This window comes from Rhodospirillales bacterium, from assembly GCA_014323865.1.
Lineage (GTDB): Bacteria > Pseudomonadota > Alphaproteobacteria > SP197 > SP197 > SP197.
The window spans coordinates 472238-585307 of sequence record JACONG010000016.1 but is presented as its reverse complement, the minus strand read 5'-3'; the positions used below and the strand labels follow the sequence as shown (position 1 = coordinate 585307).

At 64.3% G+C, this 113070-nt stretch carries 118 protein-coding genes, 2 pseudogenes and 2 riboswitches (2 of these 122 only partly in view); of the genes and pseudogenes, 65 read left to right on the top strand and 55 right to left on the bottom strand.

Annotated features, from left to right (window positions below; translation table 11 throughout):
* Positions 1-531, top strand: the 3' portion of a protein-coding gene (gene gcvA, locus GDA49_11815) for a transcriptional regulator GcvA (protein ID MBC6441068.1). 381 nt of this gene lie to the left of the window's left edge; 531 of the gene's 912 nt are visible here — the last part of the coding sequence; its start codon lies beyond the left edge, outside the window; its stop codon occupies positions 529-531.
* A gap of 182 nt (positions 532-713) precedes the next feature.
* Here the strand turns inward: gcvA (GDA49_11815) and GDA49_11810 are convergent, their stop codons facing one another.
* Positions 714-1001, bottom strand: coding sequence for a hypothetical protein (locus GDA49_11810; GenBank protein ID MBC6441067.1), 288 nt, complete (start codon positions 999-1001; stop codon positions 714-716).
* A 125-nt stretch (positions 1002-1126) separates the two neighbouring features.
* On the opposite strand from GDA49_11810, the gene gcvA (GDA49_11805) reads away from it, so the two are divergent.
* Positions 1127-2062 (top strand): transcriptional regulator GcvA, encoded by a 936-nt coding sequence (gcvA, locus tag GDA49_11805; protein MBC6441066.1) that lies wholly within the window; start codon positions 1127-1129, stop codon positions 2060-2062.
* On the opposite strand, the gene GDA49_11800 is transcribed toward gcvA (GDA49_11805), so the two are convergent.
* Positions 2035-2931: an alpha/beta hydrolase gene (locus tag GDA49_11800; GenBank protein MBC6441065.1), complete on the bottom strand. Its 897-nt coding sequence runs from the start codon at positions 2929-2931 to the stop codon at positions 2035-2037. The genes gcvA (GDA49_11805) and GDA49_11800 overlap by 28 nt on opposite strands.
* Positions 2932-3005: 74 nt before the next feature.
* Here GDA49_11800 and GDA49_11795 point away from each other — a divergent pair, with 74 nt between their 5' ends.
* Entirely contained in the window at positions 3006-3638 is a 633-nt protein-coding gene (locus GDA49_11795) for a glutathione S-transferase family protein (GenBank protein MBC6441064.1), read from the top strand.
* A 270-nt stretch (positions 3639-3908) separates the two neighbouring features.
* Here the strand turns inward: GDA49_11795 and GDA49_11790 are convergent, their stop codons facing one another.
* Positions 3909-4334 (bottom strand): hypothetical protein, encoded by a 426-nt coding sequence (locus GDA49_11790; protein MBC6441063.1) that lies wholly within the window; start codon positions 4332-4334, stop codon positions 3909-3911.
* On the bottom strand, positions 4331-5242 hold the full coding sequence (locus GDA49_11785; GenBank protein MBC6441062.1) for a DMT family transporter: 912 nt from the start codon (positions 5240-5242) through the stop codon (positions 4331-4333). Before GDA49_11785 ends, GDA49_11790 begins: the two co-directional genes overlap by 4 nt.
* A 235-nt stretch (positions 5243-5477) precedes the next feature.
* Between GDA49_11785 and GDA49_11780 the strand changes: the two genes are divergently transcribed.
* From GDA49_11780 to GDA49_11765, 4 genes are all read left to right on the top strand, one after another.
* Positions 5478-5936: a CoA-binding protein gene (locus tag GDA49_11780; protein ID MBC6441061.1), complete on the top strand. Its 459-nt coding sequence runs from the start codon at positions 5478-5480 to the stop codon at positions 5934-5936.
* 260 nt (positions 5937-6196) lie between these two features.
* Entirely contained in the window at positions 6197-6937 is a 741-nt protein-coding gene (locus GDA49_11775; GenBank protein MBC6441060.1) for a hypothetical protein, read from the top strand.
* 114 nt (positions 6938-7051) lie between these two features.
* Positions 7052-7564, top strand: coding sequence for a hypothetical protein (locus GDA49_11770; GenBank protein MBC6441059.1), 513 nt, complete (start codon positions 7052-7054; stop codon positions 7562-7564).
* A gap of 285 nt (positions 7565-7849) precedes the next feature.
* On the top strand, positions 7850-8161 hold the full coding sequence (locus GDA49_11765) for a hypothetical protein (protein MBC6441058.1): 312 nt from the start codon (positions 7850-7852) through the stop codon (positions 8159-8161).
* Here the strand turns inward: GDA49_11765 and GDA49_11760 are convergent.
* Positions 8137-8715 carry a hypothetical protein gene (locus GDA49_11760; GenBank protein MBC6441057.1) on the bottom strand — a complete coding sequence of 193 codons (579 nt, stop codon included), beginning with the start codon at positions 8713-8715 and terminating at the stop codon, positions 8137-8139. The two genes, GDA49_11765 and GDA49_11760, sit on opposite strands and share 25 nt — an antisense overlap.
* Between GDA49_11760 and GDA49_11755 the strand changes: the two genes are divergently transcribed.
* Positions 8714-9703 (top strand): D-glycerate dehydrogenase, encoded by a 990-nt coding sequence (locus GDA49_11755; protein ID MBC6441056.1) that lies wholly within the window; start codon positions 8714-8716, stop codon positions 9701-9703. The genes GDA49_11760 and GDA49_11755 overlap by 2 nt on opposite strands.
* 118 nt (positions 9704-9821) lie before the next feature.
* On the opposite strand, the gene GDA49_11750 is transcribed toward GDA49_11755, so the two are convergent.
* The 13 genes and pseudogenes from GDA49_11750 to coaBC all read right to left on the bottom strand — a co-directional run bounded on the left by GDA49_11750 (position 9822) and on the right by coaBC (position 18092).
* Entirely contained in the window at positions 9822-10073 is a 252-nt protein-coding gene (locus GDA49_11750; protein MBC6441055.1) for a hypothetical protein, read from the bottom strand.
* Positions 10074-10285: 212 nt separating this feature from the next.
* Positions 10286-10555, bottom strand: a complete 270-nt coding sequence (locus GDA49_11745) for a hypothetical protein (protein ID MBC6441054.1) — start codon at positions 10553-10555, stop codon at positions 10286-10288.
* On the bottom strand, positions 10468-10959 hold the full coding sequence (locus GDA49_11740) for a Rieske 2Fe-2S domain-containing protein (protein ID MBC6441053.1): 492 nt from the start codon (positions 10957-10959) through the stop codon (positions 10468-10470). The genes GDA49_11745 and GDA49_11740 overlap by 88 nt, the downstream gene beginning before the upstream one ends.
* Before the next feature lie 149 nt (positions 10960-11108).
* Positions 11109-11246 carry a hypothetical protein gene (locus tag GDA49_11735; GenBank protein ID MBC6441052.1) on the bottom strand — a complete coding sequence of 46 codons (138 nt, stop codon included), beginning with the start codon at positions 11244-11246 and terminating at the stop codon, positions 11109-11111.
* A gap of 248 nt (positions 11247-11494) precedes the next feature.
* Positions 11495-12115, bottom strand: a complete 621-nt coding sequence (locus GDA49_11730; GenBank protein MBC6441051.1) for a DNA alkylation repair protein — start codon at positions 12113-12115, stop codon at positions 11495-11497.
* A gap of 13 nt (positions 12116-12128) precedes the next feature.
* Complete coding sequence (locus tag GDA49_11725; GenBank protein MBC6441050.1) at positions 12129-12455, bottom strand: hypothetical protein; 327 nt, start codon at positions 12453-12455, stop codon at positions 12129-12131.
* Positions 12452-13459, bottom strand: coding sequence for an isopenicillin N synthase family oxygenase (locus tag GDA49_11720; GenBank protein MBC6441049.1), 1008 nt, complete (start codon positions 13457-13459; stop codon positions 12452-12454). Before GDA49_11720 ends, GDA49_11725 begins: the two co-directional genes overlap by 4 nt.
* 171 nt (positions 13460-13630) lie before the next feature.
* Complete coding sequence (locus GDA49_11715; GenBank protein ID MBC6441048.1) at positions 13631-14638, bottom strand: isopenicillin N synthase family oxygenase; 1008 nt, start codon at positions 14636-14638, stop codon at positions 13631-13633.
* Positions 14639-14738: 100 nt separating this feature from the next.
* Positions 14739-15155, bottom strand: a complete 417-nt coding sequence (locus GDA49_11710; protein MBC6441047.1) for a DsrE family protein — start codon at positions 15153-15155, stop codon at positions 14739-14741.
* Positions 15156-15264: 109 nt separating this feature from the next.
* Positions 15265-16083, bottom strand: a complete 819-nt coding sequence (gene moeB / locus GDA49_11705) for a molybdopterin-synthase adenylyltransferase MoeB (protein ID MBC6441046.1) — start codon at positions 16081-16083, stop codon at positions 15265-15267.
* Positions 16084-16113: 30 nt separating this feature from the next.
* Positions 16114-16431, bottom strand: a pseudogene (locus tag GDA49_11700) (DUF1272 domain-containing protein).
* A 9-nt stretch (positions 16432-16440) separates the two neighbouring features.
* The gene (dut, locus tag GDA49_11695) at positions 16441-16890 is read right to left on the bottom strand and encodes a dUTP diphosphatase (protein ID MBC6441045.1); all 450 of its coding nucleotides are present in this window, start codon (positions 16888-16890) and stop codon (positions 16441-16443) included.
* Positions 16887-18092 (bottom strand): bifunctional phosphopantothenoylcysteine decarboxylase/phosphopantothenate--cysteine ligase CoaBC, encoded by a 1206-nt coding sequence (coaBC, locus tag GDA49_11690; protein MBC6441044.1) that lies wholly within the window; start codon positions 18090-18092, stop codon positions 16887-16889. The genes dut and coaBC overlap by 4 nt, the downstream gene beginning before the upstream one ends.
* Before the next feature lie 217 nt (positions 18093-18309).
* Here coaBC and katG point away from each other — a divergent pair.
* Positions 18310-20395: pseudogene (katG, locus tag GDA49_11685) on the top strand (catalase/peroxidase HPI).
* A 169-nt stretch (positions 20396-20564) separates the two neighbouring features.
* Here the strand turns inward: katG and GDA49_11680 are convergent.
* The 4 genes from GDA49_11680 to GDA49_11665 all read right to left on the bottom strand — a co-directional run bounded on the left by GDA49_11680 (position 20565) and on the right by GDA49_11665 (position 22987).
* On the bottom strand, positions 20565-20798 hold the full coding sequence (locus GDA49_11680; protein ID MBC6441043.1) for a hypothetical protein: 234 nt from the start codon (positions 20796-20798) through the stop codon (positions 20565-20567).
* A gap of 37 nt (positions 20799-20835) precedes the next feature.
* Positions 20836-21174 carry a hypothetical protein gene (locus GDA49_11675; GenBank protein ID MBC6441042.1) on the bottom strand — a complete coding sequence of 113 codons (339 nt, stop codon included), beginning with the start codon at positions 21172-21174 and terminating at the stop codon, positions 20836-20838.
* Between the two features lie 478 nt (positions 21175-21652).
* Entirely contained in the window at positions 21653-22096 is a 444-nt protein-coding gene (locus GDA49_11670; protein ID MBC6441041.1) for a hypothetical protein, read from the bottom strand.
* A gap of 135 nt (positions 22097-22231) precedes the next feature.
* The gene (locus tag GDA49_11665; GenBank protein MBC6441040.1) at positions 22232-22987 is read right to left on the bottom strand and encodes a class I SAM-dependent methyltransferase; all 756 of its coding nucleotides are present in this window, start codon (positions 22985-22987) and stop codon (positions 22232-22234) included.
* Positions 22988-23110: 123 nt separating this feature from the next.
* Here GDA49_11665 and mutM point away from each other — a divergent pair, with 123 nt between their 5' ends.
* The 6 genes from mutM (at position 23111) to gyrB (ending at position 31302) form a co-directional block, all read left to right on the top strand.
* Positions 23111-23944, top strand: coding sequence for a bifunctional DNA-formamidopyrimidine glycosylase/DNA-(apurinic or apyrimidinic site) lyase (gene mutM / locus GDA49_11660; protein MBC6441039.1), 834 nt, complete (start codon positions 23111-23113; stop codon positions 23942-23944).
* 195 nt (positions 23945-24139) lie between these two features.
* Positions 24140-24400, top strand: a complete 261-nt coding sequence (rpsT, locus tag GDA49_11655; GenBank protein ID MBC6441038.1) for a 30S ribosomal protein S20 — start codon at positions 24140-24142, stop codon at positions 24398-24400.
* A 542-nt stretch (positions 24401-24942) separates the two neighbouring features.
* Entirely contained in the window at positions 24943-26370 is a 1428-nt protein-coding gene (dnaA, locus tag GDA49_11650) for a chromosomal replication initiator protein DnaA (GenBank protein MBC6441037.1), read from the top strand.
* 174 nt (positions 26371-26544) lie between these two features.
* Entirely contained in the window at positions 26545-27663 is a 1119-nt protein-coding gene (locus tag GDA49_11645; GenBank protein MBC6441036.1) for a DNA polymerase III subunit beta, read from the top strand.
* A gap of 13 nt (positions 27664-27676) precedes the next feature.
* A complete protein-coding gene (gene recF, locus GDA49_11640) occupies positions 27677-28849 on the top strand; it encodes a DNA replication/repair protein RecF (protein MBC6441035.1) in 1173 nt (390 codons plus the stop codon).
* A 17-nt stretch (positions 28850-28866) separates the two neighbouring features.
* A complete protein-coding gene (gene gyrB / locus GDA49_11635; protein MBC6441034.1) occupies positions 28867-31302 on the top strand; it encodes a DNA topoisomerase (ATP-hydrolyzing) subunit B in 2436 nt (811 codons plus the stop codon).
* 855 nt (positions 31303-32157) lie between these two features.
* Here gyrB and GDA49_11630 read toward each other — a convergent pair.
* Complete coding sequence (locus GDA49_11630; protein ID MBC6441033.1) at positions 32158-32484, bottom strand: hypothetical protein; 327 nt, start codon at positions 32482-32484, stop codon at positions 32158-32160.
* 145 nt (positions 32485-32629) lie between these two features.
* Here GDA49_11630 and GDA49_11625 point away from each other — a divergent pair, with 145 nt between their 5' ends.
* Complete coding sequence (locus GDA49_11625) at positions 32630-34624, top strand: PBP1A family penicillin-binding protein (GenBank protein ID MBC6441032.1); 1995 nt, start codon at positions 32630-32632, stop codon at positions 34622-34624.
* A 4-nt stretch (positions 34625-34628) separates the two neighbouring features.
* Here the strand turns inward: GDA49_11625 and GDA49_11620 are convergent, their stop codons facing one another.
* From GDA49_11620 to cobA, 3 genes are read right to left on the bottom strand one after another with little or no spacing between them, the layout of a single operon-like run.
* Complete coding sequence (locus GDA49_11620; GenBank protein ID MBC6441031.1) at positions 34629-35828, bottom strand: multidrug effflux MFS transporter; 1200 nt, start codon at positions 35826-35828, stop codon at positions 34629-34631.
* Entirely contained in the window at positions 35825-37132 is a 1308-nt protein-coding gene (locus tag GDA49_11615; protein MBC6441030.1) for a cobyrinate a,c-diamide synthase, read from the bottom strand. The genes GDA49_11620 and GDA49_11615 overlap by 4 nt, the downstream gene beginning before the upstream one ends.
* A 4-nt stretch (positions 37133-37136) precedes the next feature.
* Positions 37137-37991 carry a uroporphyrinogen-III C-methyltransferase gene (gene cobA / locus GDA49_11610; GenBank protein ID MBC6441029.1) on the bottom strand — a complete coding sequence of 285 codons (855 nt, stop codon included), beginning with the start codon at positions 37989-37991 and terminating at the stop codon, positions 37137-37139.
* A gap of 77 nt (positions 37992-38068) precedes the next feature.
* On the opposite strand from cobA, the gene GDA49_11605 reads away from it, so the two are divergent.
* From GDA49_11605 to GDA49_11595, 3 genes are read left to right on the top strand one after another with little or no spacing between them, the layout of a single operon-like run.
* A complete protein-coding gene (locus GDA49_11605; GenBank protein MBC6441028.1) occupies positions 38069-39154 on the top strand; it encodes a cobalt-precorrin-5B (C(1))-methyltransferase in 1086 nt (361 codons plus the stop codon).
* 4 nt (positions 39155-39158) lie between these two features.
* Entirely contained in the window at positions 39159-39899 is a 741-nt protein-coding gene (locus tag GDA49_11600) for a cobalt-precorrin-6A reductase (GenBank protein MBC6441027.1), read from the top strand.
* Between the two features lie 31 nt (positions 39900-39930).
* A complete protein-coding gene (locus tag GDA49_11595) occupies positions 39931-40308 on the top strand; it encodes a cyclase family protein (protein ID MBC6441026.1) in 378 nt (125 codons plus the stop codon).
* Positions 40309-40767: 459 nt separating this feature from the next.
* On the opposite strand, the gene GDA49_11590 is transcribed toward GDA49_11595, so the two are convergent.
* Together GDA49_11590 and nth are read right to left on the bottom strand one after the other, a co-directional pair.
* On the bottom strand, positions 40768-41091 hold the full coding sequence (locus tag GDA49_11590; GenBank protein ID MBC6441025.1) for a hypothetical protein: 324 nt from the start codon (positions 41089-41091) through the stop codon (positions 40768-40770).
* 161 nt (positions 41092-41252) lie between these two features.
* Positions 41253-42017, bottom strand: a complete 765-nt coding sequence (gene nth / locus GDA49_11585) for an endonuclease III (protein MBC6441024.1) — start codon at positions 42015-42017, stop codon at positions 41253-41255.
* A gap of 110 nt (positions 42018-42127) precedes the next feature.
* Here nth and GDA49_11580 point away from each other — a divergent pair, with 110 nt between their 5' ends.
* Entirely contained in the window at positions 42128-42634 is a 507-nt protein-coding gene (locus GDA49_11580) for a DUF2244 domain-containing protein (protein MBC6441023.1), read from the top strand.
* Positions 42635-42715: 81 nt separating this feature from the next.
* On the opposite strand, the gene GDA49_11575 is transcribed toward GDA49_11580, so the two are convergent.
* Positions 42716-42901, bottom strand: a complete 186-nt coding sequence (locus tag GDA49_11575; GenBank protein ID MBC6441022.1) for a hypothetical protein — start codon at positions 42899-42901, stop codon at positions 42716-42718.
* A 95-nt stretch (positions 42902-42996) separates the two neighbouring features.
* Here GDA49_11575 and GDA49_11570 point away from each other — a divergent pair, with 95 nt between their 5' ends.
* A complete protein-coding gene (locus tag GDA49_11570; GenBank protein ID MBC6441021.1) occupies positions 42997-43164 on the top strand; it encodes a hypothetical protein in 168 nt (55 codons plus the stop codon).
* Positions 43165-43171: 7 nt separating this feature from the next.
* On the opposite strand, the gene GDA49_11565 is transcribed toward GDA49_11570, so the two are convergent.
* The 4 genes from GDA49_11565 to dnaK all read right to left on the bottom strand — a co-directional run bounded on the left by GDA49_11565 (position 43172) and on the right by dnaK (position 47614).
* The gene (locus tag GDA49_11565; protein MBC6441020.1) at positions 43172-43981 is read right to left on the bottom strand and encodes a 4-hydroxy-tetrahydrodipicolinate reductase; all 810 of its coding nucleotides are present in this window, start codon (positions 43979-43981) and stop codon (positions 43172-43174) included.
* A gap of 46 nt (positions 43982-44027) precedes the next feature.
* On the bottom strand, positions 44028-44294 hold the full coding sequence (locus GDA49_11560) for a hypothetical protein (GenBank protein ID MBC6441019.1): 267 nt from the start codon (positions 44292-44294) through the stop codon (positions 44028-44030).
* Positions 44295-44472: 178 nt separating this feature from the next.
* Complete coding sequence (gene dnaJ / locus GDA49_11555; protein MBC6441018.1) at positions 44473-45609, bottom strand: molecular chaperone DnaJ; 1137 nt, start codon at positions 45607-45609, stop codon at positions 44473-44475.
* A gap of 82 nt (positions 45610-45691) precedes the next feature.
* The gene (gene dnaK, locus GDA49_11550; GenBank protein MBC6441017.1) at positions 45692-47614 is read right to left on the bottom strand and encodes a molecular chaperone DnaK; all 1923 of its coding nucleotides are present in this window, start codon (positions 47612-47614) and stop codon (positions 45692-45694) included.
* A gap of 228 nt (positions 47615-47842) precedes the next feature.
* Between dnaK and GDA49_11545 the strand changes: the two genes are divergently transcribed.
* Positions 47843-48679 carry an isocitrate lyase/phosphoenolpyruvate mutase family protein gene (locus GDA49_11545; GenBank protein MBC6441016.1) on the top strand — a complete coding sequence of 279 codons (837 nt, stop codon included), beginning with the start codon at positions 47843-47845 and terminating at the stop codon, positions 48677-48679.
* Between the two features lie 201 nt (positions 48680-48880).
* On the opposite strand, the gene GDA49_11540 is transcribed toward GDA49_11545, so the two are convergent.
* The 3 genes from GDA49_11540 to hrcA form a co-directional block, all read right to left on the bottom strand.
* Positions 48881-49129 (bottom strand): hypothetical protein, encoded by a 249-nt coding sequence (locus tag GDA49_11540; GenBank protein MBC6441015.1) that lies wholly within the window; start codon positions 49127-49129, stop codon positions 48881-48883.
* Between the two features lie 177 nt (positions 49130-49306).
* Positions 49307-49999 (bottom strand): nucleotide exchange factor GrpE, encoded by a 693-nt coding sequence (gene grpE, locus GDA49_11535; GenBank protein ID MBC6441014.1) that lies wholly within the window; start codon positions 49997-49999, stop codon positions 49307-49309.
* A 36-nt stretch (positions 50000-50035) separates the two neighbouring features.
* The gene (gene hrcA, locus GDA49_11530) at positions 50036-51079 is read right to left on the bottom strand and encodes a heat-inducible transcriptional repressor HrcA (GenBank protein MBC6441013.1); all 1044 of its coding nucleotides are present in this window, start codon (positions 51077-51079) and stop codon (positions 50036-50038) included.
* Between the two features lie 139 nt (positions 51080-51218).
* Here hrcA and rph point away from each other — a divergent pair, with 139 nt between their 5' ends.
* The 3 genes from rph to GDA49_11515 are packed head-to-tail and all read left to right on the top strand — an operon-like array spanning position 51219 to position 53709.
* Positions 51219-51944, top strand: coding sequence for a ribonuclease PH (gene rph / locus GDA49_11525; protein MBC6441012.1), 726 nt, complete (start codon positions 51219-51221; stop codon positions 51942-51944).
* A complete protein-coding gene (gene rdgB / locus GDA49_11520; GenBank protein ID MBC6441011.1) occupies positions 51944-52546 on the top strand; it encodes an RdgB/HAM1 family non-canonical purine NTP pyrophosphatase in 603 nt (200 codons plus the stop codon). Before rph ends, rdgB begins: the two co-directional genes overlap by 1 nt.
* Positions 52546-53709 (top strand): coproporphyrinogen III oxidase, encoded by a 1164-nt coding sequence (locus GDA49_11515; GenBank protein MBC6441010.1) that lies wholly within the window; start codon positions 52546-52548, stop codon positions 53707-53709. Before rdgB ends, GDA49_11515 begins: the two co-directional genes overlap by 1 nt.
* On the opposite strand, the gene GDA49_11510 is transcribed toward GDA49_11515, so the two are convergent.
* Positions 53702-55108 carry a penicillin-binding protein activator gene (locus tag GDA49_11510; protein ID MBC6441009.1) on the bottom strand — a complete coding sequence of 469 codons (1407 nt, stop codon included), beginning with the start codon at positions 55106-55108 and terminating at the stop codon, positions 53702-53704. The two genes, GDA49_11515 and GDA49_11510, sit on opposite strands and share 8 nt — an antisense overlap.
* Before the next feature lie 72 nt (positions 55109-55180).
* Between GDA49_11510 and GDA49_11505 the strand changes: the two genes are divergently transcribed.
* From GDA49_11505 to gshB, 3 genes are all read left to right on the top strand, one after another.
* Positions 55181-55537 carry a YraN family protein gene (locus tag GDA49_11505; GenBank protein MBC6441008.1) on the top strand — a complete coding sequence of 119 codons (357 nt, stop codon included), beginning with the start codon at positions 55181-55183 and terminating at the stop codon, positions 55535-55537.
* Positions 55538-55616: 79 nt separating this feature from the next.
* Positions 55617-56201 (top strand): BON domain-containing protein, encoded by a 585-nt coding sequence (locus GDA49_11500; GenBank protein ID MBC6441007.1) that lies wholly within the window; start codon positions 55617-55619, stop codon positions 56199-56201.
* 79 nt (positions 56202-56280) lie between these two features.
* Entirely contained in the window at positions 56281-57222 is a 942-nt protein-coding gene (gene gshB / locus GDA49_11495; protein ID MBC6441006.1) for a glutathione synthase, read from the top strand.
* Positions 57223-57232: 10 nt separating this feature from the next.
* On the opposite strand, the gene GDA49_11490 is transcribed toward gshB, so the two are convergent.
* The 4 genes from GDA49_11490 to GDA49_11475 all read right to left on the bottom strand — a co-directional run bounded on the left by GDA49_11490 (position 57233) and on the right by GDA49_11475 (position 61404).
* Positions 57233-57475: an Hpt domain-containing protein gene (locus GDA49_11490; protein ID MBC6441005.1), complete on the bottom strand. Its 243-nt coding sequence runs from the start codon at positions 57473-57475 to the stop codon at positions 57233-57235.
* 210 nt (positions 57476-57685) lie between these two features.
* Entirely contained in the window at positions 57686-58171 is a 486-nt protein-coding gene (locus tag GDA49_11485; GenBank protein ID MBC6441004.1) for a hypothetical protein, read from the bottom strand.
* Positions 58172-58206: 35 nt separating this feature from the next.
* Entirely contained in the window at positions 58207-58662 is a 456-nt protein-coding gene (locus GDA49_11480; GenBank protein ID MBC6441003.1) for a Crp/Fnr family transcriptional regulator, read from the bottom strand.
* A gap of 24 nt (positions 58663-58686) precedes the next feature.
* Positions 58687-61404, bottom strand: coding sequence for an ABC transporter ATP-binding protein (locus GDA49_11475; protein MBC6441002.1), 2718 nt, complete (start codon positions 61402-61404; stop codon positions 58687-58689).
* A 220-nt stretch (positions 61405-61624) separates the two neighbouring features.
* Between GDA49_11475 and GDA49_11470 the strand changes: the two genes are divergently transcribed.
* From GDA49_11470 to GDA49_11410, 13 genes are all read left to right on the top strand, one after another.
* Positions 61625-62890 carry a hypothetical protein gene (locus GDA49_11470; GenBank protein MBC6441001.1) on the top strand — a complete coding sequence of 422 codons (1266 nt, stop codon included), beginning with the start codon at positions 61625-61627 and terminating at the stop codon, positions 62888-62890.
* On the top strand, positions 62871-64124 hold the full coding sequence (locus GDA49_11465) for a glycosyltransferase family 4 protein (protein ID MBC6441000.1): 1254 nt from the start codon (positions 62871-62873) through the stop codon (positions 64122-64124). Before GDA49_11470 ends, GDA49_11465 begins: the two co-directional genes overlap by 20 nt.
* Positions 64125-64127: 3 nt before the next feature.
* Complete coding sequence (locus GDA49_11460; protein MBC6440999.1) at positions 64128-65243, top strand: glycosyltransferase family 4 protein; 1116 nt, start codon at positions 64128-64130, stop codon at positions 65241-65243.
* Positions 65240-65833, top strand: a complete 594-nt coding sequence (locus GDA49_11455) for a histidine phosphatase family protein (protein ID MBC6440998.1) — start codon at positions 65240-65242, stop codon at positions 65831-65833. Before GDA49_11460 ends, GDA49_11455 begins: the two co-directional genes overlap by 4 nt.
* On the top strand, positions 65830-66969 hold the full coding sequence (locus GDA49_11450) for a glycosyltransferase (protein MBC6440997.1): 1140 nt from the start codon (positions 65830-65832) through the stop codon (positions 66967-66969). Before GDA49_11455 ends, GDA49_11450 begins: the two co-directional genes overlap by 4 nt.
* On the top strand, positions 66962-67732 hold the full coding sequence (locus GDA49_11445; protein MBC6440996.1) for a hypothetical protein: 771 nt from the start codon (positions 66962-66964) through the stop codon (positions 67730-67732). The genes GDA49_11450 and GDA49_11445 overlap by 8 nt, the downstream gene beginning before the upstream one ends.
* The gene (locus GDA49_11440) at positions 67729-68274 is read left to right on the top strand and encodes a hypothetical protein (GenBank protein MBC6440995.1); all 546 of its coding nucleotides are present in this window, start codon (positions 67729-67731) and stop codon (positions 68272-68274) included. The genes GDA49_11445 and GDA49_11440 overlap by 4 nt, the downstream gene beginning before the upstream one ends.
* Complete coding sequence (locus tag GDA49_11435) at positions 68271-70151, top strand: ABC transporter ATP-binding protein (protein ID MBC6440994.1); 1881 nt, start codon at positions 68271-68273, stop codon at positions 70149-70151. The genes GDA49_11440 and GDA49_11435 overlap by 4 nt, the downstream gene beginning before the upstream one ends.
* Complete coding sequence (locus GDA49_11430) at positions 70148-72052, top strand: ABC transporter substrate-binding protein (protein MBC6440993.1); 1905 nt, start codon at positions 70148-70150, stop codon at positions 72050-72052. The genes GDA49_11435 and GDA49_11430 overlap by 4 nt, the downstream gene beginning before the upstream one ends.
* Positions 72053-72222: 170 nt before the next feature.
* The gene (locus GDA49_11425) at positions 72223-73221 is read left to right on the top strand and encodes an ABC transporter permease (protein ID MBC6440992.1); all 999 of its coding nucleotides are present in this window, start codon (positions 72223-72225) and stop codon (positions 73219-73221) included.
* Positions 73221-74393 carry an ABC transporter permease gene (locus tag GDA49_11420; GenBank protein MBC6440991.1) on the top strand — a complete coding sequence of 391 codons (1173 nt, stop codon included), beginning with the start codon at positions 73221-73223 and terminating at the stop codon, positions 74391-74393. Before GDA49_11425 ends, GDA49_11420 begins: the two co-directional genes overlap by 1 nt.
* A gap of 335 nt (positions 74394-74728) precedes the next feature.
* Positions 74729-76924 carry a DUF1156 domain-containing protein gene (locus GDA49_11415; protein MBC6440990.1) on the top strand — a complete coding sequence of 732 codons (2196 nt, stop codon included), beginning with the start codon at positions 74729-74731 and terminating at the stop codon, positions 76922-76924.
* Positions 76908-77942 (top strand): hypothetical protein, encoded by a 1035-nt coding sequence (locus GDA49_11410; protein MBC6440989.1) that lies wholly within the window; start codon positions 76908-76910, stop codon positions 77940-77942. The genes GDA49_11415 and GDA49_11410 overlap by 17 nt, the downstream gene beginning before the upstream one ends.
* Positions 77943-78163: 221 nt before the next feature.
* Here GDA49_11410 and GDA49_11405 read toward each other — a convergent pair whose 3' ends face one another.
* From GDA49_11405 to GDA49_11390, 4 genes are all read right to left on the bottom strand, one after another.
* Positions 78164-78496, bottom strand: a complete 333-nt coding sequence (locus GDA49_11405) for a hypothetical protein (GenBank protein MBC6440988.1) — start codon at positions 78494-78496, stop codon at positions 78164-78166.
* 80 nt (positions 78497-78576) lie between these two features.
* Complete coding sequence (locus tag GDA49_11400) at positions 78577-79935, bottom strand: adenylate/guanylate cyclase domain-containing protein (GenBank protein MBC6440987.1); 1359 nt, start codon at positions 79933-79935, stop codon at positions 78577-78579.
* A 98-nt stretch (positions 79936-80033) separates the two neighbouring features.
* Positions 80034-80852: a class I SAM-dependent methyltransferase gene (locus tag GDA49_11395; GenBank protein ID MBC6440986.1), complete on the bottom strand. Its 819-nt coding sequence runs from the start codon at positions 80850-80852 to the stop codon at positions 80034-80036.
* Positions 80853-80884: 32 nt separating this feature from the next.
* Positions 80885-81781, bottom strand: a complete 897-nt coding sequence (locus GDA49_11390; protein MBC6440985.1) for an MBL fold metallo-hydrolase — start codon at positions 81779-81781, stop codon at positions 80885-80887.
* Between the two features lie 71 nt (positions 81782-81852).
* On the opposite strand from GDA49_11390, the gene pyrE reads away from it, so the two are divergent.
* From pyrE to GDA49_11375, 3 genes are read left to right on the top strand one after another with little or no spacing between them, the layout of a single operon-like run.
* The gene (pyrE, locus tag GDA49_11385) at positions 81853-82407 is read left to right on the top strand and encodes an orotate phosphoribosyltransferase (protein MBC6440984.1); all 555 of its coding nucleotides are present in this window, start codon (positions 81853-81855) and stop codon (positions 82405-82407) included.
* 4 nt (positions 82408-82411) lie between these two features.
* Positions 82412-82624 (top strand): hypothetical protein, encoded by a 213-nt coding sequence (locus tag GDA49_11380; protein ID MBC6440983.1) that lies wholly within the window; start codon positions 82412-82414, stop codon positions 82622-82624.
* A gap of 27 nt (positions 82625-82651) precedes the next feature.
* On the top strand, positions 82652-83056 hold the full coding sequence (locus tag GDA49_11375) for a hypothetical protein (protein ID MBC6440982.1): 405 nt from the start codon (positions 82652-82654) through the stop codon (positions 83054-83056).
* Between the two features lie 264 nt (positions 83057-83320).
* On the opposite strand, the gene GDA49_11370 is transcribed toward GDA49_11375, so the two are convergent.
* A complete protein-coding gene (locus GDA49_11370; GenBank protein MBC6440981.1) occupies positions 83321-84007 on the bottom strand; it encodes a response regulator transcription factor in 687 nt (228 codons plus the stop codon).
* 277 nt (positions 84008-84284) lie between these two features.
* Here GDA49_11370 and GDA49_11365 point away from each other — a divergent pair, with 277 nt between their 5' ends.
* Positions 84285-86732 (top strand): AAA family ATPase, encoded by a 2448-nt coding sequence (locus GDA49_11365; GenBank protein ID MBC6440980.1) that lies wholly within the window; start codon positions 84285-84287, stop codon positions 86730-86732.
* Positions 86729-87229 (top strand): L,D-transpeptidase family protein, encoded by a 501-nt coding sequence (locus GDA49_11360; GenBank protein ID MBC6440979.1) that lies wholly within the window; start codon positions 86729-86731, stop codon positions 87227-87229. Before GDA49_11365 ends, GDA49_11360 begins: the two co-directional genes overlap by 4 nt.
* 2 nt (positions 87230-87231) lie before the next feature.
* On the opposite strand, the gene modA is transcribed toward GDA49_11360, so the two are convergent.
* On the bottom strand, positions 87232-87996 hold the full coding sequence (modA, locus tag GDA49_11355; GenBank protein ID MBC6440978.1) for a molybdate ABC transporter substrate-binding protein: 765 nt from the start codon (positions 87994-87996) through the stop codon (positions 87232-87234).
* A 19-nt stretch (positions 87997-88015) separates the two neighbouring features.
* On the opposite strand from modA, the gene GDA49_11350 reads away from it, so the two are divergent.
* Both GDA49_11350 and GDA49_11345 read left to right on the top strand, forming a co-directional pair.
* Complete coding sequence (locus GDA49_11350) at positions 88016-88294, top strand: hypothetical protein (GenBank protein ID MBC6440977.1); 279 nt, start codon at positions 88016-88018, stop codon at positions 88292-88294.
* A gap of 14 nt (positions 88295-88308) precedes the next feature.
* Positions 88309-88494, top strand: a complete 186-nt coding sequence (locus GDA49_11345) for a hypothetical protein (protein ID MBC6440976.1) — start codon at positions 88309-88311, stop codon at positions 88492-88494.
* Positions 88495-88503: 9 nt separating this feature from the next.
* On the opposite strand, the gene GDA49_11340 is transcribed toward GDA49_11345, so the two are convergent.
* The 3 genes from GDA49_11340 to GDA49_11330 form a co-directional block, all read right to left on the bottom strand.
* Positions 88504-90522, bottom strand: a complete 2019-nt coding sequence (locus GDA49_11340; GenBank protein MBC6440975.1) for a CocE/NonD family hydrolase — start codon at positions 90520-90522, stop codon at positions 88504-88506.
* A gap of 65 nt (positions 90523-90587) precedes the next feature.
* Positions 90588-92192, bottom strand: coding sequence for an ABC transporter substrate-binding protein (locus tag GDA49_11335; GenBank protein MBC6440974.1), 1605 nt, complete (start codon positions 92190-92192; stop codon positions 90588-90590).
* 266 nt (positions 92193-92458) lie between these two features.
* Entirely contained in the window at positions 92459-93364 is a 906-nt protein-coding gene (locus GDA49_11330; GenBank protein MBC6440973.1) for a 4-hydroxybenzoate octaprenyltransferase, read from the bottom strand.
* Positions 93365-93379: 15 nt separating this feature from the next.
* Here GDA49_11330 and GDA49_11325 point away from each other — a divergent pair, with 15 nt between their 5' ends.
* Positions 93380-94126 carry a 16S rRNA (uracil(1498)-N(3))-methyltransferase gene (locus GDA49_11325; GenBank protein ID MBC6440972.1) on the top strand — a complete coding sequence of 249 codons (747 nt, stop codon included), beginning with the start codon at positions 93380-93382 and terminating at the stop codon, positions 94124-94126.
* Positions 94127-94156: 30 nt separating this feature from the next.
* On the top strand, positions 94157-95518 hold the full coding sequence (locus GDA49_11320; GenBank protein ID MBC6440971.1) for a glutamate--cysteine ligase: 1362 nt from the start codon (positions 94157-94159) through the stop codon (positions 95516-95518).
* A 349-nt stretch (positions 95519-95867) separates the two neighbouring features.
* Here the strand turns inward: GDA49_11320 and tldD are convergent, their stop codons facing one another.
* A complete protein-coding gene (gene tldD, locus GDA49_11315; protein ID MBC6440970.1) occupies positions 95868-97298 on the bottom strand; it encodes a metalloprotease TldD in 1431 nt (476 codons plus the stop codon).
* Positions 97299-97559: 261 nt separating this feature from the next.
* On the opposite strand from tldD, the gene coxB reads away from it, so the two are divergent.
* The 11 genes from coxB to GDA49_11260 all read left to right on the top strand — a co-directional run bounded on the left by coxB (position 97560) and on the right by GDA49_11260 (position 107427).
* Positions 97560-98420 (top strand): cytochrome c oxidase subunit II, encoded by an 861-nt coding sequence (gene coxB, locus GDA49_11310; protein ID MBC6440969.1) that lies wholly within the window; start codon positions 97560-97562, stop codon positions 98418-98420.
* A 41-nt stretch (positions 98421-98461) separates the two neighbouring features.
* Complete coding sequence (gene ctaD / locus GDA49_11305) at positions 98462-100072, top strand: cytochrome c oxidase subunit I (protein ID MBC6440968.1); 1611 nt, start codon at positions 98462-98464, stop codon at positions 100070-100072.
* A 23-nt stretch (positions 100073-100095) separates the two neighbouring features.
* Positions 100096-101004, top strand: coding sequence for a protoheme IX farnesyltransferase (locus GDA49_11300; protein MBC6440967.1), 909 nt, complete (start codon positions 100096-100098; stop codon positions 101002-101004).
* 124 nt (positions 101005-101128) lie between these two features.
* Positions 101129-101725 (top strand): cytochrome c oxidase assembly protein, encoded by a 597-nt coding sequence (locus tag GDA49_11295; protein ID MBC6440966.1) that lies wholly within the window; start codon positions 101129-101131, stop codon positions 101723-101725.
* Between the two features lie 22 nt (positions 101726-101747).
* Positions 101748-102572, top strand: a complete 825-nt coding sequence (locus tag GDA49_11290; GenBank protein ID MBC6440965.1) for a cytochrome c oxidase subunit 3 — start codon at positions 101748-101750, stop codon at positions 102570-102572.
* A 70-nt stretch (positions 102573-102642) separates the two neighbouring features.
* Positions 102643-103023: a DUF983 domain-containing protein gene (locus GDA49_11285; GenBank protein MBC6440964.1), complete on the top strand. Its 381-nt coding sequence runs from the start codon at positions 102643-102645 to the stop codon at positions 103021-103023.
* A gap of 3 nt (positions 103024-103026) precedes the next feature.
* Positions 103027-103731: an SURF1 family protein gene (locus tag GDA49_11280; protein ID MBC6440963.1), complete on the top strand. Its 705-nt coding sequence runs from the start codon at positions 103027-103029 to the stop codon at positions 103729-103731.
* Complete coding sequence (locus GDA49_11275; GenBank protein ID MBC6440962.1) at positions 103728-104045, top strand: hypothetical protein; 318 nt, start codon at positions 103728-103730, stop codon at positions 104043-104045. The genes GDA49_11280 and GDA49_11275 overlap by 4 nt, the downstream gene beginning before the upstream one ends.
* 33 nt (positions 104046-104078) lie before the next feature.
* The gene (locus GDA49_11270) at positions 104079-105473 is read left to right on the top strand and encodes a threonine synthase (protein ID MBC6440961.1); all 1395 of its coding nucleotides are present in this window, start codon (positions 104079-104081) and stop codon (positions 105471-105473) included.
* Between the two features lie 65 nt (positions 105474-105538).
* On the top strand, positions 105539-106798 hold the full coding sequence (locus GDA49_11265) for an insulinase family protein (protein MBC6440960.1): 1260 nt from the start codon (positions 105539-105541) through the stop codon (positions 106796-106798).
* Between the two features lie 92 nt (positions 106799-106890).
* On the top strand, positions 106891-107427 hold the full coding sequence (locus GDA49_11260; GenBank protein ID MBC6440959.1) for a GNAT family N-acetyltransferase: 537 nt from the start codon (positions 106891-106893) through the stop codon (positions 107425-107427).
* Here the strand turns inward: GDA49_11260 and GDA49_11255 are convergent.
* Positions 107424-107999, bottom strand: a complete 576-nt coding sequence (locus GDA49_11255) for a YqgE/AlgH family protein (protein MBC6440958.1) — start codon at positions 107997-107999, stop codon at positions 107424-107426. The two genes, GDA49_11260 and GDA49_11255, sit on opposite strands and share 4 nt — an antisense overlap.
* Positions 108000-108202: 203 nt before the next feature.
* Between GDA49_11255 and GDA49_11250 the strand changes: the two genes are divergently transcribed.
* Complete coding sequence (locus GDA49_11250) at positions 108203-108685, top strand: peroxiredoxin (GenBank protein MBC6440957.1); 483 nt, start codon at positions 108203-108205, stop codon at positions 108683-108685.
* Positions 108686-108786: 101 nt separating this feature from the next.
* Here GDA49_11250 and rnhA read toward each other — a convergent pair whose 3' ends face one another.
* Genes rnhA through ispH form a run of 3 tightly spaced genes read right to left on the bottom strand, consistent with a single transcriptional unit; the run spans position 108787 to position 111170 of the window.
* A complete protein-coding gene (rnhA, locus tag GDA49_11245) occupies positions 108787-109233 on the bottom strand; it encodes a ribonuclease HI (GenBank protein ID MBC6440956.1) in 447 nt (148 codons plus the stop codon).
* A complete protein-coding gene (locus GDA49_11240) occupies positions 109230-110198 on the bottom strand; it encodes a homoserine kinase (GenBank protein MBC6440955.1) in 969 nt (322 codons plus the stop codon). Before GDA49_11240 ends, rnhA begins: the two co-directional genes overlap by 4 nt.
* A 12-nt stretch (positions 110199-110210) precedes the next feature.
* Positions 110211-111170 carry a 4-hydroxy-3-methylbut-2-enyl diphosphate reductase gene (gene ispH / locus GDA49_11235; GenBank protein ID MBC6440954.1) on the bottom strand — a complete coding sequence of 320 codons (960 nt, stop codon included), beginning with the start codon at positions 111168-111170 and terminating at the stop codon, positions 110211-110213.
* Positions 111171-111309: 139 nt separating this feature from the next.
* Between ispH and GDA49_11230 the strand changes: the two genes are divergently transcribed.
* The 3 genes from GDA49_11230 to gcvT form a co-directional block, all read left to right on the top strand.
* Entirely contained in the window at positions 111310-111552 is a 243-nt protein-coding gene (locus GDA49_11230; protein ID MBC6440953.1) for a CDGSH iron-sulfur domain-containing protein, read from the top strand.
* A gap of 10 nt (positions 111553-111562) precedes the next feature.
* Positions 111563-112117 (top strand): hypothetical protein, encoded by a 555-nt coding sequence (locus tag GDA49_11225; protein ID MBC6440952.1) that lies wholly within the window; start codon positions 111563-111565, stop codon positions 112115-112117.
* 124 nt (positions 112118-112241) lie between these two features.
* Positions 112242-112330, top strand: a riboswitch (glycine riboswitch).
* A riboswitch (glycine riboswitch) is annotated at positions 112331-112429 on the top strand.
* 49 nt (positions 112430-112478) lie between these two features.
* Positions 112479-113070 carry the 5' portion of a glycine cleavage system aminomethyltransferase GcvT gene (gene gcvT, locus GDA49_11220; GenBank protein ID MBC6440951.1) on the top strand. Its footprint extends 536 nt past the window's final position, so 592 of the gene's 1128 nt are visible here — the first part of the coding sequence; the start codon lies at positions 112479-112481; the stop codon falls past the right edge of the window.

Genomic DNA, 113070 nt, shown 5'->3' with positions numbered 1-113070 from the left:
ATGGTGACGACCGAGCGCAACGTCGACTTCAACCGCGAGGATGTCGACTGCGGCATCCGTTATGGTACCGGCTCATGGCCGGGGCTGGATTCCGACAAGCTGTTCGAGGACCGTTTCATCGCGGTCTGCAGCCCCGAGCTTCTGACCCGCGATCCGCCGCTGAAGTCGCCGGAAGACCTGCGCCACCACACGCTGCTGCACGAAGCCAACGACGAGGACTGGCGCTACTGGCTCTCGGCGCTGCATGTGAAGGGCATCGACGGCAGCCGGGGGCTGTTCTTCGATTCCAGCGATCTCGCGCTTGAGGCAGCTGCCGCCGGACTCGGCATCGCGCTCGGCAGCCGGATCATCATGCAGGACGACCTTGACGACGGCAGGCTGGTCATGCCGTTCGGTGACCTGACCGACGAGAACCTCTCGCACTGGCTGGTCTACCCCAAGGGCAGCGCGCGCAAGCCCAAGGTGGCGGCCTTTCGCGGTTGGCTGCTGGACGAGGCCGCCGAGGCCCAGGACGCGCTCGCAGCAAGCTGACCCGTACTACCAGACGAACAACGGCACAGCCGCGACGGGCCGGTCGCCGAGATGTCGTTTCTGGAGGGAAGACCTTGGGAGGGAAACATGGCGCCGCCGGAACCGTGGCGCCAAACGCCAGAGCGGATCACGGCGGGGTGGAACCTCCTGTCGTTCCACCCCGCGCACCGCGGGATCGGGGCTCAGAGGTAGCGCCGCATGTCCCGGTGAAGAGGCTGGCCCGAAATGGTGAGGAAGGGCGAGGCGACCGGATCGACCGAGCGCGACAGCACACTGTCGTCGAGCTGCTGTGGCGTCATCCGGCGCAGCGCCCGTTGGGCTTCGCGGTGCTTCCGGTTCACATGCCAGATCCGGACTGCCGCCTCTACCAGGCTCGAGAACAGACCACGCGCCTTATCAGCCGGGGCCGAGATACGGGAGATGCGGTCTTCAACAAGCTGGCCGGCGATCGAGGAGTGTCTTTGGTGCATGCGAGTTCTCCTTGTCTGTGGTATCAAGGTACCGTGTTCCTTGAGAGAGAATATCGAAATTTCCTGAGCTGTTGACGAACGATGAGTTTTCGTCATATACATGAGATGAGCTTAACTATGGTACCATGGACGTTCGCCTTTCGACCCTGCCTCTGAACGGCCTCCGCGCCTTCGACGCTGCAGCCCGCCATCTCTCGTTCACGGCAGCGGCCGAAGAACTCGCGGTCACGCCGGCCGCCATCAGCCATCAGATACGCGGGCTCGAGGACAGGCTTGGCGTGCGCCTCTTCGAGCGCCGCACACGCGCGGTTCATCTCACTGAAGCCGGGCGCACGCTGCTGCCCGAGACCACCCAGGCGTTTCAGACCCTGCAGCGGGCGCTTTCGCGGCTCGACCGCTTGGGTGACGACGAAACACTCACGGTGACGACCTCGCCGTCGCTGGGCTCGCGCTGGCTCATGCCCCGGCTCGGCTCCTTCGAAGAGCGCCACCCGGAAATCGAGGTGCGTGTGTCGGTCTCCAACCAACTGGTCGATCTCAGCGCCGGTCATGTCGATGCCGCGCTACGCTTCGGGCGTGGGCTCTATCCCGGCATGCAGATCGACCAGCTCTCGCGCGTACAGCTCTTCCCGGTGTGCTCACCGAAGCTGAACGAAGGAGAGCACCCTCTCAGGGAACCGGCTGACCTGCGCCACCACAACCTGCTGCACGACGATAGCTGGGTCTACGGCTCGGGGATCCGGCCCGGTTGGGACATGTGGCTGAAGACGCTTGGCGTCGACGGCATCGGCGCCTCACGCGGCGACCGGTTCGACGGTGCGCCGCTGGTCGTCCAGGCCGCCGTGCTGGGCCGCGGTGTCGCCCTCGTCTCCGCCGACATGGCGTCGGACGAACTCGATGACGGCCACCTGATACGCCCCTTCTGCGGCGACGACAGCATCAACCTGGAGTTCGGCATCTACTTCGTCAGCCCGCCCGAGGCGCTCGGCAAGCCGCCGGTCGCAGCGTTCCGAGCGTGGGTGCTCGAGACCTTTCAGGCCGAAGAATTCCGCTCGACGTGACGGGCGACGTAATCGGCGATCAACGGCCCCAACGCGCCTTCCAGATCGTGCCCCATACCCGTGATCTCGATTAGCGTGGCGCCGGGGATGTTGCGGACGGTGTCGCGCCCGTGTTCGGGTTGGATCAGCGTATCGGCGAGACCGTGGATCACGAGGCTGGGTGCGGTGATCGTCTTCAGCAGTTCGACCCGCGAACCGCTCGACCGTACCGCGGCGTAGTGCCTCTTGACGCCTTCGGGCGTCCAGCAACGGTCGAAGGCGCGGCCGATCAGGTCCGCGCGCTCGGCATCGTCGAAGGGATAACCGGGGCTGCCCCAGACGCGGTCGCACCTGAGCGTGAAGGCGATGACGGAGTCGCGATCGTTCGGATCATCTGGCTGGGCCAGAAGAAGCTCGCGCACCTCCGGGGAACCCAATGGAATGTCGGGATTGCCCGATGATGACATCACCGACGTCATGGTGATGACACGGTCGGGATGCAGCGCGGCCATCACCTGCACGATCATGCCGCCCATGGAGACGCCGAAGATGTGTGCGCGGTCGATGCCGAAGTGATCGAGCACGCCGGCATGGTCATCGGCAAAAGCGCTGACAGCGTAGGGGGCGTCGATCGGCAACCCGGCCTCGGCCTTGCAGGCAAGATCGGTCTCGTCAATGGGACCGAAGTCGTCGAACTTCTGCGAAAGGCCGGCATCGCGGTTGTCGGGCGTGATGACAAAGAAGCCCTGCTCGACCCAGCGATCGATCATCGCCCGGGGCCAGTGAATGATCTGGCTGCCGAGCCCGCGCACAATCAGGAGCGGCGTACCCTTGGGGTCGCCGTTGCTCTCGACGTAGATCTTGATCCCGTTCGCGGTGATGTGGGGCATCGTGACTGTCTCCTCGCTGGCGGCGCTTCGGGCGGGCGGCTACCCTCCGGGAATTGCGCAACCGGGAGATCGCCATGTATCGCCTCTACGGCAAGCCCTACACGATGTCGATGGTGCCCGAAGGCACGATGGACGAGATTGGCGTCACTTACGATCTCATCACCCTGCCCGATGGCCGGTCCGACGATCCGAACTACCTGAAGCTTCGTGCCGACGGTCTCGTGCCGACGCTGGTCGACGGTGATCTCGTCATCATTGAGGGCTCGGCGATCGCCATGCACCTGGCCGACAAACATCCCGACACGGGCCTCGCGCCGGCGGTCGGCAGCGCCGAGCGCGCCCGCTGGTACGAGTGGATGCTCTATCTCAACTCCATGGTGCATCCGGCCGTCGCCAACTGGTTCCACGCCGACTGGTACACGGACGAGGAAAGCGGCATCGGCGGCGTGAAGCGCCAGGCGGAGATCAACAACGATAACCTCTGGTCCCAGATCAACGCGACCATCGCCGGCCGGACATGGCTCTGCGGCGAGAGCTTCACCACGGCCGACATCCTGTTCGTGACCGAGGCCTACATGCACCACGACTACCCCGCGATGTTCGCGCGCGAGACCAATGTCGCAGGGCTCGTCAGCCGCATTCAGAAGCGTCTGAAGATCGCGGCCCTGCTGGAACGCCACGGGGTCGAGACGGTCGACCTCGGCTGACGGCCATGGCCCGGGCACACGATCCTGCCCGAACCTGCAGCTATCTCAGGGGCGATGGGCGGTCGAACCGCTGGAGGTGCCCGAGAGCTTCTGGCCCGAACTGATGGCGAGCCCGATCACGGTCGATGACAGGACCGACGAGATCGCGCGGCTCGACGGCGATCACCCGACCATGGTGATGCCGCACAGCACGTGGCACCGCGTCGAAGTCATTGAACCGGGCCGCGTCATCTTCATGATGTACGGTCGCTGCCCGCAGCACCGTCCGCTTCAGGCACGGGGCCGGCCAACGACGATTAGGACCGCCGATGCAACCAGCATCGCAGCCGTGGTGAGCGCCAACGCTGTGCCGTAGCCGTGCGCGACATCGGCGATGACACCGACGACGCCCGGGCCGAAGGCACAGGTGAACCGGGTGATCGCGACGATCGGCGCAATTGCGCGCGCGAAGTCGGCGCGTGAGAACTCGACCTGGGCGATCAGGCCCGACAGCGTGACCTGGCAGCCCAAGCCCATGGCAAAGACGATCCGGTCGATGACGAGACCGCAGAGCCTCATGATCAGCGCGACATTCGGTTTCGCCAGCCCAGGTAGACGTCGAACCGGTAGAATCCGAACCCTCAGAGCGAAGAGCGCCATGAGGAAGCCGGTCCAGGCAACCCACTGGCCGAAGAAGACGCGCTCGGTCGTTTTCATGCCGTTCGGAACCGGCGCAGCAGGCGTCCGTCGATGGCGACGAGGCCGAGACAGATCAGGACCATGCCGATGAGCTGCCCGGTGCTGACCGGTTCGGCCAGCACGAGCACCCCGAGCAGGGTGGCGCTGGGCGGCACCATCAGCGTCACGAGCATGACGTTGCTGCCGCCCGCCCGTTTGAGGATAGCGAAGAACATCAGATAGGCGAGCGAGGTCGACAGCAGGCCGATACCCAGGAGCGAGAGCCAGACCTCGATCGACGGGTTGGGAAGCGCCCATGGCGCATCGACGACAAGCGCCAACGGCACCAGCATCACCATCGAGCAACTGGCCTGGCAGGTTGCCGCGCTGACCGGCGGCAGATGACGCAGACGCCGCCCCCAGAGACCGGCCGTCGCGTAGGAGATCGCCGCAGCGATCAGCAGCAGGCCGCCGATGATCTGGTCCGAGACGTTCCCAAGGATCGACGGGCCCATCAGCACGACGACGCCGAGGAAGCCCAGCACGACACCCGCCAGCCGATTGGGCGTGAGGCGTTCATCAGTGGTGAAGACGTGGGCGGCGATGACGCCGAACACGGGCGTGGTGGCATTCAGCACACTGGCGAACCCGCCGGTGACCCAGACCTGGCTCGACACGATCAGGCAGAACGGCAGCGCGTTGTTCAGCAACCCCATTACCAGGAGGTCACACCATGTCCGTCGATCCCGGGGAAGGACGACCCGAACGATAGCGACGATGACCCAAAGCCCCGCCGCGCCGATCACCATGCGGGCCGCAACGATGGTCACCGGCGGCAGGTCGGCAAGCGCCACCTCGGCGAAGAAGAACGACGCGCCCCACACGAGCGAGAGCGCGATCAGAAGAAGCCAGGCGGTGCTATCGAGAACAGGGGGGCGGGCAGTCATGGGCGGGAACTATCAACACTGCCGCTCCGCCTGTCATTCCGCTTCTTGCGATCGATGCTGTCGCAATCTGACGGAGCCCTCACCCTCCCACATCCGTTGGCGGCGGGAGGGGGGAGGGCCTGTCGAGGAACGATTTCGATTCATGGGGGATTGCCGACGGTACAATCCGCTCTACAGTTCCGCCAGTCATTTGTCAGACAGCTTTTCCCGTGGTCAGCATCGTCTCAGGATTCTTTTGAACCTGACCTCGGTGGCGGTCGTCGGCGCGTCGCCGAGGGAGTACAGCTTCGGTTGGAAGTCCTGTCGCGGTGTCGGCGACATCGGCTACGACGGTGATGTTCACCTCGTGAACCCGCGTGACGACGCGATCGACGACCGGCTGTGTTCCCCGGACATCGCAGCGATCGGCACGCCGGTCGAGTACGCCATGCTGAACGTCGCGAATGCGCGCCTTGAGGGCGTGCTCGACGACGCGATCGCCAACAGAATGAAGGCGGTGACGATCTTCGCCTCCTGCTACCTCAAGGGCGACACCGACCCACTGCTGCTCGATCGCTTGCAGACCAAGGTGCGCGCGGCCGGACTCCAGGTCTGCGGAGGCAACGGCTCGGGCTTCGTCAACCGCGACGAAAAAAGACCCAGATCGCCTTGGTCGGCACACGCAACAGCATCGACCCCGGCGACATCACGCTGATCTCGCAATCGGGTTTGATCGACAGCGGCTTCATCCAGACCGACGACCAGCTATCGCCACGGTCACGATCAACCGGGCCGCCAAGATGAATTCCATGAACCCGCCATTTATGGCCGAACTTTCCGGCGTGCTGTGCGAGCTCGACGAGAATGACGACGTCTCGGTCATCATCCTGACGCACGACGGCGACCACTTCGGCGCGGGCGACGACCTGAAGTACGAGTGGGGCAACGAGTATAACCGGTTCCTGCGAACTCGCGATGATGTGCTGCATCACCTACGCCGGCGAGAGCGCGATGTTCGGCGAGCCGGAGAGCCGCTTCTCGACTGCACCGCCGGGGATGATCATGCCCTGGATCATCGGCCTGAAGCGCACCCGTGAACTGCTCTACACCGGTGATCTCATCACCGCCGAAGAGGCGCTGGCGATGGGCACGGTCAACAAGGCCTTCCCCGACGACAAGCTCGAGGAAGAGACCATGCGTTATGCCCGCCGCGCCACCACGATCTCGCTCGAGGGCCTGATACGGCCGAACCCGAACAGTACAAGCAGTTCGAGAAGGTCCGTTCGGAGAAGGGCCTCAGTGCTGCCATCCGCTGGCGCGAAAGCCAGTTCGAGGACTGAGCCTGTATCGACAGACCTGCCGGCGTTCGACCATGCCCGACCGATCGGGATCGTCGGCGACGGCGTCATAGGCACCAGGGTCGCCTGGGCCTGTGCGTGGGCAGGCCTCGCGACCCGGCTGTTCGATGTCGAGGACAGCAAGACCCAGGACTCGCAGGCGCATGCGGTCTCCTGGAGCGAGGGTGAGGAGCGTGCGGCGGTCGAGGCCAACCTGATGGTCGCGCCGTCGCTTGCAGCCGCGCTCTGCGATGCCCAGCTCGGTTTCGAGAACGTGCCCGAACGCCTGCCGCTGATACAGGCGGTGCACCGCAATATGGCGACCGCCCCGCCCTTGAGGTCGTCACGCGCGCGTTCCAGATCACATTCCACCAGATAACCAGGACGCGGCCCGATGGCACCACAGAAATTCTCGACATCGCCTCGCTCGCCCGCGACGATCCCGAACTAATGGATCTGGTCTTCGGCGTCCTGTTCCACTACAATCCCTGACATGGCTATCCACACCATCATGCTGCCCGACCGGCGGTTCGGGCGCGCCATGCGGACCATCCTGTGGGACGATGTCGCCGGAACCTTCGACGGCGATCACGGCGATGTGCCATGGCTCAACGAGCAGGTCGACGGACGCGAGCCGGGATGGCTCGCCAAGGACGAGATCCAGGTCTGGCTCCAGGACCCGGCCCACAGCCCAGGCGACCTCATCTGGCTGCTGGGTTTCATATGGGCTGGCGTCCATACACCGAGCGAGATCTACCAGGGCATCGCCATCGAGCTGCCCCCGGTCTTCGACGGAGGCGAGACCGAACTCGAACACCTCTCGCCCCTGTTCACCTTCCCCGACGGACACAAGGCGCGGATGCCCGCGCATCTGATCGACAAGAACGGCGACAAGATCGGCCACCCGCCCCCCAACGCCGAATACACCCTGACAGACGAAAGCGGACCAGACGGAACCGGACGACGCACCGTCGAAGGCCCGATCGTCAGGTTCTGCCTCGCCTGAACCCGCTCCGAGCGACCGCCGCCCGGCGCACCCCGACGGCCTCTGTTTCGACGCCATCTCGCGACCCCCCAAAACGCCCGGAAAATCCCGGCGTTCCAGACCCTAGAAAACGCCCGGAAAACGACCCTGCAAGGCCGTTTCAACGGACGATTCTGAAAGACTTTTCAGCAACCCCGAATCCACCCCTAACCCCTTGATCCATCACGCATAGTCACGCCTCATCACGCATAGTCACGATTCCCAAAGACTTCCCGCCCCCCACATACACCAGTTCGCGGGCGCGAGCTGACCCCGGGCCCCGATGTCAGGACGGACGCCGAGGTCGACGCTTGGGTCCAGCGATATGCCGAGAGCGGCTATCACCCCGCGGGTGCCTGCCGCATGTGTCAGAGTCCCGATGCGGTGATTGATCCGGCCTACCGTGTTCATGGCGTCACAGGCCTGCGCGTGGTTGACGCGTCGATCATCCCCTCGATCGTCTCGGCCAATCTGAACACTCCCGTCATCATGATGGCCGAGAAGGCGTCCGACATGATCGGGGACAAGCCGACGCTCCCCGGGAGTGAACCCCATCAGCCCTGCCCGTCCTCCGGGTAGACACCCCAGAGATCGTCCATCAGCATCCAGCCCTTCACGTCGCCGATCTCGATCCGGCACCATGAGCCGTCACACGAGATCAGCCCCCCCTGGACCCCGGGGTCCGCGCGGAACACCGGCGCGCCGTCGCGCCTCGGCGTGTCGTAGGCAGTCGCCACCACCTGGCTCGCAACGATCACCGAGCGCGAGCCTGACAGCATAATCCGGTGCATCCAGCCTTCGACGCCATCGTGGTCGCGCACGTAACGCCATTCCTCATATTCACGGAGGATCTCGATCGGCATGCCTTCGCGCACGAAGACCCAGTTGATCGGGTAGGTCGTGCCGGGGCCCGCGCGCATGAAGACCTTGTCTTCCTTGAGCGACACGAATCGGGGCAGAGGCAGCGGGTCCTGGGCCGCTTCGCACCCGATCAGCACGACGAGAAAAAGCGCAATCGTGCCATGCATCCGGAAGGAGGCCGCGTTGCGTTGTTTCGTGTGATCGTGTTTGCTAAAGACCCTGCGCCCGAAGCTCCCGGGCCTCCCTCGCAGCAAGGCAATCAGCAAACGCATGGCCCAAGCCAAAAAATCCACTGTCATTGTAACCAGAAAGCTGCCCGACGTCATTGAAACACGAATGATGGAGCTATTCGATACCCGGCTCAACGACGATGATCACCCGATGGGTCGGGACGAACTGGTCGAAGCAGTCAAGACAGCTGACGTCCTGGTCCCCACCCTGACCGACCGCATCGATAAGGGTATTCTGGCCCAGGCTGGCGAGAATCTCCGACTGGTCGCGAACTTCGGTACCGGCGTCGACCATATCGATCTCGCCGCGGCCCGCGAGCGCGGCATCACCGTGACCAACACGCCGGGCGTCCTGACCGAGGACACCGCCGACATGACCATGGCGCTGATCCTCGACGTGATCCGCCGGGTCAGCCAAGGCGAGCGCCTGATCCGTTCAGGCGACTGGTCGGGCTGGAGCCCGACCCACATGCTGGGCCATCGTCTCTGGGGCAAACGGCTCGGCATAATCGGTATGGGCCGAATCGGCTCAGCCGTGGCGCGCCGGGCGCGTGGCTTCGGCCTCTCGATCCACTACCACAACCGCCGGCAGCTGCCCGACGACACCGAGCAGGAGCTTGAGGCGACCTACTGGGAGAGCCTCGACCAGATGCTCGCCCGCATGGACATCATCTCGGTCAACTGCCCGCACACGCCCGCCACCTTCCACCTGCTCTCGGCCCGCCGCCTGAAGCTTCTGAAGAAAAACGCGATGGTCGTGAACACCTCACGCGGCGAGGTCATCGACGAGGCGGCGCTGACACGGATGCTCCGGGACAACGAGATCGCCGGCGCCGGCCTCGACGTCTTCGAACATGAGCCCGCCGTGAACCCCAAGCTGCTGGCGCTTCAGAACGTCGTGCTCCTGCCCCACATGGGCTCGGCCACGATCGAGGGCCGCCTCGACATGGGCGAAAAGGTCATCATCAACATCAAGACCTACGCCGACGGGCACAAACCGCCGGATCGGGTGATCGATACGCTTCTCTGATGTCGCGAAGATCTGAAATCCAAAGCCGTCCCCGGATGTCCGGGGCGGCCTTTTTTGTTTGTTTTCCCAGGCGCGTACCGTCACCGCGTTTTGAAGGCTCACGAGCCCGGCAACAGTCTCACCGCACAAACAACCCTTCCCCGCGCAGCGCATCCGCGATCTGGCGGTGAAAGTGCAGCCTGCCCTCGTCCCAGTAGGGAACGAAGCTGCCGCCGTCGTAGGCGTCACAGCTGGGGCCTTCCTGCAGACGGTGGCAGATCCCGGCACCGTCGGCGTTGAGCTGTACCCAATTGGCATAGAGCTCCTCGCGGCCCAGCGCGTAGGCCTCGTCCTCGGCGGTTTCGGGCGCAACGTAGAACCAGACACGCATGATGGTCTTGTCGACGGCGACCGGCTCGTATTGGAAGTAAGGTCACGGCCGAACGGAACAGCGCCATCGTGACGTTGGGGAAGATGTTGCAGAAGGGTGAGAGCGACTCCTGATCGGCGGAGACGCCCGGGATATCCGGTAGAAGTTGTTCCTCAACCGGCGTCAGACCACCGCCTTCGGCGCCGATGACGATGTGGTTGAACATGTGCGCACTATCGGGCCGCATCGTGAAACAGTCGGCCGGCGTCTGCGCGGCATGAAGATCGGGATGCCACCATAAAGACGTGGTAGGTGTCGCAGAAGGTCTCGATCACGAGCTTCCAAGCCGCGTGGAAGTCGAAGGGCTGGTAGTGCACCAGCTTGAGCGCGCCAAGGTCCCAGTCCACATAGGCCTTCATGGCGGGCGCCATGTAGTCCTCGAACGGTTGCGCCTGACCGTCGATGTTGACGAAGACCCAGCCGTGCCAGATTGCCGGGCGCACCTCGAAGAGGCAGTCGCGATCAGCTTTGCTGCCGACGGTGTCATGCTCCAGCGGGGCGTGATAGTGCGGCCGTCCGCGCAGCGTGCCGTCCAGCCCGAAGGACCAATCGTGGTAGGGCAGGTCAGGACGGTGGCTTTCGTCTGGTCCTCGATCACAAGCCTGGCGCCGCGATGGGAGCAGACGTTGAAGAAAATCCTGACGGCACCCTTGCGGTCGCGGGTCATGAAGAGATGACGCCCCGCAACCTCGAGACATTTCACGTCGCCCGGATTCGGAACGTCGCTCTGCGGGCAGGCGAAGACCCAGCTTCGTGCAAACAGGTGCTTGCGTTCGAGCTCCAGGAACACGGGATCGGTGAAGGCTTCATTGGGCAGGCCCCTGGCATCGGCAACCGGCGCCTCCATGCCTTGGCGTACCAAATCATCGACGGCGGCAAAGGGGTTTTTCCGTGTCAATCGTGCGGATCTCGTTCATCGCCGCACCTCCTGCGGGACAGGTTGTTGAATGAGTGTACAATCAACGAAAAGCTGCGGGAAAAGACCAAGCTTGATCGTCATGGGCCGGATCGTGCCGACTCGGCGATCGCCTCAACGATCTCGGCCAATGGAATGTCGTCGAGCAGATCGGCGGGATCGAGCACCATACCGAACACCTTCTCGATGTGGATTGCAGAGACCGGTGCGGACAGCAAATCGCCACCTACGTCGATGTAGGGGCTTGCGGCGAGGCCGCGTCGCGCTCCAACACCTTGCACGGCGCAGCGGCAATGTGACGGCTGAGATCGTTGGGTAAGCCGTCAGGCGCATCGGAATCATCAGCGTCTTCGGCCTTTCGGCGGTCGAGAGCCTGGTTGTCGCGTTCGGCCAGACAGATGCGGTCGACCTTCGGCGTCCCGATCTGCGGCAGGCTATCGACAATCTCGGTCTCGTTCGTCTTCTTCTAAGCGGGATCGACGAGGAACTCCTTGCAGCGGTGCCGCCCGACCCAGCGGGCGGTCGTGTCGTCGGAGGCCATAAGGCACATGGCAAGCGCCGTGGCGTGCTCACACAGCGCATCGTTGCGTTTGGCGATGTCGCGCAACGCCCAGTTGACGGCCTTCTTCACATAGAAGCGCTCATCGGTGGCGGCGGCTTCGATCCGGGGAAGAAAGGCGAGGAAAACCATGTCCTCGGTCGCGCTTGTCCGCAGCCAAGCCAACTGCGCCACGGTCGCGAACCCGGCCCGGCGCACGAAGGTCGGTTCGGCCTGCGCCCAGGCATGGGATTTCTCGATCGCCAGTGCCGACGGCCTGACGACATGGGCCGTGAAGGCATCCGTCAGACTCCATTCGTCCAGGTCGTTAACCCAGGTCTCAAGCAGGCGGTCATCGGCCAGGCTGGGATCGGCGATGCGGACGGCGAGCTGGCGCGCAACATCCGTGCCGGTGTCCCACAGGGCCAAGGCGAGCGCATGGTCGTTGCGATGGCGCCGCGCAAGCGGCTTGAACGCGGACACGTAGACGGTGCCGTCGGCCTTCCGGGGCAGCGCGTTCAGGTCGCGGAGGACATCGTCCAGACTCATCGCGGCCACGGCCTCAGGCGGCTTCGGCCGCCATCGCAACGACGCCGATGGCCCTGCTGTCGCGGAACAACGATAGCAGACAGCCGCGATAGATGTTGCTGTGGGCCGCGTGGTGCTGCTGGACAGTGCAGGTCATCTTCGCCTTGAGCGGCATGTCGAAGAAGCGCAGAACATCGGAGACGCGCTTGTCGTGCCCCTCGCAGCCGGGGAACCCCGTGGCGACGAAGCTCGCTTCGGTTTCGAGCACCTCGGCGATCTGCCGGTCGAGCGAGGCGGTGCCGCCGCTCGAGAAGAGCGGGGCGATGTCGAGGATTGTGGTGTCATGGTACGTCATCGTCATGCAGCCATCTCGTCGGGGATGAAGGGGGCCATGTCGGGGTAGGCCTTGTAGCGGCGCAGCAGCTGACGGGCATAGACCTCGGGCGGGCGGCTTTCTTCGGAGTCCATCAGGGCCGAGAAATCGGGCTCGTGGAACATGCCGACCGAGCGGCGGTTGCCCGTGGGTCCGGCCACGCGGTGTGGTGTGCCCGGCACCCGACCACCGGTCAGGCGGTCGATCATGACGCCGTTGTGCACCGAGATACCGCCCTGATCGACAGGTACCTCGCGCCAGATGCCGTCGGGCGCCTGCATCTGCAGCCCGCCCACGGGGTCCTGCCACAGCAGCGAGGCAAGGTTCATGTCGAGATGGCGCTGGGTCAGGATACGACGACCCAGTTCGTCGAACTGCTCAGGCACGACCTCGCCCTCGCCGGCCACGAAATGGTCGGGTACTTCCGGATAGTTCAGCAGCCGCAGGGTGGCGTTGTTGCCTTCGCACAGCGCCAACGCCGGCGAAGGATCGAGACCGAGACCTTCCATCATGCCACCCAGCACACCACGGCACAGGCCGACCATATCGTTGAACAGCGCGCGCGACTCGGTGACCCAACCGGAATAGGGCTCTGTCGTCGGCCAGCGGGTCGGCTCTTCGAGCAGCTCGCGTGCAGGCAGGCCGGACGGCACCGACGGCACAGGGTCGGGGCCGATGTCGAAGAACTCGTTGTAGGCCCAGCCTTTGTCCTCGGGCGGCGCGATGTAGCCGCGGTTGACATTGGGACTGGCGGGATCGTCGCGCCGCGTGGCACAGCTCATCTTGCCGGCGCGATTCAGGGTGAAGAAGGCGAGCAGTTTCTCCATACGCCTGTCGATGTCGTCGCCGCCGGGAAAGCCCGTAGCGAGAAACGCGCCATGCTCGGCAAGGGCCCGCGCGACCTCGACTGCAATCGCGGGTCGAACGGCCGAGGTGTCGTCGAACAACGCGGCGATATCAATGGTGGTGACGTTCTCAAAGTGCGCTTGCATGTCCGTTCCTCCGTCGTCGGGGAGGGCGGACCCGGCGCAAGCGCCACAATCCGCCGATCCCCTTGGGTGGCGAAAGATAGCCCTTGTTTGCGAAACGCCGTGTTATTAGCCGGCAGGCAAAATGTGCGAACGAAGTGCACCCGGGTCAAGAGCCTTCTGGACGATGTCCGGTCAGGCCGCGACCGCGTCGCCCATGACATCGGCATAGACCTCGAGATCGGCGAAATCGTCCTTCATGTGGTCGGCATAGGTGATCGGGTTTCCATCATCGTCGCGTCCGATCACGGCGCCGAAGTCGGGCTCCAGGAAAAAGCCCATCGAGCAACGATCCTGTCCGACACCGACCACCCGGTGCGGTGTGCCCTTGATGCGCCCGCCGGTCATCAGCTCCATCGCGCGTCCGGCGTGGATGGAGAGACGCCCGCAGCCCGCGGGCACCTCGTACCAGGTGCCGTCGCGGCTCTCGTACTGCAGCCCACCGACCGCGTCCTGCCAGAGGACCGACAGCACGCATGCATCAATGTGACGATGGGTGATGATTCGCCGGCCGGCCGCATCGACCCGCTCGGGCAGTGTTTCCTTGTGGCAGGCGATGAAGCCCTCGGGCGGCGGCGGGTAGTGCAGGGCTCGGAGCGTGCCGTTGCCGTCGCCGAACTTGTCCATCGTGGTCGCGGCGTCATCGTCGAGCGCATCGGTCAGCGCAGCCATGACCACATGGGCCAGCTTGTGGAGGTCAGCGAAGAGCGCCTCGGATCCCTCGCGCCAGCCGTCATGCGGTTCGCGCGCAGGCCACTGGTTGCCTTCTTCCAGAAACCGCTTCACCGGATGGCCGTCGGGCGCGCGGGAGATCACGGCGGGGCCGAAGTCGAAGATTTCGTTGTGCGCCCAGCCGCGCTCCTTCGGCAGCGGGAAGTAGCCGCGGTAGCAATGCGTTGCATCATCGCGGTGCCACCGGGTCGCAAGGGCCAGTCGCTCGGGATCGTCGAGATCGAAGAAGGCGAGAGTGTCGTTGACCTGCCCGTCCACCAATGCCGAGGTCGGGAAGCCCGTCACGACGAACCCGTTAGCCGATTGGAAGGCCGCCAGCAGGGCCTCGCCGCAGGCACGCTGCGACTCAGCATCACCATGGAACAGGGCTGCGAGCTCGACCGGTTCAAGCGTAGGGAAGTTCTGCGTCATAGTCCGTTCTCCAAAGGTGAGAGAAAGCGGCCCTTTGAGCGAAGCGCCGTGGTTCCGGACGGCGGTGATACGGTGATGAAATCCGACCCGAAGATCAAGCTCAGAGCGTGACGATCCGGCCCGATCCGACAGCGCCATAGAACGTGACGAGCCCCGTCACCTCGACGCCGAGATCGTCGCGCATGGCCTCGGCCGGCGTGTCCTCGACCTTCAAACCGGCCTCACAGACCATGAAGCTGACATCCATCGCCGCACAGGCCTCGAGCAGGGTTTCGATATCGGCCACGTTGCCCGCCTTCAGCGCGTCGTCGCGTTCCGATCCCATCAGGGTCCGCCAGCCCTCGTCCTTCACCAGAAGCGGCACCGCATCCATCGTGACAAACACCGTCACCGGCCGGTCGATGGCCGCCGCGGCCGAGGCCATCATCAGCGCGTAGTGCACCCGTTCATAGGCACCCGAAAGCACGACGACACCGAGGGGCGCGGGATCAGACATGGACCACTCTCCCACCGTCATCGCCCCCACCTGATGGCGCGATCCATCGTCCGCCATCGCGATCCGCCAAATCGGATGATGGATGCTCCGGTCAAGCCGGGGCATGACGGAAATCGAGATTTGTGGAGTCTCACGATTGCATCCTCCGGGCGTGTTGGGCGTGGCCAGAGAGGTTGGTGATGGTGGCCCGGCTGCCGCAGAGCGCACAGTCGGGGTCCTTGCCGTACTTTACGCGGCGGAACTCCGCGCCCAGCGCGTCATAAATGAGCAGCGTGCCGACCAGGCTCTCGCCGAGGCCTATCAACTCCTTGAGCACCTCGGCCGTCTGCAGCGTGCCCATGACCCCGGCGATGGCGCCGAAGATGCCGGCTTCCGAGCACGACGGCACCAGGCCCTCTGGCGGTACCTCCGGAAAGAGGCAGCGGTAGCAGGGGTTCTCGTCGCCCTCGTGAGCGCGGAACGTGGTGAGCTGGCCGTCGAAGCGCATCATCGCCGCACTGACCAGCAGCTTCCTCGCGAGATAGCAGGCATCGTTGATCAGGTAGCGCGTGGGGAAGTTGTCGGTGCCATCGCAGACCAGATCGTATCCCGCGATGATCTCGAGTGCGTTGTGGTGCTCGATACGCTCCTGATGCCGTATCACGGTGATGTCGGGGTTCAGAGCCTTGATCGTCGTCTCGGCGCTTTCGGTCTTGGGCATGCCGATTCGGTCGTTGGTGTGGGCGATCTGGCGCTGCAGGTTCGAGGGTTCGACGACGTCATTGTCGACGATCCCTATCGTGCCGACACCAGCTGCCGCGAGATACATGACGAGTGGCGCGCCTAAGCCTCCGGCGCCCACGACCAGCACCTTCGCATTGAGCAGCTTGACCTGCCCCTCGCCGCCAACCTCGGGCATGACGATATGGCGTGCGTAGCGGTGAAGCTGCTCTTCGGTAAAGTCGGTGATGTCCATGCTGCCAAAGGTGGGCAGGCGGGATCACCCTTGCAAGCCGCGCTCAACGCTCGGCTGGCGGGACGTGCCGGTGGGCGCAGTGAAGGCGGCGATGTCATCCTTCGGATATCCGAGGTGCACACGCTCGGTCGAAGCCGGCTGATGCCGGAGCGACACGCCCTCGCGCGGCGCCATCGTCGGGCAAAGCGCGAAACGGCCGCCGCAGTTCGGGCAGACGTTGTGAAGATGCGCCTCGATGCAGTCCGCGCAGAAGGTGACTGGTTAGGTGCAGATCATGGCATCAGGAACGTCGGGCGGCATGTCCTTGTCGCAGTATTGGCAGTTGGGCCGCAGCGCGAGCATGGGTGTCTCCTAGTCTCTGCCGGTCGAGCCGTGGCCGCCCGCACCGCGTGCGGTTTCATCGAGCGTGTCGACCTTGTCGAACGTCACCTGGACGACCGGCGCGATGACCATCTGGGCAATGCGTTCACCACGCTCGAAGGTGAAGGGTTCGTAGCCGTGGTTGATCAGCAGCACCTTGACCTCGCCACGGTAGTCGCTGTCGACCGTACCGGGGCTGTTGAGCACGGTCACGGCATGTCTGGCGGCCAGACCCGAGCGTGGCCGGATCTGGGCCTCGTAACCCTGGGGCAGCGCAAGCGCGAGGCCGGTCGGGACTATGGCGTGGTCACCCGGTTCGATCGTCGTGGTGTCATCGGTCGCCGCGCGCAGGTCGACCCCGGCCGAGCCTGGTGTGGCATAGGCGGGCAGATCAAGCTCCGCCCCGTGATCAAGCCGAATCAGCCGGACCCTCAAACTCATGCGGCGAGGTGGGCAGCGATCGAGCGGGCGAGCCGTTCGGCGACCGCGGGCTTCGACATGCACGGCCAGTCCTCGACGCCCGCCGAGGTCACGAGATGGACCGTGTTGTCATCACCGCCGAAGGTGCCCGTGCCTTCGCTGACATCGTTGGCGACGATCCAGTCGCAGCCCTTCGACGCAAGCTTGCCCTGGGCGTAGGTCACGACATCGCCGGTCTCGGCAGCGAACCCGACGACGAGCCGCGGGCGGCCGTCGTTGCGGCCGGCGAGCACGGCAAGGATGTCGGGGTTCTCGGCTAAGGCGAGCGTGGGCAGCGCGCCGCCGTTCTTCTTCATCTTGCTGTCGGCGGGCTGGGCGACACGCCAGTCGGCCACGGCGGCAGCGCAGACGGCGACGTCGGCGGGCAGCGCAGCCTCACAGGCTCCGAGCATGTCGCGCGCAGTCTCGACGCGGACAACATCGACACCGGCCGGATCGTCGAGGGCGGCCGGTCCCGACACCAGCGTCACACGTGCACCGAGGCGGGCGCAGGCGGCAGCAATGGCGTGGCCCTGCTTGCCCGAACTGCGGTTGGCGATGTAGCGCACGGGATCGATCGGCTCGTGGGTCGGTCCGCTGGTGATCAGAGCATGGTGACCCGCAAGCGGCCGGGCGCCGTCATCGGCCAAGGTGGCCTCGATCGCCGTGACGATGTCAACGGGCTGGCTCATGCGGCCCGAGCCGACCTCGCCGCAGGCGAGATCGCCCGCCTCCGGGCCGACCATGGCAATCCCGTCGCTGACCAGCCGTGCGGCATTGCGCCGGGTCGCAGCGTGGTTCCACATCATCGTGTTCATGGCAGGCGCCATCAGGACAGGCTTGTCGGTCGCCAGCAGAACGGTGGTCACCAGATCGTCGGCGAGACCCGCCGCCATGCGCGCTATCAGATTGGCCGTGGCCGGCGCCACGACGACGATGTCAGCCTCCCGGCTCAACGGTATATGGCTCATCTTCGCCTCGTCGGTGAGCGAGAAGAGCTCGGTGAAGACCTTGTCGCCGGTCAGAGCCGACAACGTCAGCGGTGTCACGAACTCTTGGGCGCCTTCGGTCATCACGCAGCGAACGCCAGCGCCCCGGTTGGTCAGTTGCCGGACAAGGTCTGGCGTCTTGTATGCGGCGATGCCGCCGGAGATGACGAGAAGGACGTGCTTGCCGTCGAGCATCGGTTTCACCCTGTTGTGCACTGCACAATATAGGACAGCGCCGTTAATCTTTCACGGAATCGTACAAAGTCCACTCTTGATTTAGAATTATTCTAATTTATGTTTTTATCAAGCCGGGCCCACACGGGCGTCGGACGTGACGGCACCCGAGCCGACCAACACAAAGGGAGACCATCATGAACGAAATGTCACCAGGCAGCACCACAAGTGTCCGGTCATGCGCGGAGCCATGACGGCATCGGCCCAGTCGAATAGCGACTGGTGGCCGAAGTCCCTCAACCTCGAGATTCCTCACCAGCACGACACCAAGACCGACCCGATGGGTCTGGACTTCGACTACCGCGAGGAACTGAAGTCGCTCGACGTCGAGGCACTCAAGGCCGGCCTGCGCGTGCTGATGACCAACAGCCAGGACTGGTGGCCGGCCGACTGGGGTCACTATGGCGGCCTGATGATCCGCATGGCTGGGCATGCCGCCGGCACCTACCGCACCGCTGACGGTCGCGGTGGTGGCGGCACCGGCAACCAGCGCTTTGCCCCCACTCAACTCCTGGCCCGACAACGGCAACCTCGACAAGGCGCGCCGCCTGCTGTGGCCGATCAAGAAGAAGTATGGCAACAATATCAACTGGGCTGACCTGATGATCCTAGCCGGCAACATGGCTTACGAATCGATGGGCCTGAAGATGTTTGGCTTCGGCTTCGGCCGCGAGGACATCTGGCACCCCAGCAAGACATCTACTGGGGCAACGAGAAAGACTGGCTTGCCAAAGACCGCTACGACGGTGACGGCAGCGAAACGCTCGAGAACCCGCTCGCCGCCGTGCAAATGGGCCTGATCTACGTCAACCCCGAGGGCGTCGACGGCAAGTCCGATCCCCTGCGCACCGCCCAGGACATGCGCGAGACCTTTGCCCGCATGGCCATGAATGATGAGGAGACCGTCGCGCTGACCGCCGGAGGACACACAGTTGGCAAGGCTCACGGCAACGGTGATGCCGGCAACGTCGGCCCCGATCCCGAGTCCGGCGAGGGCGAGGACGAAGGCCTCAGCTGGCTCAACAAGGCGAGCCGCGGCATCGGCCGCGACACCGTGACGAGCGGCGTCGAGGGCGCGTGGACCACGCATCCGACGCAGTGGGACAACGACTACTTCGAGATGCTGTTCGGCCACGAGTGGGTGCTCACCAAGAGCCCGGCAGGCGCAAACTAGTGGGAGCCCTAGGAGATCGCCGAGGAAGACCGCCCGGTCGACGTCGAGGATCCCTTGATCCGCTGCAACCCTATGATGACCGATGCCGACATGGCGCTCCGTGAAGATCCGACCTACCGTGCGATCTCCGAGCAGTTCCGCGCTGATCCCGAGCACTTCTCGGATGTCTTCGCGCGTGCCTGGTTCAAGCTGACCCATCGCGACATGGGTCCGAAGTCGCGTTACGTCGGCCCCGACGTGCCCGCCGAGGACCTGATCTGGCAGGACGTGGTACCCGCCGGTGCGACCGGCTACGACGTCGAGGCGGTGAAGGCGAAAATTGCTGCGAGCGGCCTTTCGGTCAGCGACATGGTCGCCACGGCCTGGGACAGCGCCCGCACCTTCCGCGGTTTGGACAATCGGGGCGGCGCCAACGGCGCGCGCATCTGCCTAGCACCGCAGAAGGACTGGGAAGGCAACGAGCCCGACCGCCTGGCCCGTGTGCTGGGTGTGCTCGAGCCGATCGCGGCCGAGACCGGTGCAAGTGTCGCCGACGTCATTGTGCTTGCCGGCAATGTCGGCGTCGAACAGGCGGCCAGTGTCACTGGTGTCGTGGTGACCGTGCCCTTCTCGCTCGGCCGCGGCGATGCAACCGATGCGCAGACGGACGTCGAGTCCTTCGCTCCGCTGGAGCTGATCAACGACGGCTTGCGCAACTGGGTGAAGCAGGACTACGTGGTCAGCGCCGAGGAACTCCTGCTCGACCACACGCAGCTCATGGGCCTCACGGCCGTCGAGGTGACGGTGCTGGTCGGTGGCATGCGGGTGCTCGGCACAAACCACGGCGGCGGCACCCTGTCGACCGACTTCTTCGTCAACCTGACGGACATGGCCAACACGTGGCGTCCGGCGGGCAAGGGCGGCTACGAGCTGCGCGATCGGTGCGGTCAAGTGGACGGCCTCGCGCGTCGATCTAGTGTTCGGCTCGAACTCGATCCTGCGCGCCTATGCCGAGCTCTACGCCCAAGACGACAACGCTGAGAAGTTCGTCCACGACTTCGTCACCGCCTGGACGAAGGTGATGAATGCCGACCGCTTCGATCTCGCCTGACGGGATGTCGCGATACGCATGAGCGGCAAAGGGGTGGGCCTCACAGAGGGCCGGCTCATTGCTTTGGGGTCATGGTGGGGCCACAGGGATCTTGCCAAGGCGTGCTCGGAGCACGGGCTCTCGGGTCGAGCGCGAGAATGCCTCGAGGTTTTGGATTCGACCGCGTCCGTCAGACGATGAGTGCGATGGCTGCGACCAGAAGGGCAAGCCATGCCGCAGCCCAGAGCGCGGTGGTCGCCCGGCTGCCGATTTCCGCAAGGCGGCGCGCCAGGTCGTCGACCGTGTCGGTGTGCAGACGAAACCCCGAGGCCGAGGTCTCGTCAGTGATGTCCTCGACCTTCTGGGCCAGCTCCGGCAGGCGGCGCAGCGTCGCCGCGCCGACTGTGCCGCATCGTAGGCCCATGCCGGCGGCGAGAGATCGCGCACGGCACAGTTCTCGATCAGCGGCTGGGATAGCGCCACATTTTGAGAGCGAACGCCAGCGCACGGCCGATGCCCTCATTGATCCGCATGGTCTTCTGCAAGAGCAGAAGCTGGGCCAGAAGTCGGGCGATCGAGATCTTGTTGAGCGGCCGGCCTAGGATCGGCTCACCGATCGAGCGGCATGCTTGGGTGAAGAGCTCGCGGCTGCGGTCCCGGGGGGCACATAGCCTGCAGCTAGCCTGCAGCGACTCGCGCTCATCGACGGGGATGCCTTTGACCCACTCCAGGTTCAGCACATGTTCGCCGGTGAGCTGCCAGTCGATCTCGGGCACGCGGAAGCCGGGAGCGTCGGCCATGTTCTCTGTGAGCGACACCGGGCCTGAAGTCGAGTTCGACGTCGCCTCACTTCCGCAGCGTCTCGACCACCTGAACCGGCTTGAGCCTCTTGAGGCCGGGCCGGGCGTGCTCCATAACGTCAGCGAGCCAGTGTGCGAGGCCCATGTCGCTTCGCTCGCGACCACCTTGTTCGCCGCCGTGATGTCTCCAGTTGATGTTCCATCGGAAACTATCGGGGTTTGGGATTGCACCATTGGTGGCAGCCCTCTTATCCGAACAACTAGGGAGTAACTAAAATGTTGGTCTCAGCAATCAATGTTCTAGGTGCACTGTTTGGCATACTCGCCGTTTATGGCGGGCACTCGGCGTAGCGTTATGCATCTTGGTTTGGGCACCGCGAACCGACGACAGCGAGGTGCTTTGTCGTGCGGTTGGTGTCGTCGTCGCGCTTGCAACGGCCGTGATGTTATACTTCTCATGTGGCCCTCTATCGAGACACTACAGGACTTGCCGGAGCATCTCAGACACCTTTCTCGCAACTCCGGGCGCTGGTAAGCAAACGAGGATCTCGGCGATGCGCGGCTGTAGCACCTTGACCGCCACCGTGCGGCCGTCCGAGGTCACCGCGCGGTGGACCTGTGCGGTCGAGGCGGTAGCAACCGGCGTGCTGTCGAAGCTCTCGAACAGCTCGTCGAGCGGCCGTTCCAGCTCGCGTTCAATGGTCGCCCGAGCCTCCTCGGCCGGGAACGGTGTCAGGCCATCCTGCAGGGTCTGGAGATCGGCAACGATCTCCTGGCCGACAAGATCGGGCCGCACCGAAAGCAACTGGTCTACCTTCACGAACTTCACGAAACTGTGGCCGAGCTCCTGAAGAGCACGAGCCAGACGTTGTCCCGGACGCCCTTCGGCACTGTGCGACGACACCATCTTGGCGGCCCACATCACCGGGGGTGCGACGCCTGCGAGTTGGAGCGGGAGGAGACGTTATAGCGCACCAGCGTTCGCGCGATCGCAAGAAGCCACGCCAGATTGCGCGCGGTCTGCAACAGATTCAGCGTGGCCGGACGCACGGAGAGATCACAGACGCCAGGCGGTCGTCAGGGCGGCTATGCCACCCGAGAGATTGATCGTGCCGACCCGGGACAGACCGGCATCGGAGACCATGGCGGCAAAGCGGTCCTGGACCGGAAAGCGCCGAATGCTGTCGACGAGGTACCGGTACGACTCGCGGTCGCCCGCGACCATGGCGCCGAGTCGCGGAAGGACCTTGTCGGAGTAGCGCTTGTAGACACGGTCGAGCAACGGCAGCACAACATGACCGAACTCCAGGCAGACGAACCGCCCGCCGGGTCGCAGCACACGTCGCACTTCGGCAAGGACACGATCGAGATGGGTCACGTTGCGAATGCCGAAGGCGATCGTATAGGCGTCGGCGCTCAGATCTGGCAGTGGTAGCGCCTCGGCGTCACCACAGGTCCAGGTCAGACCTTCTATCAGCGTGCGATCGATGGCGCGGTCGCGGCCGACCGACAGCATGGCGGCGTTGATGTCGACGACATCGACGGCAAAGCCGCTTTCCAGCAGGCGGAAAGCGATGTCGCCCGTGCCACCCGCGACATCCACGACCCGGCCGTGTCCGATGTCACGCGCTACAAGACCAACCATCTCGCGCTTCCAAAGCCGATGTACGCCCGCCGACATGAGATCGTTCATCAAGTCGTAGCGGCTCGCCACGCTGTCAAAGATGTCGCGCACAAGGCGCGCCTTGTCGTCTTCGGCAATGCGTTGTTCGCCGAATCGGGTGGCGTGATCGATCTGGTCGAGGTCGGACATGGAAGCGGAGCATACTATCGCGCATGGATTCACACCAACGGGTGCGGCCTGCGGCTTTGCAGCCGGCGACTTTCTCTCTACATCGTGGCGGATCGTCTGGACTTGTGGAGGTGCGCCGGAGCGATGCCCGAACTGCCCGAGGTGGAAACCGTTAGGCGGGGCCTAGAGCCCGTCCTGCTCGGCCATCGCATTGTCGCTGTGGACCAGCGTCGTCCCGACCTGCGGATTCCCTTCCCCGTCGGCTTTGCGGGCCTGGTGGAGGGCTGCAGGGTCGAGCAGTTGCGGCGTAAGGCCAAGTATCTGCTGTTCGATCTCGACGACGGGCTTGTGCTGATCTGCCATCTCGGCATGTCGGGCCGCATGGTCGTCCAGAACTGGGGCAGCAACCAACCGCCTGAAGCCCACGACCATGTCGTCTTCACCACCGACGACGGGGCGCGCATCATCTACAACGACCATCGCCGCTTCGGGCTCATGACGCTGACCCGGCGCGAGGAGGAGGCAGAGCATCCTCTGCTCGCCGCGATCGCGGCCGATCCGCTGGATCCCCTGTTCGGCCCCGAGCATCTCTCCGCACAGCTCGCCTGCAAAGCCACGCCGATCAAGGCGGCGCTGCTCGACCAGAAGGTCGTCGGCGGGGTCGGTAACATCTATGCCTGCGAAGCCCTGAGCCGCGCCGGGATCTCGCCGCGACGGCTCGCAAAGTCGGTCGCGGGCAAGCGATGCGAGCGGTTGGCGCCGGCGATCGTCGACGTCTTGAACGAGGCGATCGCGGCGGGCGGTTCCTCGTTGCGCGATCATCGCCAGGCCTCCGGAGAACTCGGCTACTTCCAGCACAACTTCCGGGTCTACGACCGCGAAGGAGTGCCCTGCCCAACGCCGGGTTGTCCGGGAACCGTGCGCCGAATCGTGCAGTCCAACCGTTCCACTTTCTTCTGCGGTCGGTGCCAGCGTTAATGTGACGATCTTGCGACGAAAACCGACAGGTTCCGCCGCGAACGATTCGCACGATTCGGAAATACGATGCTTTTCCAATTCATTTGGATGACATCAATGGTGACCGGCGAATCGCCAGTTTCCTTGCCGTTGACGCCCTCAATCCGCATCGCTATAAGCCGCGCTCCAAAATGAACCCAAGCGCCAGGAGATTCCATGGCCAACTCGATGCAAGCCAAGAAGCGCGTGCGCCAAACCGCCCGGCGAACCGCCATTAATCGCAGCCGTATGAGCCGTGTGCGCAGCTACATGCGCTCGGTCGAAGAAGCGATCGCCAAGGGCGACAAGGAAGCCGCGACCCAGGCGCTGCGTTCGGCGCAACCCGAGATCATGCGCGGCGCCAAGACCGGCGTGATGCACAAGAACGCCGCGTCGCGAAAGGTGTCCCGTCTGGTGCAACGTATCGCCAAGATGTAGTCGGACGTCCTGCGGGCTGCACATGATCCTGTGATGACAACGCGTCGGACCGAATGGTCCGGCGCGTTTCTTGTTTTGTCATATGATTCACTTATACAATCTATAGATGTATTGTGGCTGCGTCGATCGATGTTCTTGTTTTAATCCAGTTGTTTCCGTCGAGGGCCTTGCTCTATGGTTCATTAAGGTCGCGGGGATGACCTCAAGAATAATAGTTCCGGTGGGGCGACAAGCAGTGACGCCAATCCTTCTCTGGCCACGACTCGTGCAGTCGCGGCAATATTGTAGGTTGCGCTCAGCTTCGGACACAGTGGTGGTCATTCGCAACCTGTCGCACGCAAAAAACGGGACTGTGGTGGAGTAGAAGTTTGCGGTTAAAGGGTTGAAAATGAACAGCAATTTATATCGACTGACTGGCGGCGTGGTGTCTTCGCACCCCTCAATCGAGAAGCCTCTGCCCGTCGTTAATGCACGCTTACACCGCCGGTCGCATGTGCAGCATGAGGCCCGCCTGCCAAGCGGCTGCCCTGCCTGCAGCCCCCATGCGCGGCGTTTCGAGGAGATCGTTGATGGCGTCTGAACAGTTGAAGATCAACCAGGACGTGGAAGACCAGTGGAAGCGGGTCAGGGGTCGCCTTCGCGCTGAACTGGGCGAAGCAGCATTCAAGACATGGTTGCGCCCGCTTTCGCTTGACGGAGTCTCGGGCAACGAGGTCGTCATGCGTGTGCCCAGCGGCAACATGAAGGACTGGGTTATGTCGCGCTGCGGCGAACGCCTGCACGATCTGTGGTGCGGTGAAAACGACGCCATCAGTGGGATCACCATCAAGGTGGGCAGGCCTGAGCGCCGTGCGCCGCGGCGGGAGGTGACGCCGGTGCGTCGCGATCTCGACATGATCCGCCATGACGGCAACATGCTTGATGCGGTGGCCGAGGCCGAGAAGATTGCCGCTTTGCTCGATCCGCGCTTCACCTTCGAAAACTTCGTCGTCGGCAAGACCAACGAGTTCGCCCATGCCGCGGCCCAGCGTGTCGCTGCAGCCGATTCGGTCACCTTCAACCCACTCTTCCTCTATGGCGGCGTCGGCCTGGGCAAGACCCACCTAATGCACGCGATCGCGTGGCATATTCGGGCCAAGAAGCCGGGCCGGCGGGTTCTCTACATGTCGGCCGAGAAATTCATGTACAAGTTCATCCGTGCCCTTCGCTACAAGGACACAATGGCTTTCAAGGATCAGTTCCGCGCCGTCGACGTGCTGATGATCGACGACATCCAGTTCATCGCGGGCAAGGATTCAACCCAGGAGGAGTTCTTCCACACGTTCAACGCGCTGGTCGATCAGAATCGCCAGGTCGTGATCTCCGGAGACCGCTCGCCATCGGACATCGACGGCATTGAGGAACGCCTGCGGAGTCGGCTGGGCTGGGGCCTCGTGGCCGACATCCATCCCGCCGACTACGAACTACGCCTGGGAATCTTGGAGACCAAGGCCGCCCAGTTCCCCGACGTGGTCGTGCCGCAGCGAGTCATGGAGTTCCTCGCGCACAAAATCGCCTCGAATGTCCGCGAGCTCGAAGGCGCCCTGAACCGTGTTCTGGCGCACGCGCAGCTGGTCGGCCAGCCGGTGACGCTCGATTCCACCCAGGATTTGCTGCGCGACCTCCTGCGCGCCCAGGACCGGCGCGTGACGATCGAGGAAATCCAGAAGAAGGTCGCCGAACACTTCAACATTCGCATGGCCGATATGGTCTCCAGCCGCAAGCAACGGGCAATCGCCCGGCCGCGCCAGATCGCCATGTATCTCGCCAAACGCCTGACCAGCCGCAGCCTGCCCGAGATTGGACGGAAGTTCGGCGGACGGGACCACACCACGGTCATGCACGGGGTGCGCAAGGTGGAGGAACTGATGGCCGGTGACCCCGCCTTCGCGGAGGATGTGGAACTTCTCGAACGCATGCTGGAAAACTAAGTGCTTTCAGGCACTTACGGACACCTTCAAAGTCCCCGGGAACTGGCGTTCCCGGGGACTTTGTGCTATAGTTGATCAACCCTGTGATGACTGGTTTTGTACACAGTAATGTCCCACAACCGAATCGGACATGCCGAAACCGGTCGAACACTCACCTGCGACGGACCTTGTTAAATGAAGCTGGCTATTGAACGTGCCGTTCTCCTGAGGGCGCTGGCGCACGTGCAGAGCGTCGTCGAGCGGCGCAACACCATCCCGATTCTCTCCAACGTCCGGCTCGAAGCGGCCGACGGCACGCTGCGCCTGACCGCGACCGACATGGATCTTGAGGTGGTCGAGGCCGTGCCTGCCACTCTCCAGGTCACCGGCGCGACCACGGCGGCGGCCCATGTTCTCTACGACATCTGCCGCAAGCTTCCCGAGGGATCCGAGGTAGCGCTCGACGCAACCGGCGATTCGAGCCGACTGTCGATCGCCTGCGAACGGATCCACTTCTGCCTGCCCTGCCTGCCGCCTCAGGACTTCCCCATGATGTCAGGCGGCGACTTCAGCCACAGCTTTGCGCTGCCCGCCTCCGAGTTGCGCCGCCTGATCGACAAAACCAAGTTCGCAATCTCGACCGAGGAGACGCGCTACTACCTCAACGGCATCTATCTGCACGGCACCGACGCCGACTCGGGCCCGATGCTGCGGGCGGTCGCGACCGACGGCCACCGGCTGGCGCGTATCGATTCGGAGCAGCCCGACGGTGCGCGCGGCATGCCAAGCATCATCGTGCCGCGCAAGGCCGTGGGCGAGTTGCGGAAGCTGGTCGACGAGATCGACAGCGCCGTGGAGATCGAGCTCTCCGACACCAAGATCCGCTTCGCCTTCGATACCGTCGTTCTGACGTCGAAGCTGATCGACGGCACCTTCCCCGACTACGAGCGGGTTATACCGCAGAGCAACGACAAGATGCTGGAGATGTCGGCCACGAGATTCGTGCAGGCGGTCGACCGCATGGCCGCGATCTCGACCGACAAGTCGCGCTCAATCAAGCTGGCGCTCGATTCCGAGCGGCTCGTGCTGTCGGCCAACAGCCCCGACAGCACGTCGGGCGAGGAGGAGCTGCCGGTCAACTATTCCGGCCCGTCGATCGAGATCGGCTTCAACTCCCGTTACGTGCTGGAGATGGCCCAAAACTTCCAGGGCGAGCAGATCCGCTTCCAGATGGCCGATGCTGTGTCGCCCACCATCGTCCACGACACCAGCGACGACCGCACACTTTACGTCCTGATGCCGATGCGGGTCTGAAGTAGGATTGCCGATGGCAGCACCCCAGCCGGCCAGCAAGGAAATTCCGACCGCAACCGTTGCCGTCAGGTCGCTGTCGCTGACCGCCTTCCGATCATGGGACCATGTCAGGCTCGACTTGGGTCGTGAGCCGGTCGTGCTAACGGGCGCCAACGGGGCGGGCAAGACCAATCTTCTGGAGGCTGTGTCGTGCCTTGCGCCCGGGCGCGGGTTGCGTGGCGCCAAGCTGCAGGACCTGGCCCGACGCGGTGCGACCGCACCTTGGGCCGTCGCTGCGAAAGTGTTGACGGCCAATGGCCCGATCCGCGTTGGCACTGGTGCCGATCCCGAGGGTGACGGCAACCGACGTGTCGTTCGGATCGACGGAGAAGGTGGGCGAGGGCCGTCGGCGCTTGCAGAGATCTTCTCAATGATCTGGCTGACGCCGGCCATGGACGGTCTGTTTCGCGAATCGTCCTCGGCCCGGCGGAAGTTCTTCGACCGGCTGGTCTATGCCCACGATCCGCTGCACGCTCGCCGCATCGGCGCCTACGAACGCGCCATAAGGGAACGCTCGCGACTGCTCAAGGAAGGCCGCCGCGACCCCTCATGGCTCTCCGCATTGGAGGAGACCATGGCCGAGACGGGCATCGCGGTGGCAGCGGCCCGGCGCGATCTGGCCGACCGGCTAGCGCCTGTGCTGGCGTCCGGTCTGGACCCCTTCCCCGGTGCGGCCCTGGCGCTCGACGGTAGCCTGGAGACCTGGATCGCATCTATGCCCGCGGTCGATGCCGAACAGCGCTTCCGCGACCTCTTGGAAGCCTCCAGGCCACGCGACGCCGAAGCGGGCGGAGCCGGCGACGGGCCGCACCGCATGGACCTAGCTGTCACCCACCTGCCGAGCGGCATGGAAGCAAGTCTCTGTTCGACCGGGCAGCAGAAGATGTTGGTCATCGCGCTGCTGCTTGCGGCCGCCCGGCTGGAGTCGCGGCGGCGCCCGCCGGTGCTGCTGTTCGACGACATCGTCGCCCATCTCGACGCATGCCATCGTGACGCGCTGGTCGACGCCGTGCTCGACTTCGGCCTGCAGGCTTGGATGACCGGCACCGACGACGACCAGTTCAGCGCGCTCGAGGGGCGCGCCTGTTTCTTTCATATCGCGGACGGCAAAGCCCGGCCGCGGGACGGCCAGGGAACCCAAGAATGAACGAAGAAGCCCGTGACATGAGCGAGGCCCATAACGGCGCCGACTACGGTGCCGATTCGATCAAGGTGCTCAAGGGGCTTGATGCGGTACGCAAGCGGCCGGGCATGTACATCGGCGACACCGATGACGGTACGGGCCTGCACCACATGGTATTTGAGGTCGTCGACAACGCGATCGACGAGGCGCTCGCCGGCCACTGCGACACGATCAACATCACCCTCAACGCCGAGGGATCGGTGACGACCACCGACAACGGCCGTGGCATCCCGACCGACATTCATTCCGAGGAGAGCGTGTCAGCGGCCGAGGTAATCATGACCAAGCTGCATGCCGGCGGGAAGTTTGATCAGAACAGCTACAAGGTCTCCGGCGGCCTGCACGGCGTGGGTGTCTCGGTGGTGAACGCCCTGTCGTCGCTGCTGGAACTGACGATCTGGCGCGGTGGACGCGAGCACAGCATGCGTTTCGTACACGGCGATGCGGAGGCACCGCTGGTCGAAGTTGGCCCGACCGACCGGACCGGCACCCAGGTCACCTTCACGCCCTCGGGCGACACCTTCACGATGACCGAGTTCGACTTCGGCGTCCTGGAACATCGTCTGCGCGAGCTCGCCTTCCTCAACAGCGGCCTGAAGATCATTCTGACCGACCGCCGGACCGTCGAAGTGCGCGAGGAAGTGTTCCACTACGAGGGCGGCGTGCAGGCCTTCGTTGCCTATCTCGACCGCAGCAAGACCGCCCTGCACGGCGAATCGATCTGGTTCACGGACGAAAAGGACGTGCCCAACGAGCCGAACCGCGCCATCGCAGTCGAGGTCGCGATGCAGTGGACCGACGCGTTCCACGAGAACACGCTGTGCTTCACCAACAACATCCCGCAGCGCGACGGCGGCACCCATCTGGCGGGCTTCCGCGGCGCTCTGACGCGCACGATTCAGGGCTACGCGTCGGCCAACGGCCTGTTCAAACGTGAAAAGGTCCAGATCACCGGAGAGGACATGCGGGAAGGTCTCACCGCCATCATCTCGTGCAAGGTGCCGGATGCAAAGTTCGCCTCGCAGACCAAGGACAAGCTGGTCTCCTCGGAGGTGCGGCCGATCGTCGAGCAGGTCGTGGGCGATCGCCTAGGCCAATGGTTCGAGGAGCACCCCAAAGAGGCCCGGACGATCGTGTCAAAATGTGTCGAGGCCGCCGCCGCGCGCGAGGCTGCACGCAAGGCGCGTGATCTGACCCGCAAGAAAGGCGCGCTCGATATCGCCAACCTGCCGGGCAAGCTGGCGGACTGCCAGGAGAAGGACCCCGAGAAGTCGGAGCTCTTCATTGTCGAGGGTGACTCAGCCGGCGGTTCGGCCAAGCAGGCGCGTGACCGCTCGAACCAGGCGGTGCTGCCCCTGCGCGGCAAGATCCTGAACGTCGAACGGGCGCGCATCGACAAGATGCTCTCGTCCGAACAGGTCGGCATGCTGATCACCGCACTGGGCGCGGGCATCGCCGACGATTTCGACATCGCCAAGCTGCGCTATCACAAGATCGTCATCATGACGGATGCCGACGTCGACGGCGCCCACATCCGCACGCTTCTTCTGACCTTCTTCTTCCGTCACATGGAGTCGATCATCAAGGCGGGCTACCTCTATATCGCCCAGCCGCCGCTGTTTAAGGTCAAGCGCGGCTCCAGCGAGGTCTACCTCAAGGACGGGCAAGCCTATGAGGACTACCTGATCGAGACCGGCCTAGAAGACTGTGTCTTTAATCACTACGACGGCCGCCAGATCGCCGGAAACGAGCTCAGGGAGATGATCCAGCAGGCGCGCCGCGCAGCCCACCTGATGCGCGCTCTGACCCGCCGCCTGCCCCTGCTGGTGGCCGAGCAGACGGCCATTGCGGGCGCGCTTTCGCCCGACCTGCTGAACGAGCCCGAAAGCGGCCCCGCAGCCGCCGACTACATCGCCCGGCGTCTCGACAAACTGAGCGACGAGAACGAACGCGGCTGGTCGGGTGCCTCCGATGGCGAGGGCGGTCTTGTCTTCCAACGCACCGTGCGGGGCGTCACCGAGACCCATCGGATCAATGGCAGCCTCGTCGTGTCGGGTGAGGCTATGGGGCTGAACGCCATGGTCGAGCACCTACAGGGAAACTACGCGCATCCAGGTACGTTGCTGCGCAAGGACAAGGAGCACGACGTCCTCGGCCCGAGCGGCCTGGTCGAAACAATAATGGAGCTCGGCCGCCGGGGCGCGTCGATCCAGCGCTACAAGGGACTTGGCGAGATGAACCCGGACCAGCTCTGGGAGACCACGCTGGACCCCGATGCGCGCACGCTGATGCGGGTCACCGTGAAGGACGCGAACGAAGCGAATGACCTCTTCGAAACCCTGATGGGCGACGTCGTCGAACCTCGCCGCGAGTTCATCCAGACCAACGCTCTGAAGGTGACAAACCTCGACGTCTAGCAACCCGCTCTGCCGTGTCGTCGGATGCCGCCCTCGTGATGGCATGAGGCGGCGGCACGACGACCGGAAGACAACCCACGTCTGGCCCGACAGCCCCGCATGAGGATAGCCCCCCTGCCGATCGAGACACGATGGAAGCCCGGCTGCCAGGAACCACCGCGCTCGGCCCGCGGAAAGCAAGGCGAACAGGACCGGTATCAGGAAGTAGCGGGGCTGCGGATAGCGCCCCAGACCCAGGCCGATCAGGACCGCCGGAACAAGGAAGACCACCAGAAGCACGAAGAGGGTGCCGGGATGGCGCACGCGCAGCGCCACGATGATGCCCCAGACCGCGCCCAGCGACAGCACCATGACGGGCTGCCAGGGGACAACGGGTTCCAGGGGAACGACCAGCGACCCGGCCATGGCCAGAAGGCTCGCCAAGGCGTCCGCGGGCTCGCTCTTGCCGTAGAACCCCAGCGTCAGGAAGAGCCGCCCGATGTAGCCGGCGCCCACCACAACCGACAGCACGGCAAGCGAGGCCACATCGCGCAGACCTGCACGATGCCCGGCCAGCCTGAATCGGCCAGAGGCACATGCTGTGGCGATCAGCGCCGCGAAAACCGGCAGGAACAGCAGGTGGGACAGGAATCCTACCACCGCCATGGCCGTGAAGAAGGCACCGCCCGGGTGTGCATCGGAGTCGATCCGGCGCAACAGGCCGAGGCCGGCGCCGAGCGACGCGGAGATCGGCAGCGCAGCCCCGCGCCTCCGAACCGTCTTGCACGAAAGGCAATCCGACCGCGATCACGAGACAGACGACCAGGGCCGGGAACCCGTGCTGGCGCTGCGCCAGCACGGCTACCAGCGGGACCGTCAGTGTTCCGGCCACGACCGGACAGGCCGCGCCATGCTCAGGTCGCGGGGGGCGCCGCCGGAGACCAGGCCGACGAGCCACAGCCAAGCCGTGTTAAGCGGATGGCTGTTGTCGTGCATCAGCAAGGCGAAAGCGCCGATGATACCTTCGGACTGCGACGGCAGGAAAGCGATGAGATAGAGACTCCAGACCTCGTCGATCGAGAGAGGTCCTGCGGCATCCATCGCGCGCAGGACCAAGGCAACCGCCGTCAGGACTGCTACGATGGCCATGTAGACCGGCGTTACGACAGCCGTGTCGCGCGCGCGCTGGTTCTGCGACGTCACCCTCGACTGTCCCCGCATCGCCCTTCAACCGGCACAATGTCCTCTGGACTGCCGTTCCGGGAACGAGGCTATCATGACGGTGACAGCGCTCGCCACGGAGCGGCCTGACATGGCGCAGCGCAAGAAGGCCAAGCCGAAGAAAGCCATGAAGGCGGCAACGAAGCCCGCCACGTCGAAGGCCGCGCCCCGCGCCAAGGATAGGGAGGAGGCGACATCCCGACCGCGCCGACGCTGGTTCCGGGTCTTTCTGCGCTGGAGCGCGGTCGCCTTTATCTGGGGCGGGCTGGCGTTCGCCGGCCTGATCGGCTGGTATGTGCTCGACCTTCCGGATCCTGCCGAACTGATCAATGACCGGGCACCCTCGGTCACAGTGCTCGGTGCGGACGGCCAGGTGATTGCGACCTACGGCGAGCTGCACGGCGAGGTCCTCCATTTCGAGGATCTGCCCGAGACCCTGATCTGGGCCGTCACAGCGACCGAGGACCGGCGTTACTTCGAGCACATCGGGGTCGACATCCGGGGCATCGCTCGTGCGGCTTGGGTCAACATCCAGGCCGGCGGGGTGCTCCAAGGCGGCAGCACGATCACCCAGCAGGTCGCCAAGAACCTCTTCCTCACACCTGAGCGGTCGTTCAAGCGCAAGGCCCAGGAGGCTCTTCTGGCGCTCTGGCTCGAACGCCGTTTCACCAAGGGGGAGATACTCGCGATCTACCTGAACCGGGTCTATCTCGGTGCGGGCACCTATGGCGTCGACGCGGCGGCCAAGCGCTACTTCGACAAGTCGGCGCGCGATCTGACCCTGCCCGAGGCCGCGATGATCGCCGGCCTTTTCAAGGCACCGTCCCGCTACAACCCGGCTGCCGACCCCGCTGCCGCCCGCATTCGGTCGGCCGAGGTGATCGACAATATGGTCGAGGCGGGATTGATCGACGAAGAGACCGCGCGCGCCGCCAAAGCCGCACCCCTCAACCTCGTCGGCGAGCGGCCGGCGGGTGGTGATGCGCGCTACGCCGCTGACTGGACCGTCACGCGCGCCGCCGACTACATCGGCGTGGCGCGCCAGGATCTGGTCATCGTCACCACGATCGATCCCGACCTCCAGCGCGCCGCACAGGAGGCCTTGCAGGCTGGTCTCGACGACGAGGGCGACGCGCGCGAGGGCGCCATCGTTTCCATGGCCCCCGACGGGGCGGTGCTCGCCATGGTCGGCGGCTCGGACTACAGCACCACCCAGTTCAATCGGGTCGTCCAGGCCGAACGCCAGCCAGGCTCGGCCTTCAAGCTCTTCGTCTATCTGGCGGCACTCGAGGCCGGCTACGAACCGTCCGACATTGTCGACGATCGGGCGATTGCGATCGACGGCTGGAGTCCGGTGAACTACGATGGGGAGTTTGACGGGCCGATGACCCTGACCGAGGCCTTCGCGGCGTCGACCAACACGGTCGCCGCCGAGGTGGCCTGGACCGTGGGCATGAACGATGTGATCGACGCCGCCCACAGGCTCGGCATCGACCAGGAGATGATGGCCGTGCCCAGCCTGGCGCTCGGCACAACCGACGTGACGCCACTCGAGCTGACAGCGGCCTACGCCACCATCGCCAACCAGGGACTGGCGGCACGCCCCTATGTCATCAGCGAGATCCGGACCCGTTCAGGCGACCTGCTTTACCGACGCGACGACGTCTCGCTTGCCCGGCTGGTCAAACCCGAGGTTCAGGCCGGCCTTGCCGCGATGCTCGAAACCACCATCGTGAGCGGAACGGGCCGTGCCGCGCAAATTCCCTGGCCCGCCGGCGGCAAGACCGGTACCAGCCAGGACCACCGCGACGCATGGTTCGTCGGCTTCACACGCCAGGTCGTCACCGGCGTCTGGGTCGGCAACGACGACGGTTCGGCCATGGATCGGGTTACCGGCGGCGGTCTGCCCGCGCGCATCTGGGCCGACTACATGATGGAGGCCCAACGGGGCCACGCCGCACTGGCGCTGGTCGATCCCTACGACGATGCGCCCCTCGAATACGTCCAGAAGGAGAAGGCCGAAGACAGCTACGGCAGTCTGCTGGGCGGCCTGCTCGACGAACTCGGTGGCGCCGGCGCTGCCGACCCCGACACTCGGCGCAGCGGCGGCGGCGACCGCTGAGCAATCAGCGGAACTGCCACGGCCTGATGAGCCAGCCGTAGAGCACCAAACCGACCAGCGGTCCTAGCGTGATGGCGATAACCATCGAGGCTGGGCTGCCGTCGTAGAAGGTACCAACAAGGGCCGACGCCGCGGCACCGGTCAGCATCTGGCAGAACCCCACCAGCGACGATGCCGTCCCCGCGACATGGGGGAACGGCCCCAAGGCGCCTGCGGTGGCCTGGGGCAGGGCGGCACCGTTGCCGGCGAAGACGACGATCCCGGGCAGCGCGACGAACCAGATCGAAGCCGAGCCCGTCACCAGCCCGATTGCCATCAGCGCGCCGCCGAGGATGTTGAGGACAAGACCCGCCAGCACGATCCGCTCCAGACCGAAGCGCCGTTGCAATCCGCTGCCGGAGAAACCGCCAACGAGATAACCGCCGACGGCAAGCAGGAGCATCCACCCGACCAGGTTCTCCTCGAGGCCGAGGACATCGACATAGGTGTAGCCCGCCCCTGAGAGGTAGGCGAAGAGTGCGACCGAGCTCCCGCATGCCGCCAGAACGAAGCCGAGGTACTCGCGGTGGCGCGCCATCTGGGCGAAGGCGCGAACGATCGCGTCCAAGTTGGCCGGCTGGCGCCGGGCGGGCGGTAGAGTCTCCGGCAGGATGCGCCAGGTGAAGAACGCGATGATGGCGCCGATCACGAGTGTGAGGCCGAAGACCGAGCGCCAGCCGAAAGCGACGAGCAGTTCGCCGCCGATGATTGGGCTGATGCCCGGCACGATCGTCATGGCGGTCATGCAGTAGCCCAGCACGCGCCCGGCCTCGTTGCGCTCGAACATGTCGCGCACGATGGCGCGTCCCAGCACGGTGCCGGCACAGGCGCCGCCCGCCTGCAGCACCCGCAGGGCGAGCAGCATCTCGATCGAGGTTGCGAGCACGATTCCCGCCGTGGCAGCAAGGTAGATCACCAGCGAAATCACCAAAACGGTACGGCGACCGTAATGATCCGACAGGGGCCCGTAGACCAGCTGCATCAGCGCCATACCGAAATAGAACAGGCTGATGATCAGCACGACCTGGTCGGGCGAGGCCTGCAGCGCGCGACCGATCGCCGGCAGCGCCGGAATCGCCGTATCGGTCGCCATCGGCGCGAGTGCGATCAGGCCCGTGACCACCGCGCAGGTCACGAAGACCCTGGGTGCCGAACGCAACCTCATCCGGGCTCGCGGTCGATGACGTGCAGGAACGACCCCGCGACGCGACCGGCCACCGCACCGGTCGGCCCGAAGTAGCGACCGGCCGCATCGGTCGTGTGAAACAGCGGTGTGCCGCGTTGGCGCACAAGCCGGGCGTAGTGGAACTCGTGGCCGCGATAGGTCGTGCCGGTCGGGCCCAAGACGCAATCCCGCGTCACGGTCATGCGCCGGTAGCCCAGATGCAGGCGCGGTGCGTTGAAGGACGTCACCGCGGGCAGGAGCCCGGCCATGGCGTGACTTTCGCCGTCGGCGTCGATCAGACGCTCGCCCAGAACCATGAAGCCGCCGCACTCACCGAACACGGTCACATCGTGCGCGGCCGCGGCGCGGAGACCGTCGAGAAAGCTTTCATTGCCGGCGAGCCGTGCGGCATACAACTCCGGATAGCCACCCGGCAGATAGACCGCATCACAAGCTTGGTCCGGCCCCTCGTCGTTGAGCGGCGAAAAAGGCACGATCTCGGCCCCAGCATGGCGCCAGCCATCGAGCAGGGCGGGATAGGTGAAAGCGAACGCCGTATCGCTGGCAACCGCGATGCGCTGGCCGAGGGGATCAAGCTGCGGTGCTGGCCGTTCGGGCGGCTCGACGGCGGGAGAACGCCCCAGGGCACTCAGGGCATCGAGATCGACCGCCTCGCCGACGAGCTCGGCCGCCTTGTCCAGAAAGGCCTCGAGGTCATCCCGCTCGCCGGCCTGGACCAGACCCAGATGCCGCTCGGGCAGGGCGAGCTGGTTGCTCCGTGGCACCATGCCGAGAACGGTCGTGACACCGTCGAGCGCCGCTTCGAGAATCGCGCGATGCCCCTCGCGACCGACGCGGTTCAGGATCACGCCGGCCAGCATCACGTCGTCGCGAAAGTCGCGAAAGCCCTTCACTACCGCTGCAGCCGAGGCACCCTGACCGGTGACATCAAGCGCCAGGACGACCGGCAGGCCGAGCGCGCCGGCCACGTCAGCGGTGCTGCCGTCGCCTGCAACCGGACCGTCGAACAGGCCCATCACACCTTCGCCGATGACAAGGTCGGCGTCCGAGATCACGTCGTGCGCCGTCGCGGCAAAGGTGTCGGGCCGCATGGCCCAGAGATCGAGATTGGGGCAGACCCGTCCGGACGCTGCTGAATGAAAGGCGGGATCAATGTAGTCGGGACCGACCTTGAACGAGGAGACCGAGTCGCCCCGTCGGGCGAAGGCGCGGAGAAGGGCGAGCGTCAGAACGGTCTTGCCGCTGCCACCCGACGGCGCAGCAATGATCAGACCGCCCGCCACGGAATCAGCCTGCCTGCCGGGTCCGGTCGCGCCCCAGGGGGTCAGAGTCGAGCAGGCGGCCCTCCATGGCGCCCATCCAGTCGAGACCGCTGCGCAGACGCACGATCTCGCCCATGGCGACGATCGCTGGTGCCTCGATCCCGCTCTCGGCAACGTCGGCCACAGCCGAACCTAGGGTGGTCTCCAGGACCCGCTGGTGTGCAGTCGCCGCGCGACTGACGATGGCCACCGGTGTCTCCGACATCAGGCCGCCCTCGAGAAGCTCGGTGGCGATCTCGTCCAGATGCTTGAGCGCCATATAAATCACCAGCGCTTGGCCGCCGGCGGCAAGCGCATGCCAATCGATCCCGTCAGGCATGTCGCCGCCGGCCATGTGCCCGGTGATGAAGGTAACGGTGTGGTTGGTGTCGCGATGGGTCGCCGGGATGCCGGCATAGGCGAGGCCGCCGATGCCGGCCGTGATGCCGGGCACCACCCGGAACGGCACCCCCGCACCGACCAGCGCCAGCGCCTCCTCGCCGCCGCGGCCGAAGACGAAGGGATCGCCGCCCTTCAGCCGCAGCACCCGCTTGCCGCCCCGCGCCAGCGCGATCAGGCGGTTGGAGATGTCGGGCTGCTTGGGCGAAGGCTTGCCACCGCGCTTGCCGGCATAGATCAGCTCCGCGTCGGCGCGTGCGAGATCGAGGATATTCTTGTCGACTAGGGCGTCGTAGACGACGCAGTCGGCCACGCCCAGCGCGTGATGCGCGAGCAGCGTGATCAGCCCGGGATCACCCGGGCCTGCGCCCACAAGCCAGACCCAGCCCGGCTCGAAGTCGGGAAGGTTGGGCAGACGGGATTTGCGTCGTGACGGATCCATGATGGTGAGCCTATAAACCTTCGAGAGTCGAAATCCTACAATCGGCGACATTGTTCTTCTCATCCGCGACCAGGGTCATGGCGACAAAACCCGAAGGCCCCCTGCGCAAGGGGTGGACCACCGGCGCTTGTGCGACGGCCGCTACGGCCGCCGCCTTCGAGGCACTGGCGACCGGACGCTTCCCCGATCCAGTGACGATCACCCTGCCGGGAGGCAAGGAACCGGCCTTTCCGCTCGTTCGCCGGGAGCTCGGTGAGGGGGAGGCCACCGCCTCAGTGATCAAGGATGCCGGTGACGATCCTGACATCACCCATGGCGCCGAAATCGTGGTGTCGGTCCGGTGGACGGAGACAGGGGAAGGCATCTCGTTCCGGGCCGGCGAGGGTGTGGGAACAGTCACGAAACCCGGTCTGCCGATCCCGCCCGGCGAACCCGCGATCAATCCGAAACCGCGCGAGATGATGACGGCCGCGATCGCCGATCTCGCAAGGCGCCACGGCTGCGCAGGCGACGTCGCGATCACCGTGGGCGTGACCGATGGCGCCACGCTCGCCGAGGCGACCTGGAACCCGCGCCTCGGCATTGAGGGTGGTCTGTCGATCCTGGGCACGACCGGTGTCGTCATTCCCTACTCCTGCTCGGCCTGGATCCACTCGATCCACCGCGGCATCGATGTTGCGCGCGCCACCGGACTCAACCATGTGGCCGTGTCAACCGGGCGCACATCCGAGGTGACCGTGCGGGAGCTCTACGGGCTGGAGATCGGTGCGCTGATCGATATGGGCGACTTCGCCGGCGGCATGCTGAAGTACCTGCGCCGTCACCCGGTGCCTCGTGTTACGATCGCCGGCGGCTTCGGCAAGCTGACCAAACTGGGCCAAGGGGCGATGGATCTTCACTCCTCGCGCAGCCAGGTCAACCACGCGGCCTTGGCCGCGCTCGCCGAGGCCAACGGCGCCGACGCTACGCTCGTCAGCGAGATGGCTGCCGCCACCAGTGCCGGAGCCGTCCTCGCGCTGAGCCAGGCGCATGACATTCCCCTCGCCGATGCCGTAGCGCGACGGGCGCGGGAGAGCGCGCTGGCGACGCTGGCCGGCGACACCGTCATCGACATCATCGTGATCGACCGGGCCGGCGCCATCGTTGGCCGGGCCGGACCGTGATTCCATGTTGCGGATCCTGATCCTGGGCGGCACGACCGAGGCTGTCGCGCTGGCTGAGCGGCTCATCTCGGAGCGACTCGATATCGACGTCGTCACATCGCTCGCCGGGGTCACACGCGCCCCCGGGCAGGTCCCGGGTACGGTCAGGCGCGGTGGTTTCGGCGGGGTGGAAGGCCTCGCCGACTACCTCCGGGCGGAGCGCTTTGCCGCCCTGATCGACGCCACCCATCCCTTTGCCTCTGTCATGGCCAGCCACGCTGCCGATGCCGCGTCGCAAGCCGTCGTCCCACGCATCAAGCTCGTCCGTCCGATGTGGCAAGAGACGGCAGACGACCGGTGGATTGCGGTGCGTGATGCACCCGACGCGGCACGGGCTCTCGGCGACCTCGCGCCGTCGGCCGCATTTGTGACGCTGGGCCGGCGCGACCTCGATGCCTTCTCGGACCTACGCGGCATCCGTCTTCTCGTCCGCATGATCGAGCCACCGGACGCGCCGCTGCCGCATGGCGACCTGCTGCTGGACCGCGGCCCCTTCACGGCCGAAGGCGAGACGACGCTGTTACGGGAGAACGGCATCGGCGCGCTGGTCACCAAGGCGAGCGGCGGCGCGGCGAACGAAGCGAAGATCCTGTCCGCCCGGTCGCTTGGCCTGCCCGTCGTCATGGTGGCGCGCCCCGCCATGCCAGAGGGTCAGGTCGCGGGTTCGGTTGAGGAGGTGATGGCCTGGCTCGCCGATCAGGCATGATCACCCCGAGACAACGAGGGGCGTGACCACCATGGTGCCAGTAATTCAGAAGATCATCGATCTCAGCCATCCGATGTATTTCAACATGCCGAACATCGGCGGCCAAGTGACCTTCTTCCAGCTCGACGATCATGCCTATCTCTCCGAGATCACCGGAGGCAAGATCACGATGAAAAGCCGCATGACCCTGATGCCGGAACATTGCGGCACCCATCTCGATGTGCCGCGCCACAGCGCAGCCAATGGCATTCCGCTCGATCAGGTCCCGCTGGAGCAGCTCGTGTTGCCGGGCCGCCTTCTCGATCTCAGCCACAAGCAGAACGGCGAAGCAATAACTATCGAGAACTTCGAGGCCGCGGCCAACAAATCGGGACGCAAGATTGGGCCCGGCGGCGCAACCGTCTGCTGAACCGGGTCCGACAAGCACCAGGGCAAGGAAGGCTTCGCCATGAACCGGCTCTATGTGCCGACCGAGGGGTGCATTGGCTGGTCAGTCAGGAGATCACCATCTTCTGTAACGACATGATCGGCATGGACGATCTCAACGAGGGGTGGTGACCGACACATACCGCGCTCAACGGCCGGGATGTCTGCCTGGTCCAGCAGCTTTGCAATCTCGATCAACTGGTGGGCAAGAACTTGCTCTTCGTCTGCCTGCCGTTCTCCATGAAGGGCGGCACTGGCTGCCCGGTGCGGGCCACTGCGCTTGTGTTCTGATTCCAATCACTTGTGTCATCCCGGGTAAGGTCCAGCGGGCCGCTGATCCGGAATCCCGATTCGGTAAATCGTCGAGGCTGCGCGTTGCCGTGATTCCAGCTCGCGTTCACGGCGCTCACTGGCCCGGGATGACAAGATCGGCTTGTTGCTGCTAGAGTCGCTTGGGCAGGCCGCGGCCGTTGTTCCACCAGCGGTGCGGGTTGTCGCGATTGGGGTCGTAGGCGGCTCGGCTGGTCCAGTCCTCGCGCAGAAAGATCACCGGTTCCTCGTAGTGGTGCACTGCGATCACCGCATCCATGATGCGCGCCAGCACATCGAGATCGCGTTCGAAGGATATCTTCAGTTCGACCATGGGATAGGTCTCGGTCGAGCCGGGCTCGAACCCGGCGACATGCGTGTGCGCCGTCTCCTTGCCCAGCGCCGAGATGCTGGCATTGCGCTGATAGCGCCCGTAGCCGAGTGGATGGACCTGCATGACCGCATCGAGGATGCGGTCGGTGTCGTCGGGCAGGGTCTGGATCTCGAGGATCCAGACAGGTTCGAAACGGCCGGATACGGCCCGATAGTCGGTGAAATCAGGCATGGTGGTCTCCTGTTTGGCAAACACCGTCTCACACCTCTGCTGACAGCGTGCTGTCAGGATGAGCGGCGCTTCGCCACCTTGGTCTTCGCGGCCTTTTTTGCCGTGGCCTTCTCGGGTTTCGGCGGCGCCAGTTTACGGGCACCAGTAGCCTTTTTCTCGGCCTTGGTGGCAGCCTCGATCTCGGGATCGGGAGTCTTGGGTTTGTGCGGACAGATGTCCGAGATCACACACGTCCAGCATTTCGGTTTGCGCGCAAGACAGGTGTAGCGCCCGTGCAGGATCAACCAGTGGTGCGCGCCCTTCTTCCATTGTGCCGGGACGATCCTCTCGAGCTTCTGCTCGACCTTGTCCGGTGTCTTGGCGCGCGCCAGGCCGGTGCGATTCGAGACACGAAAGACATGGGTATCGACCGCGATCGTGGCCTCGCCGAAGGCCTCGTTCATCACCACGCTGGCAGTCTTGCGGCCCACGCCCGGCAGCTTCTGGAGTTCCTCCCGGCTCTGCGGCACCGCACCGCCATGCTCGGCGAGCAGCATCCCTGAGAGTTTGATGACGTTCTTGGCCTTCGAATTGAAGAGGCCGATCGTCTTGATCTTCTCGCGCACGCCGTCTTCGCCCAGCGCGATCATCTTCTCAGGCGTGTCGGCCAGGGCGAAGAGGGCCGGAGTCGCCTCGTTCACGCTCTTGTCAGTCGCCTGGGCCGAAAGCACGACTGAGACCAGCAGGGTGAAGACATTGGTGTACTCGAGCTCGGTTTCCGGCTCGGGAATCACCGCCGCGAGCGATGCAAACAGGCGGTCGATGTCATCCTTCTTCACGCGGCCTCCGTATTTGTCTGTGGCCCGTCTCACAGTCCGGGTCCTGTTTCAGGATCCAGCCTGACACGCTTTAGCGCAAGATGACGCGTTGTGCCGGACGCGCTATCACCGTGACCATGAACGAACACGGCGACGCCAAACCTGACGGAATCTTGTTCGATGCGATGCTCGTGCCGCATCGGTCCCTCCCGCGCTGGGGCTTTGCCGTACTGATCGGCAGCCTAGCTCTGGCCCTGGGATCCGTCGGACTTGCCTTCTGGAGTCTGGGCGCTTGGCCGGTCGCGGGATTCTGCGGCCTGGAGGTGCTTCTGGTGTGGGGCGCGTTCGAACTCAACTACCGGTCCGGACGCACGGTCGAAACCGTGCGGCTCGATAACCGGGTCTTGCGAATCGACCGCCACACACCATCGGGCAGAAGGCTCTACTGGACTTTCGAGCCCGGATGGGTCCGTGTCGGGATCGAAACGCGCCGAAACGAGAGCACAGAGCTCGTGGTGACATCTCACGGCCGCCGCCTCCTGATCGGCGCGTTCCTGACCGATGAGGAACGCAGCGAACTGGCCAGCGCCATCAACGATGCCTTGGCACGCTGGCGGCGTGTTCCCGATGCCGGATAGGGCAAATCGCGCTCGCGCCCCACACAGCAGATCGTCCCACCATCGGCCGTGGCGCGCTGTATGATGCCGATGTCTACTTGGTTACCGACTCGCCGTGCTTGGTGCGGCGATCAGCATCGCGGGTACCAACGTGCTGGCGCGCAGCGCCAGGCCGGTCGCGCCGATTGCCTTGGCCCTCGGGTCGCAGGTCGCGGCGGTCCTTGCGCTGGTGCCGCTGTCGCTTGGCTTCGACCAGCCATGGACCCTGGAGATTGGCTGGACGAGCATCGGCGCACTCTTGGTGCTCGGCACCGTCGGCAGCGCCATTCCCGGCCTGATCTTCTACCCACCTGCCGGCACGCACCGGCGCGACCCCTGCTTCAATGGTGGCGTATCTCGTGCCCACCGTCGCGGTCTTGATCGGCGCCGTCTTCCTCGGCGAGCGGCTGTCTTGGGAAGCGCTCTTCGGCATGACCCTGATCGTGTTTGTAGCCTGGCTGGTGAACCGGCGCGGACGGCCAAGACTCGAAGGTGAGTGGCTGGAACCCTGACACGACGTCAATCGCTCAGGCCGAGCACATCCTGCATATCGTAGAACCCGGGATCCCGGCCATGGAGCCAGAGCGCCGCGGTGATCGCACCGCGGGCGAAGATGCCGCGGTCGGTGGCGCGATGTCCGATCTCAATACGCTCGCCATCGGCGGCGAAGACGACCATGTGTTCGCCCACGACATCGCCACCGCGCAGTGCAGCCATCCCGATCGCGCCACGCTCGCGCGCACCGGTTATGCCGTCACGACCCCGGTCGGCGACATCGTCGAGGACGACCCCACGTCCCTCGGCCACGGCTTCGGCCAGGGCGAGCGCCGTACCCGACGGCGCATCGACCTTGTGGCGGTGATGCATCTCGACGATCTCAATGTCGAACTCGTCGTCGAGCGTCGCGGCAACCTTGCGCGTGACGCTGAGCAGGAGGTTGACGCACAGGCTCATGTTGGCGGCGAAGACGATGGGTGCGGAGGCAGCACAGGTGGCGAGCGCGGCCTTGTCGTCGGCCGAGAGACCAGTGGTGCCAACCACGAGGCCCTTGCGGGTCGCCGCAGCTTCGCGTGCGTTGGCGAGCGTCGAGACCGGTGCGGTGAAATCGACCACCACGTCGCTCGCAGCAAACAGCGCAGAGCGATCGTCGCCGATCGCGACCTCCAGGGGCTTGAGGCCGGCAAGGACACCAAGGTCCTTGCCGAGCGAATCGCTACCCGGCTGTTCCGAACCCGCGGCCACGATCGCGCCTTCGCGCACAAACGCCGTCCGGGCGAGCATGCGGCCCATGCGCCCGGCGGCTCCGCATATGCCGATCCTGACAGTCATAGCGCATCCATAGAACGGAACGCGCCGAGATGGAAACAGTGTGCGCTCAGCGCACACGTGTGAGCACCTTGACGGGAATGCCGACATCGGGATCGGACAGCGCCTCTTCGGCGGCGCGTTCGTAGCGTACCATCCCGAAGGCTAGGTACTCCTCGAGGGTCACACCTGTGCGGCAGGCCGCGAACTCCTTTTCGGTCACGACACCGTCGGCATCGCCGTCGAGCAGGCTGAAGTTCGCAGCCATCGCCTCGTCGTGCGTCATCCTGCCATCGTCGTTGGCATTGGCCGCGCTTAGACCGTCGGCACAGGCCATCAGATCTTCTTCCCGCATCACGCTGGATTGAGCGAGTGCGGGCGACGACAGTACGGCGGCGAGAACCAGAGGAAGCAGTCAGGCGCATATAAACAGTTCCTTCGCGGCAACCGGAAATCATTCACCCGGGGTGTGGCAAACTGAGGGCGAACGGCAGGTGAATTCGGTCGAACCCGATCTAGTCGGTCAGGTCCTGCCAGAGGTCCTTCACCTTGGTGAAGAAGCCTTCCGATTCCGGGTTCTGGCCCTTGCCGCCACCGGCCTCATCGAACTTCTTGAGGAGCTCTTTCTGGCGGGCAGTCAGGGCGACCGGGGTTTCGACCAAGGTTTCGATGATCATGTCACCGCGGGCCGAGCTGCGGACACCGGTCATACCCTTGCCGCGTAAGCGGAACTGACGTCCGGTCTGCGTTCCGGCGGGAATCGAAACCTTGGCGCGCTTGCCGTCGATCGTGGGGACCTCGATCGTACCGCCGAGAGCCGCGGTCACGAGCGTGATCGGCACCGGGCAGTAGATCGTGCCGCCGTCGCGCTGGAAGATCGGATGCGGGCGGACGGTCAGAACGATGTAGAGATCGCCCGCGGGCCCGCCGCGCCCGCCCGCCTCGCCCTCGCCCGAGAGGCGAATGCGCATGCCGTCGTCGACGCCGGCAGGGATCGTGACGTTGAGCGACTTTTCCTTCTGCACCCGGCCCGCGCCACCGCAAACCTTGCAGGAATCGCCGATCACCTTGCCCGTACCGCCGCAGGTCGGGCAGGTCCGCTCGATAGAGAAGAAGCCCTGCTGGGCCCGCGCCTTGCCGTAGCCGGCGCAGGTGCCGCAGATAGACGTTGCTTCGGGATCGTCGGCACCGCTACCGCCACAGGCTTCGCAGATGACGGCGGTCGGCACGCGGACCTTCGCCTGCTTGCCGGCGAAGGCCTCCTCGAGCGTGATCCCCATGTTGTAACGCAGATCGGCGCCGCGCTGGCCGTTGCCCTGGCCACGACGACGGTTGCCGCCCATGAACTCGCCGAACAGATCGTCGAACACGTCGGCGAAGCTCGAAGCAAAATCATGCGCCTGGGCCCCGCCGCCACCCATGCCGTTCTCGAAGGCGGCATGGCCGAACTGGTCGTAGGCGGCGCGCTTCTGCTCGTCCTTCAGAACCTCGTAAGCCTCGTTGGCTTCCTTGAACTTCTGCTCGGCCTCGGCGTTGTCCTGGTTGCGGTCGGGGTGATACTGCATGGCGAGTTTGCGATAGGCGCTCTTGATCGCCTTCTCGTCCGCGCCGCGCTCGACGCCAAGCACGTCATAGTAATCGCGTTTGGCCATTGTTCGTATCTATCCCGCCGAAATGGAACCGACACGGGCCGCACCGGTCGCGGTACGGCCTGTCATCGTGTTCGCGCCTTGATCAGACCGTGCCGGTCTTCTTGTCGTCGTCGTCGACCTCTTCGAACTCGGCATCGACGACACCGTCCTCGGCGGGAGACGAACCGTCGCCGCCCGCCGCAGCCTCGGCCTCCTGCTGAGCCTTGTAGATGGCGTCACCCATCTTCATTGCAGCCTGCATCAGCACCTGGGTCTTCGACTCGATCGCCTCGGTCTGGGCGTCCTCGTTCTCGATCACGGCCCGTAGCTCGGTGATCGCCGCCTCGATCTCACCCTTCACATCAGGATCGACAGCATCGCCGTGCTCCGAGAGCTGCTGCTCGGTCGAGTGGATCAGGCCGTCGGCTTGGTTGCGCGCCTCGACACCCTCACGTCGCTTCTTGTCTTCCTCGGCGTGGCTCTCGGCGTCCTTCACCATGCCGTCTATCTCGTCGTCGGAGAGACCGCCGGAGGCCTGGATGCGGATCTGCTGCTCCTTGCCGGTCGCCTTGTCCTTGGCCGAGACGTTGACGATGCCGTTGGCGTCGATGTCGAAGGTGACCTCGATCTGCGGCAGGCCGCGCGGTGCGGTCGGAATGCCGACCAGGTCGAACTGACCCAGCATCTTGTTGTCGGACGCCATCTCGCGCTCGCCCTGGGCAACGCGGATGGTCACCGCGGTCTGGTTGTCTTCGGCGGTCGAGAATACCTGGCTCTTGCGCGTCGGGATCGTCGTGTTGCGGTCAATCAGGCGGGTGAAGACACCACCCAGCGTCTCGATGCCCAGCGAGAGCGGCGTGACGTCGAGCAGAAGGACGTCCTTGACCTCGCCCTGCAGCACGCCGGCCTGGATAGCCGCACCGATCGCGACGACCTCGTCGGGGTTCACACCTTTGTGCGGCTCCTTGCCGAAGAACTGCTGCACCTTCTCCTGGCACTTGGGCATGCGGGTCATGCCGCCGACCAGGACGACTTCGTCGATTTCGCCAGCCGTCAGGCCCGCATCCTTCAGGGCCTTCTTGCACGGCACCAGGGTACGCTCGAGCAGGTCGTCGACGAGCGCCTCAAGCTTGGCGCGGGTAAGCTTGATGGTGAGATGCTTCGGACCCGAGGCATCGGCCGTGATAAAGGGCAGGTTGATCTCGGTCTGGACCGCACTCGAAAGCTCGATCTTGGCCTTCTCGGCGGCTTCCTTCAGACGCTGCAGCGCAAGCTTGTCGACGCGCAGGTCGATGCCGTTCTCCTTCTGGAACTCCTCGGCCAGGTAATCGAGAATCCGCTTGTCGAAGTCCTCGCCGCCTAGGAAGGTGTCGCCGTTGGTCGACTTCACCTCGAAGACGCCGTCGCCGATCTCCAGCACCGACACGTCGAACGTGCCGCCGCCGAGGTCATAAACCACGATGGTGCCCTGTTCCTTCTTGTCGAGGCCGTAGGCCAGCGCGGCCGCGGTCGGCTCGTTGATGATGCGCAACACCTCAAGGCCGGCGATCTTGCCGGCGTCCTTGGTCGCTTGGCGCTGGCTGTCGTTGAAATAGGCCGGAACGGTGATGACCGCCTGGGTCACGCTGCCGCCTGTGTGGGCCTCAGCCGTCTCCTTCATCTTCTGCAGGATGAAGGCCGAGATCTGACTCGGGCTGTACTTCTCGCCGCGGGCCTCGACCCAAGCGTCGCCGCTGTCGGCCTTGACGATGTTGTAGGGGACGAGATCCTTGTCCTTCTGGGTCATCGGGTCGTCGAAACTGCGGCCGATCAGCCGCTTGATGGCGAAGAGCGTGGCCTCGGGGTTCGTCACCGCTTGGCGCTTCGCGGCCTGGCCGACCAGGCGTTCGCCATCCTCGGCAAAGGCCACCAAAGACGGCGTCGTGCGGCCGCCTTCCGAGTTCTCGATGACGCGGGAGCTACCGGCTTCCATGACCGCGACGCACGAGTTGGTCGTGCCGAGGTCGATACCAATCACTTTGCTCATGTGTTCGTTCTCCTTTTGGCGGGCCCTGTGCAAGGCCCGCGGCGCGGCGCCTCAGGGTGGACCCAAGAAAATTTCTTTCGGGCCATGTGTGATATGGGTGTGACACCAAGCGGTGCAAGGGCGCAACACAGCGAAAAACAAGCGCTTTTGGACTCGGGACAAGATCGCTGTCTTGCCAGATGTTGCATTTTGTTCTAGGTCTTTGGGACTCATCCGGAGCCGATCGCCATGCCCGTCACCCTCGCCGAAAAAGCCGCCCGATTCCGGGCCCTGCACGCGAAAGGTAAGACCTTCGTGATGCCCAATGCGTGGGATCCCGGTAGTGCCCGACTTCTGGAGTCGCTGGGCTTCGAGGCCCTGGCAACGACCAGCGCGGGCATCAACTACGCCAACGGGCTGCCCGACGGACCCGACGCCGCACCCTATGACCTGACCATGGCGCGTCACGAGGCGATTGCCAAGGCCGTGAAGGTGCCGGTCAACGGCGACCTCGAGAACGGCTACGGTCACAGCCCGGAGGCGGTCGCGTCCTGCATCGGCGATGCCATAGGGCGCGGCATGGCGGGCTGCGGTATCGAGGACTACACCGGCAATCCGGCGAAGCCGTACTACGACATCGACCTCGCCGCAGATCGCATTGCAGCGGCGCGGGAGGCCGCCGACAACAGCGGAACCGCCTTCACCCTGACGGCCCGTGCCGAGTGTTTCCTCTATGGCCACGACGACCCGCTGCCCGAGTCCATCAGGCGGCTCAACCGGTTTCGCGAAGCGGGCGCCGACTGCCTCTATGCGCCCGGTCCGACCGACGATGCGACACTCAAGACCTTCGTTGCCGAGGTCGACGGACCGCTCAACGTGGTGGTGGGCATGGGCGGCGGGGCGACCGTTGCCCATATGGCAGAACTCGGCATCACTCGCATCAGCACCGGCGGCAGCCTGTTCCGCGGCGTCTACGGCACCCTGATGGCGTTCGGTAAGGCCATGGCCGACGAGGGCATGTTCCCCCATCTAGAGCGCGCGATGCCGGACGGCAAGATGATGCGCCTCGCTTCGGGCCGAAGCTGAGCCTCGAAAACAGGCGGGGCACGTACGCGGTGTCTGCAAAGGGGGATCCTGTAACCGCGTAACTCTTTGTGCCTCTGGCTCGCTCCGGCCCTATGCGGGTGGGCGAAAGGGAACCTCTTCTCAAAAACTGTGTTCCTCTCGGCCGCAGTCATCAATGGCTCAAGACCAAAACCAGGAAAAGTGATGCACGTAGGCTTGGGGTTACCCGCGCATATGACGGAAGTCCTTGACCAGTTCGTTCAGCGTGACGCGCTGTTCGTCGTCGAGGATCTCATAGAGATCGCCCACAGGCTCGCTAACGCCCGGGTCACCGATCTTCTGACGCCACTGCAGGTCGCAATCACGCTTTGCGGCAACCATCCGGGCGGCGACATTGCGGGCAGCCGGGTCGCCCTCGGCCACCTGATCGCGACCGACGCGGGTTACCTGCAGACCGACAAGGGGCACCACGCTGGGGCTGGGCGGCGATGCTGGCGGCGGCCTGATCGCACGATGCGCAGAGGACGGATCGGAGCGCTCCCATCTCGACGCCGCATTGGCCCGTCACATGAGCGAACGCCGCTGGCTCAAAGCGCGGCCAGACGGCCTCGATGTCACCGACGTCGGGCGCTCGCCAACCTGTTCGCGCTACGCCTCTGAGGAGGCATCCTCCTTCGGCGCCTTGGCAACACCGACCATGACCGGGCGCAGCAGGCGGCCGTGAATCATGTAGCCCGAACGCAGCACCTGCATCACCGTGCCGGGCTCGAAGTCGTTCGTTTCGGTCTCGAACATGGCCTGATGCAGGTTGGGATCGAAACGCGCACCGGCGGTTTCAATCATCTCAATGCCGTGACGGCTCAAGGCGCCGTTGAGCGCGCGCATGGTCAGGTCGACACCCTCGACCAGACCCTTGGCGGAGCCGCCCTGGCGGTCTTCGCCGGACACGGCTTCGAGCGCCCGGTTGAGGTTGTCGGCCACCGCAAGCATGTCCTCGGCGAACTTCGAGGTCGCAAACTTGCTGGCATCCTCGCGATCCTTCTGAGCCCGCTTGCGCACGTTTTCCATCTCGGCGGCGGCACGCAGCAGGCGGTCGGTCAGATCGGCGACCTGGCCCTCGAGCTCGGCAATGCGCCCGGCATCGTTGTCGTCCGAAGAATCATCGTCATCCGTAGCGATCTCGTCGATCACCAGACCGTCGTCGGCATCCAGGCCATCCTCGGCGATGTCCGACGCCGACCCGCCGAACTCGACGACCTCCTCGACGGTGGTGTCGTCGTTGGCGGGCTGAGGCGTGACCGTCTCGTCGGCCTCCGGGTTTTTCTTCGTTTCGTCACTCATCTCGGTCCTGTTCGGGTCGTTCGGTGGTGTCATATGTCAGCTCAGCAGGCGGCCCACGATTTTGGCAGTATAGTCCACTATGGGAATGATGCGGGCGTAGTTCATGCGGGTCGGGCCAATCACGCCCAATGCGCCGATAAAGCGGCCGCCTTCATCGGAGACAGGTGCCACAATCGTCGAACAACCCGAGAGCTGGAACAGTTCGTTGTCGGCCCCGATGAAGATGCTGACGCCCTCGGCCTCCTGCGTCAGGTCAATGAGCTGAGACATGTGGTGCGCCTCGTCGAGCTTGTCGAACAGCTCGCGAATGCGCTCCAGATCGGCCAGTGCCCGGACGTCGTCGAGCAGGTTGGCCTGCCCTTTGACCATCAGGGTCGCGCGCTCCTCGGGTGTGTTGGCACCTGACCAAGTCGCAAGCCCGGCCGTCACGACCCGCTCGGAAAGCGCGTCGAGTTCGGCTTCGTGATGTGCCAGTTCCGCCAGGATCTGGCTGCGCGCCTCGTCCAGCGTGCGGCCGCCCAGCCGCGAGGAGAGATAGTTGCCCGCACGGATCAGGGCTTGGGGCGTGACACCGGGCGGCAGTTCGATGATCCGGTTTTCGACCGCGCCATTTTCCTGGACGACGATGACTAGGGCCCGATCCGGGGCGAGCGAAACGAACTCGACGTGGCGGAAGGCCGACTCCTGCTTGGGTGCGACGACGACACCGGCATGATGCGACAGGCCCGAGAGCAGGCCCGTGGCCGACGCCAGCACCTCTTCGAAGGCGCGGCCCGAGTCCTCGCAGGCTGCCTTGATGGCGGCGCGTTCGTCGGCGGCAAGATCACCAAGCTGCAGAAGGCCGTCGACAAACAGACGCAGGCCGAGATCGGTCGGCTGGCGACCGGCGCTGGTGTGCGGCGCAAAGATCAGCCCGGCATCCTCAAGATCGGACATGACGTTGCGCACGCTGGCGGGCGACAGCGATCCCGGCAGCTGCCTGGCGATCGTGCGCGACCCTACCGGCTCGCCGGTGCGGACGTATTCGTCCACCAGGACGCGGAAGATCTCTCGGCTACGTTCGTTAAGTTCCTGAATCATCCCCTCTTTCCGAGACATTGGCGCGCCCCGCACGGGGCTGCATGTAAGCGCTGTCCCGGTCGGGGTCAACGGCGAACGATCGGTGGTTCCGGCAACCGTCAAACAACGGTAGGGTCCGCCCCGCCACCAGACAGGACCCATGATGACACGACCCAGCGGCCGCACGCCCGAGGCCTTGCGTACCATCCGGCTCGAGCCAGGCTTTTCCAAACACGCCGAGGGATCGTGCATGACCCGATTCGGTGACACCCATGTGCTCTGTACCGCCAGTGTTGAGGAACGGGTACCGCCATGGCTGCGCAACCGGGGGCGCGGCTGGGTCACGGCCGAATATGGCATGCTGCCGCGTGCGACCAACACCCGTACCGATCGCGAAGCCGCCCGCGGCAAGCAGTCGGGCCGGACACAGGAGATTCAGCGCCTGATCGGTCGCAGCCTGCGCGCCGTGGCCGATCTGGAGGTGCTGGGCGAACGTCAGATCAAAGTCGATTGCGACGTCATCCAGGCCGACGGCGGCACACGCACGGCAGCGATCACCGGCGGTTTCGTCGCCCTCCACATCGCGCTTCAGCACCTGGTCGACGAAGGCCTCATCGCATCTCTGCCGCTGAGCGATCATGTCGCGGCGATCTCCTGCGGCATCATCGACGGCGTGCCGGTCGCCGACCTCGACTATGCCGAGGATTCGACAGCCGGTGCCGACGCCAACTTCGTCATGACGGGCCTGGGCAACCTGGTCGAAGTCCAGGCGACCGCCGAGGGCGCAGTCTTTCGCCGCACGGAGTTCGACCGGCTGCTCGACCTCGCTGTCGCGGGCATCGATGAACTCGTGGGCCACCAGAAAGCGGCCTTGGGACTGGCCTGATGAGCGAGCGGCTCGACCTGCCACCGAAGCTTGTGATCGCCAGCCACAATCTCGGCAAGGTGCGCGAAATCGACGATCTGTTGCAGCCGTTCTCGGTGGATGTCGTCGGCGCCGACACACTCGGCCTGCCCGAGCCCGAGGAAACCGGCGACACCTTTAAAGACAACGCACTGATTAAGGCGGTCGCGGCGGCAGACGGTTCGGGGCTGCCTGCGCTGTCAGACGACTCCGGTCTCGCGGTCTCCGGTCTGAGCGGTGAACCGGGCATCTACTCGGCACGCTGGGGCGGACCCGACAAGGATTTCGCTCTTGCCATGGCGCGGGTGGAACGTGAGCTCGGTGACAACCCGGACCGCCGTGCAAGCTTCCATTGCGTTCTAGGCCTAGCTTGGCCGGACGGCCGGACGCGAACCTTCGAGGGCCGGATCGACGGCCATCTCGAATTCCCGCCGCGCGGCGAAAACGGATTCGGTTACGACTCCTGCTTCGTGCCCGAAGGCGACAGCCGCACGTTCGGCGAAATGGCGATGGAGGAGAAGAAGGCCTTCAACCATCGCGCCCGGGCCTTCGCCAAGCTGATCGGAGCTGCGGGCTTCCATTGATGGCGGCGACCGATCCCGGCTTCGGTGTCTATGTCCACTGGCCGTTCTGCCAGTCGAAGTGCCCCTACTGCAACTTCAACAGCCATGTCCGTGAGGCGGTCGACCACAACGCCTGGCGCGCGGCGCTGGTCCGCGAGACGGCTCACATGGCCGAACAGATGCCGGGCCGCACAGTCACCAGCGTATTCTTCGGCGGCGGCACGCCGTCGCTGATGGAACCGGCCACGGTCGAGGCCGTACTCGACGCCATCGCTGCACACTGGTCCGTCGACCCTGATGTCGAGATCACGCTCGAGGCCAATCCTGGCAGCGTCGAGGTCAACCGTTTCGTGGGCTATCGCGTAGCGGGCGTGAACCGTGTCTCGCTCGGCGTGCAGGCCCTTGATGACAATGCGCTGCGGGCGCTGGGCCGCCGCCACGACCTCGCCGAGGCCGAGCAGGCGCTGATGGTCGCGCGCGCTGTCTTCGAACGCCTGTCGTTCGACTTGATCTATGCGCGCATGGGTCAGACGCCGGCTGATTGGCAGGCGGAACTCGACCGTACCCTAGCCTATGAGACCGACCATCTGTCGCTTTATCAGCTCACCATCGAACAGGGTACACAGTTCCACACCCTGGCCCGTCGCGGTGCGCTCGACCTGCCGTGTGAAGACGACCAAGCCGCGATGTACGAGCTGACCCAGGAGCGCACCGAGAAGGCAGGACTGCCGGCCTACGAGATCTCGAACCATGCGCGGCCCGGTCAGGAGAGCCGCCACAACACCGTCTACTGGCGGTCGGGCGAATGGGCTGGCGTCGGACCCGGCGCCCACGGACGACTCAACCAGCCCGGCGGCAGGAGCGTCCACCGGTGCCAGCAGCGTGCCCCTGAGATCTGGCTCAAGGAGGTCGGGCACAACGGCCACGGTACGGCCGAGATCGAGACGATCGAAGGGCCCGATCGCCTCGCCGAGGTTCTCATGATGGGGCTCCGGCTCTCCAACGGCCTCGGCGCGCATGATCTCGAGCGCGCCTGCGGTCCTGCCTGGCAGGACGACCTCGATCACGATCGGCTCGACGGTTTGGTGAACGACGGCTATTTGGACCGACCCGCAGACGGCCTTCGTGCAACGGCCAAAGGCCGTCCCGTCCTCAACGCCGTACTGGCCCGCCTGCTCAGTTAGGCATCAGCAGCGACACCGTGGGCGGTTCGAAGGAGGTCGGCGCTGGCGAGACCTCGACAACGCCGCCCGACGAGATCTCCATGACCGCCAGAGCGCGCTCTGGCAGCCCGTCGGCCTCGAAGCGGAACAGCCCATCAACACCGGCGAAACCGCGCCAGTCGGTGATAGCCCGCTCGCTGAAATCGCCGTCATCACCACTGCTGGTAAGGGCCGCGGCCAGAGCCATGGCGTCGTAGGCGAGCGTCGCCAGGCGCGGCGGGTTGCCGTCGTAGGCTGCGAGAAAATGATCGGCGAACCAGACGCGGCTCGTCTCGGGCGTGGTGGCGAACCAGGCGCCCTTCATAACCGGCTCGCGGATCAGCGTCGCGTCGTTCCAACTCTCAAGACCCAGCAGCCGGGTCTGGTCGGGGTTCACATCGTAGTAGCCGAGATAAGCTGCGATCTGGCGCAGCAGGGAGCCAGCCTCGGGTACGAGAAGCGCATCGAAGGCGATACCGCCGATTGCGTCGGTCTCCCGCAGGCGTTCGATCGCCGCCATGGAAACCTCGTCGCCACGCTGCTGCAGCTCGAAGATCTGAGCCTGCAGGTCCGCCTGGCGGGCCGGGAAGGCAGTCAGCTGCTGCACCGATTCGTCGATACCGATGCCGTCAATGTTATAAAAGGCGCGCGCCGTCACCGTACCGCCGTAGCGGGCGGCCGCCTCTTCGAGGGCCGAGGCCATGCGCTGGCCGAAGTTGCTCTGGGGCGCCAGAACGGCGAAGCGCAGATGGCCCTGATTGGCGGCATAGGTGACGACCCGCTCGACCTGGTTCTCAGGCGCGATGCCGAGAACATAGACGCCTGGCTCGGCAACCCGCAGGTCCGACGACAGCGCGATCATGTTGATGCCGGCCTGCTGGGCGACAGGCGCAGCAGCGCTCACCGCATGGGAAAACAGAGGACCGACGATGAGATCAGGCTGACCCGCCAGGACCTGGCGCGCAGCCGTCGCGGCACCCTCGGCGGTTCCCTGGGTGTCGGCGACGATCAGATCGATGCGGCCGTTGTTGATGTCGAACAAGGCCAGCGTCGCCGCGTCCAGCAGGTCATGGCCGAGCTCGGCATGCGTGCCCGACAACGGGAGTAGAAGAGCGACACGGCTGGTCTGACCTGCAGCCGGACCGTAGGCCGGCTCGGAGATGCCCGTAACAGGATCGATAACGATGCTGTCGGGATCCTCGTTGAAGGCCGACTCGACCGCTTCCCCGGAAACGACGAGTGCGGCGCCCGCAGCGGCGGCCTGCTCACCGTGATCCTGTTTCGGCGAAGTCATGCAGGACGCAAGCGCGAACATCGCGACGGCCAGGACGGCTGGCAGGGCGACGTACGCGCCGCGAGGGAAACGGGGACTGGAATGCATTGTTGTTCTCCGCTTGGTCGCGCAAGACGGTGACAACTATGATCGGCAAACTTGGCAGAATTGAGAAGCCGCATGAACCGATCCGACCGGCAGATCGCAGAAGCATGGGGCCGCAGCGCCGAACGTCTGGCGATTTTCGCACTCGCCTGCAAGGGCTACCGCATCGTCGCGCGCCGCTGGCGGGCACCTTCGGGAGAAATCGATCTGGTTGCCCGCAAGGGGCGGCTTCTCGTGGCGGTCGAGGTCAAGGCGCGGCGCGGGGGCGACGAACATCCGGTTACGCTGCGCCAGTGGCTCCGGATCGCCAAGGCGCTCGAAGCCTACATCGCGCACAACCCAGCGTTGTCCCAGCTCGACCGCCGCTACGACCTTGTCGTGGTCGCCCCCTGGCGCTGGCCGCGCCATACGCCCGACGCATGGCGACCATAAATCCGCCGCTTTTTGTGGTATTGTTCCCAGACGAACTACCAATGTATACGGCCTGAAGCACAGTTCGGAGACCCGACGCATGACGCCTAGGATTCTCGCCATACTTGCCTTTCCCGCCCTTGCAACACCGATCCTGTCCGGTTGCGCCGCCCTGGTCGTGGGGTCCGCTGCGACAGGCGGTGTCGCCATCGCAGAGGAACGAACCCTCGGCGATCAGGTCGACGACCTCACGATCAAGCTCGCCATCAACGAAGAGCTCTTCATGCACAACGAGCAGCTCTATCAGGACGTCTCGATCAACGTCACCGAAGGCCGCGTGATGCTGACCGGCAAAGTCGCGACGCCTGAAGACCGCGTCGACGCAGTGCGGATCGCCTGGCAGCCCGAAGGCGTGGTCGAGGTCATCAACGAACTCCAGGTGACAGACAGCGGCAGCGTCGGGAGCTATCTCAACGACATCAGAATCTCCATTGAGCTGCGCACCAATCTGCTGTTCGACAGTGAGGTCAACTCGATCAACTTCAACGTCGATACCGTCGGCGCCGTCGTCTATCTGACCGGCATCGCCGAGGATCAGTCCGAGTTGCAGCGCGTGGTCAACCATGCACGCACGATCTCGGGCGTGAAGGAAGTCGTCAGCCACGTCCGTGTGAAGTCGACCTGACGCAGGCGTGCGCCGACTTCCCAACGGCTCTGTTCCACTCTAAGCAGGGCCTCTATTTCCCCAGCGAGGGCATTGCGAGATGACCCTTTCCGTCGCCGTCCAGATGGACCCGGTCGAGGCGATCGACATTGATGCCGACACCACTTTCGTGCTGGCGCTTGAGGCGCAGGAACGGGGTCATGACGTCTACTTCTACCTGCCCCAGGACCTGATCTTTCGCGACGGCAAGGTGATGGCCTACGCTCGGCCGATGCATCTGCGGCGCAAGGCGGGCGATCACGTCACGCTCGGCAACGTCGCCCTGATGGACCTCGCCGAAATGGACGTCGTCCTGATGCGCCAGGACCCGCCGTTCGACATGTCCTACATCACCGCGACGCATCTGCTCGAGAAGCTGCAGCCTAGGACGCTGGTCGTGAATGATCCCGCCGAGGTGCGCAACGCGCCCGAGAAGATCTTCGTCACGCACTTCGAGGGTGTCATGCCGCCCACGCTGATCACCTCGTCGGTGCAGGCCATCCGGGACTTCCGCGACGAACACGAGGACATCATCGTCAAGCCGCTCTACGGCAACGGCGGTGCGGGCGTGTTCCACATCACGCCCAGCGATGAAAACCTGGCCTCGCTACTCGAGATGTTCGAGCAGATGTTCCGCGAGCCGCTCATTGTTCAGAAGTACCTGACCGAGGTGCGCGACGGCGACAAGCGCATCATCTTGGTCGAAGGCAAGCCGGTGGGCGCCATCAACCGGATTCCCGCAGCCGGGGAATCGCGCTCGAACATGCATGTCGGCGGACGACCGGTCGCTTCGGCCCTGACCCGGCGCGAGTGCGAGATCTGCGACATCATCGGCCCCGAACTTGCCCGCCGCGGCATGGTCTTCGTCGGCATCGACGTGATCGGCGGCTGGCTGACCGAGATCAACGTGACCTCGCCGACGGGGATTCAGGAGGTCAATCGTTTCGACGGCGTGAAGCTCGAGGCGCTGGTCTGGAACGCGATCGAAAAACGCCTGGGCTGACGCGTGCGACTCAGGCGGCCGACGCCTCGTCGTCCAGCTTCGGCAACTCCGCGAGTGCGCCGTCCAGCGCGTCGAGCAGGTCCGTCACGGCGGGGCCCAGGCCCTCGGCATCGTCGTCGCGAACCGCTTTCTGCACCGCATCGGCCAGACGGGAGGCGCGCTTCACACCGAGGTTGCCGGCGGTCGAAACCAGATTGTGGGCGTGATGATTGATAGAGCGTGTCTTGATCCCCCGTCGCAAAGGCGTCGGCAATCGATGCGCGTTGCTCGGCGGCCTGGGCAAGAAACTCCGCGACGACGCTGCGCACGCTGTCGGTGCCCAGCATCTCGATTAGGGCATCAAGCGTGGCCCGGTTGATTCGTGGCGGCGCTGTCTGCCCACTGGTGGACTCGCCTGACATCGGTTCCCGCCGAAATCTCAGGCCATTGTCCGCCTCGGTCCGCGCCGAGCCGATGACAGCCGTCACACCTTCTGTATGTGGTAGCGGCCAGGCACCACGCCTTCTGGGAGATCGATCATCTGCCAGCCGTCGCCTGGCACCGGCTGGTCGCTGACGACGATCGCACCGGAGGTCAGCAGCGGCAAAAGCGCACCGGCCAGCCAACGCCCGAGCGCCAGCGAGGTACCCTTGTCGCCCGAGCCGATGTCAACATGCGCCAGCACGGTGGTTGCGCCCAGGCGCTGGGCGGCCAGCGGCATGGTCTCGCTGAGATCGCCCAGGAACATGTGTTCATCGTCGGGGATGCAGTCGGGATGAGCAGCAATCTGTCGGTCGAAGCAGTAGATCGTGCGATCGGGCATCAGCTCGCGCAGATGGTCGTAGGTCCGGCCGTTGCCGAGTCCGATCTCCAGAACGGGTCCGCCGCGACCGTCGATCAGCGACGCTGCAGCACCGAGGCAGTCGCGCTGGGCCTCCAGACGACGGATCACACTGTCGAGACGGCTCACGACTCACCCCGGAAACGATCGGACATCGCGAAACGTCAGGCCAGACGCTGCGAGACAACTTCGCGCAGCTGTGCCGTCGTGCGCTCCACGCGGCGCGCCAGTTCGCGCATGATCTCGATCGACATGGAGGGGAACTGGCTGACGAGCTGGAAGAACAGGTCCTTCGAGATCATCAACGTCACGAGGTCGGTCTTGGCCTGCACCGTCGCGGTTCGCGGCACGTCGCACAGGATAGCGGTCTCGCCCAGGAAGTCGTTCGTCTTGAGCGTCGCAACCGTGACCTGCCCGGTGTCGGTGGCGACCAGAACGTCGGCTTCACCGTCGATGATGATGTAGGCCGAATCGCCTTCGTCGCCCTGACGGAAGAGCACGTCGCCCTGACCGAAGGTCAGGCGCTCGGCCGTGAAAGCCAGGAGCTTCAGCTTGCTCGGTTCGATCTTGGCGAACAGGGGAATCTTGCGCAGCAGCTCGACATCCTGTTGCAGGCTCATGATGCTTTCTCCCTTGCCGTCCGCCTATTCCGCAGCGACCAGATCAGCCAAGATCGCCTTTTTGGCGATCAGTTCGTCGTATGACCCTTTCTCGGCCACCTTGCCGCCCTTCATGACCACGACCTGATCGAAGGCTTCGGCTTGGCTCGGCCTGTGCATGATCCAGATGACGGCCCTGCCGCGGAACTCTTCGCGTATCTTGTTCAATATGGTGCTTTGCGACGAGCCATCCAGCGCAGCGGTGGCTTCCGAAAGCACGATCACCTGAGGTTGCTTGAGCACCGCGCGCGCAATGGCCGTCTTCTGGCGCTGTGCCAGCGAGAGGCGCGAACCGCCGATGCCGACCTCGAAGTCGATACCCACGACCACAACAGTCGAGCGCAGTTCGAGCGATTCCACGACCTCAGAGATGAGCTGGCCGATCTTGGCTTGGGCCTGCGCCCGGCCGTAGACCAGCTTGCCGAACAGGATGTTGTCCTGAAGCGAGGAGGCGGCGTTGTAGCTGTCTCGGTCGAAGAACTCGACCGCGCCGGCGAGGTCTTCGGGCAACTCCTCGGCGAACAGGCGTCGCGCCTCCAGGATGCGGTCCTGGGTGGCGTCGTCGATCAGGCCGAGGCGATGGCGGGCCGGCGCGAGCTTGAACGGCAGCGAGAGCAGAAGCAGGCGTTGCTCGTCGTTCAGGCCCTCAAGGCTGTCGCGTTCGACCTTGCGCAGGATCGCCTGGTAGTCCGGCAGGTCGTCGAGCGAGATGAACGAGAACTGGGCGAAGTACTCATGGTCGGGCGGCAAATCGGCAAACAGCTCGATCATGGTCTGGGCGACTTCGTGGCCGATCTTGAGGAAGTCGTCGACCAGGTCGACCTCGCCCAGGATCTTCATGACGTATTCGTTCTCGGGCAGACGCTCGAGATCGAACGCGTCACCCACCGGCGTGCCGAACAGGAGGTTCTCGCCGACCGTGGCGTTCGAGTTGTAGGCCGTCCGGTCGAAGGGTTCGACCAGGCCGAGATAGACGTCCTCTTTCAGCCGTTCCTCGAGCAGCTTGCGCGCCTTGAGCAGGCGTTCGGCCGCCTTGGGCCTCTTTTCAGGATCGAGCCTGCCGCGCAGGCCGAGCTGGTAGACATCCTCTTCCATGTCAGCGATATCCAGGGCCCGACGCGCGGCCTCAACCAGACTCTCGTCGTCGGTTGCACCTGCTTGTAACCGGTCGACCCAGTCGGCGAAGACGTCGTCGGGGCTGTTGGCAGTCTTGATCGATTCGCTTCGGGTTCGCGCAAGCTTTTGCCGCTCGTCGGAGCCTTCGGGCTCGCGTTCGTGCTGGGGCGTCTGGCGCAGGCTGTAAAGCAGGTTGTCCTTGAGCGAGGCCGAGAACAGGCTCGTCGCCGGCCCGACGTAGCCGATCCGGCGGCCCGAGATGATCTCGGGCATGGTGTCACCCTCGACACCGCCGTAACTGATCTTGCCTCCGGAGGTATTGACCAGTCTGGCGATGAGCATGGCGGCCCGGTCCTTGCCGCTGCTGGCATCACCCACGATTGCGACGTGGCTGTCGAGCGGAACCTCCAGGTTAAAGCCGTCGATCAGGGTGTCACCGTCTTCCTCGTACTTGACGTTGGTCGCCACGAGATCGCCCTCGAACCTCGGAACCTCGGCATCGCCGGCGACGACCTCGTCCTCGCGCATCCCGGCCGGGGCAAACTGCGTCACCACCTGGTCGTACTTGATCTTGGCGTCTTCGCGGATCTGGTAGTGGTTCAGCAGTTCTTTCCAGGGCGGCGGCAGGTCCTTGTAGGCCGCGAGCACGGCCACGAGACCGCCGAGCGAAAGCGACCCGTCGATCACGAAGTAACCGCCGATGGCGTAGAAGAAGAACGGCGTGAGCTGGGCCAGAAAGTTGTTCAGGAACTTGATGAAAAACTTCTTGCGGTAGATCGCGTAGCGGATCTCGAAGATCCGGCTCATGCGCGAGGTGAACTCGGCCATCTCCCAGCGCACCATGCCGTTGGCGTGCATCTCCTCGACGCCCTGGACCGTTTCGGCGATTCGCTCGGAGACCTTGCGCACCTCCTTGACCCGCTCCTTGCCGAGCAGGTTCACGCGCCGCTGGAGCTTGGGAATGATCCAGCCCTGCATGGGATAGAGCGAAATCGACGCGAGCCCCATCCATACGTCCTGCATGAAGATGAAGACCAGCGCGGTGATCAGCAGGCCGCCCTGATACATCGGCAGCGCGAGCGCATCGCCAATGAAACCGCCGAGCGGCTCGACCTCCTGGGTCACCATTGGAATCAACTCGCCCGAACTGACCCGCCGGAAATAAGGCAGCGGGAACCGCATGATTCGGCTGTAGAGCTGATAGCGCAGCCGCCTGAGCATGCGCTCGCCGAGCAAGCCCTTGTAAACATTGATAAAATATTTGAAGCCACCGTTGATGCCGACGAGCAGCAGGAACACGCCGCTGTAGACCGCGAGCAGGGTCAGCCGCTCCAACTCGACGATGTCGATGCCCAGCAGAACCAACATGCGTTCATCGACCATCTCTGCGCCGGCAATCGCGGACGAGACGCCGGGAACCAAAGGCTCAACCGTGGTTTCCGGCTCGCTCAGAACGTTGTTGACGATCAGCTTCGGGATATCGAGGGAAACGTAATAGAACGGCAGCGAAAGCAGTGTGAAGAGCAGAATGAAAATCTGCTCTCGCTTCGAATAGCGAAAGATAAAGCCGTAAATGGTGCGTTCCATGATGGACGATCAGCGACTCCTGCGACGACGCCTGAAACGGGGGAGAATAGTCGTTCCTACGCTTCAGGGGAATCGCCCAGAGCTCGAAGCGATCAAGTTTGATTCTCGGAACCGTGGGTTTGACCATAGTTTGGCTGTGAAAGCTGTTGTATGGTCGCAACTTTCTCCCGGCTCTGAGCTATGGCATAGCTCGCTCAACTGAGGGACCATCGGAGCTCAAATGAATGCAGCGACGGCGCGTCCACGTGTCCTGATCTACAGTCACGACAGCTTCGGACTCGGCCACCTCAGACGGTGCCGGGCGATCGCTCATTCGATGGTCGGCGAGACCGACAACCTGACGGTCCTGATCCTGTCGGGATCCCCGATCATCGGTAGCTTCGATTTCCGTGCGCGCGTCGACTTCGTCCGCGTGCCGGGCGTCATCAAGCTCAGGAACGGCGAATACACCTCGCTCAATCTGATGCTCGACACCGAGCAGACGATGGCGATGCGCTCGTCGATCATCACGCACACCGCCAACATTTTCGATCCCGACATCTTCCTCGTCGACAAGGAACCGCTCGGCCTGCGCGGCGAGGTGCGCGAGACAATCGAAATGCTGAAACCGCGCGGCACCCGAATCATTCTCGGCCTGCGCGACGTGATGGACGACCCCACCGCGCTCAAGGCCGAATGGCGACGCAAGAAGGCGATTCCCGCCCTGCGCGACCTCTATGACGAGATCTGGGTCTATGGCCTGCCGCAGGTGCACGACCCGCTGGAAGAGATCAATGTGCCGCAGTCGGTGCGGCGCAAGATGATCTACACTGGGTATCTCGAACGGTCCGTGCCCCAGAGCCTGCCCGAGATAGGCCTGCCAGACGGCATCAAGGAGCCCTTTGTCCTGGTGACCACGGGCGGCGGTGGCGACGGCGACCTTCTGGTCGACTGGGTGCTGAAGGCCTATGAGAGCCCGCGCTCACCGGAGATCCCGGCCTTGGTGGTCTTCGGGCCGTTCATGCAGCCCGAGGTCAAGGCCGAGTTCCAGGAGCGCGTCGACCTGCTCGAGCGGGTCACCGCCATCACCTTCGACGCCCATCTGGAAACGCTGATGGAACGCGCTGCTGGTGTCGTCGCCATGGGCGGTTACAACACGTTTTGCGAGATCCTGTCGTTCGACAAACCGGCACTGATCGTGCCCCGCCAGGTGCCGCGTCGCGAGCAACTGATCCGCGCCAGCCGTGCCCAGGAGCTCGGGCTTGTCACAATGCTGACCGAGGACATGGCCGAGAACGCAGCGGCCATGGCGACGGCGATCCGCCAGCTCACCCAGCAGCGCCGTCCCAGCCAGGTGGTCGTGCCGGGCCTGCTCGACGGGCTCGAGAACGTCAACCGGCTGGTTGCCATGCATCTCGCCGAGGGTCGGACCGCGTTCAAGCTGCCGCACGGAACCCGTCAGGAGCGCCTGACGGTGGCGCGCAACGATGACCGCCGGACCGGCTGACCATGCCATGATCGGCACGGATCGTGTCGCCTTTGTCCTGAAGGGTTATCCCCGTCTGTCGGAGACCTTCATCGCCCAGGAGATCCGGGCGCTTGAAGCGCGCGGTCTGGCGATCGAGATCGTGTCCCTGCGCCATCCGACCGACACGGCAACCCATCCGGTGCACGACGAGATCGTCGCGCCGGTGACCTATCTGCCCGAATACATCCACCAGGAGCCCGCCCGGGTCATAAGCGCATGGCGCACCGCGCGGCGACTGCCGGGCTATCCGGCAGCCAGGCGGCAATGGCTAGCGGACCTCCGGCGCGACATGACACGCAACAGGCTCCGGCGGTTCGGTCAGGCCTGTGTTCTGGCAGCTGAGGTCGCGCCCCGCGTTCGGCATCTTCATGCCCATTTTCTTCATACCCCGGCATCGGTGGCCCGGTATGCCGCGATGATGACGGGGCTTGCCTGGACCGGGTCGGCCCACGCCAAGGACATCTACACCTCGCCCGACTGGGAGCTCAGGGAGAAGCTGGCCGATTGCGGCTGGCTTGTGACCTGCACCGCTGCCAATTGCGAGCACCTGGGGCACCTTGCGCCTGAAGGCCGGGTCGACCTCGTCTATCACGGTCTCGATCTTGCCCGCTGGCCCGCCGCCCCGGAACGGAACCGCACAGCCGACGGCAGCGACGCGGACGATCCCGTGCGTCTGGTCTCGGTCGGGCGGCTGGTCGAGAAAAAGGGTTACGACGACCTACTGGCGGCCCTGGCGCGCCTGTCGCCCGGACTCCACTGGCGGCTCAATCACATTGGGGGCGGACCGCTCGGCACAGCACTCAAGGCACAGGGTGAACAAAGCGGTATCGCCGACCGAATCACTTGGCACGGCGCCAAACCCCAGAGCGATGTGCTCGCGGCCTATCGCGCCGCGGATGCCTTCGTCCTCGCCTCGCGGATCGCTGGCGACGGTAATCGCGACGGCCTGCCCAACGTGCTGATGGAGGCGCAGAGCCAGAATCTCGCGATCGTTGCCACGCGTGTCTCGGCGGTGCCCGAGCTGATCGTGGACGGCGACACCGGACTGCTCGTCGAACCCGGCGATCCTGCCACGCTCGCGTCAGCACTCGAGAAGGTCATCGCCGACCCGGCCCTGCGCCATACCCTCGGCACGGCGGGCAGCGACCGGGTGCGTTCGACGTTCTCCATGGAAACGGGCATAGAAGATCTGGCAATACGCTTCGGTCTCTGACCCGTGTCGACCATTGCATTCTACGCGCCCATGAAAGCGCCGACCCACCGGGTGCCATCGGGCGACCGCACCGTCGCACGCCTGCTGGTGAAGACGCTGGAAAGCCTCGGCCACACGGTGACGCTGGCGTCGAGTCTGCGCGTCTGGGACGGCGGCGACAGCGAACGACAGAAGCTGCTCGCCGCGCGCGGCAGGGCCGAAGCCGCGGCCCTGATCGACGGCTGGCAGGCGGCGCCGCCCGACCTCTGGTTCACCTATCATCTCTATCACAAGGCGCCCGACCATCTGGGGCCCCGTGTCGCCGAGGCCTTCGGCCTGCCCTATGTCGTGGCCGAGCCGTCGGTTGCGCCCAAGCAGCGTCACGGGCCATGGGCAGCCGGTTATGCACAGTCGCTCGCCTGCCTCGCACGGGCCGATGCGCTGCTTCCGATCACCGGCGATGACGCGGCGGGACTCCGAGCGGCGGGAATTCCGGACACGCGTATCGTGACCTTGGCGCCCTTTGTCGATCTCGCGCCATATCGCCGCCCCCGGCCGAAGGCGCGCGAGACCCTAGCGAAGACCCACGGTCTGGCGCACGGACGTCTCCTTGCCGTGGCCGTGGGCATGATGCGGCCGGGCGACAAGCTCGCGTCCTACCGCGTTCTCGCAGAGGCGTTCCGGTCGCTCGACCGCTACGATATCGATCTACTGGTCGTGGGAGACGGCCCCTGCCGTGCGGAGATCGAGGCCATGTTCGACGGGCGCGCCCTCTTCGCGGGCAGGATCGCGCCACGCTCGCTGCCGGGCGTGCTGGCGGCATGCGATCTCTTTGTCTGGCCGGCGATCAACGAGGCCTACGGCATGGCGTTGCTCGCGGCGCAGGCGGCGGGCCTGCCGGTGGTCGCGGGGCGTGCGCGCGGCGTGCCCGAGATCGTTGACGACGAGCGTACGGGATTCCTCACCCCGGAGGATGATGCTGATGCGTTTGCCGCAGCCGTAGCACGGCTGGCCGACGAGCCCAGGCGGCGTGCAGCGATGGGTGTGGCAGCGGCCGACAACGTCTTGCGGCGACACAGCGTTGAGGCCGCAGCGGCGACGCTCGACCGCGCCATCGCAACCGCACGGGCCGCCCGATGACACATCTCGGCATGATCCGCCATGCGCCGACCGACTGGAACGAAGACGGGCGCATTCAGGGCCGTACCGATACCCCACTCTCGGCGGCGGGAACGGCGCTCGCGGCCGGCTGGAGTCTGCCGGAGACGCTCAGGGGCTGGCTGGCGCTCACCAGTCCGCTCGCGCGTACCCGTGACACGGCGGCCATGCTGGGCCTGGCGAACGCCACGGCCGACGAGCGCCTGATCGAAATGGACTGGGGCCTTTGGGCCGGACGAACGCTCGAGGAGCTGCGCGATGAACTCGGCGATGCCATGGCCGAGAACGAAGCGCGCGGACTCGACTTCCGACCCGTAGGCGGCGAGAGCCCGCGCGATGTTCAGGCCCGTCTCGGCGATCTGTTCCGCGAACGGGCCGGCGGCGAAAACACCATCGCCGTCAGCCATCGTGGCGTGATGCGTGCCGCCCTCGGGATGGCGACCGGCTGGGACTTCCTCTCGCGCCCGCCGCTGAAGCTCACGCGCTCCAGCATTCTGGTGCTGGCGCTTGATGACGACGGCGGTTGCCGGCTCGATCCCTGCGGTCCCCTGTCGCTGGACGCCGAACAATGAACGGTCCCGTGCTCTTTTGGGTCCAGCATCTTCTGGGCAGCGGCCATCTGCGCCGGATCGCGTCGATCGCCAGAGCCTTGGCCGCCCGCGAGGTCGAGGCCGTGGTCGCTTCGGGCGGCCTGCCGATCGCCCATCTCGACATCGGTGATGCCCACCTCGTGCAGCTGCCGCCGGTCCGCACGGCCGACGTGACGTTCTCCAGGCTGGTCGATGGAGACGGGTGCCCCGTGGACGAGACGCTGCTGGCAAGCCGACGGGCGATCCTGACAGACCTGGTCGCCGAGACCCACCCTTCGGTCGTGGTGACCGAGACCTTTCCCTTCGGCCGCCGCGTCCTGCACCACGAGGCAATGACTCTGCTCGATGCCGCTGCGACCCTCAGCCCTGCGCCCCGTATCGTCGCGTCGGTGCGCGACATCCTGCAGCGAACATCGTGCCCCGAGAAAGCCATGACCATGCGCGACATCGCGCTCGCACGTTACGATCACGTCCTGGTGCATGGCGATCCCGGCCTGGTGCGATTCGGCGACTCCTTCCCCTGCGCTGACGATCTCGGAGAACGGGTCATCCATACGGGCTATATCGCCGATACGCCCCGCACCATCGCGCAAGCGGGCGACGGGGCTGACGAGGTGATCGTCTCAGCCGGCGGTGGCGCGGTCGGAGAACGCCTGCTCGAAACCGCGATTGCAGCGCAAAGGCATGCCACGGTCACGGGCCATCTTGTATGGCGCATCCTGACCGGCGACCGGTCAACCGCAGCAGCGGTGCGCGGTGCAGGCGGCGGCATGGTTGTCGAACCGAACCGCGCCGACTTCCCCGACCTCTTGGCGCGTTGCCGCGTGTCGGTCTCCCAAGGCGGCTACAACACGGCGACCGATCTTTTCCGTGCCCGTGCCCGTGCAGTGGTCGTGCCCTTTGCCGAGGGCGGCGAGACCGAACAGTCCGATCGAGCCGCACGGCTTGCCGGGCGCGGCATGATCGTGATGTTGTCAGAGGCTGCGCTGTCGCCCGCCACTTTGGCCAAAGCGATCGATCGGGCCGCCGCCCTGCCGCGGCTTGATCCCGACACGATCGATCTGGATGGTGCCGAGCGCAGCGCGGACTTGCTGTGTTCCTGGAGCCGCAATGGCTGAATGGACCGAACTGAGCGACGAGCTGGATCGCTGGTCCGATGCGGGCCGTACCGCCACATTCTGGTGGCGCGACGATGACGCCGGACCCGACGACGGAAAGCTGCCGGTTCTGCTCGACCAGCGCCGCGGCCTCGGCGTGCCGTTGGCGTTGGCCGTGGTGCCCCATTGGTTGGAGGACGCTGCCTGCGCCGCACTCGACGATGACGGCTGCCATGCCTTGCAGCATGGCGCGCACCATACCAACCGCGCGTCCGCCGACCGCCGCAAGACCGAGCTGGCGCTGGAGGGTCTCGAAGCGGGCCTGACCGGCGTGCTGGCCGACGGACTATGCGTGCTCGAGACGCGCCTTGCCAAGCGCATGCTCCCGGTGATGGTCCCTCCCTGGAACAGGGCCGATGACGTCGTGATACGGCTCTTGGCCGATCTCGGCTTCGAGGGTCTCTCCATGCTCGGGCCACGCGATGACGCCGTGCTCCATGACCTCACCGTCGCCAACGTCCATGTCGACATCATCGATTGGAAGCAGGGAGGCCGGTTCGCCAGCCACGAGCGCTGCCTTGCGGCGACGCTGGGCCACCTTCGGGCCCGTCGGGCGGGAACCGTCGATTCCGAGGAACCGACCGGGCTGATGACCCATCATCGGGTTCAGGACGTCGATTGCTGGCGCTTTGTTGACAGTTTTGTCAGTTTGGTGCGCGATCATCCGGCGGCGCGCTGGCTCGACGCGTCACAGATTTTCTTTCGTTCTGGACCCACTTCGTGATCGACACCAGCACGCATGGATACAAACCCAAGGCCCTAGTGGGCGACTACGTCCGCGCAGGCGCCGGGGCGGTGATCTGCTTTCTGCCGTTACTGTTGATTGAGGTCGTGCCGGTGATGGTTTACATCCTCGGGACTGTCGGGGCGATCTTCACGGCGTTCGGTTTGCGCACGTTGCTGCGGCACATGACGACGATCGAGTTGTCGGCCATGGGAATCCGCGCGACCGGGCCTGTTGCACGTGCGATTCGCTGGAAAGACCTCTCCGGAATGAAACTTGCGTACTATACAACGCGCCGGCGGCGGCGTGATGACACCGGTTTGGACATGAACAGAGCGAAGGACTGGATGGAGCTGAAGCTGAAAAGCTCGACGCAATCCATCGCGCTCGACTCGTCGATCGACGGGTTCGAGGCCATCGTCGATGTCGCCTACCTGGCCGCGCAGGATCGCAATCTGAAACTCAACGACGTCACACGCGCCAATCTCGACGCATTGGGCTTCGTGACCGACACAGGCCAGCTGCCGGACGATCACTTGTGACCCCACTTGTCGACATCAAGGACCTCAGAATCCAGTTTCTGATCGGCGACGGCACGGTCGAAGCCGTGAAGGGTGTCAGCTTCACCATTCCCGCGGCCCGCACGATCGCTTTGGTCGGCGAATCGGGCTCCGGCAAGACCGTTATATCGCAGTCGATCATGCGCATCCTGCCCCAAGCCGCCGAGATCACCGGAGGGCAGATCCTGCTCCACGATCCCGCCAATCCAGGCACCGAGCCAATGAACATCGGCAGCCTGCACGCCGACGGAAAGAAGATGCGTCAGATTCGTGGCGGCCGCATCTCGATCATCTTCCAGGAACCGATGACCTCGCTGTCGCCACTGCACACGGTCGGCGACCAGGTCAGCGAGGCGCTCTTCCTGCACCGCAACTGCTCCAAGCAGGAAGGCAAGGAACTGACCGTCGACATGTTGCGATTGGTCGGCTTCCCCAATCCCGAGCGTGCCTACGCGAGCTACCCCTTTGAACTCTCGGGCGGTCTGCGCCAGCGCGCCATGATTTCGATGGCGCTGGTCTGCCGCCCCAGCCTCCTGATCGCCGACGAGCCGACCACCGCGCTCGACGTGACGATTCAGGCCCAGATCCTCAAGCTGATCGCCGACCTCCAGTCCGAGCTCGGCATGGCGATCCTGATGATCACCCACGATCTCGGCGTCGTCGCCAATGTCGCGAAGGACGTGGTCGTCATGTACCACGGCCGAATCATGGAGCAGGGCAGCTTGGAGGATATCTTCGGTAACCCGCAGCATCCCTATCTCAAAGGCCTTCTGGCCGCGGTGCCGCGCTTCGACATGAAACCCGGGGAGCGTCTGATCCCCCTGCGCGAGATCAAGCAGGACCGGAGTTCGCTGAAGCGCCCCGAGCGCGAGCCCTGGCCCGAGGGTGGCGACAATCGCCTGCTCTCGGCCCAGCACCTGACCAAGACCTTTACCACGCGCAAGAAGGGTATGTTCGAGCGCGGCACAGTGAGCAACCTGGCGGTCGACAACGTCAGCTTCGACGTCCTGCGCGGCGAGTGCCTCGGCCTGGTCGGCGAATCAGGCTGCGGCAAGACGACGACCAGCAAGATGATCATGAAGGCGCTCACACCCGATTCGGGGCTCGTAACCTTCAATGACCGGGGCAAGACCGTCGACATCGCCACGCTTCGGGGTGGCGAGCTCTTCGACTACCGCCGCAAGGTGCAGTTCATCTTCCAGGACCCGTTCGGATCGCTGAATCCACGCATGACAGTGTTCGATATCATTTCCGAGCCGCTTGTGATCCATAAGGTGGGATCGGCGAAAGAGCGCGAGCAACGGGTGATGGAACTGATGCGGCTGGTCGGGTTGGACGTGCGCCATCTGCGCCGCTACCCGCACAGCTTCTCCGGTGGACAGCGCCAGAGGATCGGCATCGCGCGTGCGCTGGCGCTCGAACCCGAGCTGCTGATCTGCGACGAGCCCGTCTCTGCGCTCGACGTGTCGATCCAGGCCCAGATCCTCAACCTCCTGAAGGATCTCCAGAAGGAGTTGGGGCTGACCTACCTCTTCATCTCCCACAACCTCGCCGTGGTCGACTACATGGCCGACCGCATCGCCGTGATGTGCGCCGGCCGGCTGGTCGAGCAGGCAAGCCGCGAGGAGATCTTCAAGAATCCGGTCCACCCCTACACGCAGGCGTTGCTGGCCGCCGTGCCGGAGCCCAATCCGGACCGCAAGCTCGACCTCACCCGCCTCATGGAAGGGCGCGCCTCGGTTCCGGCGCAGTGGCCCGAACCCTTCACCGTACGCCAAGGCGAGACTATCGACATGATCGACATCGGCGGGGGTCACTTCGTCCGCGCCAGCAAAATGCCGGAAAGACTAGCCGCATGATCCGCTTTCTCGCCCTGACGCTCTGCGCCCATGTGTTCGCATCCCTCACGCTTTCGCCGGCAGCAGCGGACGAGGTCCCGTACTGGGAAGAGATGGTCGCGTCGGGCGAGCTGCCGCCCATGGCCGAGCGCCTGCCGAGCGAACCGCTCGTGGTCGACGATGGACGCGAGATCGGCACCTACGGCGGCGACTGGACCATGCTGATCACGCGCAGCAAGGACACCCGGCTCCTGGTCGTGTTCGGCTACGCTCGGCTGGTCGGCTACAACACCGCGCTCGAGATCGTGCCCGACATCCTCGAGTCCTATGAGGTCAAGGAAGGCCGTATCTTCACCTTCCACTTGCGCGAGGGCCACAGGTGGTCCGACGGCCATCCCTTAACCGCCGAGGACTTCCGCTACTGGTGGGAGGACGTCGCCAACAACGAGGAGCTCGCACCGTCGGGCCCGCCCTCGATCCTGCTGGTCGACGGCCAAGCGCCCGCGTTCGAGGTGATCGACGAAACGACCATTCGTTATACCTGGGACAAGCCGAACCCCGACTTCCTGCCCGCGCTGGCCTCGGCCTCGCCGATCTTCCTATACAGGCCCGCGCATTTCATGAAGCAGTACCATGCCGACTACGGCGACACCGATCAGATCGCGCAATGGGTCGAAGAAGCCGAGAAGACGAGCTGGGCGTCGCTGCACAACGCCGAAGACGATATGTACAAGTTCGATAGCGACAGCCTGCCGACCCTCCAGCCTTGGACCATCACCAATGAGGCCCCGGCACAACGTTTTGTCGGCGAGCGTAACCCATACTACTATAAGGTCGATGCCGCCGGGCAGCAGTTGCCCTACATGGACCAAGTGCTGATGAACGTGGTCGACAGCAAGCTCGTGCCGCTCAAGACTTGGTCGGGCGAATCGGACCTGCAGGCCCGCGCCCTGTCGTTCAGCGACTTCACCTTCCTCAAGGAAGGCGAGACCCACAGCGACTACACGGTCAACCTGTGGCAGACCGCTCGGGGCAGCCAGCTCGCGCTTTACCCCAACCTGTGCGTCAACAACCCCGTGTGGAACAAGGTGGTGCGCGACGTGCGCTTCCGTCGCGCACTGTCGCAGGCCATCGACCGCACCGAGCTCAATCAGGTGATCTACTACGGCCTGGGCATCGAAGGGCAGAACACGGTGCTGCCGGCCTCACCTCTTTTCGATCCGCACTACCGTGAGGTCTACGCCAGCTTCGACATCGACGAGGCTAACCGCCTTCTTGATGACATGGGTCTGACCGAACGCAACAGCAAGGGCATTCGCCTGCTGCCCGACGGGCGGCCGATGGAGATCATCGTCGAGACCGCCGGCGAGAACACCGAGGAAACCGACATTCTGGAGCTGGTTCACGATCACTGGCTGCAGGTCGGTGTGAAGATGTTTTCCAAGCCGCTGCAGCGCGAGGTTCTGCGCAACCGAATCTTTGCCTGCGAAACGCTGATATCGATCTGGTTCGGCAACGAAAACGGCATCCCCAGCGCCGCCATGAGCCCGTCGGAGTTCGCCCCGACTTCCCAGCAGCTCTTCATGTGGCCGACCTGGGGTCAGTACTACGAGACCGGCGGCGAGGCCGGCCGCCCGATCGACATGGACGGACCCCAGCGCCTGATGGAGCTCTACCTCGCCTGGCGTGCCGCCACCTCGGGCGAGGAGCGCGAGGCGATCTGGAAGGAAATCCTTACGATCTATTCCGACGGCGTCTATTCCATCGGTCTTGTGGCCGGCACGCTGCAGCCGATCGTGACCTCGAACCGGCTCCACAACGTGCCCACAGAAGGCCTCTACAACTGGGATCCCGGCGCTCAGCTCGGCATGTACCAGCCCGACACCTTCTTCTTCACCAACGGTGACGACGGCCGCCCGTGATCCGCTATGCACTCAATAGGCTCCTGCGGACGGTTCCGATCCTTATCGGGATCAGCGTGACCTGCCTTGACCTGATTTCGCCTCCGAGCACCTCCCACCATTCCGTGACAACGGAAGTCTTTGTGTTTGGGACGGCTCAAATCGACGATGGATGGGTAAGGTAGCGGGTCATGATCCAGTACGTCGCCTATCGCCTCGTGATCATGGTGCCGACGCTGATCGGCATCAGCCTGATCACGTTCATCATCATCCAGCTGCCGCCGGGCGACTTCCTCTCGACGCTGATCGCAGAGTGCGAGGCATCGGGCCAGAAGGGCTGCGCCGAGCAGATTGATCTCTATCGTCAGGAGTTCGGCCTCGATAAGCCGATCTGGCATCAGTACCTGATCTGGGTCACCGACCTCATGCAGGGCAAGATGGGGATCAGCTTCGAATACGAGAAACCGGTCTCAGAGGTGATCGGGCCAAGCCTGTGGCTCACCATCATCGTCTCGGGCGCCACGATCATCTTCACTTGGGTCGTCTCCTTCCCGATCGGCGTCTATTCCGCGACTCACCAGTACTCATGGGGCGACCACGGGCTGACCTTGATCGGTTTCCTCGGGCTTGCCACGCCGAACTTCCTGCTGGCGCTAGTCCTGCTGTTCCTCGCCAACGTCTGGTTCGGCACCTCGATCGGCGGCCTGATGGACCCCGAATACATCGACGCGCCCTGGAGCTGGGGCAAGTTCGTCTCGATCCTCGAGCACCTCTGGATTCCAGTCGTCGTGATTGGCACCTCGGGCACAGCGGGCCTGATCCGCCGCCTGCGGGCCAACCTGCTTGACGAGCTGCAGAAGCAGTACGTCGTCACCGCCCGCGCCAAGGGCCTGCCGCCCGGGCGCGCGTTGGTGAAGTATCCGCTGCGCATGGCGCTCAACCCGTTCATCGCCGACATCGGCAATCTGCTTCCCCAAGTCATCTCGGGCGCCGTCATCGTCTCGGTCGTGCTCTCACTGCCGACTACGGGCCCGATCCTGCTGCGTGCGCTCCAGACCCAGGACATGTATCTCGCCGGGTCCTTCCTGATGGCGCTGGCGCTCTTGACCGTGATCGGCGTGCTTGTCTCCGACATGCTGCTCGCCGTGCTCGACCCGCGCATTCGCCTCGGCCAGGAGGCCTCGCACTGATGGTCGACAGCACACGCGACAGCGGTCACATCGAACACCACGTCGACACGGAGCCCTGGGACCCCCATTCCGTCGAACAGCTGACGCCGGAACAGGAGAAGTTCTACCTCGCCAACCAGTGGACGCTGATGTGGTGGAAGTTCCGCCGCCACAAGCTCGCGGTGTGGTCGGGCATCCTGCTGCTGCTGACATTCGGCTCCATCCTGATCTCCGAGATCCTGGCACCCTACAATCTGCACACCCGCGACGTGCAGCACATCTATGCGCCGCAGCAGCAGATCCATCTGTTCCACGAAGGCTCGTTCGTCGGGCCGTTCGTCTACGGCTTCAAGTCCGAGCTCGACATGTCGACGCTCCGGCGCGTCTATGTCGAGGACACCTCGAAGGTGCAGCCGATCCGCTTCCTCTGCCTTGGCGACGCTTACGAGTTCTGGAGCATGATCAAGGGCCGCTTCCACATCTTCTGCCCGGCCGAGGACGGCACGCTCTATCTCTTCGGCACCGACCGGCTGGGTCGCGACATGTTCTCGCGTATCCTCTATGGTGCGCGCGTCTCTCTCACTGTCGGCCTGATCGGCATCACCATCAGCTTCCTTTTGGGCATCATTCTGGGCGGCCTCTCGGGCTACTACGGCGGCTGGATCGACAACGCCGTGCAGCGCCTGATCGAGATCATCCGCAGCTTCCCCGAACTGCCACTCTGGATGGCGCTTTCAGCGGCCCTGCCGGTGACCTGGAGCCCGATCCTGGTCTACTTCGGCATCACCATCATCCTGGGCCTGTTCGACTGGACCGGCCTCGCCCGCGCGGTGAGATCGAAGCTTCTGGCCCTGCGCGAGGAGGACTTCGCGACCGCCGCCGTACTCATGGGCGCGAAACCCAAACGCGTCATCTTCCGCCACCTGCTGCCCAGCTTCACGAGCCACCTGATCGCGTCCGCCACGCTCTCCATCCCCGCGATGATCCTGGGCGAGACCGCGCTCTCCTTCCTGGGCCTTGGCCTGCGTCCGCCGATCACAAGCTGGGGTGTCCTGCTCAACGAAGCCCAGAACATCAACGTTGTCGCGCTCTACCCCTGGCTCATGCTGCCGGTCGCCCCCGTCATCGTCGTCGTCCTGGCCTTCAACTTCCTCGGCGACGGCCTGCGGGACGCAGCGGACCCATACAAGTAGCCACCCTGTTCCGATTTCCTCCGTGTGCCATCCCGGATTCTGAACTGACTCGACCGCACCGCATTCGCTGTTCTTGACAACGGAATCTCCTAGTTTAAGGTGATGATATTCTGTGCTTCGGCAGGCTGCGACCTCTTCGTCGTGGATGGAGCTAAAGCTCTCGGCGAGGATAGGACGGACCGGACCGGGCGCAAGCAAACGCATCGAGTCGGAATTTTTGAACCGTTGCACGATTAGGCACTAGAAATTACTTGGCTTCATCGCTATAGATAGTTAAAGAGCAAGATGCTCTCTCCTACAACATCTCGTGTTTGATACTCTGAAGTGGCCTTACGTTGTCGATAGAGCAGAACTATAGCATCCCCTTCGTTGCTGAACTTGCCCTCAAAGAGAAGCAAATCCAGCAGAACTACCGGCCCATCATCGCGGTTCATAAGTGGTTTGCTCGTCGGCCTGGGACGCTGTTTCGTGCTCTAACGCTCTCAGAGTTCTCGGACCGACCAGTTGCCGAGACATTCTACAAGTCAAATGATTTCCCCGGAAAGAAGGTAGCTGACCCATTCATGGGTGGCGGCACACCCCTTCTAGAGGCCAACCGCGTCGGCTGCGATATACAGGGCTACGACATAAACCCGATGGCGGCATGGATCGTCAAAGAAGAAATTGAACGCCTAAACCTGGAAACTTACAGGGAAACTGCCGATAGTCTTCTTGACGCTCTCCGCACAGAACTTGATCGCTTTTATCGAACAGACTGCCCGGTCTACGGCGATACAAATGTTCCAGTGAAGTACTTCATCTGGGTAAAGGAAACGGACTGTAGCGAATGCGGAAATCACATCCCGCTCTTTCCTAGCTATCGCATCGCTAACGACGTGCGCCATCCGGCCCACGTAGTTGTGTGCAGCAAATGCCATACGGTCAATGAATGCTCTTCAATCACAGACCTCGGTACTTGCTCCACTTGCGATGCTGATCTGGTTCTTGAAGGCCCTGCCAAACGTAATCAGTGCGCTTGCCCGTCATGCGGACACGTTAATAGGTATCCTCGTTCCGAGGAAAACCCGCTACGCCATCGGCTAGTCGCGATTGAGTACTTCAACCCTGTTCGCAAGAAGCACCACAAGGGCCGCTTCTTCAAATCACCGGATGAAAAAGACTTCGCGCTCTTCATAGAAATTGAAGAGCTTTGGAGCAGGCAGAAAAAACGGTTTGTGCCTTCACAGGAAATCCTCCCAGGCGACGAAACAGAGAGGTTGCATCGATGGGGCTATCAGCGTTATCGTGATCTATTCAATGAACGCCAACTCTATGGCCTTGAGAAAAGTGCTTCACTGATTGCAGAGATCGAAGATGAGCGTGTGCGCCGTGCGCTCGCAACAAATCTGTCTGATCTACTCCGATATCAGAATATGCTTTGCCGATACGACACAATGGCACTTAAATCTCTTGATGTTTTCTCAGTTCACGGTTTTCCCGTAGGGTTAATGCAGGTTGAATCCAACCTGCTAGGCATCATGAATGAGAAGGGAGTCAATGTAGGCTCTGGTGGCTGGTCAAACATCATTGAGAAGTATACTAAGGCCAAACGCTACTGCGATGCGCCATTTGAAACTCGCCGTGACGGTCAAAAAAAGATCCAGGTACCTATACCAGGTGAATGGATTGGTGAGCGGCTGAATGGCTGCCGCAAACGCGATGTAGCAATTCATTGTGTCAGCTCAACAGAAATCGAAATCAAACCGGCCAGCCTTGATGCTGTGTTTACCGACCCGCCCTATTTTGGGAACATTCAGTACGGCGAACTGATGGATTTTTGCTACGTCTGGCTACGAGCTTTGGTTGGAAATGATGAACAGGGTTTTGAACGTGTTTCGAGTCGTGACCCTGGAGAACTAACCGGCAACCAGACCGAAGGCCGAACCATCAAACATTTCACTGAAGGACTAGCGTCAGTATATTCGAAGATGGCGACAGCACTCAAACCTGGTGCGCCTCTCGCCTTCACATATCACCATAATAGGCTTGAGTCTTATGAGGCAATCGGTGTGGCGATCCTCGACGCAGGTCTAACCTGTGCGGCTGCCATTCCCTGCCCTGCAGAAATGAGCGGCTCGATCCACATAAACGGTACTGGCTCGTCTATCGTCGATACGGTTTTCGTTAACCGGACTTCTGGTAGTGCGCCAAAAGACACTATCTGCACGAGTAGCAGTGAGTTAGCAAAACTGATTGCAGGTGAGCTCTCGCAGCTCATAGAAGCAGGAATGAAGCCTCGAAAAGGCGATATTCGCTGCATCACTTTTGGACATCTGACTCGGCTGGCAATCTGGAACTTGCGCAGCAACTGGGATGCAAGCTTGCCAACTGAGGCTAAGCTGACACTGGTTGCAGAACAACACAGAGCGCTCGGCGATCCTGAAGAAATCGCCACAGCTGCCGAGATGTTGGACAAGCCGCAACCACTGTTTGGGACACTCTTCGAGCATGTGATCAAAGACGAAAGTAAGCGAGATGCCATCACCTTTTGAAGCATCCTATGGCGTTATTGAAGCCGACATTGAGGCCTATGTTGATGTGGTTTTCGCAACTCTGAAGTCAGGGTTCATGACCTTACCAAAAGGGGACGGTTTTATCGACTACCCGGTCTTTGAGAATGGCTACGAAATTCTTAAGAAGACCACAAACGGCTTCTCTGATCTGAACACAGATCGGATTGTCCTACTCGCCTTTCAGCAGCCTATCACGCTTATCGTGCTGCGCGCTGTACTTGGCTTCACCCCCTCCGAATGGGCTGAAGCTGCTAGTGAACTCACTGACACCAAGGTCACCCAAGGTGCGGCGCGGAGCATTGATCGTAATGTCCGGCTTTCACCGGACAAGCCTCTCAAACCAACCGGTGTGACCGGAGAACGAGTGAAGGCGCTTGTGGTTTCTGCCTGCCAACTCCTAACCGATGGCCCGAACAACGATAATCCTGCGATGATCCATCGCCTCGACAAGGCAGATACACGCTCTGGATTTTCCAGTGTCGCGCCACTTGCCGATATAGGCATACCTTATGCACTGCTTTTATATGAACGCTTCCTTGGCAGACCTTTTGCGGGACATCGAGATTCGGTTAGTGAGCTTGTTGGTGATCTTGTCGAAACAGCTATCGAGAAACTACTGAACAAGCATGGTATCAGTTTCCGTAAAACCAAGCGTGCTGAACGAATAGAGGGCTTCGAGCAAGTCCCAGATTTCATTATTCCGAATGAATTCAACCCACAGGTCATTATCGAGGCCAAACTTGCCGAGGATGATGGCACGGCACGGGATAAGGTTACGCGCATTCAGCACCTTCACACAATGAGCATGCGTGATCGATCACCAGAAGAAGGCCCGCGCTACGAAGTGATCGCATGTATTGCCGGGCGCGGTTTCAAACAGCGCCGCCAAGATATGAAGAAGCTTCTCGAAGCAACTCGGGGTAAGGTATTCACACTGCAAACTATGCCAGAGATGGTCCATCACTCACGCCTGCGCGAGTTCGTCACTAAACTTTGAAGGAGGCTGTTCCGGCTGAGTGTAGGAGGGACTCTCCAGTGTCCCACTACCGCCTGAGCCCCTAATCGGGGTGAAGGGCGAGCGGAACCTCAAGAAACTCGACGTATCGAGTGAGGAAAAGACGCTGGAGTTCGAGCGGGGCGCTCGGACCTCTCGAGATCCCGGATCGGCGCGCCTCCGGCGCTTGTCCAGGATGACAGGAAGCGTCGCAGCAGGAAGCGCTACCGCAGCCGCCAGACCGCGACGACGGCGAAGATGACGATGGCGACGGGCCAGTGCCAGAATTGCATGCCGCCCTGCAGCGTACCGAGCGCCAGCATCAGGCCGACGGGAAAGACAGCCGCGGCCATCCAGCCGCCGAACAGCCGGATCCAGTCATTGCAGAGCTCGAGCATCAGCCGCGTGAAACCGCGCGGCAGGCGGTCCGAGACAGGAATCAGCGGTCGGAACGCCAGTACCCAGAGGCTGGTCGCGATCGCGACGACCGAGCCGATGAAGATGATCAGGGCATCGCCCCGAAGCCCCGAGCTTGCCGTCAGTGCATCGCCTTCCATGGCGGCCTCTATGGGCACTCGCCGCACTTGTGGCAAGTCCGGACGGGTTCACGAGGCCGACAGGGCCGGAAGCTGTTTGGCTACACCCGACCCAGCATTCCGATGTCGAGATCAAGGGCTACACCCTCGACAGTGGCGAGTTCCTCGACCTCCAGCGCGGTGGTGTCCGCACCCTGGCGCTGCGCCAGGAGCAGGGCCGTGCCGGTGACCGAGATGCGGGCACCGCAGTCCTTGCAGTGTTTCTCAAGCTTGGCGGCCATGTTCACCGCTTCGCCGATGACGGTGTACTCCAGACGTGATTCGTCACCGACCGCACCGAACACCACCGTGCCCGTGGCAAGCCCCATGCCCCAGGCGAGCAGGCGCTGGCTGCGCGCCGCGCGCCGTTCGTTCCAGGCCATCATCTTGGCGTCGAGTTCGAGCGCGGCCTTGAGTGCATCGGCGGCGTAGGTCTCGGTCGCGGTGGCGGCACCGAAGGTGATCATCACGCCATCGCCCATGAACTTGTCGATCGTGCCTCCGTGGGCCTGTACCGTCGGCACTACGACCTTCTGATAGCGCGACAGCATGTCGACCGTGGCATCAGGCCCGATCCGTGCCGAGAGTGCCGTGAAGCCTCGGAGGTCGACAAACAGGATCGCCGCCTCGCGCAAGACGCCTTGGCCCGGTTTCACGGCATCCTCGGCGTTGGTGATCTGCTGGGCGATTTCGGGCGAGAAGAACCGCGAAAGGTCCTGGGCGGCCTGGCTTTCGGCGACCGACCGCACAAGCTGCTTGCGCGCGCGGGTCAGCGCGATGACCAGAACGACAGTAACCAACGTGATTGAAACGATCTTGTCTATCTCGCCGCCAATCAGAACGTCCGACGAATGGAGATAGTGGATGTAGTCCCGGGTGATGGCGCTTGGCTCGTTCGACGCCCTAACCGCGTAGAACACCAGCGCAAGCCAGCCGATGATCGAGACCGCGCCCGCCATGGCCACGTAGAGCGGATCGAACCGGAGCGCCCTCAGCGCGATCAGGCCGAAGAGATAGAGCATCGTCGGGCCCTTCAGCGAGAACCCCGGCGGCTGCATGTACTGGATGTGGAAGCTCCAGATCGTCACCAGCAGCACGGTGATGTCGACCACGATGGAGATCGCGATCATCCACGCCGGCAAGCACCTGGCGTGTGCCAGCAAGAGCCGGATCACGGTGAAGATGAAGTAGGCGCCCAGCGCCCAGGGCACCGGCTCGAGCATGGCATCGGCCGGGAAGGTCTTGCGTGTGGCCGTGTAGAGCACTGCGAACAGCACGATGCCCGCCATCTGCACCCAGCCGATCAGGATCTCGCTGGAGGCCTGGTCGGCGGCGATCTGCTGGCGCACGCGATCGGACAGGTCGCCGGTCACCGGCGGCCCGAACAGCAGCGTGCTGATCTTCTGCAGCAGCGCCTTCATGGTTCAGTCCTCCGCATGCCCGCAGTCTAGCAGGCGACGTGCACACGCCCCTTCATTTGCCCGTGGGACACGCGTGAGGCCATGGCCTGCGTGCTGCCTCATCGTCGGACGAGCCAAAGGCTGGTCTCGAATGCCCCCTTGGGGAGCGGCAGGCGCCCGGCCACCGAGGCGTCGATCCGTTCGGGTGCACGGGTCGTCATGTAGCGGCTGGAGAACAGCGGCTGCCAGGCGCCGGACGTCAGAAGCGGCACCACGGCGAGCTGTTCGTTATAGCCACGCCAGCCCCAGGTCTCGGGATAGTCGTCGGGCAGGAAGATGTCGTGGATGTGGACCAGGACACCCGGCGGCAGGAGCGGCAGCACCCGATTGAAGAGCTGGTCGACGTCGCTTCCGGGCATGGCGATGTGGCTGGAGTCGATGAACAGCACGTCGCCCGATGCCAGGGTGCGGAAGATGTCGCTGTCGGCGCGATGAAGCGGCCGACGCACGACCTCGATCCCGAGCCCGTCGATCGCCGCCCGCGGTGCAGGATCGATCGACCTCAGCCGCGTGACGAGCCCGCCGTCCATGATGGCGCGCACCATGAAGCGCGTGCTGTGGCCCGAGCCGACCTCGATCACGCGCGCCGGTTCGGCCAACCGGATCATGGCGTAGGCCACCACCGCATCGAGCCTCGGGAACCAGTCCTGATTCCAGCGTGGACCGAGTGCCGCATCGTTGGTCCCGATCGCCTGGAGATCGGCGGCAAACTCTTCGGCCTTGGCAAGCATCGCCTCGAAGATGGCGCGGTGATCGGCGAACAGCCGCTCGATGGGTTCATAGGCCTCGCGCTGGCCGGCGTCGGGCAGGGTGTGGGCATAGCGGTAGGGAATCCAGAAGCCCTGGCGCTTCAGACCGGTGAGCGTCGAGAGTCCCAGTCGCAACCCGCGCAGGCACCGGCTGATCCCCGTCACGGCCGCAGCACCATGCCTTCACAGGCGACGACAGAGCCCGGGCGTGCGGCATGGAGATCAGCGGCGATCTGGTCCATGCGGTCGTCGTCGTGGCTGGGATCGTGGTGAAAGGCGACAAAGGTCTTGACGCCAGCGGCGTCGCTCAGGCGCACACCCTCCTCCCAGGTCGAGTGCCCCCAGGTGATGAACTTCGGGAACTCCTCGTCGGTGTAGGTCGCGTCGTAAATGACGATATCCGCACCTTCGATCAGACCCAGGACATTCTCGTCGGGCTCGTCGATCACGTGTTCGGTGTCGGTGATGTAGCAGATCGCTTTTCCCGCATATTCGACGCGATAGCCGCAGGCATCGTTGGAATGGTTCAGTTTGGCGGTGCGCACCGTGATGCCCGGGCGCGGTTCCAGAATGTCGCCGATCATGAAGGCCCGCCAGTCGATCTCGGCCCTCAGCGTGTCCTCGTGAACCGGCGTGACGGGATCCTTGAGGAACCGCTCCAGCACGCTTTCGAGCGTATGGGGCGGCTTGAGATGGCCCGACCAGGCGGTCAGCCGCGTGCCCGGATCGCCTAGCGCCTCCAGATAGGGCCAGCCGCAGACGTGATCGAGGTGGGTATGGGTCATGAAGAGATCGGCATCGAGCGGGCCGGGCGGCAGCGAGCCGCTCAAACCCCGCAGGCCAGTGCCAGCATCAAGGATCAACAGACGCTCGCCGCAGCGCACCTCAAGGCACGAGGTGTTGCCGCCGTAGCGCACCGTGGCCGGCCCGGGACAGGGAATGCTGCCCCTGACACCCCAGAACCGGACGAAAAAGTCCCCGTCAGACGTCACCCAAGGCTTCCTTGTCCCGAATTGCCCGCCTTGCGAACGCGAAACACGCTCGCACCATACCGTCATCAGAGGGTATACCGGCGCATGGCGCGGAACCATCCCGCCTGCGCCATTGTTGAATACCAACGGATTTCCCCATGAACGATACCCATGACAAGGAGCGCCTGCTCACCCTGATCCGCGACCATGCCCTGCTCGAAGGCGGCGATTTCGAACTCGCCCAGGGCAGCCGCGTGACGACCTATATCGACCTCCGACGCGTGATCATGCATCCAGAGGGCGCTGCGCTGATCGGCACGATGCTGCTGGCGCGCCTGGTCGATTCCTCGATCGCCGCGGTCGGCGGCATGGCGACCGCGGCGATCCCGGTGGTCACCTCGGTGGTCATCGCGAGCCACAGCGCGGACGCACCGCTACGCGGGTTCTACGTACGCGAGAGGGCCAAGACGCGTGGCACCCAGCGCCAGATCGAAGGCCAGATGCAGCAGGGCGATCGGATCGCGCTGCTTGAGGACACCATAACCAGCGGCCGCTCGACTATGACCGCGGTCGAGGCCGTACGCGCCGAGGGCGGCATCGTCGACCGGGTGATCACCGTGGTCGACCGTCAGCAGGGCGGCCGTGAGCTCTATGCCGCCGAGAACATTTCCTTCGACGCGCTGGTCACACTGACCGACATCACGGGCGGCTAGACTTGTGACCGCAACGCCCGCCCCGCACGGCGCGGTCGAGGAGCTGGACTATGCTGTTTTCGCCGTTGCCGGGCCTGCCATCGCCAACCGCAGCGCAGTGGCGCGCGATCTGCCGTTCGTGGCCGGCATCGTGGCGATCCGGGTGTCGGTCGGGCAGTTGCTTGCGCTCGGTGCGGGCCTCTTGTTCTTCGAAAGCATAGGCTGGCGTCCGCTGTGATGGCTCTCGCTCGGCTTCACCGCCCTGGTGGCCTGCTGGATCTGGCTGCGTCGTAAGACCGTACGCGGCGTGCTGATAGGCCTTGCCGGTTCGTCGGCCAGTGACTGCCCGAACCGGACGGAGCAGAGCACCCTTTGGCTCTCGGGCGGCACCTTCGCGATCTGGAGCGGCCAGTACATCGCCTTCATGACCTGGCTGCCGCAGTACATGGTCGAGGACTTCGCCGTCGATCCCGCCGCCAACGCGCTTTGTGTCGTCGCCGTGCTGGTCAGCGCGCTCATCACCGGCCGGCTGCTGCGCGGGGGGCATCCCACTCGGCATGCTGCTCACGACAATCACGATCGCGCGGGCCCGCAGCGACCGCGAAGAGGAAGCCCCTGGGCGCTGGAATCGTTAGAAACGCTGCCGCCCCCGAATCAACTCGTCTCCTGAGTGGGTCTCTGGCCCCCCCTCTCCCAAGACTGGGAGAGGACCGCAGTGAGGGTTGACCGGCGCAGGCCCATGGTCAGGCGATACCATCAGAGATCAGCAACCCTCACCCTGCTCCGGCTGGGTTCGGCCCCGCTTCACCAAGCCTCCGCTGCCCTTTGCCCACAGGGGAGAGGGATCGGGAGGATACGGGCCAAGACCATCACATTGCCCTGACGTGTTTCTGGCAACGAGCGGTCCAGGATGCCGCCGGCGCGTCCTGCCCGCTCATGGATTCAGACGGTAACCGCCGGGCTCAGTGAGCAGGAAACGAGCGCTCGAGGGGTCGTCCTCGATCTTCTGGCGCAGCCGGTAGATGTGGGTCTCGAGCGTGTGGGTCGCGACACCCGCGTTGTAGCCCCAGACCTGGTCGAGCAGCACATCGCGGCCAACCGCCTTGTTGCCCGCACGGTAGAGGAACTTGAGGATCGAGGCTTCCTTCTCGGTCAGGCGCACCTTCTGGCTGGTCTCATCGTGGACCAGCAGCTTGGCGGCGGGCCGGAAGGTGTAGGGGCCGATGTTGAAGACCGCATTCTCGCTCTGCTCGTGCTGTCGCAGCTGGGCGCGCACGCGGGCGAGCAGCACACCGAGGCGGAACGGCTTGGTGACATAGTCGTTCGCACCCGATTCCAGGCCCAGGATCGTGTCAGCCTCGCCGGCGGCCGCCGTCAGCATGATGATCGGCATCTTCTGGCCGCCACGGCGCATCAGGCGGCAGAGCTCGCGGCCGTCCATGTCGGGCAGGCCGACATCGAGCAGGATCAGGTCGAAGCGGTCGTCCTTGGTGATCTCGAGTGCCTCGGTGCCGGTCCCGGCCTCCTCGACGTCGAACTCCTCATGCAGATGGAGCTGCTCGGCCAGCGAATGGCGCAGCGCTTCGTCGTCATCGACAATCAGAATGGTTCGACCCGACATGTTTGAACCCCGTTCAGTTAATCGTCACGCAGGGGCGGGAACTCCTGTCCACAGGCAGCTATACAGAGACCGTTCGGTCCGGTGCAGCACACCCTACCACATTCATCAACTTATTTGTGATAGGACTTGATGGGTTCGCCAACTCGGCCAGCAAGGAAGAATGGTTGAGAAAGGACATCGCCATGGCCGCACTCCAGGTTACAACGGTTCGCTCGGTCTTGCAGCGGTCACTGGGAGCGTGGGAGGCTGTCGACAACACCAGTCCAGGGACCCGCCTATGCCCGCCAGGAAGCTTTCCCATGATGTTGTCTGCCGGCCCAGCTTTGCCGGCCGGTTCGATGCCAGTACGGACGGGCTTGACGACATTCAGCTGTTCGACTTGTCGTCACACGCGCTGGCGCGGGATGCGCTCGACTTCGCGCTTTCGATGTCGGACCCCGGCTACAATGTCTTTGTGCTGGGCGAAGACCGGTCGGGCCGGATGGATGCGACGCTCGAGTATCTCGAGGACCATGTCGAGGGCGGGGAGCCAGCGAGCGACTGGGTCTATCTCAACAACTTCCGCCGTCCCCACAAGCCGCGACCAGTGCGCCTGCCCGCCGGCAAGGGGCGCCAGTTTCGCGACGGCATGGCGGAGCTCTTGCCCGCCCTGACCGACGCGCTCAAGAAGGCTTTCACCTCGGACGCCTATGCCGATAGGATCCGCACCGCTCAGGAGGACACCAAGGCGCAGCTCGATTCGGCCTATGGCGAGTTGCGCCAGATGGCGCACGCCCAGGGGCTCGATGTCTGGTCGGGACCGCAGGGGCTCTCGCTCGTCATCATCGGCGACGATGGCAAACCGCTGAGTCAGGAAGAGCTGATGGCGCTGCCGGACGATCGCCGGGCGGTGCTCGAATCGGCGGTCGAGACGCTCGACCCGGCGATGATGGAATTGCGCGCCAACGCACGCCGAGCCGAGCTGGACCTGATGCGCGACATCCGCAAGATCAATCGCAACACCGCCGACGAGACCACCGGCACGCTTCTTTCGGAGTTGGAGGCGAACTACAGCGGACACCAGGGTCTGACCCGCTGGCTGGCCGAGCTGCGCGCCGACATCCTCGACAACCTGCATCTCTTCCAGCAGCACATGCAGCAGCAGGACGGCCAGGCCGCCCAGCGGCAGCCGCCGCAAGCCAAGCCGGTTCCGGACGGCGAGCAGTCGACCCGGGGGACCGGCGAACTCAACCGCCGCTATGCGGTGAATCTGCTGGTCGACAACGGCGACACCGCGCATCCCAACGTGGTGCTGGAGCCGAACCCGACCTATGAGAATGTCTTCGGGGCCATCGAGTACCTGCCGGTCACGGGTACGCTGCATACCGACTTCACGATGATTCGCGGCGGCGCGCTGCACCGCGCCAACGGCGGCATCCTGGTTCTGCGCGCCGACGCCATCGCCGCCCAGCAGGTCACCTGGCATTTCCTGAAGGGTGCGCTGCGGGATCACGAGATCCGCATTGAGGAGCTGCACCGCTACGGCAGCGTGCCGCTGACGGGCACGCCGAAGCCGAAACCCATCCCGCTCGACGTCAAGGTCGTGCTGGTTGGCGCGCCGGTCTGGTATCACCGGCTGCTCGGCACCGATCCGGAGTTCCGCACGAACTTCAAGGTGAAGGCCGAGATCAATCCGCAGGTCCCGGCCAACGACGACGATGTCGCCCTCTTCGCCCGGCTGATCCAGAAACAGGCCGTCGCCCAAGGCCGGCGCTGCGACGGCGGCGCGATCGACAGCCTGATGGGCCACGCCTCGCGCTGGGCCGACAACCGGGAGAAGCTCTCGTCGCGTTTCGAGCTCATCGCCGACCTTCTGTCCGAGGCCGGCAAGCTCTCCGGCAAGGACGAGATCAGCGGTGACTGCATCGAGCGCGCTATCATCGAGCGGCGGAGACGCAACGGCCGACCCGAGGCGCACAGCCAAGAGCGCATCACCGATGGCACGGTGATGATCGACACCGACGGTAGCAAGATCGGCCAGGTCAATGGCATGGTCTACCTGGGCTTGGGCGACCACAGCTTCGGCCTGCCCAGCCGGATCACCGCACGGACCTATGCCGGGGCCTACGGCATCATGAACATTGAACGACGCGTCGCCATGGGCGGTCCGATCCAGCAGAAGGGCGCGATGATCGTCGAGGGTTATCTCAACGGTCTTTTCGCCCGGCGCTTCCCGCTGTCGTTCTCGTGTTCGATCACCTTCGAGCAGTCCTACGGCGGGGTCGAAGGCGATTCGGCCTCGCTGGCCGAGACCTGCGCCATCCTGTCCTCGCTCGCCGGCCTGACCGTGCGCCAGGACATCGCCATGACCGGCTCGCTCAACCAGGCTGGCGAGGTCCAGGCGATCGGTGGGGCCAACCACAAGATTGAGGGCTTCTTCCGCTCCTGCGCCGAGGCCGGCCTGACCGGCAAGCAGGGGGCGATCATCCCGGTCAGCAACGAACGCAACCTCATACTCAAGAACGAGGTAGTCGAGGCCATGCGCGAGGACCGTTTCCATGTCTGGTCGGTGACGACCGCAGCCGAGGCGATCGAACTCCTGACTGGCGTTCCCGCCGGCGAACCCGACGCGAACGGCGTTTACCCGCCCGACACCGTGCTGGGTCGCGCCATGGCACAGCTCGAACGGTTCGACACCGTCCTGACCGAGCGCGGCGTCGACCGCCGCGCCACCGAGAAACCGTGAGCGATCTCGTCGTCAGCGCCGACGGGGTCTGCCGGTTCGGCGGCAAGGATTACCGCTGCGCCCTGGGGTCCGGCGGCATCGTCGCCAACAAGCGCGAGGGCGACGGCGGTACGCCAGTCGGCACCTGGCCGCTGCGCCACCTGCTCTACCGCCCGGACAAGGGTGAACCACCTCGATGTATCCTGCCATCCGCACCCATCGCGCCGGACGACGGCTGGTGCGATGCGCCCGATCATACCGACTACAACCACCCGGTCCGCCTGCCCTTCGACGCCAGCCACGAGGAGATGTGGCGCGACGACCATCTCTACGACCTCGTCGTTGTGGTTGGGCACAACGATGATCCGCCGGTTGCGGGCGCGGGCAGCGCCATCTTCCTGCACCTCGCACGCCATGACTGGGGTCCGACGGCCGGGTGCGTTGCCTTCACGCGCGACGATTTCGAAGAGATTCTCGCAGGACTGACAACCGAGAGCCGCTTGATCGTCGAGAGCTGACGTCAGGGCGGGGCTGTGAAACCCGCTTCGGAGAAGGCCGCGATCCCCTCGGGACCCGAGAGAAAATCCAAGAACCGGCGGGCCGCCTCGCCGTCGCCGGCCGCCACCACGGCGGCGGGGTAGAGAACGGAATCGTGCAAGGTACTCGGTACGCCGGCGACCACCACCACCCGGTCTGTCACGGCGGCGTCGGTGGCATAGACGATGCCGAGCGGCGTCTCGCCGCGTTCGACCAGCGCCAGCGCACCGCGCACATCCGCGGCGCGCGCCAGGCGCGGTTCCAGGTCCGCACGCAGGCCCAGAGCGTCGATCGCCTGCAGGGCATAAATGCCTGCCGGGACATGAAGCGGATCGCCCACGGCTAGCCTGCCATCCTTACCGAGACCGATGTACAGTGTTTCCGTCAGTCCGGCACCCCCGAGTCGTTGTCCGGAATCGGCCAGACCGATCAGAACCAGGCGATTACCGGCGACCGGTCGCCTTGTGCCCTCAGCCAGCAACCCCTGATCATCCAAGTAGTTCATCCAGGCCGGGTTTGCGGCAACGAACACGGCAGCTGGTGCTCCATGTTCGATCTGGCGCGCGAGCGAGGAGCTCGACGCGAAGGCGGTCAGAACCGGGATGCCGGTGTCCTGGGTGAAGCGATCGGCCAGGGCAGTCATCGCATCGGTCGTGCTTGCCGCGCCGAACACCACGATGGGTGAGTCCTCGTCGGCGTGCACCGCCATCGACAGGCTGAGAACGAGGCCGAAAACGACTCGTCCCAATCTGTGGATTGTTCTGGGGATGCTGCGCGACGGCATGGCTTCAAAGGTCTCCCGTTCTGGTTACACGGTGATTCGTTCAACAAATTCCGTGCGTTACGGACACCGACAAGGCTCGTTTCATCCACAGCAATTGAACGATGAACGCGGTTCACTGGAATGCGCGGCGGAGGAACGGGACGTCAACAAGCCCCGATCCGACGAGTTGGGGGGACATGCCGTGGCCCGCGCCACACTTTCGGCCGAACGTATCGTTGGGACCGTCGAAGCGTTGATCCGCGACAGCGGGTCGACGGACTGAACTGTGCGCAAGCTGTGCAAACGGCTGAAATACGCACCAAGCGCGATTTATCGCTTTTCCCCGGAGGCGTCAACGCGATCGGCGCGGAGATCCGCAGCCGTCATCTCGGCGAGCTAGCCCACTTCCTTGTCGAGGCCGAGGCCGATCACGACGCCGACGAGGCCGCGTATCCGGAGCGCGTTCGTCAGACGATCTACTGACCGCGTGGGTCAGGAGCAGGTACGGGGGATGTTGGGCGACCAGTCGCGCTCGAACAGGGTCTCTCCGTTTTCGCGAACCGTGAGACGGCCGCGCGGCTGAAAGGTCGTCGGGGTCGACGAAAGCTCCGCCACGCAGCGCACCTCGACGAACCAGTCGTCGCGTCGATAGCTCAGGCTGTGTTCGACGCGGCATGTTGCGCTCTGGGGACTGCCCGGCAGGACCGTGTGCTCGCAGCGCGTCTCCGAACCGAATTCCAGGCCGGTTGCGCCGAAGCGGACCAGCGATGGCGTGTTGTGCCAGGCGGCGGTGATGCGGCCGGTCTCCGAGTCGTGTTGCACCGTGCGGTCGACGATCGCGTTGCGCAGCACTTCGTTCTGGGCGTCATGCGCAGGCAGCGGTCTTGCGAAGGTGACATGACGATCGGCCGCATCATCGCCGTTGCGCCGCGGCAGATGGAGCCGTGCGGAGGCCTGCTCGATGCTGAGATGCGCCAGGTCCGGGGCGGGCCAGATCTGCGGCCAGCATGAATCGGCGAGCACCAGCCGGATGCGGTGGCCCGCCTCGAAACGATAGGCGGTGTTGGGGAAGACGATGCGGCAGCGGCGACGACCGCTCTCGGCAAGTGTGTCATCGGGGCTGCCGCCGTCGTCGAGCGCCAGGTTGCGGATGACATAGCTGACGCGTCCGACGTCGCCCTCGGGCGGCACGTCGTTGAGGCGCACGTGCAGTGTCGCCACCGGCTGGTCGGACAGCACCTTGAGCTCGAGCACCGGCTGGCCCAAGACGTCGAAGGGCGCCTCAAGCGGCGCGGACTCGAACACCAGTGCGCCCACGTCGTCGTCCTGCTGGGCCAGCGGCAGACCGCCCACCCGACCGAAGTAGCCGGTGTCGCCGGCCTTGAGACCGACGACGCCCGAGACAGGCACCGCGGCCGTTCCTGTCGGTGGCTCACCGGACCCGTTGAGGCGACCATCGGCAAGATGGAACGTCTGGGGCGTCACACGGGGCGAGGGCCAGAATATCTCGGCGATCCAGCATCCCGTGCGCTCGGCGACCCAGTCGGCCGGCTGCTGGTACTCCATGCGCCAGACGCGCAAGTGAGGCTCCCGGTCGATGCCGGTGTCGATCCCTTTGAGCCAGCGATCCCACCAGCGCAGCGCTTCCTGCTGGAAACCGATGATCGGACCCGGGTTGCCAGAGAAGGCGTAGTGATGGCCCCAAGGCCCGACAATGCCCCATGCCCGGTCGCCGAGCTGTTCGAGCAGGGTCATGACCGTGTTGCTGTAGCGGTCGGCCCAACCGCCGACGGCCAGGACGGGACAAGCGATCGCGTCTGGGTCTTCGTTGACCGCACCATGACGCCAGTAGTCGTCGCGCCATTCGTGGCGGATCCAGTTCTCCAGAGGGAACGTCTGGGCCTCGAGGCGGGTCATCCACTGCGCCCGCCAGCCGTCGCCGACCGACTGCGGATCCGGTGGGGAGGCAATGATTGCCGGAAGCTGGGCACCCCACTCGACCGTGTCGGTCAGCAGGCAGCCGCCCATATGGTGGATATCATCATCGAACCGGTTGTTGGTGCCGCAGCAGGCCAGCACCGCTTTCAGGGCGGGATGCCGCCGCTGCGCCGCCTGCAGGCTGGCCGTGCCGCCCCAGGACTGCCCGAACATGCCGACGTTGCCGTCGCACCAAGGCTGTTCGCTAAGCCAGGTGATCACGGCGATGGCGTCATCAAGTTCGTCAGCGCCGTACATGTCAACCATCAGGCCTTCGGAGTCGCCCGAGCCACGCATGTCGACACGCATCGACGCATAACCCGCGGCTGCAAAGACCCTGTGATTGCGCTCATCGCGCAATCGGGTCAGGTCGCGCTTGCGATAGGGAATGTACTCAAGGACGGCCGGGACCGGCGCGCGTTCGGCACCCTCCGGCAGCCACAGACGCGCGGCGAGACGCGTGCCGTCCGGCATGGGAATCCAGAGATGCTCGACCTCGCAGAAGGCGACGGTTCCGTCATCACGCGATGTCATGGCGGCTCACACAGGAGATGGGTCGGCGCCAGATACGCCGCCCCTCTCACAGTCCGTGCAGACCGTCAGGCCTCTCCGTCGGCGGCCCACCATCGGCGGGCAAGCCGCGAGTCGTCGAGACGGCGAGTGCCGCCGACCGCACCGTGGGCCAAGCGGTCGGATGCGCCGATGAGCGAGCTGGCGAAGGCAACCACCGTCGTCCCACCGTCCATGTTCAGGATTTCCTGAAGCTCGAAGTACATCTCGCGACGTAGAGTCTCGTCCGGTTCCCCGCGGGCGGCAGCCAAGACCGAGTCAAAGTGCTCGTTCTTGAAGTACGTGTCATTCCACGATGAGGACGAGACGTAGGTCGAGGTCAGCATCCAGTCGACCGTCGGGCGGCCGCTCCAGTAGACGCAGCACCACGGTGCCACGCGCCAGACCTCGGACCAGTAGCCATCACCCGGCGCGCGGTCGACGGTCACGTTGATACCGGCCTCCTTCATCGACTCGGCCATCAGCACGCTCATGTCGACCGACCCCGCGAAGGCGCCATCGCTCGCCGACAGCGTCAGGTCGATGCTGTCGAAGCCGGCCTGCTTGAGGTGATAGGCAGCCTTCTCGGGATCGTATTCGCGCTGCGGCAGATCGGTGTTGAAGAACTGCGTGTTGCGGCCGATCGGATGGTCATTGCCGACATAGCCGTAGCCGCCGAAGATCTTGTCGACGATCTCCTGCCGCTTGATACCGTACTTCACGGCGAGCCGGAGATTGTTGTCGGTGAGCGGATCCAAATCGGTCCGCATCGCCGTCGTGTAGTGCTGGGTGCCCGGCACCTCGAGCAGCGAGTAACCGGAGGTCTGGCCCAGCAGGCCGGCAGTACGCGCGTCGGGCTGGCCGATGACATCGGCCGAGCCACCGAGCAACGCGCTCGAGCGTGACGCCGGGTCATCAATGTTGAGAATCTCAACGGAGTCGAAGTAGCCCTGATCGTCGCGGTAAAAGTTGGCATACTTCGCACCGATGAAGTTGATGCCGGGCTCGAACTCCTCCAGCGCGTAGGGGCCGGTCCCCGGCGCCGTCTCCCAGTCTGTCGTGCCTTCCGGGCCGATCAGCAGTCCGAACGCGGTCAGATGGGTGGGCAGGTCGAAGTTCACCTCGTTCTGCACCATCACGACGGTGTCGGGTCCGTCGGCACGAATCTCGCCGAGCGCGCCGATGATGTTCTTGCCTTCAGCGAAGAGGTTATCTTCGCTGCGATGCAGATTGAGCGAGTAAACAACGTCGGCGGCGGTTACGGTCTTGCCGTTGTGGAACTCCGCCTCGCGCAGCTTGAAGGTCCAGGTCGCGCCGTCATCCGAGACATCCCAGCTTTCGGCCAGGCTGCCCATGGGCGAGCCGTCCGGGCCCGGTTCGGTCAGCGTGTCGAATCGGCAGAAGGCCGCCTGCGTGATGTGGTCGGCACCTTGCGCCTTGAGTGGATCGAAGCTGTCGACCGCCGCACCGCCGTCGCAGCCGATCGTGACATGTCCGCCGTGCATCGGTTCGGCCACGGCAACCTCGGACCAGAGCGTGCTGGCCGCAGCCACGGTCAGGCCGGACGCTGCAGCGGCGTTCATGAACTCGCGGCGGTTCAGGCCGCGCGTCACGGCAAGTGCTCTCAGGTCGTCATGGTTTGTTGATGTCGGCATCGTGTCCTCCCTCTAGGCCGCCCAGGCCGGTTCGTTGTCGCTGATAACAGGCTCAACATGTCGTGAAAATGTGAGAGCAGTATTCCACCACTCCATTCTGCCTCGCAATCAGAATTATTGATCAGAATTTCACTGTCAACAGCCCCCGAAACTGCAGCCTTAGGGTTTCTGCTGCTGGCCTCATCCCGTTTCGAGCGATGGGAACCGCCTTGAACAAAGACGCACACGCCTGCAGACGGTACCCCGCAGTCAGTCGACGCTCCTGCCTAGGTCACCAGAAGAACCAGGAAGTAGTAGATACCGATCTGGCCGTTCGACGCGAAGCGCTGCTTGCAGGAGTTCGGATCGTCCAGGATGACCGTCCTGACCTGCCAATTGAGCTGAGCGAGGATCACCAGCAGGAAGGGGTAGTAGTACCAGGCCCGATCGGTCTCGATGCCGGCAGCGACCAGTCCCACCACGAACAGAACGTAGAAGACGGACACGATGGGTTTGGTCCTGTTGCCGAAGCGCAGCGCGGTCGATTTCACACCGATCTTGATGTCGTCGGCCTTGTCCTGGTGAGCATAGATTGTGTCGTAGCCGATGGTCCAGCAGATGCAGCCGGCATAAAGCATCAGCGGGGCGAGCGAGAGGCTTCCCTCCATGGCTGTCCAGCCGACCAGCGCCCCCCAGTTGAAGGTCAGACCCAGGAAGAGCTGGGGCCAATAGGTCAGGCGCTTCATCAGGGGATAGAGCGCGACCAGCCCGAGCGATGCGGCGCCGATGATGATAGCGGCCTTGTTCAGCTGCAGAAGGACGGCCAAACCGAGCAGGAGCAGGAGTGCGAGATAGATCAGGGCACCGCGCAGCGTCACCGCGCCGCTGGCGAGCGGACGGGTCCTGGTGCGTTCGACCTGGGCGTCGATGTCGCGGTCGAGGATGTCGTTGATCACGCAGCCTGCCGCGCGCATGACGATCGCGCCGATGAGGAACAGCACGAAGAGGTCGACGTGGAGCAAGCCGCCACCGGCCAGAGCCACCGACCACCAGCACGGCCACATCAGGAGCCAGTAGCCGATCGGGCCGCCGGCACGCGCCAGGTGGAGCCACGGCCGCAACGGCCCGGGCGCGCGGGCGTCGACCCAGCTTGCCGGTGCGGCGGGCTTCGGGCTATCGCTGGAAGCGATCATCGCCTGAGAGGGTCCATGCGCCGTGACGGGCGGCCCATGCCGCGCCTCCATGTCTCGTCTCCGCTGTCGGCGGACGCGCCAGTTGCGCTGCCATCCGAACAGCGTCACTATCTCGCACGTGTCATGCGGCTCGGGCAAGGCGATGCGCTGCGCCTGTTCAACGGCGTGGACGGCGAGTGGCTGGCCTTGTTCGACGGCGACGGTGCTATCTGTTCGGAACGGCTGCGTCCGCAGGTTCTGGCCGACGGTCCCTGGTTGTTGTTCTCGCCGCCGAAGAAGAATCGCCTGCGCTTCCTCGTCGAGAAGGTCACCGAACTCGGTGCCACACGCCTGCAGCCTGTGACGCTGGCCCGGACGGAACCACCGCTCGCGCGGCGGGACAGAATGGAAGGCTGGGCGCTCGAGGCTGCCGAGCAATGCGGCCGACTGGACCTGCCTGACTGCGCCGATCAGCAGTCGCTTGACGATCTTTTGAACGGCTGGCCCGAGGTCAGACCCCTTATGGTTTGTGACGAAACCGGCAGCGGCAGACCCGCAGCCGATTGGCCCGATGGCCCCGCCGCCTTTCTGGTCGGCCCCGAAGGCGGCTTTGCGCCCGAGGAGCTGGAACGCCTCAAGGCCCGGCCCGCGGTCGTGCCGGTCTCTCTGGGGCCCAACATCCTTCGGGTCGAGACGGCCGCCGTGGCTGCGCTTGCCGCTTGGCAAAGTACGCGGGCTGTGGCACCCATCGCGACTGATCGGGACGGGGCGTCCGCTCCGTGACCCATTCCACGGCATAGGGGGCGACCGGCCGTGTCCATTCCTTCCACGCAGAACACGACACCGATCACCAGCAAGGCGCAGCTCATCGAGCGCTTGGAAACCGGGTGCAAGCCCAAGCAAACCTGGCTGATCGGTACCGAACACGAGAAGTTCGCATACGACGCCACGACCTTCGCGCCGCTGACCTACGATGCGCAGAACGGCATCCGGGCCATCCTGGAGGAACTGCAGCGCTTCGGCTGGGAGCCGATGAACGAGGGCGAGAACGTGATCGGCCTGAGGAAGGACGGTCAGCACGTCTCGCTTGAGCCGGGCGGTCAGGTCGAGCTTTCGGGCGCACCGCTCAGGACGCTGCACGAGACATGCCGGGAGGTGAACGCCCATCTCGACCAGTGCAAGGAGATCGCCGAGGAACTCGGCATCATCTTCCTCGGCCTTGGCTTCCGTCCGCGCGACACGCGTGAGGATGTGCCGTGGATGCCCAAGGGCCGCTACAAGATCATGCGCGAGTACATGCCCAGGGTCGGCACCATGGGCCTCGACATGATGATCCGGACCTGCACGATCCAGGCGAACCTCGACTTCGGCTCCGAGGCCGACATGGTGCAGAAGTTCCGGGTCGCCCAGGCGCTGCAGTCGGTCGCCACCGCACTCTTTGCCAACTCGCCCTTCACCGAAGGTAAGCCAAACGGCTACGTCTCCAAGCGCGCCCATGTCTGGACCGACGTCGACAACGACCGCTCCGGGCTCCTGAGGTTCGCCACCGAGGACGGCTTCGGCTTTGAGCGTTACGTCGACTATGCGCTCGACGTTCCGATGTACTTCGTGATGCGCGACAGCCAGTACATCGACGCCTCGGGCATGTCGTTCCGCGACTTCCTTGAGGGCAAGCTGCCCGCGCTGCCCGGCGAAATCCCGACCGTGACGGACTGGGAAGACCACCTGACCACGCTGTTCCCCGACGTCCGCATCAAGCGCTATATGGAGGTGCGCGGTGCCGACGGCGCAAGCTGGCGCCGCATCTGCGCGCTGCCCGCGCTGTGGACCGGCCTGTTCTACGAGCAGACGGCGCTTGATGCCGCCTGGGACCTGGTGAAGGACTGGACCTGGAACGAGCAGGTCAAGATGAAGGACGACGTCCCGTCGATGGGCCTGAAGGCGCCCTTCCGCGACGGCACCGTCCAGGACGTCGCCCAGAAGATGCTGGCGATCTCGTGCGAGGGCCTGCGGCTGCGGCGCGAGTACGATGGCAGCCTCGACGAAGTGCACTTCCTCGACTCGCTGATGGAGATCGTCGTCTCCGGCCGCACGCCCGCTGATGACCTGCTCGATCGCTACGAGAACGCCTGGAAGGGTGACATCGAGCGGGTCTTCACGGAGTTAGCGTTCTAGATACAGTGAACGACGCAGACCGGCCTCCTGTTCTTGCACATCGCCGGTTCGATGCGGATCGTGTGCAGTTCCGCGGTCTCGATCTCAGGCAACGTTTCGTCAGGATTCATCGGACCAACCTCTGGGGGGCCGCGACGTCGACCTCCGGCCTGGGCTCCGAAGACGCCGAAACCGATACCTTGCGGGCCGCGCTTCCGGTCCTGCTGGCGCGACTGCAGACCCGCGTGCTGCTTGATGCGCCATGCGGCGACGCCAGCTGGATCCGGCGTCTGAGTCTCGATGTCGACTACGTCGGCATCGACATCGTGCCCGATCTGATTGCGCAGCTGTCGGCCGAGGCCGATGCAGGTCAGGCCTGCGTGCCGCCGACCGTCAGTGCCTCGATCAGCATGGTCGGCTGGCCGACGCCCACGGGCACGCCCTGGCCGGCCTTGCCGCAGGTGCCGATGCCCTTGTCGAGCGCCATGTCGTTGCCGATGGCCGATACCCTGGTCAGAACGTCCGGGCCGTTGCCGATCAGGGTCGCGCCCTTCAAGGCCGGCCCAACCTTGCCGTTCTCAATCAGGTAGGCCTCCGACGCCGAGAAGACGAACTTGCCGTTGGTGATATCGACCTGCCCGCCACCGAAGTTGACGGCATAGAGACCCTTCTTGACCGAGCTCACGATCTCCTCGGGATCGCGGTCGCCCGACAGCATGTAGGTGTTGGTCATGCGCGGGATCGGCTGGTGCGCGTAACTCTCGCGCCGGCCGTTGCCGGTGACTTCATGGCCCATCAGCCGGGCGTTCATGCGATCGTGCATGTAACCTGTGAGGATGCCGTCCTCGATCAGCACGGTGTTGGAGGTCGGCGTGCCTTCGTCGTCGATCGCGAGCGATCCGCGGCGATCGGCGATCGTGCCGTTGTCGACAACCGTGACGCCGGGCGAGGCGATCCGTTTGCCCATCAGGCCGGAGAAGGCCGAGGTCTTCTTGCGGTTGAAGTCGCCTTCCAGGCCGTGGCCGATCGCCTCGTGCAGCAGAACGGCCGGCCAGCCCGGACCCAGGACGACCTGCATCTCGCCCGCAGGTGCGGCGATCGATTTGAGATTCACGAGGGCGCAGCGCAAGGCCTCGTCGGCCTGGGCCTGCCATGCCTCGGGCTGGACGAAGTCGTGACAGAGCATCCGGCCACCGGTGCCCATGCTGCCGGATTCCATGCGATCACCGTCGCCGACGACACAGGATACGTCGAGTCGGATCAGAGGGCGCACGTCGGTTGCCTTGCTGCCGTCGGCGCGCAGGATGCAGACGACCTGCCAGTTGCCGGTGAGTGAGACGGTCACCTGGCGCACGCGATCATCCTTGTCGCGCAGGTAGCTGTCGATCTGCTGCAACAGGCGCACCTTGTCGTCGAACGACATCTCGCTCAGCGGATTGGCGTCGCCATAGAGCTGCCGGTTTGTGCCCGTCGGCGCTGCGGCGATCTCGCCGGCGCGGCCGTCGACCGCGCGCACCGTGTCGGCGGCCCGCTTGACCGCGGCTTCCGAAAGTTCCGAAGCGTGAGCATAGGCCGTCGCTTCCTCGACGACGCGCCGGATTCCGATGCCCTGGGACACGTCGTAGCTGGCCGTCTTGAGCCTGCCGTCATCGAAAGCCAGAGCTTCGGACTGGCGATACTCCATGAAAAGCTCGCCGTCATCCGCGCCGCGCAGGGCATCGCCGACAATCCCGACAACACGGCTTTCGTCCATGCCGCTCCTGGTGAAAAACAGCTCGTCAGGTGACGGCGTCTGGCTCATGGCAACTCTCCTCGGTTCGACTTCTCGATATGGCCCCTGTCGCAGCAAAGACCATCATCCTGAAAGTGAGAATTCCTCACATTTTCGGGCAGTTTTTCACGTTGTCACGGGCTTGTGAAACGCGCTCCGGCTCGTGTATTGTCCGCATGTAAAGACCATCCCTTGGCGACCCGGATAAGGGGGCGGCGGGCCTGAAATCCGGCTCACCGGGATGGTACGCTCGGCTTGCGGATACGTACCCGGTGGTGTCCGCAGCAAAATATAAGGAGAGACGCGGTGAAAACATCGCTCCTGGGTTTCGTGGCAGCGGCTGGTGCCGTTCTGGTGGGCGTATCTTCGGCGCTGGCGCAGGAAACGATCGGCGCCCCGGTAGAATGGCAATGGGGCTTCCAGGAAGCCCAGTCTCCCATCATGGAACGCATCTACTCGTTCTACGACTGGGCCCTCTTCCCGATGATGATCGTCATTTCGGCGTTCGTTCTGGCACTGATGGCCTACATCTTGTTCCGCTTCAAACGGAGCAGCAATCCGGAAGCATCGACCAACACACACAACACCACGCTCGAGGTGGTATGGACGGTCGTGCCGATCCTCATTCTGGTCGGCATCGCCATTCCGTCCCTGCGCCTGCTCTATTACGAGGAAACGATCCCCGAGGCCGACATCACCATCAAGGCCGTCGGCTACCAGTGGAGCTGGTATTACGAGTATCCCGATCACGGCGGCATTGAGGTCGATGGGTCGTATGTGCCCGAAGACCAGCTTGAGCCCGGGCAACTGCGCCTGCTGACCACCGCCGAGGCCGTCGTGCTGCCGGTCGGTCAGGTCATACGTGTGCAGTTGACCTCCGAAGACGTCATCCACGCCTGGGCGCTCCCAGCGGCTGGCGCGAAGATGGATGCGGTGCCGGGCCGCCTCAACGAGTTCTGGATCGAGCTCAACACCGAGGGCATGTACTACGGCCAATGCTCCGAGCTTTGCGGTCAGCTCCATGGTTTCATGCCCATCATGGTCGAAGCCGTGTCGCCCGAAGAATTCGAAGCATGGGTGAACGAGCAACAGGTTGCCCAGGGCAAGGTGCCGGCCGACAAGGTCGAGTTGGCCGCCAACGACCAGAACTGAACCGGTAACGCGATAGCGTCAACGCGGAAGAGAGAGACAAGATGAGCGAGAGCCACGTCCACGCCCACGACGATCACCATCCCACGGGTTTCCTGCGATACCTCTATTCGACGAACCACAAGGACATCGGAACGATGTACCTGATCTACGGGTTCGTCTTCGGTCTCGTCGGGTTCGCCATGTCGATCCTGCTCCGCATGGAGTTGGCATCGCCGGGTGAGGGCATCCTCGGTGGCGACCATCAACTCTACAACGTTCTGATGACCAGCCACGGCCTGATCATGATCTTCTTCATGATCATGCCGGTGTTCATCGGCGGCTTCGGCAACTGGATGGTGCCGCTCATGATCGGCGCGCCCGACATGGCATTCCCGCGCATGAACAACATCAGCTTCTGGCTGCTGGTTCCCGCGGGCATCCTGGTCGTCGCATCAGTCTTCATCGACGGCGGTACCGGCGCCGGTTGGACAATCTACGCGCCACTCTCGACAACATACAGCACGGGTCTGGCGGTCGACTGTCTGATCCTCGCGATTCATCTCGCAGGTGCGTCCTCGATCCTGGGCGCGATCAACTTCATCACGACGATCTTCAACATGCGGGCACCGGGCATGACGCTCCATCGCATGCCGCTCTTTGCGTGGTCGGTCCTGGTGACCGCCTTCCTTCTGGTGCTTTCGCTGCCGGTTCTGGCGGGCGCGATCACCATGCTGCTGACCGATCGCAACTTCGATACCGGCTTCTTCGATCCGGCGCTCGGCGGTGACCCGATCCTCTACCAGCACCTGTTCTGGTTCTTCGGTCACCCGGAGGTCTACATCCTGATCCTGCCGGCCTTCGGTATCGTCAGCCACATCATCTCGACCTTCTCGCGCAAGCCGATCTTCGGTTATCTCGGCATGGCCTACGCCATGGTCGCGATCGGCTTCGTCGGCTTCGTCGTGTGGGCGCACCACATGTACACGGTCGGCATGAACGTCGACACCAAGGCCTATTTCGTGGTCGCCACCATGGTGATCGCAGTGCCGACGGGCGTGAAGATCTTCAGCTGGCTCGCAACGATGTGGGGCGGATCGATAGAGTTCACGACGCCGATTCTGTGGGCCCTGGGCTTCATCTTCCTGTTCACGGTGGGTGGCGTCACGGGTGTGCTTCTGGCGAATGCCGGCATCGACCATGCCATGCACGACACCTACTTCGTTGTCGCGCACTTCCACTACGTGCTGTCGCTGGGCGCGGTGTTCGCGCTGTTCGGCGGCTTCTACTACTGGATCGGCAAGATGTCGGGCTACCAGTATCCGGAATGGGCCGGCAAGCTGCACTTCTGGATCACGCTGATCGGTGTGAACGTCACGTTCTTCCCGCAGCACTTCCTGGGCATGGCGGGCATGCCGCGCCGTATTCCGGACTATCCGGAGGCATATGCCGGCTGGAACATGGTGTCGTCGATCGGCTCCTACATCACAGCCTTCGGCATGCTGGTCTTCTTCTATGTGCTCTGGGAGATCTACGTCTCGAAGAGACAGCGCTGTGCGGCCAACCCCTGGGGTGAGGGTGCGACGACGCTGGAGTGGACGGTCGATTCGCCGCCGCCGTTCCACACCTTTGAGGATCCGCCCTACATGGGCGCCAAGGGTCCCTCGGCGCACTGAGCCAGGGCTGAGGTTCCGGCAACGTGACAACTGACACCGGCATCACGGCAACGGCGCCGTCGCTTTCGGCAACGCCGTCCGACTTCTTCGCGCTGCTCAAGCCGCGCGTGATGTCGCTTGTCGTGTTCACAGGCGCGGTTGGCCTAATGGTCGCGCCGGGCTCGCTGCATCCGGTGCTCGCGATTGTGGCTGTGTTCTGCATCGCCGTGGGCGCAGGCGCTTCGGGTTGCATCAACATGTGGTACGAGCGTGATGTCGACTCGATCATGCGCCGCACGCGCCATCGCCCGATCCCGGCCGGTCGTGTCGAGCCTGAGAGTGCGCTGCAGTTCGGTGTCGTTCTCGCCGCAGCCTCGGTCATGGTCATGGGCCTCGCGATCAACTGGGTCGCCGCCGCGTTGCTGGCCACGGCCATCGCGTTCTACGTCTTCGTCTACACGATCTGGCTCAAGCGCCGGACGCCGCAGAACATCGTCATCGGCGGTGCGGCGGGCGCCTTTCCGCCGATGATCGGCTGGGCTGCGGTGACGGGGGACGTCTCACTGGCCTCGCTGTCGCTTTTTGCCATCATCTTCTTCTGGACGCCGCCGCACTTCTGGTCGCTGGCGCTCTATCGTTCGGGCGACTATCAGGCGGCGGGCATTCCGATGCTGCCGGTTGTGGCCGGTGCGGAAACGACGCGCCGCCAGATTCTGATCTACAGTCTCCTGATGCTGCCGTTGTCGATGATGCCCTCGCTGCTCGGCGCGGCCGGCTTCGTCTACGCACTTGGCGCGGGTTTCTTGTCGCTTGTCTTCATCGGCGGCGCGGTTCGGATCGTCCGGCATCGGACGGACGAGGCGGCCCGCTGGATGTTCAAGTACTCGATCCTCTATCTGGCTCTGCTCTTCGCGCTGCTCATGGTCGATCAAGCCGTGGCAGGATTGTTGTGAGATGGCTGATGACGACACCGGCAGCCAGAAGAAGCGCAAGCGCAACATCGCGCTGGGTCTTGCTCTGGCGGGGTGCGTCGTGCTGTTCTACATCATCACGGTCGTCAAGCTGGGCGGCTGAGCGATGAGCAAGCGTCCTCTCAACGAACGCAACCGCACGACCGTGCTGTCCGTCATTTTTGTGCTGACCTGCATGACGGCGCTGACAGCCGGTGCCGTGCCGCTCTATGACCTTTTCTGCCGGGTCACCGGCTACGGCGGAACGACCACGACGGCCGACGTGGCGCCGGGCGCCGCCGACGATGCGCCGCTGGTCACCGTCCGCTTCAACGCCGACACCGCCCGCGGGATGCCGTGGGACTTCCAGCCCATGCAACTGGAGATTACCGCACCCGTCGGCAAGCAGATCACCGCGTTTTACGAGGCCTCGAACCCGACCGCCCGACCGGTTGCGGGAACCTCGACCTACAACGTGACGCCGCAGAAGGTCGGCGGCTATTTCGCCAAGATCGACTGCTTCTGCTTCATCGAGCAGACGCTTCAGCCCGGTCAGAGCGTGGCCATGCCGGTGACGTTCTTCGTCGACCCGGAGCTGTTCGTCGATCCGCTGACTTCCGAGGTCCGTACCATCACGCTGTCCTATACCTTCTTCCAGGTTGAGGACGCCGAAACCACAACCAACGCTGCGCTGGACGATGGGACCGGCGCGGTCGCCAACTAGTTGACACGAGGGGGAGAGGCCCATGGCCGATCACGCACCGAAGCATCCCTACTATCTGGTCGAACCGGGCCCCTGGCCGGCGCTGGGTGCGTTCTCCGCGCTCGTGCTGGCGCTTGGCGCGATCATGATGTTCGCCGACGAATCGCGCTGGTGGATGCTCCTGCCCGGTGTCGTTCTCGTGCTCACCACGATGTTCTTCTGGTGGCGCGACGTGATCCGCGAGGCGCACCACGACAAGGCGTACAGCCCCGTGGTCCAGCTCGGCATGCGGTACGGCATGGCGCTCTTCATCGCGTCGGAGGTCATGTTCTTCGTCGCCTGGTTCTGGGCCTACTTCAACGCCGCGCTGTTCCCGACCGAGCAGATGGGCAAGATCTGGCCACCCGAAGGCATCATGACCTTCGATCCCTGGGATCTGCCGTTCATCAACACGCTGATCCTTCTGACCTCGGGCACGACGGTGACCTGGGCGCACCATGCGCTCAAGGAAGGCAACCGGGATCAACTGATCGCCGGCTTGTGGGTCACCGTCGTGCTGGGTCTGACCTTCACCAGCTTCCAGGCCTATGAGTACGCCATCTCGCCGTTCGGCTGGGGCGATCCGGGCGGAGCCAACATCTACGGCTCGACGTTCTACATGGCGACCGGCTTCCACGGCTTCCATGTCATTGTCGGAACCATCTTCCTGGCGATCTGCCTGGTGCGTGCCTACAAGGGCCACTTCACGCCCGAGCAGCACTTCGGCTTCGAGGCGGCCGCCTGGTACTGGCACTTCGTCGACGTCGTCTGGCTGTTCCTTTTCTGCTGCATCTACTGGTGGGGCGTGGGCGAGATCGCCCACCACTGACCCCCGCTGTTATCGTTGCGATGCCGGCCCGTTCGATCGAACGGGCCGGCATTGCTTGAGAGGGCAGGTCATGACAGGCCACGACTGCTACGTGTCCCCGTTTTCCGCTGGGCCAGGTTGCCGCTGCCCGCGTTGCGGCGAGGGCAGGCTGTGTCGCGGCTATCCCAGTGTGGCGAAGGGCTGCGATGTCTGCAGTCTCAAGCTCGCCCATGAAGATGCCGGCGACGGGCCGGCCGTTTTCGTCATCCCGATCTACGGGCTCCTCACGGCGGTCTTCGCTGCCTGCATCGAACTGAGTTACGAGCCGCCGTTCCGGGTCCATGCCCTGATCCTTGTGCCTCTGATCCTCGGCGGGTCGTTGTTGCTCCTGCGTCCCTTCAAGGCTGTGACGATCGCACTCCAATACAAACACCGTGTCGCCGGCTTCGAGAACGAGCCGGGGGATCACTGAACGATGGCCCGCCGGACCGTTGCTGTTGTCGTCGCCGCCGTTGTCGTCGCGCTGTTGCTGTCTCTGGGCACTTGGCAGCTCTATCGGCTGTCCTGGAAGTCCGGCCTGATCGAGACCATGGAGGCCCGCCTTGCGGGCGAGCCAATGGCGCTCGGAGACGCCCTTCTGCTGCCCGCCGGGGAGCAGGAGTGGACCCCTGTGGTGGCGGAAGGCCGGTTCATGCCGCGCAACTTCGCGCTTTACAGGATCAAGGCCGACAGCAATCCCGGGTATCACATCCTCACCCCGCTCCTGCTTGACGACGGCCACTATGTGCTCGTCAACCGCGGTGCCCTGAGGGCCGATTCGTTCAAGCTTGCGCTCGAGGCCGTTTCCTCGGCACCCGATGAGGTCGTTACGGTGACGGGCGTGATGCGCCCCGGTGAAACGCCGACGCTCTTCACCAATGATAACGATCCGGCCGGTGAGGCCTGGTACTGGATCGACCTTGATGCGGCCGGCGAAACAGCAGGGGTCGCGCTGCTGCCTGTCGTGATCCACGCCGATGAGGACCCGACCGATGCCGCTTTGGAGGGTGGTCAGGCCCGTTTCGATCCACCCAACCGGCATCTCGAATACGCCATCACCTGGTATCTGCTCGCCGGTGCCGCCGCGGTCGTGGCGTTCCTGCGCCTTCGCCGCCGGGACGACAACGGAGACAGTGCATGAGCGCAGTCCGGGAGGCGCTCGAAGACCGCTTCGCCCGGATCATGGCGCTCAGCCAGATTCACGGCGTCCTGCACTGGGACCGCGAGACGATCCTGCCGTCGGGAGGTGCGGAACCGCGCGTCGATAAGCTCGTGGTGCTGGAGCTGCTCGCCCGCGAGCACAAGACGGATTCGTCGCCATCCGATCTTCTCGACGAAGCCGAGGCCGTATATCCGCATGCGCCGTGGCAGTCCAAAAACCTCGAAATGATATGTGCCGCGAGGGGTGCCATGCGAACAGGCGACCGGCGCCCCGCTCCCGACCTCGGCGTTTGAATCCCATCTCGAAGAGCGTTATCCCGGCTGACCATGCGTTATCTCAGCACCAGGGGCACAGCACCCGTCCTGGACTTCGAAGACGCGCTTCTGGTGGGGCTCGCCTCGGACGGTGGGCTCTACCTGCCCGAGACCTGGCCCCGCCTGGACGCAGACGCCTTCCGCGCCATGCAGGGCATGCCTTACGCCGGGATCGCCGCGCGTGTGATCCACCCCTTCGTTGAGGGCTGGATCGAACTCGACGCGCTCGAGGCGATGACGTCCGAGACCTACGCCGTGTTCGATCACCCGGCCGTCGTTCCGATGATCCAGACCGGCGACAACGACTGGCTTCTGGAACTCTTCCACGGTCCCACCTTCGCCTTCAAGGACCTCGCGCTGCAGCTTCTCGGTCGCCTGTTCGACCGTGCGCTCGACCGCCGCGGCCAGCGCATCACGATCGTCGGCGCGACTTCGGGCGATACCGGATCGGCGGCGATCGCGGGCTGTGCCGGGCGCGACAACATGGACGTCTTCATCCTGTTTCCCGAAGGCCGGGTCAGCGAGGTCCAGCGTCGCCAGATGACCACGGTCGATGCGCCCAATGTCCACTGCATCGCCGTCCAGGGAACCTTCGACGACTGTCAGGCGCTCGTGAAGGCCATGTTCAACGATCAGGCATTCCGTGAGCGGATCAACATGGCGGCGGTCAACTCGATCAACTGGGCGCGAGTCATGGCGCAGGCGGCCTACTACGTCGCTTCAGCCGTGCGACTCGGCGCGCCCGACCGCCCGGTTGCCTATGCGATCCCCTCGGCAAACTTCGGCGCCGCGTTTGCGGGCTACGTGGCGCAGCAGATGGGCCTGCCGATCGAACGGCTCATTGTGGCGACCAATGCCAACGACATTCTCCATCGCTTTCTCGACAGCGGTTCGTACCGGCCGACGGGTGTCGTGCCGACGCTCTCGCCCAGCATGGACATCCAGGTATCCAGCAACTTCGAGCGTTTGCTGTTCGAGGTGCACGGTCGCGACAGCGAGGCGACGGGCCGCCTGATGGCGCGTCTGGCCCAGTCGGGCGGGTTCGAGGTCCAGCCCGACGCTCATGCCCGGGCTGCCGCGCTCATGGCGAGCCATCGTCTCGACGATGAGGGTATCCGTGCCGAGATCCGGCGCATGGAGGAGCAGCGCGGTGTTACGGTCGATCCTCACACGGCCTGCGGCACCGTCGCGGCACGTGCTACGGGTGCTGTCAATCCCGCCGTTCCGGTCATCACACACGCCCAGGCGCATCCCGCGAAGTTCTCCGATGCGGTCGCGTCGGCTGTTGGACACAGGCCAGAGATGCCGGCCGGACTGGCAAGGGTGATGGACCTGCCCGAGAGGGCAACCGTCGTACCGAGCGATCTCGACGCCGTTCAGGCTTTCATTTCGCGCGAATCGCGGTAAAGGAGTTCTGTTGGTTAAGGCTTCGTGACAGCGCGCAAAGACGCCGCGCGAGGCATGGGAGGATCATGACTGTTAACGTCACCACGCTGAACAACGGTATGCGTGTCGCGACAGACTTGATCGACGGGGTCGAGTCGGCTGCCGTCGGTGTCTGGGTCGATGTCGGCGCGCGCGACGAGCCCGCTGATCTCAACGGCATTTCCCATCTCCTGGAACACATGGCCTTCAAGGGCACTGCGCGGCGTGACGCCCAGGCGATCGCCCAGGAGATTGAGGACGTCGGCGGCCACGTGAACGCCTACACGTCGCGTGAGCACACAGCCTACTACGCCCGTGTCCTGAAGAACGACGTTCCGCTTGCAGTCGATGTGCTCGCCGACATTCTGCAGAACTCCGCGGTCGATGAGACCGAGCTGGAGCGTGAGCGCTGGGTCGTGATGCAGGAGATTGCCCAGGTTCACGACACTCCCGATGACCTGATCTTCGACCTCTTCCAGGAGCGTGCCTTCCCCGATCAGCCCATGGGCCGCTCGATTCTCGGCACATCCGAACGGGTCGAGGGTTTCACGCGCCAGTCGGTGCTCGACTTCATGGGTCGCTACTACACCGCCGACAGCATGATCCTCGCGGCATCGGGCGGGGTCGACCACGATGCGCTGGTCCGTCTGGCCGAGCAGCAGTTCGCCGGTTTGCGCCGGTCGAACGGCCATGTTGCCGAACCGGCGAGTTACGCCGGGGGTACCGTCGGGCAGGACGACGACGTTGAGCAGCTTCATCTGATCGCTGGCTTCGACGGCTTCGGTTTTGACGACCCTCACTACTACCCTGTCCAGCTCTTCACCAACGCGCTGGGCGGCGGCATGTCGTCGCGCCTCTTCCAGGAGGTTCGTGAGAAGCGCGGACTGGCCTATGCCATCTATGCGTTCCACTCGGCCTTCGTCGACGGCGGGCTGTTCGGCATCTATGCGGGCTGTGCCGACGAGGATGGTGCCGAGGTGTCCGAGGTGATCGCCAACGAGCTCGTCCGCGCCGCCGATGGACTCGAAGTTGCGGAAATCGAACGCGCCCGGACCCAGCTCAAGGCAGGCCTTCTGATGTCACGCGAGAGCACGACCTCGCGTTGCGAGGTGCTGGCGCGCCAGATGCTGATCCACGGTCGGCCCATGCCGCAGGACGAGGTCGTCGAGCGGCTGGATGCCGTGACCCCGCAGGATGTTGGCGATTGCGCCGGTCGCCTGCTCGATCAGCCCGCGCCGACTGTGGCGACGATCGGGCCCAAGGAAGGCATCGGTCAATACGATCGCATCGCCAGCCGCTTCAACTAGAGACGCCGGTGTTCGGACTTCTTCGCAAACCTGCAAACGAGTCCGGCAGCACGCAGCTCACCAGCCGGCGTCTGGTTCTGCGCCAGGGCGTGATGGATGACTGGAGCGCCTGGGCGCGATTGCGCAATGAGAGCCGCGCCTTCCTGCAGCCCTGGGAACCGACCTGGCCGCGCGATGCTCTGACCCAGGCCGCGTTTCGCCGCCGACTCAGGACCCAGGCGCGTGATCGCGAGCAGGGCATCGCCCAGAGCTTTCTCATTTTTCGCGCCGAGGACGACGTGCTCCTCGGCGGTGTGACGCTGAGCGATATTCGCCGTGGTGTGGCCCAGGCCGCGACCCTGGGATACTGGATCGGCGAGCGCCACGCCCGGCAGGGTTACATGACCGAGGCGGTCGAACCGGTGATTGGCCATGCCTTCGACGGTCTCGACCTCCATCGTCTGGAGGCCGCCTGCCTGCCGACGAACGAACCGAGCCGCTGCCTTCTGGAAGCGCGCGGCTTCCGCATGGAAGGCCTGGCGCAAAGCTACCTGAAGATCGACGGCATCTGGCGCGATCACCTGCTCTTCGCCCTGGTCGATACCGAATGGCGCGAGCGGATCGCACGACAGAAGCGGGAAGCGCCCTAGTTCGGCCTGCCCATGTCGCTGGCATCGGTGCTGAGCAGCGCGGGATCGATGCCGATGCTCGACAACGCCTGCTGCCACTTGTCGTCGACATTGCCGCCGAACAGCAACTCCGGATCAGCCTCGCAGGTCAACCAGCCGTTGGCCTGGATTTCGGTGTCGAGCTGGCCCGGCGCCCAGCCGGCATAACCCAGCGCGAGAATGCTGCTCTGAGGCCCGTCGCCGCAGGCCATGGCCTTGAGCACGTCGATGGTTGCGGTCAGCGCCACACCGGTCGCGATCTGCAGGGTGCCGTCGTGCATGTAGTCATCGCTGTGCAGCACGAAGCCCCGGCCCGTCTCCACGGGCCCGCCGAAGTGAAGGCGGATGGCGTCGGCCGTGCTGCGCACCTCGATCCCCATCTGCCCCAGGAGCGCGGCGAAGGAGAAGTCCTCGAGAGGCTTGTTGACCACAAGGCCCATGGCCCCGTCGGCGCTGTGGGCGCACATGTAGATCAGCGTCCGGTCAAAGCGAGGATCGCCGATTGTGGGCATGGCAATCAGGCAACGTCCTTCGAGATAGCCGTCATCGGCCATTGATTCGCACTCCCGTTCCGTTGCGGCTCGCCCCAACCCTCGCCCCAACCGGTAACAGGATACCCCGTGGCCGGTTCAAGACCAGCGGTATATGTATCGAATTGCGCCACCGAATCGTGGCTTGAGTGTGGCACGGCGCGGGGCCATATCAGAGCGGACCCGGCAACGCCAGGGCCGCTATTCACCAGGGAGAGAGAAGAGCGATGACGATCAAGGTCGGTGACACCATGCCCCAGGGCACCATGCACATCATGACGGCCGACGGACCGTCCGAGGTCAGCACCAGCGAACTGTTCGACGGCAAGAAGGTCGTCCTGTTCTCGGTGCCGGGTGCCTTTACGCCGACCTGCTCGGCCAGGCACCTGCCGAGCTTCGTGCTGCACCACGATGCATTGAAGGCCAAAGGTGTCGATACGATTGCCTGCATGGCGGTCAATGACGCCTTCGTCATGGGCGCCTGGGGCGACGACCAGAACGTGGGCGACAAGGTCATGATGCTGGCCGATGGCGCTGCCGACTACTCCAGGGCGCTGGGCCTCGAGCTCGACCTCTCGGGCGTCGCCTTCGGCATGCGCGGGAAACGCTTCTCGATCCTGGTCGACAACGGTGTCGTCCAGCAGCTCAACGTCGACGAAGAGGGCTACGGCTCGACGAGCGCCGAGACGATGCTCGAGCAGCTCGGCTGACGAAGAACCGGGCGCTCAGAGCCATCCTGGAGCGCTCGTTGTCCTGTTTCGTTTGCCTCACACGCCCAGCGACCGAGGCAACAACAAAACAGAACGTTCTTTCAGATTTCTCCGAGATAGAGCGCCAGGCCCTGACGCGCGAGGTCGTCGGCCCGCTCGTTTCCGGGATCGCCTCCGTGTCCCTTGACCCAGCGCCAGTCGATCTCGTGGCGTTCGGCCGCGGCGTCGAGCGCCTGCCAGAGGTCAGTATTCTTCACCGGCTTCCTGGCCGAGGTCTTCCATCCGTTGGTCTTCCAGCGCGGCAGCCAGGACGTGATGCCGTCCTTCACATAGGTGCTGTCGGTGTGGAGGATCACCCTGGTCGGACGCTTCAGCGCTTCGAGCGCACGGATCGCGGCCAGGAGCTCCATGCGATTGTTCGTCGTCTCGAACGCACCGCCGGTCAGCTCCTTCTCCTCGTCACGCCACAGCATGAGCACACCCCAGCCGCCGGGGCCCGGATTCCCCGAACACGCACCATCGGTGTAAATCGTGACAGGTTCGCTCAAGAGTCCATCAATCCATAGGCGACCGCGCTGTCGACGCCGCGATGGAAACGCATCCTGGCGAGGTATTCCCTCGGATCCTTCGGCGTCACCAGGGCGCCGTCGACCGGATGCAGCCAGTCGAACAGCCGGGTGAGCAGGAATCGCAGGGCTGCGCCGCGCGCGAGCAACGGCAGGGCGACGATCTCGGCGGATTCGAAGGGGCGAACCTGGCGATAGGCGTCAAGCATGGCGCGCGCCTTCGTTACGTTGAACTCGTGCGCGTTCTCAAAGCACCAGGCGTTGAGACAGATCGCTACGTCGTAGGCCAGAAGGTCGTTGCAGGCGAAGTAGAAGTCGATCACGCCCGAGAGCTGGCCGCCGTCGAAGAAGACGTTGTCACAGAAGAGGTCCGCGTGGATCATTCCGGCTGGGAGATCCGCCGGCCACTGTGCCTGCATCACCTCGAGTTCGGCGGCAATCTCATCGCACAGGCCGGGCGCTACACCGTCGCCCTGGCCTCGACAGCCGTCAGCCAGCTTCTGCCAGCCGGCGAGTGAAAGGGCGTTGGGACGCTTGATGCTGAAATCGGCGCCCTTGATGTGCATCTCGGCCAGCGTGCGGCCGACTGCTGCGCAATGCTCGACCGAGACGCGGCGTGGCGACAGCCCCTTCAGAAAGCTGATGAGCGCCGCCGGACGTTCGTTCAGCTCCTTGAGCGCCGCACCGCTGCGGTCCTTGATCGGGGTCGGGCAGGGGAAACCCTGCCGTGCGAGGTGATCCATCAGACCCAGGAAGAACGGCAGGTCGCAGGCGCTGACCCGCTTCTCGTAGAGGGTCAGAATGAACGGGCCCGCATCGGTCATGACGAAGTAGTTGGAATTCTCCACGCCTTCCGCAATGCCCTTCAGCGAGAGCAGCGAGCCCAGATCGTAGTCGGCGAGGAAGGCCTCAAGTTCCTCTGCGGCGACGTCGGTGTAGACGGCCATGTGACGAACGCGTCAGCCGGCCAGCGTGCGGGGCAGCTTGAAGTGAACATTCTCGCGGGTGACCTCGACCTCCTCGATGGTAATGTTGTGGTCGCGCCCCAGCGCCTCGAGCACCTCTTCGACAAGGATCTCAGGCGCGGAGGCACCCGCGGTGATGCCGAGTGTGCGCACGCCATCGAGCACATGGGGGTCGAGCTCGCACGCCCGGGCGATCAGCATGGCGTTGCTGGCACCGGAGGTCCTGGCGACCTCGAACAGGCGTACGGAGTTCGACGAATTGCTCGCGCCGATCACCAGCATGAGGTCGCAGCGTTCGGCGATGGCCTTCACCGCCTCCTGCCGGTTCGTGGTCGCGTAGCAGATGTCCTGACGGTGCGGCCCGTGAATGTCAGGAAACCGCCGGCGCAGGATTTCCACGATCGAGGCGGTGTCGTCGACCGACAACGTCGTCTGCGTGATGTAGGCGAGGGCCGCGGGGTCATCGACAGCAACGGATTCGGCCTCGTCCTCGGACTGCACCAGAATGATCGCGCCACCGGGGAGTTGGCCCATGGTGCCGACGACCTCGGGATGGCCGGCATGGCCGATCAGGATCATCTTGCGTCCGGCACGATGATGTTTCCCGGCCTCATGGTGAACCTTGCTGACCAGCGGGCAGGTCGCATCAAGGTAAGACAGATCGCGCCTCCTGGCCTCCGCCGGCACGGCCTTCGGCACGCCATGGGCCGAAAACACGACAGGCCGATCGTCATCGGGAATCTCGTCGAGTTCCTCAACGAAGATGGCGCCCTTCTCCTCCAGCGCCTCGACGACAAAGCGGTTGTGCACGATCTCGTGGCGGACGTAGACCGGCGCGCCGTACTGTTCGATCGCCTGTTCGACAATCTGGATCGCACGGTCGACACCCGCACAGAAGCCGCGGGGACTGGCAAGCAGGACATGCATGGCTGGCCGCTCCCGGAGCACGTTCATCGCGTCGTTTTCCTCGTTCGGTTTTGCAGGCCAGTGTTGCAGCGCGCGCCCCTTCGCGAGCTTGTTCACGGACCTCTGCGCCACTATGGTAGCGCCACTTTCACATAACCGTTCCCTTGCCATCATGGAAGGACGAGACATGAGCGACGAGGTCGTGATTGCCCAAAAGGGCCCCTACAAGGTCGGGATCAAGGCGGGAGAGAAGTATTTCTGGTGCCGCTGCGGGCGCAGCGCGACCCAGCCGTTCTGCGACGGTGCCCACAAGGCTGTTGGCATGAAGCCCTGCATCTACACGGCCGAGGAAGACAAGACCGTCTGGTTCTGCGGTTGCAAGCACAGCGGCAGCGAGCCGTTCTGCGACGGCACACACAACAGGCTCTGATCTGTTGCCGGTGCCGATGACGTCCGGACAACGGTCCCGTCGACGCTTTGCGTTGCCCCTGCTGGCGCTTCTGGCACTGGCCGCCTGCGATACCGGAGGCGAAGCGACTGTCGTTCTGACCTGTCCCCAGGTTCTGATCGTCGACGAAGCCTCCGAACTTACGCTCTACGCGCCGGGCGAGGGCCGCGACATGCTCGACGTCCGTTTCGACGCTGCCATCGGTGCGGTCGACTGGGTCTGCGATTACTATTCCGAGGAAAATCGGGTCGACGTCGAGGTGCGCTTCGCCGTGCGCGCCCTGCGCGGACCGGCGGCGGAGGGACCCGTGGCCCGCTTGCCCTATTTTGTCGCGGTCGCCGATCCGGAGGGCAACGTCCTGGCCAAGCAGGTCTTCGCCATCGACATCGCGTTTCCGGGCGATGCGCTCGAGATCGGCCACATTGAGGACGTCTTCCAGAGCCTGCGCTATGCGAAGATCTCCGACGCGTCGTTCTACACCATCTATATCGGCTACCAGCTGACCCCGGAGCAGCTTGGCGAGAGCCGGGCGCTGCAGGTGTTCTAGCGTTCGGACGCCGGCGGGATCGGTCGCCGATCCCGCCACACCGGCCCCGCCACACCGGTCGTTATCACGGTCGCGTGAATGCGGTTGCCCTGGCGTCGCCCAGCACCGATAATAGACATGGCCGCTGAATGCTGCGGGAGAGACCGGTGATGACCGGTGCCGAAGGAGCAACCTGCCCCGGAAACTCTCAGGCAAACGGACCGCAGCAGGATGGCCACTCTGGAGAGCAGGCGGCGTCTTGTGCCGTCTCACCGAAGGGGAAAGCCGGCTCGGCCGGCGAACACTCTCAGGTCGTGCGACAGAGGGGGCAACGCAGGCGTGGCGTACACGCCGGCTGTTGCTGTTGCGCGGAGGTGTTCGGGTGAACACGGATGACGACCTGCTGACGACCCCCTTGCTCGGCCTTCACCGGGAGCGTGACGCGCGCATCGTGCCCTTTGCGGGCTACGCCATGCCGGTGCAGTTTCCGTCCGGCATCATCACCGAACACAAGCACACACGCAGCGCGGCAGGCTTGTTCGATGTCTCACACATGGGACAGATGCGGCTGACCGCCAGGGGCGGCGCGCCGCTCGGGACCGTCACCGCGGCGCTGGAACGGCTTGTGCCGGCCGATATCGTCAACCTGAAGCCGGGCCGGCAACGCTACACCCAGTTCACCAACGAACAGGGCGGTATTCTCGACGACCTGATGATCACCTGCATGGGCGATCACCTTTACATGGTGGTCAACGCCGCGACGAAGGCCGACGACCTCGCCTTGATGCAGAAACATCTGTCCGGCGACTGCGAGATCGAGGTGCTGGAGAGCCGGGCGCTGATTGCCCTGCAGGGGCCCGGGGCGATCGGCGTGATGGCGCGCCTCATCCCCGAGGTCGCGCAGCTGACCTTCATGCAGGCGGCGACCTGGACCTGGCAGGGCGAGCGCCTGCTGATCAGCCGCTCGGGCTACA

Bases quoted from the DNA above. Each gene is read 5' to 3' on its own strand.
- GDA49_11810 (MBC6441067.1), bottom strand. From the start codon at position 1,001: ATGCACCAAAGACACTCCTCGATCGCCGGCCAGCTTGTTGAAGACCGC.
- gcvA (MBC6441066.1), top strand. From the start codon at position 1,127: ATGGACGTTCGCCTTTCGACCCTGCCTCTGAACGGCCTCCGCGCCTTC.
- GDA49_11800 (MBC6441065.1), bottom strand. From the start codon at position 2,931: ATGCCCCACATCACCGCGAACGGGATCAAGATCTACGTCGAGAGCAAC.
- GDA49_11795 (MBC6441064.1), top strand. From the start codon at position 3,006: ATGTATCGCCTCTACGGCAAGCCCTACACGATGTCGATGGTGCCCGAA.
- GDA49_11790 (MBC6441063.1), bottom strand. From the start codon at position 4,334: ATGAAAACGACCGAGCGCGTCTTCTTCGGCCAGTGGGTTGCCTGGACC.
- GDA49_11785 (MBC6441062.1), bottom strand. From the start codon at position 5,242: ATGACTGCCCGCCCCCCTGTTCTCGATAGCACCGCCTGGCTTCTTCTG.
- GDA49_11775 (MBC6441060.1), top strand. From the start codon at position 6,197: ATGATGTGCTGCATCACCTACGCCGGCGAGAGCGCGATGTTCGGCGAG.
- GDA49_11770 (MBC6441059.1), top strand. From the start codon at position 7,052: ATGGCTATCCACACCATCATGCTGCCCGACCGGCGGTTCGGGCGCGCC.
- GDA49_11755 (MBC6441056.1), top strand. From the start codon at position 8,714: ATGGCCCAAGCCAAAAAATCCACTGTCATTGTAACCAGAAAGCTGCCC.
- GDA49_11760 (MBC6441057.1), bottom strand. From the start codon at position 8,715: ATGCGTTTGCTGATTGCCTTGCTGCGAGGGAGGCCCGGGAGCTTCGGG.
- GDA49_11750 (MBC6441055.1), bottom strand. From the start codon at position 10,073: ATGCGTGTCTGGTTCTACGTTGCGCCCGAAACCGCCGAGGACGAGGCC.
- GDA49_11740 (MBC6441053.1), bottom strand. From the start codon at position 10,959: ATGGAGGCGCCGGTTGCCGATGCCAGGGGCCTGCCCAATGAAGCCTTC.
- GDA49_11730 (MBC6441051.1), bottom strand. From the start codon at position 12,115: ATGAGTCTGGACGATGTCCTCCGCGACCTGAACGCGCTGCCCCGGAAG.
- GDA49_11725 (MBC6441050.1), bottom strand. From the start codon at position 12,455: ATGACGATGACGTACCATGACACCACAATCCTCGACATCGCCCCGCTC.
- GDA49_11720 (MBC6441049.1), bottom strand. From the start codon at position 13,459: ATGCAAGCGCACTTTGAGAACGTCACCACCATTGATATCGCCGCGTTG.
- GDA49_11715 (MBC6441048.1), bottom strand. From the start codon at position 14,638: ATGACGCAGAACTTCCCTACGCTTGAACCGGTCGAGCTCGCAGCCCTG.
- GDA49_11710 (MBC6441047.1), bottom strand. From the start codon at position 15,155: ATGACGGTGGGAGAGTGGTCCATGTCTGATCCCGCGCCCCTCGGTGTC.
- dut (MBC6441045.1), bottom strand. From the start codon at position 16,890: ATGAGTTTGAGGGTCCGGCTGATTCGGCTTGATCACGGGGCGGAGCTT.
- coaBC (MBC6441044.1), bottom strand. From the start codon at position 18,092: ATGCTCGACGGCAAGCACGTCCTTCTCGTCATCTCCGGCGGCATCGCC.
- GDA49_11680 (MBC6441043.1), bottom strand. From the start codon at position 20,798: ATGGGCCTACGATGCGGCACAGTCGGCGCGGCGACGCTGCGCCGCCTG.
- GDA49_11675 (MBC6441042.1), bottom strand. From the start codon at position 21,174: ATGGCCGACGCTCCCGGCTTCCGCGTGCCCGAGATCGACTGGCAGCTC.
- GDA49_11670 (MBC6441041.1), bottom strand. From the start codon at position 22,096: ATGTGGGCCGCCAAGATGGTGTCGTCGCACAGTGCCGAAGGGCGTCCG.
- GDA49_11665 (MBC6441040.1), bottom strand. From the start codon at position 22,987: ATGTCCGACCTCGACCAGATCGATCACGCCACCCGATTCGGCGAACAA.
- mutM (MBC6441039.1), top strand. From the start codon at position 23,111: ATGCCCGAACTGCCCGAGGTGGAAACCGTTAGGCGGGGCCTAGAGCCC.
- rpsT (MBC6441038.1), top strand. From the start codon at position 24,140: ATGGCCAACTCGATGCAAGCCAAGAAGCGCGTGCGCCAAACCGCCCGG.
- dnaA (MBC6441037.1), top strand. From the start codon at position 24,943: ATGCGCGGCGTTTCGAGGAGATCGTTGATGGCGTCTGAACAGTTGAAG.
- GDA49_11645 (MBC6441036.1), top strand. From the start codon at position 26,545: ATGAAGCTGGCTATTGAACGTGCCGTTCTCCTGAGGGCGCTGGCGCAC.
- recF (MBC6441035.1), top strand. From the start codon at position 27,677: ATGGCAGCACCCCAGCCGGCCAGCAAGGAAATTCCGACCGCAACCGTT.
- gyrB (MBC6441034.1), top strand. From the start codon at position 28,867: ATGAGCGAGGCCCATAACGGCGCCGACTACGGTGCCGATTCGATCAAG.
- GDA49_11625 (MBC6441032.1), top strand. From the start codon at position 32,630: ATGAAGGCGGCAACGAAGCCCGCCACGTCGAAGGCCGCGCCCCGCGCC.
- GDA49_11620 (MBC6441031.1), bottom strand. From the start codon at position 35,828: ATGAGGTTGCGTTCGGCACCCAGGGTCTTCGTGACCTGCGCGGTGGTC.
- cobA (MBC6441029.1), bottom strand. From the start codon at position 37,991: ATGGATCCGTCACGACGCAAATCCCGTCTGCCCAACCTTCCCGACTTC.
- GDA49_11605 (MBC6441028.1), top strand. From the start codon at position 38,069: ATGGCGACAAAACCCGAAGGCCCCCTGCGCAAGGGGTGGACCACCGGC.
- GDA49_11600 (MBC6441027.1), top strand. From the start codon at position 39,159: ATGTTGCGGATCCTGATCCTGGGCGGCACGACCGAGGCTGTCGCGCTG.
- GDA49_11595 (MBC6441026.1), top strand. From the start codon at position 39,931: ATGGTGCCAGTAATTCAGAAGATCATCGATCTCAGCCATCCGATGTAT.
- GDA49_11590 (MBC6441025.1), bottom strand. From the start codon at position 41,091: ATGCAGGTCCATCCACTCGGCTACGGGCGCTATCAGCGCAATGCCAGC.
- GDA49_11575 (MBC6441022.1), bottom strand. From the start codon at position 42,901: ATGCTCGTCCAGCCAATCTCCAGGGTCCATGGCTGGTCGAAGCCAAGC.
- GDA49_11570 (MBC6441021.1), top strand. From the start codon at position 42,997: ATGGTGGCGTATCTCGTGCCCACCGTCGCGGTCTTGATCGGCGCCGTC.
- GDA49_11565 (MBC6441020.1), bottom strand. From the start codon at position 43,981: ATGACTGTCAGGATCGGCATATGCGGAGCCGCCGGGCGCATGGGCCGC.
- GDA49_11560 (MBC6441019.1), bottom strand. From the start codon at position 44,294: ATGGCCTGTGCCGACGGTCTAAGCGCGGCCAATGCCAACGACGATGGC.
- dnaJ (MBC6441018.1), bottom strand. From the start codon at position 45,609: ATGGCCAAACGCGATTACTATGACGTGCTTGGCGTCGAGCGCGGCGCG.
- dnaK (MBC6441017.1), bottom strand. From the start codon at position 47,614: ATGAGCAAAGTGATTGGTATCGACCTCGGCACGACCAACTCGTGCGTC.
- GDA49_11545 (MBC6441016.1), top strand. From the start codon at position 47,843: ATGCCCGTCACCCTCGCCGAAAAAGCCGCCCGATTCCGGGCCCTGCAC.
- grpE (MBC6441014.1), bottom strand. From the start codon at position 49,999: ATGAGTGACGAAACGAAGAAAAACCCGGAGGCCGACGAGACGGTCACG.
- hrcA (MBC6441013.1), bottom strand. From the start codon at position 51,079: ATGATTCAGGAACTTAACGAACGTAGCCGAGAGATCTTCCGCGTCCTG.
- rph (MBC6441012.1), top strand. From the start codon at position 51,219: ATGATGACACGACCCAGCGGCCGCACGCCCGAGGCCTTGCGTACCATC.
- rdgB (MBC6441011.1), top strand. From the start codon at position 51,944: ATGAGCGAGCGGCTCGACCTGCCACCGAAGCTTGTGATCGCCAGCCAC.
- GDA49_11515 (MBC6441010.1), top strand. From the start codon at position 52,546: ATGGCGGCGACCGATCCCGGCTTCGGTGTCTATGTCCACTGGCCGTTC.
- GDA49_11510 (MBC6441009.1), bottom strand. From the start codon at position 55,108: ATGCATTCCAGTCCCCGTTTCCCTCGCGGCGCGTACGTCGCCCTGCCA.
- GDA49_11505 (MBC6441008.1), top strand. From the start codon at position 55,181: ATGAACCGATCCGACCGGCAGATCGCAGAAGCATGGGGCCGCAGCGCC.
- GDA49_11500 (MBC6441007.1), top strand. From the start codon at position 55,617: ATGACGCCTAGGATTCTCGCCATACTTGCCTTTCCCGCCCTTGCAACA.
- gshB (MBC6441006.1), top strand. From the start codon at position 56,281: ATGACCCTTTCCGTCGCCGTCCAGATGGACCCGGTCGAGGCGATCGAC.
- GDA49_11480 (MBC6441003.1), bottom strand. From the start codon at position 58,662: ATGAGCCTGCAACAGGATGTCGAGCTGCTGCGCAAGATTCCCCTGTTC.
- GDA49_11475 (MBC6441002.1), bottom strand. From the start codon at position 61,404: ATGGAACGCACCATTTACGGCTTTATCTTTCGCTATTCGAAGCGAGAG.
- GDA49_11470 (MBC6441001.1), top strand. From the start codon at position 61,625: ATGAATGCAGCGACGGCGCGTCCACGTGTCCTGATCTACAGTCACGAC.
- GDA49_11465 (MBC6441000.1), top strand. From the start codon at position 62,871: ATGACCGCCGGACCGGCTGACCATGCCATGATCGGCACGGATCGTGTC.
- GDA49_11455 (MBC6440998.1), top strand. From the start codon at position 65,240: ATGACACATCTCGGCATGATCCGCCATGCGCCGACCGACTGGAACGAA.
- GDA49_11450 (MBC6440997.1), top strand. From the start codon at position 65,830: ATGAACGGTCCCGTGCTCTTTTGGGTCCAGCATCTTCTGGGCAGCGGC.
- GDA49_11445 (MBC6440996.1), top strand. From the start codon at position 66,962: ATGGCTGAATGGACCGAACTGAGCGACGAGCTGGATCGCTGGTCCGAT.
- GDA49_11430 (MBC6440993.1), top strand. From the start codon at position 70,148: ATGATCCGCTTTCTCGCCCTGACGCTCTGCGCCCATGTGTTCGCATCC.
- GDA49_11425 (MBC6440992.1), top strand. From the start codon at position 72,223: ATGATCCAGTACGTCGCCTATCGCCTCGTGATCATGGTGCCGACGCTG.
- GDA49_11420 (MBC6440991.1), top strand. From the start codon at position 73,221: ATGGTCGACAGCACACGCGACAGCGGTCACATCGAACACCACGTCGAC.
- GDA49_11410 (MBC6440989.1), top strand. From the start codon at position 76,908: ATGCCATCACCTTTTGAAGCATCCTATGGCGTTATTGAAGCCGACATT.
- GDA49_11405 (MBC6440988.1), bottom strand. From the start codon at position 78,496: ATGGAAGGCGATGCACTGACGGCAAGCTCGGGGCTTCGGGGCGATGCC.
- GDA49_11400 (MBC6440987.1), bottom strand. From the start codon at position 79,935: ATGAAGGCGCTGCTGCAGAAGATCAGCACGCTGCTGTTCGGGCCGCCG.
- GDA49_11390 (MBC6440985.1), bottom strand. From the start codon at position 81,781: ATGACGGTATGGTGCGAGCGTGTTTCGCGTTCGCAAGGCGGGCAATTC.
- pyrE (MBC6440984.1), top strand. From the start codon at position 81,853: ATGAACGATACCCATGACAAGGAGCGCCTGCTCACCCTGATCCGCGAC.
- GDA49_11370 (MBC6440981.1), bottom strand. From the start codon at position 84,007: ATGTCGGGTCGAACCATTCTGATTGTCGATGACGACGAAGCGCTGCGC.
- GDA49_11365 (MBC6440980.1), top strand. From the start codon at position 84,285: ATGCCCGCCAGGAAGCTTTCCCATGATGTTGTCTGCCGGCCCAGCTTT.
- GDA49_11350 (MBC6440977.1), top strand. From the start codon at position 88,016: ATGCTGCGCGACGGCATGGCTTCAAAGGTCTCCCGTTCTGGTTACACG.
- GDA49_11340 (MBC6440975.1), bottom strand. From the start codon at position 90,522: ATGACATCGCGTGATGACGGAACCGTCGCCTTCTGCGAGGTCGAGCAT.
- GDA49_11335 (MBC6440974.1), bottom strand. From the start codon at position 92,192: ATGCCGACATCAACAAACCATGACGACCTGAGAGCACTTGCCGTGACG.
- GDA49_11330 (MBC6440973.1), bottom strand. From the start codon at position 93,364: ATGATCGCTTCCAGCGATAGCCCGAAGCCCGCCGCACCGGCAAGCTGG.
- GDA49_11325 (MBC6440972.1), top strand. From the start codon at position 93,380: ATGCGCCGTGACGGGCGGCCCATGCCGCGCCTCCATGTCTCGTCTCCG.
- tldD (MBC6440970.1), bottom strand. From the start codon at position 97,298: ATGAGCCAGACGCCGTCACCTGACGAGCTGTTTTTCACCAGGAGCGGC.
- ctaD (MBC6440968.1), top strand. From the start codon at position 98,462: ATGAGCGAGAGCCACGTCCACGCCCACGACGATCACCATCCCACGGGT.
- GDA49_11295 (MBC6440966.1), top strand. From the start codon at position 101,129: ATGAGCAAGCGTCCTCTCAACGAACGCAACCGCACGACCGTGCTGTCC.
- GDA49_11290 (MBC6440965.1), top strand. From the start codon at position 101,748: ATGGCCGATCACGCACCGAAGCATCCCTACTATCTGGTCGAACCGGGC.
- GDA49_11285 (MBC6440964.1), top strand. From the start codon at position 102,643: ATGACAGGCCACGACTGCTACGTGTCCCCGTTTTCCGCTGGGCCAGGT.
- GDA49_11280 (MBC6440963.1), top strand. From the start codon at position 103,027: ATGGCCCGCCGGACCGTTGCTGTTGTCGTCGCCGCCGTTGTCGTCGCG.
- GDA49_11275 (MBC6440962.1), top strand. From the start codon at position 103,728: ATGAGCGCAGTCCGGGAGGCGCTCGAAGACCGCTTCGCCCGGATCATG.
- GDA49_11270 (MBC6440961.1), top strand. From the start codon at position 104,079: ATGCGTTATCTCAGCACCAGGGGCACAGCACCCGTCCTGGACTTCGAA.
- GDA49_11265 (MBC6440960.1), top strand. From the start codon at position 105,539: ATGACTGTTAACGTCACCACGCTGAACAACGGTATGCGTGTCGCGACA.
- GDA49_11260 (MBC6440959.1), top strand. From the start codon at position 106,891: ATGGATGACTGGAGCGCCTGGGCGCGATTGCGCAATGAGAGCCGCGCC.
- GDA49_11255 (MBC6440958.1), bottom strand. From the start codon at position 107,999: ATGGCCGATGACGGCTATCTCGAAGGACGTTGCCTGATTGCCATGCCC.
- GDA49_11250 (MBC6440957.1), top strand. From the start codon at position 108,203: ATGACGATCAAGGTCGGTGACACCATGCCCCAGGGCACCATGCACATC.
- GDA49_11240 (MBC6440955.1), bottom strand. From the start codon at position 110,198: ATGGCCGTCTACACCGACGTCGCCGCAGAGGAACTTGAGGCCTTCCTC.
- ispH (MBC6440954.1), bottom strand. From the start codon at position 111,170: ATGAACGTGCTCCGGGAGCGGCCAGCCATGCATGTCCTGCTTGCCAGT.
- GDA49_11230 (MBC6440953.1), top strand. From the start codon at position 111,310: ATGAGCGACGAGGTCGTGATTGCCCAAAAGGGCCCCTACAAGGTCGGG.